This window comes from Mixta sp. BE291, assembly GCF_031457955.1.
Classification (GTDB): domain Bacteria; phylum Pseudomonadota; class Gammaproteobacteria; order Enterobacterales; family Enterobacteriaceae; genus Mixta.
In genome coordinates this window covers 287394-402736 of record NZ_JAVDXN010000004.1, presented here as the reverse complement: position 1 = coordinate 402736, position 115343 = coordinate 287394, and the positions used below count along the sequence as shown (strand labels likewise).

The window sequence follows — 115343 nt, the reverse complement described above, 5'->3', positions numbered from 1 at the left end:
CTGCTGGGCGACAAAGGCGTTAATGCGCTGGAGCGTTTGATGGGCCTGATTTTGATTATGCTGGCGACGCAGATGTTCCTGGATGGCGTGCGCGCCTACCTGAAGATTTAGCCGAACGGGGTAAGGGGTAAAGCGGGCGGACGACCAGCATCCGCCCGTACTATCAGGAGAGCAGCTCGAAGGCGATCATGCCGATAATTGCGCCGGTGGTGCCCAGAATGGTTTCCATCAGCGTCCAGGTTTTCAGCGTTTGCGCTTCGGTTGCGCCGGTAAAGCGGCCGAACAGCCAGAAACCGGCATCGTTCACATGACTGACCACAATCGATCCGCCTGCGATACACAGCGACAATGCCGCCATCTGCGCGCCGTTATAGTGCAGCGGCTCAATCACCGGCATCACCAGCCCGACCGCGGTCAAACAGGCCACCGTCGCCGATCCCTGAATGATGCGCACCGCCGCAGCGAGAATAAAGCAGGCCAGCGCAATCGGCAGCCCGGCGCTGGTTAACGCATTGCCTAAAGCCGGACCGACGCCGGAATCCACCAGCACCTGCTTAAACACGCCGCCCGCGCCGATCACCAGCAGAATAATGCCCGCCGGTTGCAGCGCGCTGCCGCATACCTGCATCACCTTCTCTTTATCCATGCCCTGACGCCAGGCCAGGCCATAAATCGCCAGCAGCAGCGCCAGCAGAATGGCGGTAAAGGGATGGCCGATAAACTCCAGCCACTCATACAGACGCGACCCTTCGGCGGTAAAGCGCGCGCCAATGGTTTTCAGCCCCACCAGCACCAGCGGGAACAGGATCAGCGACAGGCTGAAGCCAAAGGAGGGCAGCTTATGCGCTTCCACATCCGGCTGCGCCGTATCTTCCGGCACGTTAAAAGTGACATGACGGCTGATAAAATTGCCGAACAGCGGACCGGCGATCAGCATACCAGGCAGCGCCGCGCACAGCCCCAGCAAAATCATCCAGCCAAAATCGACATGCATCTGCGAAGCCAGCAGCATGGGCGCCGGGCCAGGCAGCAGAAACGCCGCCGCCGCCGCCACGCCTGCGAACAGCGGGATCACCAGTTTTACCAGGTTATCGCCGGTGCGTCGGGCGACGGCGAACGCAATGCTGATCAACAGCACCACCGCCACTTCAAAGAACAGCGGCAGCGCGCAGATTAATCCCGCGATGCCCATCGCATAGTGCGCCCGGCTTTCGCCGAACGATTTCAGCATACGAATGGCGATTTGATCGACCGCGCCGGTTTCATGCAGGATTTTGCCGAACATCGCGCCCAGCGCCACCACCACAGCAAGAAAGCCGAGCGTGCCGCCCATGCCTTTTTGCATGGTTTCAGCGATTTGATCCAGCGGCATCCCGGAAAACAGACCGGCACCAAAAGAGACTAATATCAGGGCGACAAAGGCGTGCATACGCGCCTTCATGACCAGAAACAGCAGCAGAACAACCGAACCTGCTGCGGTTAAAACCAGGGTTGCGGTACTCATCAGAAACAACTAGTCCTTTTTGATCGCACCCTGAATGGTAGCGATAGTAGCGGCAACGACATCCGGCAGGGTGTGATTAATATCCACCACCAGCACATCACTTTCATCGACGCCCGGCTCTTCCAGCGTATCGAACTGAGAGACCAGCATTTGCGGCTTAAAGAAATGGCCTTTGCGCGCCTTCAGGCGGCTTTCAATCGTTTCGAACTCGCCTTTCAGATAGATAAAGGAGAGGTTGCTGTTGCCCTGACGCAGAATGTCGCGATAGCTTTTTTTCAACGCGGAGCAGACGATAATCGAAACCGCCTGGGTACGCTGCATCGCGAAGGCCGCATCGTTAACCGACTGGAGCCAGGGACGGCGATCGTCATCGTTCAGCGGATGGCCTTCAGCCATTTTTTCGATGTTCCCGCGTGGATGCAGAAAATCGCCGTCGAGAAACGCGGTTTTCAGCTGGTGTGAGACTTCATAAGCGACGGCAGATTTGCCGCTGCCTGATACGCCCATCAAAATGAATACGTGATGTGACGGCGACTGATTTTGCATTGTAGTTAGCTCCGGCAGATGAAAAGGCGCATGTTACCGATAACATCGCCACATCCATTCTCAGTACGTGCGTTCATCAGCGCAACCTGTCTGACAGGAAAAGCCTGGAATTGTGAGCAGGTTCAAAAAAACGTCAGATTCAGATGCTCTCCCCTTCCTCAATCTCGAACCCCACATCCACCGGCTGATGCGTACGGCTTTCGCCACCGATGCGCGCCAGCAACAGCGCGGCGGCTTCGCGCCCCATCCGATCGCGCGGCGTCAGTACGGTAGCCAGGCGCGGCGTCACCACATGGGCAATATCGTGCCCGTGAAAGCCCGCAATCGCCATTTGCTGCGGCACGCGCAATCCCTGGCGCTGACATTCAAACATAGCACCGATCGCCAAATCATCATTGGTGCAGAACAGGCTGTCGGTTTGTGGATAGCGTCGCCGCGCTTCGCTCAGCAGCATCGCGCCTGCGCTAAACGAGGAGGCTTCTTCCATCATGACGCTGTGCGGCTCCAGCCCCGCTTCCCGCATCGCCAGCGCGTAGCCCTGCTGCTTTTGCAATGTGCGTTCATCCAGCCGCGCGCCCAGGTAGACCGTATGACGATGCCCTTTCGCCAGAATCGCCCGCGTCATCTGGCGCGCTGCCTCGACGTTATCAAAGCCCACCGCCATATCCAGACAGGGCGACACGCTATCCATCATTTCAATCACCGGAATGCCTGCGGTTTCAATCATGCGCAGGCTGGCAGGCGTGTGGGTACGCTCGGTAAGGATTAACCCGTCGATGTTCCAGCCCAGCAGCGAGCGCAGCTGCAATTCTTCTTTTTCAGGGTTGTAGCCGAAGTGGCCGACCAGCGTCTGATAGCCCGCCGCATCGGTAACGCTTTCAATGCCGCGCAACACGTCGGCGAAAACCTGGTTGGTAAATGAAGGCAGCAGCACGCCAATAGCGCGGCTGGTGGCGTTAGAGAGCATATCGGGCGCGCGGTTAGGGATGTAGCCCAGCTCATCCAGCACCACGGCGATTTGCGCGCCGAGCGCGGCAGAGACCTGCTGCGGATTACGGAGATAGCGGCTGACGGTCATTTTCGTCACGCCGACGCGATCGGCAACATCCTGAAGCACGGGTCTTTTTTTCTTCATTATCATTCGCAGGCCAGAGGGAGATGACAGTGAGTTTACAAAAAAACCGCAGCAGTAACGAGCGGGGAAAACGCGCCCTGGCGGGCAATTTCAGCGCATTGCTAAATCGCAGACAAAAAAAACCGCCGTCGGGTGAGGACGGCGGCCTGATGCACACTTACACCGGCGGCAGATCGAACAGCAGGATCTCGGCATCGCTGCTTGCCTGCAGCGTCAGCGCACGCTCTTCCCAGATGGCTAACGCATCGCTGGTGGCGATCGGCTGGTCATTAACCTGGACGTCGCCTTTTACCACCTGAATCCAGATGCGGCGTGCCGGATCCAGCGCAACGCTATCGCTCTCGCCCGCCTTCAGTACCCAGCGCGACAGCGTCATATCCTGATAAACCTTCAGCGAACCGTCACGGGCGTCCGGTGACAGAATCAGCTGGCGGCCCGTAACATCCGCAAAGCGGCGCTGGTCGTAGCGCGGCTCAATGCCGGTTTTTTCCGGGATGATCCAAATCTGATACAGATGCAGCGGCTCGCTGCTGCTGGCGTTGTATTCAGAATGACGCACGCCGGTGCCTGCGCTCATGATCTGGAACTCGCCTGCCGGGATCTGCTCTTTATTGCCCATGCTGTCCTGGTGCTCTACGGTGCCAGAAAGCACGTAAGTCAGGATTTCCATATCTTTATGAGGATGGGTGCCGAAACCCTGGCCGCCCGCGATAACGTCTTCGTTAATCACGCGCAGCGCCGAGAAGCCCATGAAGTTGGCGTCGTAATAGTTAGCGAATGAAAAAGTATGCCAGCTATCCAGCCAGCCGTGGTTCGCATGACCGCGTTCTTCAGCTTTGCGTAAGTAAATCATGTTCAATGCTCCTCAACGTTTTTTTCTAGTCTGCGGCCGGAGCGGATTGAATGATAGCTGAAAAACTTCACGCCTCTGTTCAAAAAAAATGAATGGGATCGAGTAGCAATATAACACGCTCTTCTGCGTTGCGTATGCGGCGATCGGCCTGGGGTTAAACTGTTTATTTGTTATCCAAAGAGTTGTCCTGAAAAGGTTGACCAACTCTAAGCGATAGCGCAAAATTTATACAGAAATCAACTCTCTCTAAAAGGATGATTCGTGGAAAAAGTTAACATTTATGATGCTAAAACGAACTTGTCTAAACTGGTACAGGAAGTTGCCAGAACGGGCGAGCCCTTTGTTATTGCTAAAAACGGTCAGGCGCTGGTTAAAGTGGTGGCATATCAGGAAGCACAGCCAAAGCGAAAAATGGGTTTTTTACAAGGGAAAGGTAGCGTGCCAAAGGATTTTGATGATTTAAATGCTGCTGAAATTGAAGAAATGTTTGCCGGGAAAGAAGCCTGATGCCCCTTTTACTGGATACTAATATTTTGTTATTTATGGCTTACGAGCCGGACAGATTAAAAGCCCAGGTTTTGGGATTGTTAGAAAATACTGAGAACAAGCTTTGCTTCAGCGCTGCCAGTATCTGGGAGGTGGTTATCAAAAGCAGTCTGAACAAGCCTGATTTTTCCATTAATCCTGTCGAATTCAGAGATGGCCTTGGCGACGCGGGTTTAATTGAGATTCCGGTGAAAAGCGAACATGCACTTCTGGTGGCGGGGCTACCCGACAAATTACATAAAGATCCCTTTGATCGTCTTATCGTGGCTCAGGCTAAGCATGAGCAAATGCCCTTAGTCACCAGCGATGGCAAATTAATCGAATCCGTTAATGATTACATTACTGTCATCGCTAACCGCTAGTTAAGTGTCGTCACATCGGATTGGACGCTCTGTTACGCCATTCTCGTTGATGTCTTTAACCGGTAAGCGGCTTTCGGGCTGCTAATAAGGGCGAAAAAAAAGCCAGCTCTTGGCTGGCTAAAAAAATACTGGAAGCAATGTGAGCAATGTCGTGCCTTCGCAGAGAGCCCGATGCCGGTCTCGCTGGAGTGCATGGCAATAATAATCATTATCATTCGTATCTGTAAAGCTTTTTATCATCTTCTGGCAACATACATTGCCTCTTTCTTCGCGCTGCCAGAGGTGCGGCTAAAGCATTAGCACAACACCTTTAACTACCTGCCAGCTCCAGCGCACGCAGAAAAACCTCATCTTCATAGGGCTGACAGCCATTCTCATGCCGTATAATGGCCTGCAATAACGCAATCATGAACTGATGGTCACGCGTATCTACCGGGCTATCAGGGCACACGCCAAGAGCATCGGCGACATGACAAACATAAGACCGGGTGTCATTCTCAACGGCAGGTGCCCAGCGCTCGATAAAATGGCGAAGGGTATGCAAACCGTAACGCTGTTGATAACCACGTAAAATAATGATCATGGCGCGAATGCCATATTCGGGGCTGATAAACTGACAGAATGCCTGATCGGTTTGCATCGGCCGCGCGATTAACCCCAACCATGGTTCTCCTTTACGTATATTGCCTGGATTATTATTACGTACCCCACGACTTACGCTGTTCATCGTTTATTTCCTTATATAGCGAACAATGATTTTACTGGCTAAGTAAAAGGCGATTATTTTAATTAATTCTCTTTGGTGGCTGCGTTAATTAATGGAAAAATAGCCAACAGCGCCTTTTTGTCGCTATTACATTTATCCAGCGTCAGGCTGAGCCTGGCAACATAATCGGGATAATCGCCCCAGCTATGCACATCGAAGACAGGTGCCTGACACGGCATCAGTAAATTTTCCGGCAGCGGAAAATCTGCTAACGACAAGGTGTTTGAGGGCGTCGCGTTGCAGCCTGATAACATCATCAGGCACAGACTTATCAGCGCAATCATTCTCTGCCAGCTTATTCTGCAGCGCTTTACGTACGGCATTATTTTTTTCCTCTAACTTTTTCTGCGTTATTTGCTGTTCAGCAACGGCGGCACTCAGCGTGGCGGCATGGTTTTTCAGGTGCCGCAGATGCGTATTAAGCTGTTCCAACTGCGATTTCAGGCTGGCATTCTGTTGCTTTAAACTATTTACCTGTTGATATTGCATGCGCAGCCAGAGCGTGCCGCCAAATAACCCAGCGATGCCAGCTATAAAAACAAATAAACGCAGGTTAAAAAGAACTTTCATCATAAGCGATTCCTTTACTGGCGCTTTGAATTATGGGAAATTCGCCACGCAGACTAAGATCGAAAGCCGCTCTGGTTCGGTAACATTGTCAGCGTGCTTTGAACAGGCTACAACCGAAGGTGCTACATACGCAGACGCATATCAGCGTCATCGCATTACTAAAATCTCGTTCATAGCCGTAAATGCCACCCAGCAGGCCGGTGAAACAGGAGATCGTCATTTGTGATAACAAGCCTGTCCAGGACCATTTTTCAATGGAGTTATCGGTCAAATACCGTACCACGCCGCCCCAGGCGGCGAAAAAAAACAATACGCCCCACATCATTAGGGAGTGATGCTGTAGTTTAAAAAGAAAAATACGCAGAAAAGATGTCATGATGTTCTTCCTTATAAGCAAACAGCTTTCACGCTGTCTATCATCATGTTGAGTTGATTCCGTTCCTTTTTCCGAACCAGTAATGCTTATTGACTCGTGCAATATAAGGATAACAAAACCGAGGGGGAATAAGCGAGCGGGAAGGAACTATAATTAATTAGCTATCAATTAAAAATCAAAAAAAACTTTAGTGGCAAAACACTGTTTCAGCTGATACCAATCTGTGCTTACTTTTGTTGCTATAGTGTAATTTTACATCTGATTTTTCCTGGCAGGTTATGAGAGGGTACTTTATTGAATAATCTATTATGAAATTATTTTTGAAAACGGCATTTTAACGTTAATAATAATTTTTTAATTAAAAGAAAACAGAAATTAAACCGCCATCCACTACACTTGTTAACGCTATAACAATACATCCGCTGATACAATGGTCTATTTCTCTTTAAGCGCTCCCGGAAATGCGCTGCCCTTTCCTGATTTACGCCGTGTCGGAATCACATTCCCGACACGGCGTACGGTTAATACCCTGCCGTTAAATCATCTACGGTGCGCGGATCGGATGCGCCATAACGCATGCCGTCAGGCCCGATCATAATGCTTTGCGTGCTGCCCATCGCAGGCAATACTTCCACGTTTTGTCCTTTCGCGCGCAGCAGCTTAAGCGTATCCGGGCTGAACCCCTTCTCAACGCGCAGCTGATCCGGCAGCCACTGATGGTGGAAACGCGGCGCGTTGGTCGCTTCCGCTACGTTCATACCGAAATCAATGCTGTTTACCACCATTTGCAGCACGGTGGTAATAATCCGGCTGCCGCCAGGGCTGCCGGTTACCAGCCAGGTTTTGCCCTCTTTTGCCACAATCGTCGGCGACATAGATGAGAGCGGACGTTTGCCCGGCTGAACGGCGTTGGCTTCCCCGCCAACCAGGCCATACACGTTAGGCGTACCAGGACGTGCGGAAAAATCATCCATCTCATTATTCAGCAAGATACCGCTGCTGCCCGCCACAATACCGCTACCGAAGTTGGTGTTCAGCGTATAGGTCACCGCAACCGCGTTGCCCTGTTTGTCCACCACCGAAAAGTGCGTGGTCTGGTTACTCTCATAGGGTGTGAGTTTACCCGGCTTGATCTCCGCCGAAGGACGCGCTTTGGCGAGATCGATCTGCTGCGCCAGCGATTTCGCATAAGCTTTGCTGGTTAACGCCTGCCACGGCACCTTTACAAAATCGGGATCGCCAAGATATTCCGAGCGGTCAGCGTAGGCATATTTCTCCGCTTCGGCGATGGTCTGCATCGCGTCAGCGCTGCCAAAGCCCATTTTCGCCAGATCGAAATTTTCCAGAATATTCAGGATCTGCACGATATGAATGCCGCCGGAAGAGGGCGGCGGCATGGAAAAGACCTGATAGCCACGGTAGCTGCCGCTAATCGGCTCGCGCTCTACGGCGCGATAACTCGCCAGATCCGCTTTGCTAATCAGGCCGCCATGCTGCGCCATCTCGGCCGTGATTTGATCGGCTATCTCGCCCTTATAAAAGGCGTCTGCGCCCTGTTTGGCAATCAGCGACAGGCTATGCGCCAGGTTCGCCTGCACCAAACGCTCGCCTTTTTGATAAGGCGTGCCGTCCGGCTTAAAGAAGATGGCTTTGCTGTTTTCATGAGAAAGCAGCACTTCTTTGCCGTAGTTATTCAGGTCATCCGCCAGCGCATCATTGACGATAATGCCTTTGCGCGCCAGTTCAACGGCAGGCTGCACCAGCTTGCTTAGCGGCAGCGTACCGTACTTTTGTACCGCCAGCGCAAAGCCCGCGACCGTACCGGGCGTCCCGGAGGCCAGCGGCGAGGTCAGAGAAAGTTTGCTGTCCGCATTGCCCTGCTTATCCAGAAACATATCGCGGCTGGCGCGCGCGGGTGCGACTTCACGAAAGTCGATAGCCGTCGCACGACCAGAAGCGGTACGCAGCAGCATAAAACCGCCACCGCCCAGATTACCCGCCTGCGGGTGGGTCACCGCCAGGGCGAATCCGACCGCTACGGCGGCATCCACCGCATTGCCGCCCTGACGCAAAATATCTACGCCGATCTGCGTGGCGGTGGCATCCACCGACGCCACCATGCCCTGCGTCGCCCGTACCGGATGGAAGGTGTCTGCCTCAATACCATATGAAACCGGCGGCGCGTTCTGTACCAGCGCCGCTGCCGATCCGCCCCACAGTAGCGTCAGCAACGCAGCGGTGAGCCGCCATCCCGTTATTTTTTTCTGCATATCATCACCCTTATTGTTATTTACATTGTGTTTACTTTTCTTAAACTTGCACAAAATAAAGACAAAAAGCGAGCCTTAACGCAAATTAGCTTCCCGCCACAGGCCGATCGCTGGAGGTGAGTTAAACTTAGAGCAGGCAACACACAGCGATGCCGCTCTGGCGTCGTTCCGTTACGCTGCCAATCAAGAGGAAGAGAAAGTGAAGAAACTACTGATGGTTTTTATCGCGCTGCTGCCGCTGAGCGGCATGGCGAATACGCTGAACAATAACAACAATAATCCTAATCAGCCGGGTTACAACCCGAGCCAGCAGCGCCTGGAAAACAATATGCAAACGCGTCAGATGCAGCAGCAGAATAAACTGCAACAGGATCGGCAGCAGCAAACGCAGCAAATGCAGCGCCACATGCAGGAACAACGTAACAATACGCAGCAGCGCGTTTTACAGTCGCAACCCGGCAGCAATACGCCGCCGCCGGTTTATCAAAACAATACCCGTTAATCCCTGAAATCGGGGCCGATAATATCGATGCGATCGGTGCAGATCGCATCCACGCCCCACTCCAGCAGCGTTCGCGCACGCTCAGGCTGGTTCACGGTATAAACCAGTATCCTTAGTCCGGCCTGTTTAATCGCCGCGGTTCGCTGCGCATCCAGCAGGTGGTGATTCAGATGAAGGGAGACGCAGTCCAGCGCGGCGGTCATTGCCTGCCAGTCTTCATGCCATTCATCCAGCAGCAGCCCACGCGGCAGCTCTGGTGCGGCCTGCATCGCCGCCTCCAGCGCCACCGTCGAAAACGACGAGAGCAGCGGCGCGGTTTCGCCCTGCCACAGTTCACGCGCCGCCAGCGCTATCGCCTTTCCGGTTTGTGCTTCATAGCCGGTAGTGGGCTTGATTTCGATATTCGCCATTAATTGATGCTGACGGCAGCGCGCCGCCACCGCCTCCAGCAGCGGCAGCCGCTCCTGGGAAAAGGCGGCATCAAACCAGCCGCCAGCATCCAGCTGCGCCAGCTGCGGCCACGGCAGATCGCCTGCAATGCCCTGTCCGTTGCTGGTGCGTTCGAGCGTGTCGTCATGCAGCAGAAAAATATGCGCATCGCGCGACAGCTTGGCATCGAACTCCACCATGGCGTGGCCGTAGCGCGCGCCGGTATCAATCGCCGCCAGGGTGTTTTCCGGTGCCAGTTTGCCGCCGCCGCGGTGGGCAACGATGGGGGGATAAGGCCATGCTTTATTCATTCCAGACGCACTCCGTGTTCAGCCGAGAAAAAGTGCAGCGCCTCAACGGGCAGATGCAGCCAGAGCATACTGCCCGGCTTCGGGCGCTCCTGATGCGGCAAGCGTACCACAAGGTGCTGATCGCCCCACCTGCCGTGCGCCAGATTATCTGCCCCCAGGATCTCCAGCGTATCAACCACCAGCGGAATACCGCCCTCTTCCCGACGGCTAAGGGTGATATGTTCCGGGCGGATGCCCAGCGTTGCCGCCTGATTCGCCCACTGCGTTTTCGCCACCGCCAGCGGCAAGGCCAGATTGTCGCTCAGTACAAAGGCGCTGCCGTCGTGGCTGAAGCGGCCTTCCAGCAGGTTCATCGCCGGTGAACCGATAAAGCTGGCGACAAAGCGCGTCGCCGGGCGTTCGTAAACCTCAACCGGCGTCCCGACCTGCTCGACCACGCCTTTATTCATCACCATCACCCGCTCCGCCAGCGTCATCGCTTCGACCTGATCGTGCGTGACATAGAGACTGGTGGTGCGCAGCCGTCGATGCAGCTGTTGCAGCTCCAGGCGCATCTGCACGCGCAGCCGCGCATCAAGGTTAGAGAGCGGCTCGTCAAACAGAAAGACCTCCGGCTCACGCACGATGGCGCGTCCCATCGCCACACGCTGGCGCTGACCGCCGGAGAGTTCACGCGGACGTCTTTTCAACAGCGCATCCAGCTCCAGGCTACGCGCCGCTTCCAGCACGCGCTGGCGGATCAGCTCACGCCCCATGCCGCGAATTTTCAGGCCGTACGCCATGTTCTCTTCCACGGTCATATGCGGATAGAGCGCATAGTTCTGGAACACCATCGCAATGCCGCGATCTTTCGGCTCCAGCTCGGTTACCCGCTGCCTGTTGATATAGATATCGCCGCTGGTGACGCGTTCCAGCCCGGCGACCATACGCAACAGCGTCGATTTGCCGCAGCCAGAAGGCCCGACCATTACCATAAATTCGCCGTCGCCAATCACCACATCCAGCGGCTGGATAATTTGCTGCTTGCCGTCATAAGATTTGGTGACGGCCTGAAGGGTTACTGCTGCCATAAATTATTTCTCACTCTCAACCAAACCACGGACAAACGCCCGCTGCATCACCATCACCACCACCACCGGCGGGATCAGCGTCAGCAGCATCGCTGCCATTACCAGATTCCATTGGGTGGTGCCTTCGCCGGAGGAGATCATGCTGCGAATGCCCGCCACCGCCGTGCCCATTTTTGTTTCGCTGGTGATCAGAATCGGCCAGAGATACTGGTTCCAGCCGTAGATAAAGGTGATCACAAAAAGTGCCGCCAGGTTAGTGCGTGACAGCGGCAGCACGATATCGCGGAAGAAGCGCATCGGGCCTGCGCCATCAATGCGCGCCGCCTCCATCAGCTCATCCGGCAGCGACATAAAGAACTGACGGAACAGAAACGTTGCGGTGGCGGACGCCATCAGCGGCAGCGTCAGGCCGCTGTAGCTGTCGAGCAGTTGCAGGTTAGCCACCACTTCCACCGTGGGGAAAATACGCACCTCAACCGGCAGCATCAGCGTGATAAAAATCATCCAGAACACCAGGTTGCGCAGCGGAAAGCGAAACCAGACCAGCGCAAAGGCAGAGAGCATCGAGACGGTGATTTTGCCGATGGTGATACCTAACGCCATCAGCGTGCTGTTTAACAGCAGCACGCTCATCGGCGCACTGTTGCTGCTGACGCCATGCAGCCAGATTTCACGCAGGTTGTGCCACAGCTGCGTGCCGGGTATCAGGGTCATCGGCACCTGAAAAATCTGCTGGTTATCCAGCGTAGCGGCCACAAAGGCCACCCAAAGCGGGAACAGAATGGTCAGAATGCCTAAAACCAGCATAACGTGGCTGAAAATATCCAGCCCGCGACGGTTTTCAATCATTGATAACGCACCTTACGTTCGACGTAGCGGAACTGAATAATGGTTAAGATAATCACCAAAAACATCAGCACGACCGACTGCGCCGCCGATGAAGAGAGATCGAGACCGGCAAAGCCTTCACGATAGATTTTATAAATCAGCGTGGTGGTCGCCTGCACCGGACCGCCCTGCGTGGCGGCGTCAATCACCGGGAAGGTGTCGAAAAAGGCGTAAACCAGGTTTACCACCAGCAGAAAGAAACTCACCGGCGCGATCAGCGGCAGGGAAAGATGAAAGAAACGACGCACCGGCCCGGCGCCGTCAATCGCGGCCGCTTCCACCAGCGAGCGCGGGATCGACTGCAGCGCAGCGAAGAAAAACAGAAAGTTATAGCTGATCTGCTGCCATACCGAGGCCAGCACCACCAGAAACATCGCCTGGCCGCTGTTCTGCGCATGGTTCCAGTTGTAGCCGATGCTTTGCAGGAAGTGGGTAATCAGCCCGATGCCGGGGTTAAATAAAAACATCCACAGCACGGCGGCGATGGCGGGCGCGACCGCATAAGGCAACAGCAACAGCGTCTGATAGAAGCGCTTCAGGCGCAGCACATAATCTGTCAGCGCGGCGAACAGCAGTGAAATCAGCAGTCCGAAGCCGGTGACCAGCGCGCTGAAGATCAGCGTAGTCCAGAACGATTCCAGATAATAAGCGTCATCCAGCAAACGGCTAAAGTTTTCCAGCCCGACAAAGGTGCTGGAAAAACCAAAGGGATCGACGCTTTGTACCGAGTACCAGAGCGCTTCACCGGCGGGCCAGATAAAGAAGATCAGGGTAATAAGCAACTGCGGAAAAACCAGCACCCAGGGGAGCCAGCGTGACTGGAAAACGGGACGAGAACTCGACATGCGGTGGTTCCATAACAGATCGGTACAGGCGGTGCGTGACAGGATGAAGGATAGCCGGGCCGCCAGCGGCCCGGCGTTGGCTTACTTCACCTGTTGTTCAAAGCGACGCAGCAGTTGGTTGCCACGCTGAACGGCGGAATCAAGCGCGGCCTGCGGCGTTTTGCTGCCGTTCCAGACGCCTTCCAGCTCTTCATCAACGATGGTGCGGATCTGCGGCATGTTGCCAAGGCGTAGGCCTTTGGTGAACGGCAACGGCGGCTTGTTCAGCATCTGGCGCGTGGCGATGTCTGCGCCCGGGTTTTGCTCATAATAGCCCTGCTGACGCGTCAGCTCGTAAGCGGCCTTGGTGATCGGCAGGTAGCCGGTTTTTTGATGCCATTCGGCCGCGTTTTCCGGCTGAGCGAGGAACTGTAAGAACTCCGCCACGCCTTTATAGGTGGGGTTGTCTTTGCCCTGCATGACCCACAGGCTCGCTCCGCCGATAATGGCGTTTTGCGGCGCGCTCGGGACGCTTTCGTCATATGGCATCATGCCGACGCCATAATTGAATTTGGCGTGCTGACGAATGTCCGCCAGCGAGCCGGATGAGGCGGTGGTGATCGCACAGTCGCCGTTATAGAACTTTTCGGTAGATTCATCCTTACGGCCAAAGTAGGTGAAGTCTCCTTTTTTGTTCATCTCTTCCAGCATGGCAATGTGGCGTACCTGCTCTGGCTTATTGAAAACCAGTTCGGCGTTGGTGCCGTCAAAGCCGTTGTTTTCGGTAGCTACCGGCAGACCGTGCCAGGCGCTGAAGTTTTCAATTTGGATCCAGCCCTGCCAGCCGCTGGCGTAGCCGCATTTCATGCCCGCTTTACGCAACGCCGCGGTATCTTTTGCCAGCTGTTGCCAGGTTTTGGGTGGTTGTTCTGGATCGAGGCCCGCTTTTTTGAAGGCGTCTTTGTTGTAGTAGAGCACTGGCGTGGAGCTGTTAAATGGCTGCGACAGCAGATGACCGCTTTTCGCATCGGTGTAGTAGCCAGAGACAGTCGGGACAAACTGCGATTCATCGAATTTGATGCCCGCATCGTTAAAGACCTGGTATACCGGTTTGATGGCTTTCGACGCCATCATGGTCGCGGTGCCGACTTCGTAAACCTGTAGGATGGCGGGCGCTTTGCCGGTGCGTACTGCTGCGATACCGGCTGCCAGGCTCTGTTCATAGTTGCCTTTGTAGACCGGTACGATTTTATAATCGGGGTTCGCCTGGTTAAAACGTTGTGCCAGAGAGTCGACTTGCTTGCCTAGTTCGCCTTCCATGGAGTGCCAGAACGGAATTTCCGTCGCGGCCAGGGCGTTGCCGCTCAGTGCCAGTCCCAGCACTATGCTGAGCGCGGTATGACGAAACGTAAAGGAGGACATAGCGTTTTCCTGTGACATTGTAGGTGTGCGTAATAACACGCTTTTTTTGTTCGCAACGTAACATGACACGGAAAAATGACGGTGAGATAACCGGCAGGTGACGGAAAGATGACAGTGAGGTTGCACTGAGCGGGCAGCGTTTGCTGGGCGGGCGAAGTTTGCTGAGCGTGCGGAGTTTGCTGAGCGTGCGGAGTTTGCTGGGCGTGCGGAGACGTAAACACGTTGGCTCGGCGTGCGGGAGACATAAACACGCTGGCTGGGCGTGCGAAGACGCAAGCGGGGTTCCGGCCTTCCGTAAAGACGCAACTGCCGTCATCCATGACCGGCTCGGCCCGCGCCTTCCATGGCGCGGGACGCTTTACTCCAGGCCGGAACCCCGCTTGCCCCAGGCTTTGGGCGTCGCCTGCTTAAGACAACTTCGGGCTTCAATGTCTCTTGTTTAAGACAACTTCGGGCTTCAGTGTCGTCTGTTAAAGACTTCCTCAGGCTTTGGGTGTCGTCTGCTTAAGACAACTTCGGGCTTCAGTGTCGTCTGTTAAAGACTTCCCCAGGCTTTGAGTGTCGTCTGTTAAAGACTTCCCCAGGCTTTGGGTGTCGCCTGCTTAAGACATCCCTTGGCGTTGGGTGTCGCCTGCGGTGCGCGATCAGGCGCCGAGATAGGCGCTGCGGACCGCCTCGTTAGCCAGTAGCGCATCGCCGCTGTCTTCCAGCACCACGTGGCCGTTTTCCAGTACGTAGCCGCGATCGGCCAGCTTCAATGCCTGATTGGCGTTTTGCTCCACCAGAAAGATGGTCATGCCCTCCTGACGCAGCTGCTCAATGGTATCGAAAATCTGCTGAATGATAATCGGCGCCAGTCCCAGCGAAGGTTCGTCCAGCAACAGCAATCGCGGCTGACTCATTAACGCGCGACCAATCGCCAGCATTTGCTGCTCACCGCCTGACATGGTGCCTGCTCGCTGGATGCGTCGCTCATGCAGGCGCGGAAACAACTCATAAACCTGCGCAATGCGCTGCTGATATTGCTGACGGCTGGCGAAGAAACCGCCCATCGCCAGGTTCTCTTCCACCGTCATGCGCGAAAAAACCCGCCGCCCTTCCGGCACAATAGCAATCGCCTCGCGCATAATGCGCGCCGTTTGCCAGTCGGTGATGTTGTTGCCATCGAATGAGATGGTGCCTTCGGAAGCGCGCGGCTCACCGCACAGCGTGCCCAGCAGCGTGGTCTTGCCCGCGCCGTTCGCGCCAATCAGCGTGACGATCTCGCCCTGATTGATCTCCAGACTCACCTGATGCAGCGCCTGAATTTTGCCGTAATGCGCGCTGACGTTGCTGAGCGTTAACATCGGATTCGCCATTTTATGCCTCACCTAAATATGCGCGGATCACGTCCGGGTTGTTACGTACTTCTTCCGGCGTGCCGTTTGCCAGCGGCGTCCCCTGATTAACCACGTAGATACGATCGGAAATCCCCATCACCAGTTTCATATCATGTTCGATAAGCAGCACCGTCACCTTATGTTCGCCGCGCAGCTCTGCAATCAGCGCATCCAGCTCATGCGTCTCTTTCGGGTTAAGCCCCGCCGCTGGTTCATCCAGCATCAGGATTTCCGGGCGCGTTACCATGCAGCGGGCGATTTCCAGCCGTCGCTGCTGGCCATAAGCCAAATTGCCCGCCTGCCGGTTAGCCATTTCCAACAGACCCACACGCCGCAACCAGCTGGCGGCCTGATCCAGCGCCTCGCTTTCACTTCGCCGGAAAGCCGGGGTTTTCAACAGGCCGGAAAACAGGCCGCTTTTCAAATGCTGATGCTGCGCCACCAGCAGATTTTCAATCACCGTCATTTCACGAAACAGACGCACGTGCTGAAAGGTGCGCACAATGCCCATACGCGCAATTTGCTGGCCCGGCAGCCCCGCCAGCTGGCGATCGCCTAAGCGAATCGATCCGCCGCTTGGCTTATAAAAGCCGGTCAGGCAGTTAAACACCGTGGTTTTGCCTGCGCCGTTCGGGCCGATTAATGACACGATCTCCTGCGGATGCAGCTCCAGCGCGACGTTATTGACCGCCAGCAGGCCGCCGAAACGCATCATCAGGCCTTCCACCGTTAATAAAGGCTGACTCATGCCTGCTCTCCCTGTTGCTTGTCCTTCAGCTTCAGATGCGGTCGCTGCATCGGCAATAATCCCTGCGGACGCCAAATCATCATCAGCACCATCAGCGCGCCCAGCACCAGCATGCTGTATTCATTCAAATCACGCATCAGCTCACGCGAAACCACCAGCAGAATCGCCGCCAGGATTACCGCAAACTGCGAGCCCATACCGCCCAGCACCACGATCGCCAGCACAAAGGCCGATTCGGCAAAGGTAAAAGATTCCGGGCTGATAAACCCCTGACGCGCGGCAAATAGGCTACCGGCGAAACCGGCAAACGCGGCGCTGATGGTAAAGGCGGTCAGCTTGATACGCGTTGGACTCAGGCCCAAAGAGCGGCAGGCGATCTCATCTTCACGCAGCGCTTCCCAGGCGCGGCCCAACGGCATACGCAGTAAACGGTTGATCACAAACAGCGTCAGCACCACCAGCAGCAGCGCCACCAGATAGAGAAAAATAATGCGATCGCTGGGATCGTATTTCAGGTTAAAGAAGTGATGAAAAGTATCCCAGCCGCCGTCGCGCGCGCTGCGGTTAAACTCCAGACCGAAAAAGGTCGGTTTCGGGATCTGGCTGATACCGTTCGGCCCGCCGGTAATGGCGGTGTTGTTCAGCAACAGGATACGGACGATTTCACCAAAGCCGAGGGTAACAATTGCCAGATAATCGCCGCGCAGACGCAGCACCGGAAAGCCCAGCAGCAGGCCAAACAAGGCAGAAACCAGCCCCGCCAGCGGCAGGCATTGCCAGAATCCCAGGCCGTAATAGTGATTAAGCAGCGCGAAGGTGTAGGCGCCGATGGCGTAAAAGCCGCCGTAGCCCAGCACCAGCAGGCCAGACAGCCCCACCACCACGTTCAGCCCCAGCCCAAGCATGACGTAAATCAGCGTGAGCGTAGCGATATCCACCGTGCCGCGCGAGACAATAAACGGCCAGATCACCGCCGCGACGATAAGCAACAGCGCCAGCAGCTTCTGCTTTGGCGTCGTGCCGTCAAAACTCGGCAGCACAAATCCGCTACCGCCGCTGCGCTTCAGGCTGCGTCCGATAAGCGGGCGTAAGAGCTGGAAAACAAACACCACGGCACAGCCGATGGCGATCCAGTTCCAGCGCACGCTGCCTGCGTTATTCACTACCAGCCGTGTGCCGTCGAGGTTAAGGCGCATTCCCATAAAGAAGGCGGCAAGAACTAACAGCATCAATGCCGACATAACGGCATTAAAAAAGTGAGCGGGCTTCATACTTTTTCTACCTCCGGACGACCGAGGATACCCGTCGGCATAACCAGCAGAACCACAATCAACAGCGCAAACGAGACCACATCTTTATATTCAGTGCTGAGATAAGCCGATGTCAGCGCTTCAGCGATACCTAACACCAGGCCGCCCAGCATCGCGCCGGGAATACTGCCGATGCCGCCCAGCACGGCGGCGGTAAAGGCCTTCATGCCCGCCATAAAGCCGATATAGGGGTTGATGACGCCATAAAACTGCCCCAGCAGCACGCCCGCCACCGCTGCCATCGCCGCACCGATGATAAAGGTCAGCGAGATCACCCGATCGGTATTGATGCCCAGCAGGCTGGCCATTTTGAGATCTTCGGCGCAGGCGCGGCAGGCGCGACCCATGCGTGAATAACGGATAAACAGCGTCAGCGCCAGCATGGCGAGGAATGTTACCAGCCAGATCACCACCTGCATGGTGCTAATGGTGGCGGCGAATCCGTTGCTTTCGCCCAGCGTCAGCTGACCACTGACCAGGCCCGGCAGCGCGAGATCGCGTGAGCCTTGCGTCAGGCTGACATAGTTCTGCAGGAAAATAGACATTCCGATGGCGGAGATCAGCGCAATCAGGCGCTTGGAAGAGCGCACTGGCTTATAAGCGACGCGCTCAATGCTCCAGCCGTAAGCGCTAGCGATAACAATCGCTGCGAGGAAACCCGCACCGATTAATACCCAACCCACATCAATGCCGACCATCATCAGGGCGGCGATAACGATAAAAGAGACATAGCTGCCGATCATATAGACTTCGCCGTGAGCGAAGTTGATCATGCCGATAATGCCATACACCATGGTGTAGCCGATGGCGATCAGCGCGTAGGTGCTGCCTAAGGTTACGCCGTTAAGCAACTGCTGAATAAAATAGAGAAACTGCTCGGACATAAGATAAACCCCAACAAAGCTGCGCAGGCATTGCCCGCAGCAAAAAAACGTCCGTCTTCACGAAATGCAGGATAGAACAGGGGCCAGGCGCAGCCTGACCCCGGACTGCCAGCCGTTAAAGCGGGTGCTTTATTTCACTGCGGTTGAGGTGCCGTCGGCGTGCCATTTGAAGACGCCAAATTCAAATCCTTTCAGGTCGCCTTTTTGATCCCAGCTCAGATCGCCCATCACGGTCGGCACCGGCTGGCCTTCTTTCAGGTTTTTGGCAATATCCGCCGGTTCTTCGCTTTTGCTGCGTTCAATACCGGCCACCAGCGACTGTAGCGCCGCATAGGTTGTCCAGACGAACGGGCCGGTTGCATCCAGCTTTTTCGCCTTAATCGCATTAACGATCGGCTGGTTCGCCTCAACCTGGTCATAGCGTTTCGGCAGGGTAACCAGCATGCCTTCGGACGCCGCGCCAGCAATGTTAGAAAGGGAAGCGTTACCCACCCCTTCCGGGCCCATAAACTGGGTTTTCATACCGGCAGCGCGTGCCTGGCGCACAATCTGGCCCATTTCCGGGTAGTAGCCACCGAAATAGACGAAATCGATATTCTCTTTTTTCAGACGCGCGATCAGCGTAGAGAAATCTTTATCGCCTGCGGTAATGCCTTCAAACAGCGCAACTGGCGCGTTGGCTTTTTTCAGGCTTTCCTGCACCGAGCGCGCCAGGCCTTCGCCGTATTGCTGCTTGTCATGCACGATGGCGATGCGCTGCGGTTTAATGGTGTCGAGGATATATTTGGCGGCGGTTGGGCCCTGATCGGAATCCAGGCCGGTGGTACGCATAATCAGCTGATAGCCGCGGGAAGTCAGATCGGCTGCGGTGGCGGCCGGTGTAATCATCAGCACGCCTTCGTCTTCATAAATATCGGAAGCGGGCTGCGTGGAGGAAGAACAGAGGTGGCCGATCACATAACGAATGCCTTCGTTAATCACTTTGTTAGCAACCGCTACCGCCTGTTTAGGGTCGCAGGCATCATCATATTTCACTGCGACCAGCTTATTGCCGTTCACGCCGCCTTTGGCGTTAATGTCGGCAATTGCCTGGGTAGCGCCGGTAAACTGCATATCGCCATACTGCGCGACCGGGCCTGACATCGCGCCAACAATAGCCACTTTGATATCTTCTGCCAGCGCGGCCTGGCTCATTGCCAGCGCCATACACCCTGCCAGCATTACGCGACCTTTATTTCTCTTCATCCTGACTTTCCCCATCTGTTGTGTCTGTTGTGATGTGTGTTTTGATTATTTTTAGCGGCTATAGAACAAAACTTGTTTAATGTTAACCAGTTAGAACTATACCCACGCATTATTTATAAATAACGCTTTATTTTCAGTTCATTAAACAGGAGTTTTATTCTGTAAATCAACTGAGATAATCAAAATCTGGCCGCTGTCACAGAGCAATCATCTGGCAGTTACGGTGGTGTTTTAGGCACTTTTCCAGCGCATTATGCTGGCGCTTTGGCATCTCTTAAGTGTTTACCGGGAATATCCGCGCGGCAAAAAACAGATTGCTTTGTTTTCGTACAGAAAAAGTTACACGTCATTTTTTGAACATTTTCGCTACAATATGCCTTTTACCCAGGGGCGGCTTATTACATGAAATTAACCATTATTCGACTGCAACAGCTGGGCGCGCAGGATCGGATCGATCTTGGCAAAATCTGGCCTGGCGTGGATTGTGACGCGCTGGAAAACACGCTTAATGAAAACCATCGGCTTTACGCCGCGCGTTTTAACGAACGTCTGCTGGCGGCGGTGGCGTTGGATATACGCGGTACGCAGGGCGAACTGGCAAAGCTGGAGGTCAGAGAGGTAACCCGGCGGCGCGGCGTCGGTCAATATCTGCTGGAAGAGGTGATGGCGCAAAACAGCTCGGTGACGCACTGGTGGATAGCTGATGACGGCACGGCCGATCAGCAGGCGATTGCGGCGTTTATGCAGGCTTGTGGCTTTCGTACGCAGGCTGACGGTTGGGTCTATACTGTCGAGTAAGCGGTTTTTAGCGGAAGACAGCGTAATATTGCCGGTAAATGACCATAAAAAAGGGCGGCCTGTTAAGCCGCCCCGATGGCAATCAAGCTTTAGGCTTCGATTGCTACCCGCAATTTTTTCATCGCGTTTTTCTCAAGCTGACGCACGCGCTCCGCTGAAACGCCGTATTTATCGGCCAGCTCCTGCAGCGTGGTTTTGTTGTCATCATCCAGCCAACGGGCGCGGATAATATGCTGGCTGCGTTCGTCCAGCCCCTGCAGCGCGTCGCTCAGTTTATCTGCCGCGTGCATTTCCCAGTTGTCTTCTTCAATGCCGTCGGCAAAGTCAGAGGTTTTATCCTGTAGATAAAGCACCGGCGCCATGCTTTTGCCTTCGCCTGATTCATCTTCTGACGTTAAATCGAACGTCATATCCTGAGCGGCCATGCGCGATTCCATTTCACGCACATCTTTGCTGCTCACGCCCAGCTCGCGCGCCACCATTTCAACTTCATCCTGATTAAACCAGCCCAGACGCTGCTTGGTTTTACGCAGGTTAAAGAATAGCTTGCGCTGTGCTTTGGTGGTCGCGACCTTCACGATACGCCAGTTACGCAGCACATATTCGTGAATTTCCGCTTTAATCCAGTGAACAGCAAAAGAAACCAGGCGAACCCCGACTTCAGGGTTAAAGCGGCGTACCGCTTTCATCAGGCCGATATTACCTTCCTGAATCAGATCCGCCTGCGGCAGGCCATAGCCCGCATAGTTACGAGCGATATGAACAACAAAGCGGAGGTGAGACAGGATCAGCGTTTTAGCCGCATCCAGATCGCCCTGGTAATGCAGCCGTTCAGCCAGCGCTTTTTCCTCTTCTGCCGTCAGCATCGGCCAGGTATTAGCAGCCCGAATATAGGATTCCAGGTTACCAAGAGGAGCAATAGCTAAAGTGTGCATTTCTTTGGTCATTCAAACCCTCACATAATTAATAATATTGCCGCACGATTTCCTTTTGCGCGATTCACCAGGGTACAGGAATCGGCAACGAAACCCCAAAGCAATCTGTGCTACTTCATTAGAGAGTGAAGTTATCCACAAGTTCACTTTACAACGTGAATATTTTATACACAAGATACGGATGATATGATTGTGACAGACAGGGAGAAATCCGAGCGGACTTCCTCTGCGGCACAAGCGTCATGCAGCAGAGGAAGATTATACCAAAAAATCGCTACTGTGGCGTAAAACGACGTAAATGTTGTACTGTCGCCAGCCACGCGGCGATCCAGCCAATCATGGCCGACAGCAGCAGCAGCAGCAGGCTTTCATCCCAGGAGAGCCCGGTCAGGCGGAAAGTGGTGCCGAACACCGCCGCCACCTGCGCCACTACCGATTCCAGCCGGAAAACCAGAATTTCAGATAACACCAGCGACAGTAATGCCCCGGCAAATCCCAGCAGCGCGCCACCATACAGGAAAGGACGCAGAATAAAGCCGTCGGTCGCGCCGATCAGTTTCTGCACGTTAATAGTATCGCGGCGGGCGAAGATGCTCAGGCGCACGCTGTTACCAATCACCAAAAACACCGCTACCAGCATCAGAATGCCGATCATGGTCGCGACCTGACCAACCAGGCCGGTCAGCGCCGCCAGACGGGCAAACCAGCTATCGTCCATGCGCACATCGTCAACGCCTTCCACGTGCTGCACGCGATCGCGCAGCGTTTGCAGTGTATTTTCGTTCTGGAAGTTCATTTCCGGCGTGATGATCACCACCGCTGGCAGCGGATTCTGCTCCAGCATATCCAGCGCGCCGCCAAAGCCTGACCAGTTACGAAACTCGCCTAACGCCTCTTCACGCGACAGATAGTTGACCTTTGCCACGCCCGGCTCTTTCTTCAGCGTGGCGACAACATTTTCTGCCGCGCTGTCATCCAGCGTTTTCGACAGATAAAGCGTCAGCTGTGGCGCGGGATACCACTGCTCCGCCGCCTGACTGACGTTTTTCCACACCATATAACAGACGCTGGGCAGCGTCAGCGAGATAGCGATGACCATCACCGTTAACAGCGTCGCCAGCGGCTGACGCCACATATCGGAGAGCGTGCCGCGCCAGGCGTAACGCCACTGTTCCTGCCAGCCGCCCTTCAGCGCTTTGCTTTTTGACGGCTGTTTGGTTTTCGGCGCCGGTACGCGCTTATTACGTTTATTCGCCACGATCGCCTCCGTGCAGTCTTCCCTTGCTGAGCGTCATCACCCGATAGTTGCGACGGCCAATCAGGCCCATATCGTGCGTCGCCATCAGCACCGTCACGCCAACGCGGTTGAACTCTTCAAACAGCCGCAAAATATCATTCGACAGCGCGTCATCCAGGTTACCGGTGGGTTCATCAGCCAGCAGCACCGCAGGCTTGTTGACCACCGCGCGCGCTATGCCCACACGCTGCTGCTCACCGCCTGAAAGCTGGATTGGAAAATTTTTCGCTTTGTCGAGAAGGCCTACCTTATCCAGCGCCGCCGACACGCGACGGCGGATATCTTCGCCGCTGGCACCGGCAATGATCAGCGGGATAGCCACATTGTCATAGACCGTACGATCCATCAGCAAATGGTGATCCTGAAAGATCATGCCGATCTGGCGGCGCAGAAAAGGCACCTCGCTATTTTTCAGGCGGCTAATATCGTGCCCGCTGAACCAGATATGGCCCGCGCTGGGACGTTCAATGCCACAAATCAGCTTCAACAGGGTGCTTTTCCCTGCGCCGGAATGACCGGTCAGAAACGCCATTTCGCCCGGATGCAGATGAAAATCTACCCCTTGCAGCGCTTGCCGACCGCCGAGATAAGCCTTACTGACCTCTTCAAAGCGAATCATCCTGGTTAATCCTCTCGGGCAAACAGTGCCTCAATAAAATCTTCGGCCTTAAACGGCCGCAAATCATCGATGCCTTCTCCGACACCGATAAAACGAATCGGGATACTAAACTGGTCCGCTACCGAGAAGATAACGCCACCTTTTGCCGTACCATCCAGTTTAGTCAGCGTTATCCCTGTCAGACCTACCGCCTCATGGAACAGCTTAGTCTGACTCACCGCGTTCTGGCCGGTGCTGGCGTCAATCGTCAGCATCACCTCGTGCGGGGCATTTTCATCGAGCTTTTTCATCACACGCGTGATTTTTTTCAGCTCTTCCATCAGGTGCGCTTTATTCTGCAAACGCCCGGCGGTATCCGCGATCAGCACATCGACATTGCGCGCTTTGGCGGCCTGAATCGCATCGAAAATCACCGAAGCGGAATCCGCGCCGGTATGCTGCGCCACCACCGGAATATGGTTGCGTTCGCCCCAGACCTGTAGCTGCTCCACCGCCGCCGCACGAAACGTATCGCCCGCCGCCAGCATCACTGATTTGCCTTCGGCCTGGTACTGACGCGCCAGCTTGCCGATGGTGGTGGTTTTACCCACGCCGTTAACGCCAACCATCAAAATCACAAACGGCGTTTTACCCGCCATATCCAGCGGCGCTTCGACCTTATGCAGAATCTCAGCCATTTCGGTTTTCAACAGACCGTAGAGCGCCTCAGCGTCACGCAGCTGTTTGCGATTCGCCTGTTGCGTCAGGCTACTGATAATACGCTGTGTAGTATCAACGCCAACGTCCGCAATCAGCAGCTGTTCTTCCAGTTCTTCAAACAGCTCGTCATCAATTTTTTTGCCACGGAACAGGCTGATAAAGCCAGAACCGAGATTTTGCCGGGTTTTTACCAGGCTGCGCTTCAGGCGCGCAAAGAAGCCCTCTTTGGTCGGACGCGCCTGTTCAACAGGCACGACAGGCGAGGCTTCCTCTTCCGGCTCAGCGTCGGCCAACGCCAGGGCGGCCAGCTCTTCGTCTGAAAGCGGTGCATCCTCTTCCAGCGCGGCGTCCTGATCCGGGGTATCGGAAAGCGCGACCGCAACCGCAACCTGGGTGGCGATAGCCGCATCTTTTTCTGGCGTGATGGCTGGCGTTTCGCCTGGCAGTTCCGCTTCTAACAGGGTAGCGGGCGCGTCGACCTCTTCCAGTTCAATAACATCGTCAATCGCCGCCGTAGAGGCGATCTCTTCTTCTGAGGTCGCAACGGCATCGGCCTCTTCCGGCAAGATTTTTTCCGCAACCGGCGCAACGGCGTCGGCAGGTTTGATCGCTTCCGGCAGGATTTCTTCCTCAACCGGCGCAACGGCGTCGACAGGCTTGATCTCTTCCGGCAGGATCTCTTCCGCAACCGGCGCATCGGCGTCGGCAGGCTTGATCTCTTCCGGCAGGATCTCTTCCGCAACCGGCGCAACGGCGTCGGCAGGTTTGATCGCTTCCGATGGCGTAACAGCAGCGGCGGTCTCGGCCGCTTCCGCCTGCTCCTGACGCGCGACTTCCTGCGTCGTAGCGACAATATCCTCGGCGATTTGCTCAGCGCTCGGTTGCTGCGCCGCAGACGCTTCGTTTTCAGCGGTGTTTTCCGGCTGTTCCGTTAACGCCTCTTTTTGTTCTTCTGGCTGCGCAGGCGTTTCTTCACGACCAAAACCCAGCCAGGAAAAAAAGCCACGCTTTTTCTCTTTTGCCATTGTGTGACTACACTCCTCGATGGCTTTCATCCGGTCGTTTGTTGTACCGGGCTGAAAAAATAACCTGATAAAGAATTCATTAGTCTAACACTTTCCAGCGAGCGCAACACCAGCACCCTTTTTAACGTTTCCTCAACCGCTTTCGCCCGTTAAACTACGCAACAAATTATGACGAGTTGTGAGCATCATGAATAAAAAACCCCGCGGCGGCGCAGGACAAATCCGCATTATTGGCGGTCAATGGCGTGGAAGAAAACTGCCGGTGCCGGACAGCGCCGGATTGCGCCCCACCACCGATCGGGTGCGTGAAACGCTGTTTAACTGGCTGGCACCTGATATCCAGCAGGCCCGCTGCCTGGACTGCTTTGCAGGCAGCGGCGCACTGGGGCTGGAAGCGCTGTCGCGCTACGCCGGTTCCGCTACGCTGCTGGAACTGGAAAAGCCGGTCGCTCAGCAATTAACACAGAATTTACAGACGCTGAAAGCCAGCAATGCGCAAGTGATCCAGACCAACACGCTTAGCTGGCTGGCGCAGCAGGGCGATCCCTACCACATCGTGTTTATCGATCCGCCTTTTCGCAAAGGGCTGTTAGAGCAGGCGCTACAGCTGCTGGAAAGCAACGGCTGGCTGGCTGATGAGGCGTTGATTTACGTTGAAAGCGAAGTGGAAAACGGTGCGCCGCCGGTGCCGGTTAACTGGCAGCTGCACAGAGAAAAAATTGCGGGACAGGTCGCCTACCGCTTATATCGCCGCGCAGGCATTTCACAGGAGCAAAACGATGTGGCTTAATCTGGGTCGCTTATTAATGGTTTTCGTTTGGGCCTTTTTGCTGCTGAATATCGTGCATCCCTTTCCTAAACCGCTGACATATTTTGTTAACGTTGCGCTGATTTTTATGGTGCTAATGCATGGCCTGCAGCTGATTTTACTGAAAGCCACACAGCCGAAAGATGGCATCAAGCTCAGCCGCCTAACGCAGGTTAAGATCTTCTTTTTCGGCGTATTCGAGCTGCTTGCCTGGCAGAAAAAGCACTACCCGAAGTCATAACGCTCAGGGCGCGTCAGGCGTAAACGCGATAAAGCGGGAACCCTGAACTTTAAGCTCGCCTTTTGCGCCTTTATCCAGCTGATGGTAATCGTTCGCCGTTACCGTCAGCTTGATATCGCTGCCGTCGTTTAACAGGTGAAACCAGGCCTCATAACGCATCTCTTCACCGGCAATCACCTCACGCTGGCGCGAACGTCGGTTTGGCGACGGAAACTCCCGCTTACTTTTCACCTCCGCCGATAACAGGCGCATCGGCGCAGCCTCGTTTGCCGCGTTCTCGCGTCGTTGTTTAATGAACTGACGCGAGGCCAGCACGGCAATAATCGCCAGCACGATGATAAAAATTAACGGCGGTTTGCTCATCTCTTTCGGCTTCCTTTAAGCGTTCTGTTACCCCGGAAGGATACAACCAGAATGCGCGCATTGTCACATTACGCGCCCCTAACCTAAACTCAGTGCAGGATATTGCACATAAAACGGTAGTCAGATTATCAGCGCTACACATTGACGGTTGATTTTGCTGTCACCCCTTTCAAAAAAGGACAACGTAATGATTTGGTCATTTCTTGCGGTACTTTTTTCCGGCTGGCTCTATGTTGATGCTTCCTATCGCGGGCCGCAGTGGCAACGCTGGCTGTTTAAACCTGTCACTCTGTTACTCCTGCTGGCCTGGGCCTGGCAGGCGCCAACGCGTAATCCCACCGATTATCTGATCCTACTCGGCCTGCTGGCGACCCTGGCGGGCGATGCGTTAATGCTGCTGCCGCGTCAGCGCATGATGTATGCACTGGGCGCGTTTTTCCTGGCGCATTTGCTCTATACCATCAATTTCGCCAGTCATATGACCATGAGCTTTTTCTGGCCGATTCCGCTAACGCTGCTGATTGTTGGTATTGTCTGGATCGCCATCATCTGGTCGCGGCTGGAGGAACTGCGCTGGCCGGTTTGTACGTTTATCGGCATGACGCTAGTAATGAACTGGCTGGCGGCAGAGCTTTATTACTTCCGTCCCACCGATTACAGCTTCTCGCTGATGGCGGGCGCAACGCTGCTGACGCTGGCTAATGTGGTCTGGTTTATCAGCCATTATCGCAAGCGCTTCACGGCAGATAATGCCATTGTCGCCGCCTGCTATTTTGCCGGTCACTTTATGGTGGCTCGCTCGCTTTGGCTTTACTGACCGGTTTTGCTGGATCATAAACGCAGCCGCTGCGGGCGGGCACAAAAAAAAGCGCCTGCTCGCTGAGCGAGCGGCTGTCAGCGCCAGACAGCCTGAAACGCTGAAGCTTGCGCCTGAGATGGGAAAACATTAAAACATCGTAGCGGCCCGCGTGGGAGGGCCATAACTTCAGTTAAGGAAGCGCCTCATGTCTGACATTTTAAATAAAATCCTGGCGGTGAAGCGTGAGGAAATCAGCGCGGCCAAACGCGCCTCTTCGCTTAACGCGCTGCGCGATCGTGCGCAGCAGCAAACCCGACGTGATTTTATCGCGGCGCTGCGCCAGCATAATCAGCAGGGCAAGCCGGGCATCATTGCCGAGGTAAAAAAAGCCAGCCCGTCGAAGGGGCTGATTCGCGCTGATTTTAACCCCGCGGCCATTGCTACAAGCTATCAACAAGGCGGCGCAGCCTGTCTTTCCGTGCTAACCGATACGCAGTTTTTTCAGGGCAACGAGCACTATTTGCAGCAGGCGCGCGCGGCTTGTTCGCTGCCGGTTCTGCGTAAAGATTTTATGATTGATAGCTGGCAGGTGGAGGAAGCGCGAGCGATGGGCGCCGACTGCATTCTGTTAATTGTCGCCGCGCTGGAAGATAGTCAAATGCAGGAGCTGGAAGCGGCTGCGCATCAGCTGGGGATGGCGGTGCTGGTAGAAGTGCATGACGGCAATGAGCTGGAGCGAGCGCTGAGCCTGACCACGCCCCTGATTGGCATTAACAACCGCAACCTGCGTAGCTTTGAGACGTCCATCGAGACGACGCTGCGTCTGCTGACACAGCTGCCGTCGGATCGTCTGGTCGTGACGGAATCAGGTATTGCCACGCGGCAGGACGTGCAGCGGCTACGTCAGGCAGGAGTTAACAATTTCCTGGTTGGCGAAGCCTTCATGCGTGCCGACGAGCCGGGCGCAGAGCTGACGAAGCTGTTCTTTTAATCCTCAGGAAAGGCCCTTACGCAGCAGATAGCGGTAGGGCTTTTCATCCGTATCCTGTGCCACCAGCGTATGTTCCATAAAGCGGCAAAAGCCGGGGATATCACGGGTGGTCGCCGGATCGTCAGCGATAATCAGTAGCGTTTCCCCATCCTGCATATGACGTACGGTTTTACGCACCATCATCACTGGTTCGGGACAGCGCAGCCCAAGCGCATCCAGGGTTTGATCGGGGTTATCGAAGTGATTACTCATTATTGTCTCATCGCGAAATTCTGTTGCGCTCTATTCTACCCCCGACGCTCTGTTGCGCAAGCGGTCAGGAAGGTGAACGTTTGCGTGAAAACTAACCATTGCAAACTGCAGGTAACGCGGTAAGATGCGCCCGCGCCAGGGTTTTTGAGCCGTTGAGCGCGCCATAAAGCTTTGCCATCCGTAACGGTACAAAACTTAATTAAGACTGGGTTCCCTCACCCCAACGTAAAAAGGTAAATTATGATCTCTTTAACACCGCGCCAGCGGAAGCATGCGCTTGTCTGGCTTTCTTTGTTTCACCTTCTGATAATCACCTCCAGTAACTATCTGGTACAGCTGCCTATTTCGATTTTTGGCTTCCATACCACCTGGGGGGCCTTTAGCTTTCCGTTTATCTTTCTGGCTACCGATCTGACCGTGCGCATTTTTGGCGCGCCGCTGGCTCGTCGCATTATTTTGTCGGTCATGATTCCGGCGCTGTTTATCTCCTACGGCGTCTCTTCGCTGTTTTACAACGGCAGCTGGCAAGGCCTGGGCGCGCTAAGCGAAGTAAACCTGTTTGTTGCCCGTATCGCCTGCGCCAGCTTTATGGCCTATGCGCTGGGACAGGTGCTGGACGTACACGTTTTTAATCGTCTGCGTCAGTTACCAAAGTGGTGGGTAGCACCCGCCTGCGCCATGTTTTTAGGCAATATTAGCGATACGCTCGCCTTTTTCTTTATCGCATTTTATAAAAGCACCGATGCTTTTATGGCTCAGCACTGGGTGGAAATCGCGCTGGTGGATTACAGCTTTAAAGTTTTGATCTGTATGGTTTTCTTTTTGCCCGCCTATGGCGTATTGCTTAACGCAGCGCTTAAGCGACTGGCAGAGCGCACACAGCGGACACAATACCATTTCGGCTAGCCGTATAGGCCATGGCAATTTTGACACTGGATGTTATGCAGCGTTGTCTTAGAAAACCTATGTACGGCAAGATTCTGTGACATACGTTTAGTTGCTTTTGAGCGCTGATTCAGCTTGTATTAAGCTTTGTATTGCCAGACAAATAAAGAAAGGGAACCTGATGCGTCAACTTACAAAATATCTTGGGATAGGTTTACTGGTCGTGGGTCTGGCCGCTTGCGATCAGCAGGATAAGGCCACCGCAGACGATAACGGCGCCAGCGCCAGCACTTCAGTGCAGACTGTATCATTAATGGATGGCAAGCTAAGCTTTAACCTGCCCGCAGGCATGTCGGATAAAAGCGGCAAGCTGGGCACCCAGGCCAATAACATGCACGTTTACGCCGATGAAAGCGGCCAGCGCGCCATTATCGTAATCGATGGCGATGCAACCAATGAAGGGCTGGACGTGCTGGCTAAGCGCCTGGAGCAGCAGCAGCGTAACCGCGATCCTCAGCTTCAGGTGGTCACTAACAAGGCGATCAGCCTGAAAGGCGAAGCGGCGCAGCAGCTGGATACGGTGGTTTCCGCTAATAACCAGACAGCATGGTCCTCCGTGGTATTAGCGAAAGCTGAAGGCAAGTTGCTGACGCTGCAAATTACCTTACCGGCTGATAATCAACAGCAGGCGCAGACGCAGGCTGAAAACATCATTAATACCATTACGCTGAAATAAGCCGCACACCGTTGCTATAAAAAACGCCGTCAGCTAATGACGGCGTTTTTATTCGTCCGTTTCAGGCAGGCCCACTCACAAATAGTTTATCTGACTGGCAATATAGCCGAGGTGGCGACGCTCTCTACACGCTGTGGCTGATCAAGGTTTCAATGGTGAATTTGTGCCAAATCGTCCTCGGTAAGACCGGTCATTTTCATGACGGTATGGCAATCAAGGCCATTCTGCAACATGGTGCGGGCAATTTTAAAGGTCGCTTCGCGCTCGCCTTTTTCAATCCCGCGTTGTTCACCGAGCTGGATACCCTTTTCGATGCCTTTTTCGATGCCCTTTTCGATGCCCTTCTGTTCAAGCTGTTGTGCGATGGTCATCAGTTCATCCTTATGCTGCGGCACCCGTTGTGCCAGTTTGCGTACAAAAGTCTCTGCGTCTGAAGTTTCGCCCACCTGTACAAGGTAGTTTATCAGCGAAACCAGCTGCTGTCCTGACATGTACTCTGTCGTTAATAGCATGGCCAGTTTGTCCAACAGGTCTGCCAGATCTCGTCGATAAATATGTTTTTGCAGTAGTGTGAGTGCCGCCATACTACGGTGGCCCATGATCTCATCATCAGATATGACGGTCACATCAACAAGCGGGAAACTTCCGCTGAAGAGCTTTTGTGCCAGCGTTGGGTTACTAAAGTCATCCAGCCAGCAATTTGACCAGGGATAAGGACTGCGCCTGCCCGTATAGAACAGTATCGGTATCACCAACGGCAAGTGATCATGCCCGGCTTCCAGATGACGTTGCATGGCGGCCACCGCGTAACGCAGAAGCCGGAATGCCATATGCCTGTCCGGTGTGGACTGGTGCTCAATGAGGACATGGATATAGCCGTTATCGCCGGTCGTGGTTTTCAGGCTATAGAGTACGTCGCTGAAGTAAGGTCGCAGGTTTTCTTCAATAAAGCTGCCTGATTCCAGTTTAAGGGTACTGAAGTCACAGGCAGCCTGAAGTTCTGCAGGCAGATGCAGTTGCATGAAATCCCGGGCGGTATCGGGATGGGTCAAAAATTGTTTAAACGTTAAATCGTGTGGGGTTGGGATCCGGTTCGCCTTCCTGTTAGCCATGCCCTTCCCCATTACCTTCGTTATATCGCTTTATTGCCCGAGTACTGCCTTACCGTGTCTTTTTTACGGCGTTAAATCCCGGCGGTCTCGCGAATATATCTACGTGCTTTTACCGCATATTCAAACGGATTTGCCAGTGCCGGATCCTGCTCCGCTTCTACTACCATCCAACCGCGGTAGCCTGCTTCGTCCAGCATCTTAAACACCGGTTTGAAGTCGATTACACCATCGCCGGGCACGGTAAAGGTGCCGCGCTTCACACCATCAAGGAAAGAAAGCCGTTGCTTGCGCACCTCCTCGACAACCTCATCACGTACGTCTTTCAGGTGAACATGATTAATGCGTGACAGATGTTTCTCCAGTACTGCCAGCATCGCCTGCTCACTGTTTTCTGAGTAGTAAAGATGGCCGGTATCGTACAACAACCAGACGTCATCGTTGGTTAATTCCAGGAAACGGTCAATTTCAGCTGGCGTCTGAATGCCGGTGCCCATATGATGATGCAGGCAAACCTGCATACCTTTTTCCGCCGCAATTTTCGCCAGTTCGTTATAACCTTCTGCGGTTAAGCGCCACTCTTCATCAGTAAATATCGGTTTCTGCTCGAATACCGCCAGTGAAGTGCCCTGAATACTTTTGCTCTGCTCAGAGCAGCCAATCACTTTCGCGCCCATCGCGTGCAGGAAGTTCATATGATTAATGAACTCATCAATGGTTTTCGCCTTTTCGCCGTTAGCGAAAAACGTGCTGAACCAGGCGTTACAGATCTGAATGCCGCGAATCTCCAGCATCGGCTTCAGCACCGCTGGATCGCGCGGATATTTGCTGCCGACCTCGCTACCGCTAAAACCAGCCAGTGCCATTTCACTTACGGTTTGCTGAAAAGTGTTCTCTTTCCCCAGCTCTGGCATATCGTCGTTGGTCCAGCCAATCGGCGCGATCGCCAGTTTTACGTGATCTTTATTCATGATGAATTCTCTGTTCGATACGACGGTCGTTGGCCGTCACGCGGTCAGGCTCCGGCAGAGCTAACCACCTTATTTGCCCAGCAGCTCACGCTCAATCAGTTCACGTGTCTCAACCGCCTGGTATTTCATCTTTTCCGGGTAGCCAAACAGCGCTGAGGTAATGATCGATTCGCCGCCGACTTGCCAACTGCGGCGGGCAAAATCCATTTCGCGCAGGGTCTTAAACAGCGTAGTGAAATCCACCTCGCCTTCGCCCACGCCGACATGCTGATGCACTGCGGCATCAACGCCTGGCGGGTTGACGATATAGCGGCAGTGCCTGGTGTGGTTCATGGTATCGGCAATCAGCACGTGCGAAAGGTCATCGCCAACGTACTCCAGCATGCTTTTCACATCGCCTTTGCCGTTGTCATAGAAAAAGGTGTGCGGCACGCTGTAAACATACTTCACGTTCTCGCTGCGGAACGATTTCACGATATCGGCGGTTTCATTGTTGCGCTCGCAGAAGTCCCAGGGATGGGACTGGATTTCAAGGCGGATGCCTTCGCGCTCTACGATCGGCAGCAGCTCTTCCATTGAGCGATAGAACATCTCTTCACAAATTTCCGGCTCGTTCGGGTTACCAGACAGCTCGGTATTGATCACCTGCACGCCCATCTCAACCGCAATCTCGATCATGCGTTTCCAGTTTTTGACCGCTGCCTGGCGACGCAGCTCATCCGGGCCAGACCAGCGATAAACCACAATAAATGAAGAGATCTCCACGCCGGTGGCTTTCAGCGCGTTTTTGTATTCCGTCATGATCTCCCGACTGGCCTTCGGGTGCTTATAAAAGGGATTAATCTGTGGATGCGGCGACTGCTCAATATATTTGTATCCCCAGTCCGCCACCTGATGAACCATCTTTGTGATGCCTAAATCTTTAATGACATCTACATCGAACGCGATCTTCATAACCTTCTCCCTGATTGCTCAGTGCATGATGCGCGCTCTTCCCGCCGGAGCGGGAAGAGACGGGGAATTAAACCTTGTCGTAAAAAGCCGGACGAGGCGGCAGCTCAACCGGCTCAATCGCGCCGCTTTCCTGCGCCTTAAGGCAGGCATCGGCAGCGACCGAAGCCGCATAGCCGTCCCACGCTGACGGGCCGGTCAGGGTGCCGTTGCTGACATCATTAATAAAGGCCTGCAGCTCGACGTCGTAGGCATCGATAAAGCGGTCTTTCCAGTCGGTAAGAATGGAAGTAGAAAGCTGGGCACTTTTACGCATCTGTACTGCTGAAGGTTCCGGCAGTTTAGCAACGCCCTCTTCGCCCACGACTTCGCACTGAATATCGTAGCCGTAGGCGCAGTTAACAAAGATCTCTACATCGATGCGGATACCCTTCTGGGTTTCAAACAGGACAATTTGCGGATCTTTCAGGCGAGCATGACTTTTTGAGGTTACACGCGGGAAAACTACCTGCACGGTTTTATAGTCATCGTTGGTCAGCCAGCGCAGCACATCCAGTTCATGGATTAGCGTGCTGGTAATCGCCATATCGGTGGTATAGCTCTCCGGCACCGCTGGGTTGCGGTGCGCGCAATGCAGCATTAGCGGCTCGCCGATCCCGCCGTCGGTAATCACTTTTTTCAGCGCGCGGTAGCCCACATCGTAAGGACGCATAAAACCCACCTGCACCAGGCGTTTGCCGAATTTGATTTCGGCATCGACAACGCGACGGCAGCCTTCAGCGGTCATCGCTAACGGTTTTTCACAGAAAACCGGCTTGCCCGCGGCAATAGCAGCCAGCGTGTATTCTTCATGGGTCGGATCCCATGAGGTTACCAGCACCGCGTCGACGTCTGACGCTTTCACCACGTCATGACCATTGGCATACACTTCCGCCTGCAGGCCAAGACGCGTCAGTGCCGCTTTTGCGCTTTCAAGGTTAATATCAGAGACGGCTACTACGGTAGCGCCCTGCAGCACTTTGCTGCAGCGACGAATATGTTCCTGGCCGATTGCGCCGGTGCCGATAACGCCAAGTTTCAGAGTCATGATGTCTCCAGAATTCAGGGTAAGCGCGAACCCGCCAGCCTGGCCGGCAGGATTCGCTGTCAGGGTAGATGTCAGATAATTAAGAATTATTAGTATTAATATTTACGCGCCTGCTCGACATGCTCGTTCAGCATCTTAGCCACGGCATCGATGCGCTCTGAGGTCGAAACCTGCGCGCCGCCGACATGCCACCAGCTGAAATACTTATGCACCATGGTTTTGGGCAAAACTTTCACGTCAATCAGGGTTGATACGGTTTCTTTACGCGCCGCTTCCAGCGCATGGCTTAATTCTTCCAGCGTGGTCACGCGCCAGGTTTTACAGCCGTAACCGGCGGCGATGGCGGCGAAATCAACCGGGATAAAGCCGCCATCCAGCTTGCCGCTCTCGCGATCGCGAAAACGAAACTCGGTGGTAAAACTGTCCATACCATGTTCCAGCTGAAGGTTGTTGATACAGCCGTTGGTCATATTGTCGAACAGCACCACGTTGATTTTGGCCTTCTCCTGAATGGAGGTCACCAGCTCGGAATGCAGCATCATAAAAGAGCCGTCACCGACCAGCGCGTAGACTTCGCGCTGCGGTTCAGCCAGCTTAACGCCGAGCGCAGCACTGATTTCATAGCCCATGCAGGAGTAGCCATATTCAACGTGATAGCCGTTCGCCGCTTTGGTGCGCCATACGCGTTGCAGATCGCCTGGCAGACTGCCCGCTGCCGCGACAATCACGGCATCTTCTGGCAATTGCTCATTCAACGTGCCCAACACGCTGCTCTGGGTCAGAAAGGAGCCGGTCAGGCGATTGAATTCGGCAAACAGCGCCTCGCGATCGATGCTGTCATCAATTTCCGGCACAAAGTTTTCTTCGCTGTATGCCACCTGATAAACGCGTTGCGTTTCCTTTAGCAGCTTGCTTTGCGCCTGCTCGATTTTCGCGCCCCACCCGCTGCTGAAACCTTGTGCAATCAGGCGTTCATTCAGCATGGTTAAGGCTTCGCGCGCATCAGCAACCACCTGAACGCCATCCAGTTTCCAGGCATCGAAATTGCTGACGTTAATATTAAGGAAGCTGACCTCAGGATGCTGGAATATCCATTTCGATGCGGTGGTGAAATCGGTATAGCGCGTGCCGACGCCAATCACCAGATCGGCCTCTTTCGCCAGCAGATTCGCTGCCAGACAACCCGTTTCGCCGACGCCGCCCACGTTCAACGGATGATCGGAAACCAGGGTGCCTTTGCCCGCCTGCGTTTCTGCAAAAGGAATCTGATGCTGTTCAGCAAACTGGCGCAGCGCTTCGCCCGCGCCGGAATATTTCACGCCGCCGCCACAGACGATCAACGGCTTACGCTTATGCGCCAGTAGCGCCAGCGCATCCTGTAGCTGCGCTTCAGTGGCGGGACGACGGTCTAAGCGATGCACACGTTTCTGGAAGAAATAGTCGGGATAATCCCAGGCTTCGCCCTGCACATCCTGCGGCAGCGACAGCGTTACCGCCCCCGTTTCCGCTGGATCGGTTAAGACGCGCATGGCATTAATACAGGCGGTCATCAGCTGCTCAGGGCGACTGACGCGATCCCAGTATTTACTGACGGCGCGGAAGGCATCATTGGTGCTCAGGCTTAGATCGTGGCTCTGCTCAATTTGCTGTAGCACCGGATCGGGCTGGCGCGTGGCGAATACATCGCCAGGCAGCAGCAGCAGCGGGATGCGGTTAGCCGTTGCCGTCGCTGCGGCAGTGATCATATTGGCTGCGCCGGGACCGACGGAAGAGGTACAGGCGATGATTTCCCGACGCAATTTTTGCTTGGCGTACCCGGTAGCGGCATGTGCCATACCTTGCTCGTTACGACCCTGATGCACCACCAGATCGCCATTGTCCTGCTCCAGCGCCTGGCCAAGACCCAGCACATTGCCATGGCCGAAAATAGCAAAGATACCTTTAACAAATTTGGTTTCCACGCCATCAACAGAGAGGTACTGATTATCAAGGAATTTCACCAGCGCCTGTGCCGTGGTTAATCTGATCTTGCCCATTTGCTTATCCTTTACCCGTGGCGGAACCGTTAACAGGGCGCGCCGTGATTCGCGTATGTCGACGGCCAAAACCACCGCCGCCTGACGGCTTATGAGTGAAACGTGAGGCGATTATAAACAAATATTTTTTTCATAAAATACGATTACAGAAGAAACATTTCATTTTGCGAGAGAGATCAAATAATGGGTTCAACCAGCCCGGCAGGCGACCTGCCAGCGGCAGCAGGTGAAACGAGAAATAGCGGGAGCGAAAAAAATAGTTATTCCGTTTCATTTATTCACAGGCGTAAATGATTCAATATTGGTGATAAAACGGTAGAAATTTCGCATTTACCCGCCAGTCGCCTCAGCTTTTGTTATGATGAGGAATCAGAAAGATTTTTACCCGCCTCACATTTTTGGGCCATTAATTTCATTTCATGTTGTTTTTGGAATATTCATTCCTCATACTGCCAGCACAGTTGATCCGGTGCGATCGGATTTTCGAGTTTTCCCGCAAAATTTCTGGAGATGCTCGACAGTGACGACTTATCACAGAAGGAAACAACAGGTATGAGTACACAACAGAAGCGGCTTGATGTGATTTGTATTGGCCGTATTGCCGTTGACCTTTATGGTCAGCAAATCGGTGCGCGCCTGGAAGATATCAGCACCTTTGCCAAATACCTTGGCGGCTCCTCCGGTAATGTCGCTTACGGCACCGCGATTCAGGGCCTGAAATCAGCGATGCTGGCGCGCGTTGGCGACGAACATAATGGCCGCTTCCTGCGTGAAACACTGCAGCGCGTAGGCGTCGATACCGAATTTTTAATTACCGATAAGCACCGTTTAACCGGGTTAGTGATATTGGGCATTAAAGATGAAGATACTTTTCCTCTGATTTTTTATCGCGATAACTGTGCGGATATGGGCCTGACGCCGCAGGATATCGATGAAAACTATATCGCTTCTGCCCGCGCGGTGGCGGTCACCGGTACACATCTTTCCCATCCCGACACGCGCGCAGCGGTATTAAAGGCGCTGGAGATTGCCCGGCGGCACGGGCTGCGTACCGCGCTGGATATCGATTATCGTCCGGTGCTGTGGGGATTGACCTCATTAGGCGATGGGGAAACCCGTTTTATTGAGTCAGGACACGTTACTCAACAGCTGCAGGAAGTGCTGCACTATTTTGATTTGATTGTGGGCACAGAAGAGGAATTCCATATCGCCGGTGGCAGCACCGATACGCTGACGGCCTTGAAAGCGGTACGTCAGGCCAGCAAAGCGACGCTGGTATGCAAACGTGGCCCATTAGGCTGCGTGGTTTTTGAAGGCGATATTCCTGATAGCTGGGAGCAAACCACGTTGCAAAGCGGCGTACGTGTGGAAGTATTAAACGTGCTGGGCGCGGGCGATGCCTTTATGTCCGGCCTGCTACGCGGCTGGCTGAATGATGAAGGCTGGCAGCAGGCGTGTCGCTATGCCAACGCCTGTGGCGCGCTGGTCGTGTCACGTCATGGTTGTGCGCCAGCGATGCCGACCAAAGCGGAGCTGGATGATTATCTCAGTCGGGATAACGACGTGAAGCGCCCCGACCGCGATGTACGCCTTAATCACTTGCATCGGGTCACCACCCGCAAACAGCAGTGGCAGGAGCTTTGCGTGTTTGCGTTTGACCATCGCAAACAGCTGTTTGATATGGCTCAGGATGCCGGTGCCGATCCGTCCCGTATTCCGCAGTTAAAAATGCTGTTGCTACAGGCGGCTGAAGCGGCAGCGAGCGAGGCTGGCTTAGAAAATCACAGCGGCATTTTGGCCGATACCACCTACGGGCAGCAGGCGCTCAACGCGATTACCGGTAAAGGCTGGTGGATCGGGCGACCAATTGAAATGCCTGGCTCGCGTCCGCTGCGCCTTGAACATGGCAATATTGGCTCGCAGCTTATCGATTGGCCACAGGAGCATGTGGTGAAATGTCTGGTCTTTTATCATCCGCACGATAAGACAGAACTGCGCGCGCAGCAGGATGCGCTGGTTCTTGATGTCTGGCGCGGCTGTAATAAATCGGGCCACGAACTGCTGCTGGAAGTGATCCTTCCGGAGGAGAATCCGGATCGTCAGGAAAGTTACTATCTTGATATTGTTGAGCATTTCTATCACCTTGGCGTACAGCCCGACTGGTGGAAACTGCCGCCGCTGTCGCTGAAAAGCTGGCAGGCGCTGGGTGCTATTATTGAGCAACACGATCCCTGGTGCCGGGGCATTTTATTGCTGGGGCTGGATGCGCCGGAAGATAAGCTGAAAGCGGGTTTCCGCGATGCCGCACAGGCTCCCTGGGTGAAAGGTTTCGCCGTGGGACGCACTATTTTCGGCCAGCCGTCACGTCAGTGGTTACAGGGTGAACTGAATGACAGCCAGCTGATCGAACAGGTAAAAAATAATTATCTGACGTTAATCGGCTACTGGCGCGAAGCCCGTCCGCTACGCCAGGTCAGCTAACATCAAGATGCCTGATGCCGCCGAAAGTAACCTCGGCGGCGTTATTTTTTAATGAATAATAGCGGTGAAATGGCAGCTTTTATGGGCTTTTATTCCCTAAAAACCGGGCATTTAGCACCACGTTTTGTGAAGCAATTCATGTTGCGATGAAATAAACCCTGCTAATCCGTCATTCAAATGAAATTTTCCGTTCGTCTGGTAGAATATTGCTCAGCAAGGTACCCATCATTTTTAGCAGGCCAAAATAATGACAACTAATCCTACTCAGCTTTCCCTGTTACAGGACGACATTCGTCGTCGTTACGATACGCTCAGTAAACGTCTGAAACAGGTTGCACGCTATATCCTTGATAACAGCAACAGCATTGCTTTCGATACCGTCGCGTCTATTGCTCAGCAGGCTGACGTCCCGCCCTCTACATTGATTCGCTTTTCCAACGCTTTTGGCTTCAGCGGCTTTAATGAAATGAAGCAGGTTTTCCGCCAGCATCTGATGGAAGAAACGGTTAACTATACCGAGCGGGCGCGGCTGTTCCGGCAAACGGCAACCGACGAAGCCGCGGCCTCCCCTGAAAATCCGGCGGAAATCCTTAATGTGTTCACCATGGTGAACTCACAGGCTCTGCAACAGCTGGCAATGCAGACCAATCCGGAGCAGCTGAATAAAGCGGTAGAGATGCTGAACAACGCTGAAAACATCTACGTTATTGGCCTGCGCCGCTCTTTTAGCGTGGCATCGTATCTGACTTACGCCCTGCGCCACCTGGAACGACGGGCTTTTCTGATCGATGGTCTGGGCGGCATGTTCACCGAACAGCTCAGCCTGGTGAATCCAAAAGATGTGGTGGTTGCCATCAGCTATTCGCCTTACGCACGTGAAGGGGTCGAGCTGGTAGAAATGGGGGCCCGGCGCGGCGCGCAGCAAATAGCGATTACCGATAGTCAAGTCAGCCCGCTGGCTGCCTTCAGTGATGTCTGCTTTGTGGTGCGCGAAGCGCAGGTAGATGGCTTCCGTTCCCAGGTGGCTTCTCTTTGTCTGGCCCAGACGCTGGCGGTATCGCTGGCGTTGAATAATGCCAAAGAGTAACTCTGTGGTTAATTTTTCCTGCTAATCAAAAGCAGCCGGTGTAAGGCTGCTTTTTTATAACGGGTAACCTTGTCGGCAGCCAGACAGGCAGGCAACCAGGCAACCAGGCAGCCAGTTCAGGTTTTATAACGGGTAACCTTACCGGGAGCCAGGCACCACTTAAGGCTGCCTGGCATCGCCTTTCCCAACGGCGTTTATTTCCCTTTAGACGGATAGCTTTCGCTGTTAACCCAGGCGTGATCCTTCTCCCAGGTAAATTTCCATTTGCGCACCGGTCCCGCCATTACATTCAGGTAATAGTTGTCGTATCCGGCAATCGTGGCGACCGGATGGTAGCCGCGTGGCACCTTAACAACGTCACGATTATAGGGAGCCATACATTCATCTAACGAGCGATCGTCGGTATAAACGCGTTGCATGGCAAATCCCTGCTCCGGCTGAAAACGATGATAGTAGGTTTCCTCCAGGTAGGTTTCATCGGGTGAATCCTCCTGGTCATGCTTGTGGCTGGGATAAGAGCTGGTATCGCCCTCGTCGGTATATACCTCTACCACCAGCAGGCTGTCGGCAGGCTTATCATCCGGCAGGATATTATGTACCAGCCGCTTGTTGCGTCCTTTGCCGCGATGCTCAACGCCCACATCCTCGGGTGCTATCAGCCGTGCCGGTAAATTGCCCCGCCCTGGCGCGCTGCATACCGCCAGCTCCAGATCGGAGTCAGCGATAACCTCAACACGATCCTGATGAGGTACATAGACCGAATAAGGCGGCGTGCGTTCAAAAGGTGACTGGCGTTTGCCGATATCAGGAAACTCCGCCCGTTGCGTTTTCACTGAAGCCAGCCCGGCCACCAACACCAGGCACAGCTCTTTATCTCCGCTTTCCAGCGTTAGCCTTTGCCCTTGTTTCAGCAGATAAACATCAAAGCCCACGAAGCGCCAGCCAGCGTTTTCCGGCGTAATGTGTTGGATACGCCCATTGGTATCAGGCTGCTGACGTTTAGCCAGTAACGACATACGTTTCTCCTTAATCAACCGGTTAGCTCAGCGTTGGCATACTGAATTCAGATACCGTTTGCTGGCCGCTCGGCCAACGCGCCGTGGTGGTTTTCATACGGGTATAAAAGCGCACCCCATCCGGGCCATGAACGTTCAGCGCCCCAAACACGGAGCGTTTCCAGCCGCCAAAGCTATGGAAAGCCATTGGAACAGGCACCGGCACGTTTACCCCCACCATGCCCGCCTCAACATTTTGCACAAAATCACGGGCGGTATGGCCATTGTTGGTAAAGATTGCGCTACCGTTGCCAAATTCATGGCTGTTGACCAGCTCCAGCGCGCTCTGATAATCGGTCGCGCGCATAATGCCCAATACCGGCCCAAAAATCTCTTCGCGCCAGATCACCATATCTCTGGTGACGTTATCAAACAGCGTACCGCCTACGTAGTAACCTTCTGCGTGACCCGGCACCTGAAAATTACGCCCGTCAACCACCAGCGATGCCCCTTCCGCTACGCCTTTATCGATATAGCCCAGCACTTTCTTCTGATGGACGGCAGAGACCACCGGCCCCATCTCATTTTCTTCATCGCCTTTTTGCATACCCGGCCCTACGCGTAGCGCTTTTACCAGCGGCGTAAGGCGAGCGATGAGCTTATCAGCGGTATCATCGCCAACCGCCACCACTACCGGCAGAGCCATGCAGCGTTCACCTGCAGATCCATAAGCGCCGCCCATAATCGCATTTACCGTGGCATCCAGATCGGCATCCGGCATGACGATGGCATGGTTTTTGGCCGCGCCGAACGCCTGGACACGCTTACCGTAAGCGCTGGCGGTTTTATAGATATGCTCCGCCACGCCCGATGAACCCACAAAACTCACCGCCTGAACCCGACTGTCGGTGTAGAGCTGTTCAGCGTTTTCATTAGAGCTGTGGATGACGTTAAACACGCCATCCGGCAGCCCGGCCTCGCTCAACAGCTCAGCCATGCGCACGGCTGCGGAGGGGTCAAGCGCCGGGGGCTTCAGAACAAAAGTATTGCCGCAGGCCAGCGCAATCGGGAACATCCACATCGGCACCATCGCCGGGAAGTTAAACGGCGTAATGCCGGCCACCACGCCCAGCGGTTGCATCAGCGAATAGCTATCGACGCCGGTGCCGACATTCGGCGAATATTCCCCTTTAAGCAGGTGCGGGATGCCGCAGGCAAACTCAACAACCTCCATGCCGCGCGTAAGTTCGCCCAGCGCATCCGACCAAACCTTACCGTGCTCGCTGACAATCAGCTCCGCCAGCTCCTCGCGATGCTTTTCCAGCAGCGTTTTAAAATTGAACATGACGCGCGCGCGACGTAGCGGAGAAGTTTTAGACCACGCCGGGAAGGCCTCATGCGCGACGGCTATCGCCTGAGCGACCTCATCTGCGGTGCTTTGGGTGAGTTCGCGCACCACTTTACCGGTAGCGGGATCGTAAACCGGAACAGTTTCATTGCTGGCGCTATGCGTGATTTTGCCGCCAATAAAGTTTCCAACGATATTCATGTTCATGCCTCATCAATGTGGTGGCCCCTGCCGATGGCTTGCTGCGCTATCGGCTAGCGAGATTTAACCCGTATCCGTGCATTGACCCTATTATACTGAAATAAATTTTTCAAATATTTCGGATTGGAAAAATCATTTTTAGCGGGATGGATCGCATTTTTCCCGTAACGTCACGCAGCCGTTTCAGCTTGCCAGGCCGTACGAGCGGCGGTTAGCGCCTTTCCGTTATCGCCTCCCTCTCTTTTCCCCGCGTACGCATAGCTGAAAAATGAAATTTTTTGCGAAGCAGATCTAAAAACCTAGGTTTCATTCTTCCTTAAGTTTGAAATAAATGTTCTCTTTAACTCAACCGCCCGCTATGTCACCGCGCTGGCTTTTACCTAACGTTTTGCAGGAGCACACCATGGCCATCGATCCCACTCGTTTCTGTATCAACCGCAAAATCGCGCCCAGTCTCAGCATTGAATCGTTTTTCAAACTGGTTCAGCGGCTTGGCCTGAATAAGGTGGAATTACGTAACGACATGCCCAGCGGCAAGGTGACCGATAATCTAAGTCACCAGCAGGTAAAGGCGCTGGCGCAGCAGTACGGCATGGAGATTGTGACGATCAACGCGCTCTATCCCTTTAACCGTATAGATGATGCATTGCTGACCCAGGCGGAAGCGCTGTTAAAAGAGGCGCAGGCGATTGGTGCTGGCGCGCTGGTGCTGTGTCCGTTAAACGATGGCCAGCCGATTGCTCCGGAGAAAACTATCGCCGCGCTGCAAAAGCTTGCGCCGCTGTTTGAGCGGTATGGCGTAAAAGCACTGGTAGAGCCGTTGGGGTTCCCGCAAAGCTCATTGCGTTCCGCCGTCCAGACGCAGGCGCTAATTCGTGATGCGCAGGTGCCTTTTAACGTGCTGATTGATACTTTCCATCACCATTTATATGAACAGGCTGAGCAGGAATTCGCCTCTGGCATTGATATCGATCGTATCGGACTGGTTCACCTCTCCGGCGTGGAAGACAGACGCCCAACCGCAGAACTGACCGATGAAGAACGTATTATGCTCAGCAGCAGCGATGTGCTGAACAGCGTAACGCAGGTGCAGCGTCTTGAGCAGATGGGTTATCGCGGCATTTACGCCTTTGAACCTTTCTCTTCAGATTTGGCGAACTGGAGCGAGGCGGATATCGAACGCGAGATCCGCCAAAGTATTGAACTGCTGCAGGCTTAATGCTGGCGCGGTTCTGCAGATGTTATCTGTTATTTGTGTCTTTGCTGTTTCTGGCCTCCACTGGAGGCCTTTTTTATGGCGTCGCCTCAGGCTGGTGGCGCATGCGCCACGTCAGCAATAAAGCCAGGCAGACCAGCAAAGCGCTTAGTAGATAGATAACCGGCACGCCTGCATAGCTCATAATAAAACCGGCGACCGGCCCGGTAATGCCCAGCGACAGATCCATAAACGCCGTGAAGGTCGCCAATGCGCTGCCCTGGTTCTGCTGCGGCACCGCTTTCACCGCCACCACACCAAGCGCCGGGAAAACCAGTGAAAAACCTGCTCCGGTCAGCAACGCGCCAAGGTTGGCAAGCCACGGGGAAAAAGAGAGCCAGACGATAAACAGGCCCAGCGCCTCCACAGCAAAGCAGGCCAGCGCGACCCGCAATCCGCCGTGCCGGTTGATGCTATTGGGAAACAGTAAACGAGTACCAACAAACGCCAGGCTGAACAACGTTAATGAGAAAGCCGCGCCCGGCCAGCCTTTCGCCTGATAAAACAGCGTAATAAAGGTGGCGATCACGCCAAATCCCGCTGAGGCCATTGCCAACAGCAGACCGAACGGCCAAATCTTCCCCAACACTGCGCGAAACGGCAGCGGCTTGCCTTTATTGCCTTTTACCGACGGACGCGGCAGCGCCAGCAAAATAGCGATAATCGCGATCGCCATGATAACCACCGCCAACAGCAAAATACCGCCGAAATGATAAATCAAGGCGCCAAGCGGCGCCCCCAGCGCCATCGCACCGTAGGTACAGATGCCGTTCCACGAGATAACCCGGCCAATATGCAGCGAACCCACGACGCCAACGCCCCAGAGCGTGGAGCCGGTACCGGCAAAGCTCTGTCCAATCCCCAGCGCCAGCCGCCCGATACAGAGCAAAGCCAGACTGATCAGCGGCCAGGCGGCGCTAAGCGCAGCCAGCGCATAACAGATCCCGCTAAGCAGGCAGCCGAACAGGCCAAAAATCACAACTTTTTTGGGCCCCCATAAATCAGCGTAACGACCGGCGTGCGGGCGGCTGAGTAGCGTAGAGAGATATTGCAGGCTGATGACTAATCCTGCCCAAAAGGCGCTGTATCCCATTACGTCATGAACGTAGCCGGGCAAGACCGCCAGCGGCAGCCCGATGGCAAGATAACTGGCAAAGTTAAAGATAACGATGGAAAGAATTCGCTGATTCAGGCGAAAAGCCCCTAAAGAAGCTTCCGTCTCGGGCTGTCCAGACATAATATTTGACTCGTTACGGGGGATAATTAACCGGCTAAGTTCTTACTATACGCAGATTAGTGGCAATGATCAGTTCGTTAGAAATTGTTAGCGGCTACACTTTCTGTGCTGAAATTATTTACAGGGAAAACTATGCTCACGCCTCAGCAGGAAAAGATGGGACAAAACATGTTGCTTAAAATGGCAACGCTGGTAGTTATTCTGGCAGGGATACGGGCGGCATCAGACATTATCGTTCCTTTTCTGTTGGCGATTTTTTTGGCGATTATCCTTAATCCGCTGGTCACCATGCTGATGCGTCGGGGCCTGCGCCGCAGCTGGGCGATTACGCTGGTGATGGTCGTAGTACTGATGATTATTTTGATGCTGGTCGCTATGCTGGCCAGTTCGGTCAACGAGTTTTCCCTGGTTTATCCGCAAATACGTACCATGCTTGAGCAAAAGCTGACAGTACTTCAGCACTACGCCGGGCGGCTGCATATTCCTGTCTCTTCCGAAGCGCTGGCGGAACAACTTGATCCCAATGCGATTATGAATGTCGCTACCACCGTGCTGCGGCAGTTTTCTGGAGCGATGAGCAACTTTGTTCTGCTGATCATGACCGTGATTTTTATGCTGTTTGAAGTGCGCCACTTGCCCTACAAACTGCGTAATGCGCTGGCTAATCCCCAAATCCGCATCGCTGGCCTGCATAAAGCGCTGAAAGGGGTGACCCATTATCTGGCGTTAAAAACGCTGATCAGCCTGATTACCGGCATTGCCGTCTGGCTAACGCTGCTGCTGCTGGACGTGAAGTTTGCGCTGTTCTGGGGCGTAGTCGCTTTTGTGCTGAACTTTATTCCCAATATCGGCCCGATTATCGCCGGGATCCCGCCGTTTATTCAGGCACTGGTGCTGAATGATTTTTATGATGCTCTGCTGGTCGCCGCACTGTTTAGCGCGATTCATATGGTGTTTGGCAACATGCTGGAACCGCGCGTGATGGGACGCGGCCTCGGCTTATCAACGCTGGTGGTGTTTTTGTCGTTGATTTTCTGGGGCTGGCTGCTCGGCCCGGTGGGGATGCTGCTGTCGGTGCCGCTGACCAGCGTCTGTAAAATCCTGATGGAAACCACGCCGGGCGGCAGCAAGCTGGCTATTCTGCTGGGCAATGGCCGCCCGCCGGTGAAGCGTTAATCGCGACTTATCAAGCGGATGTATCAAACAGATGATCGTAAACGCGCTGCAAATGCAGCGCCATGCTATCGCGGGCCAGCTGTGGGTTCTGCTGCACAATAGCGTTAGCGATCATCTGATGGTCGTGATTTAACGCCTGCGGAAAATCGCGATCGGCAAAATGGCTCTCCAGCCGGACAAAGCGCTGGCTTTTACGCATATTCCACAGCTGCTCCGTCATCTCGCGCAGAACTTCATTGCCGGTCATCTCGCCGATCAGCAGGTGAAAGCGTTTATCGTGATCTAAAAACGCGTCGTCATTCACCGTCTGCTGCGCCAGCTGATGCGCAATTGCCAACAGTTCCCGCCGCTGTTCGGCGCTACCGTAACGCGCCGCCAGTTCAGCGTTCATCGCCTCAAACGCCTGACGCGCTTTAATCAGATCGCGCAGGCTAAAGGTATCTGTGGGTTCTGCTGGCTGACCGGGTAACGGATCGACCACCAGCACACCATTACCGCTGCGGATCTCAACCCAGCCGGTCACCTCCAGCGCAATCAGCGCCTCACGCACCGAAGAACGGCTGACATTAAGCTGCCTGGCAAGCTCGCGCTCCGGCGGCAGCAAAGCGCCAGGCGCAAACTCGCCGCGCGTTATCGCTGCGCTGATCAGGCTGGAAATTTGTCGATAAAGCCGCTCGGTTTTGATGGCGGGTAAGGTCATAACATTCTCTCCAAGCGGTTAACGCTGCTTTATAAACAGCTTCATGCGGCGCGATGGTTGCAGCCCGTCTGGATTGCGCAACACGTCGACTATTTTAGCGGGCATAACGCCTGATAATGCGACAAGCTTCACTCTTTCGGTCAAAAAAGTGCCCTATTCTGGCCCAGCGGCCGGACCAATGGCCCCTTTTATTAACTGGCTGGCCGAAGGCTTCGGCCAGCCGTTCCACGATAAATGAATACAGGAGAGTTTATGGAACACACCTGGCGCTGGTATGGCCCGAACGACCCCGTGACGCTGGATGATGCCAGACAGGCAGGCGCGACCGGCATCGTTACCGCTCTGCATCATATTGCGAACGGTGATATCTGGACCATAGAGGAGATCAAAGCGCGACAGGCGCTGCTGGCGGAGAAAGGGCTTTACTGGTCGGTGGTAGAAAGCGTTCCGGTACATGAAGCGATTAAAACCCAACACGGCGACTGGCAGCGGTATATCGCTAACTATCAGCAGTCGCTGCGCAACCTGGCCGCCTGCGGCATCGATACCGTCTGTTATAACTTTATGCCGGTGCTTGACTGGACGCGCACCGATCTCGGCTGGCTGCTGCCTAACGGCGCGCGCGCGTTGCGCTTTGACGCCGTCGCTTTCGCCGCATTTGAATTGCATATTCTGCAACGTCCCGGCGCGGTGGAAACCTACAGCGAAGAGGAGCAGCGCCAGGCGGCGGATTACTACGCCGCCATGACGCCGGACGCGATCGCCACGCTGACGCGCAATATTATCGCCGGGCTGCCCGGCGCGGAAGAAGGCTATACGCTGGAGCAGTTTCAGGCGCAGCTGTCGCAGTATGACGGCATTGATAAGGCGCGTCTGCGTGAAAATATGGCGACGTTCCTGCGTGCTATCGTGCCGGTAGCGGAAGAGGCAGGGATCATGCTGGCGGTACACCCGGACGATCCGCCGCGCCCTATTCTTGGTCTGCCGCGTATTATCTCCACGCAAGAAGATATGCAGTGGTTAACCGAGACGGTCAGCAGCCTGCATAACGGTTTCACCTTTTGTACCGGCTCTTATGGCGTGCGCGCCGATAACGACTTGGTGCAGATGGCGCAGACCTATGCCGACCGCATCCATTTTATCCACCTGCGCGCCACGCAGCGCGAAGAGAACCTCAACAGTTTTCATGAGGCTGCGCACCTTACCGGCGATGTAAATATGGTTGAGGTGATCAAGGCAATCCTGGCAGAAGAGCAGCGCCGCCGCCGCGCGGGCAACCAACGCGCTATTCCCATGCGTCCCGATCATGGTCATCAGATGCTGGACGATTTGCATAAACAGACTAACCCTGGCTACTCCGCCATTGGTCGCCTGAAAGGGCTGGCTGAACTGCGCGGCGTTGAGCTGGCGCTGAAGCAGTGCTTTTTCGCTGATTAAACGTTCTCGCCTTTCCCTCTAAAAGATCCTTTTCCCAGAGCGCCACTTTCAGGCGCTTTGTCCTGCCTCTTCTTTTTTAATCTTTCTGACAGCGGAAAAAAACGGCCTTTCCTGCCAGGCTTTAGACAGGCTTATGTTATAGCAGAGTCTGCTGCCAGCTCGGTTAATGGTTACTTTTTATACGCCTTTAACCGTTACGTATGGTGCAGATGTAACATTTTCCGCGTTCTGACGATATACTGTGAAATCATTACGTAATCATTGCGTTAAGTAACTATTACTAATGATGGAAAAATGAGCTGGCACGATGCCAGTGAAAAAAATTTTCTCAACGTCGCGATCTGGGCCGGTTTTCGCTTCGGTTCGCGCCGTTGAGGAAATTAAATTAATCAGCAAACACAGGGCGAATGATATGAAGCTACGTAGGAAGCGTGTCAAACCTATTGCGCTTGGTGACGTTACCATCATCGATGACGCACGTTTACGCAAGGCCATTACCGCCGCATCGCTTGGCAATGCGATGGAGTGGTTCGATTTTGGGGTATACGGTTTTGTTGCCTATGCCTTAGGTAAAGTCTTTTTCCCTGGCGCCGATCCGGGCGTACAGATGATCGCCGCGCTGGCCACCTTTTCCGTTCCCTTTTTGATCCGTCCGTTAGGCGGGCTGTTTTTCGGCATGCTTGGCGACAAGTACGGACGCCAGAAAATCCTGTCGATCACCATTATTATCATGTCGCTCAGTACATTCTGTATCGGCCTGATCCCCTCTTACGAATCGATTGGCATTTGGGCACCAATATTGCTGCTGCTGGCGAAAATGGCGCAGGGCTTCTCGGTAGGCGGCGAATATACCGGCGCTTCTATCTTTGTGGCCGAATACTCGCCTGACCGCAAACGCGGCTTTATGGGCAGCTGGCTTGATTTCGGCTCTATCGCTGGCTTTGTGATGGGTGCAGGCCTGGTCGTGCTGATCTCAGCCATTATCGGCGAAGCCAACTTCCTCTCCTGGGGCTGGCGTCTGCCTTTCTTTGTGGCGCTGCCGCTGGGTATCATTGGGCTTTACCTGCGCCATGCGCTGGAAGAAACCCCTGCGTTTCAACAGCATGTGGAAAAACTGGAACAGGGCGATCGCGAAGGTTTGCGTGAAGGGCCGAAAGTCTCTTTCCGCGAAATCGCCACCAAACACTGGAAAAGCCTGCTGACCTGCGTTGGCTTGGTAATCTCTACCAACGTCACCTATTACATGCTGCTGACCTATATGCCGAGCTACCTCTCGCATAATCTGCACTACTCAGAAGATCACGGCGTATTGATTATCATCGCCATCATGATGGGTATGCTGTTTATTCAGCCGGTGATTGGTCTGCTGAGCGACCGCTTTGGTCGTCGCCCGTTTGTGATTATTGGCAGTATCGCCCTGCTGTTCTTGTCGATTCCCGCCTTTATGTTGATCAACAGTAACGTGTTGGGGCTGATTTTTGCCGGTCTGCTGATGCTGGCCATCATGTTGAACTGCTTTACCGGCGTCATGGCCTCAACGCTGCCAGCGATGTTCCCAACGCACATTCGCTACAGCGCGCTGGCAAGCGCCTTTAACATTTCAGTGCTGGTTGCCGGTTTGACGCCTACGCTGGCGGCCTGGCTGGTGGAAACGTCAAACGATCTTTACATGCCCGCTTACTACCTGATGGTGATCGCGGTGGTCGGTCTTATTACCGGTCTTACCATGAAAGAGACCGCCAACAAACCGCTGAAAGGCGCGACGCCAGCGGCTTCCGATCTTAACGAAGCACGTGAAATCCTGCAGGAGCATCACGATAATATCGAGCATAAAATCGAGGATATTACCGAAGAGATTGCGAGGCTGGAGGAGCGACGTAAAAATCTGATTGAGCAGCATCCACGTATTAACGAGTAATAATAAAGCCCCTCGCTGAGGGGCTTTTTTTTGGCGGCAACGCCGTCGCTTTGGCGTTTTTATCCAACCCGATCCCCGCCTTACCATGCTGCCGTTTGGCTTGCTGACCGATTAGCGCCCACACTTATACTTTACGTTTAAGGAGAAAGGCTATGCGGATACACCACCTGAGCTGTGGTTCGATGTGTCCTTTTGGCGGTGCGTTGTATGACGGTTTCAGCAAAGGGCTGCATGCACATCTGGTTTGTCACTGCTTATTAATTGAAACCGATCGCGACGGGCTGGTGCTGGTGGATACCGGCTTTGGCGAACAGGATCTCCGCCGCGATTCCCGTATCGCCCTCTTCTTTCGCCAGCTGAATAATATCCAGCGCAAACCGGAGCTTAGCGCATTGGCGCAGGTAAAACGGCTGGGTTTTCAGGCACAGGACGTGCGCCATATTGTGCTGACCCATCTCGATTTCGATCACGCCGGTGGGCTAACCGATTTTCCCAATGCGCGTGTTCATCTGTTGCAACAGGAGCTGGAAACCAGCCATCAGCGCGATAACTGGTTACAGCGCCGCCGCTATCGTCCGGCGCAGTGGCCTGCGGATATTCAATGGCAAACCTATCAGCCGCAGGGCGAAAGCTGGCAAGGATTTTCCGCCGTGAAAGCATTAAACGGGCTGCCGCCTGAAATCCTGTTGATTCCGCTGCCGGGGCATACGCCAGGCCATGCGGGGGTGGCTATCCAGCAACCGGACGGCTGGCTGCTGCACGGCGGGGATGCCTGGTTTTATCGCGGAGAGATGTATCAGCCGCAGCGTCACTGTACGCCAGGGCTGCGCTTTTATCAGTGGATGATGGCCACTGATAATGCGGCGCGGCGCGAGAACCAGCAGCGGCTGCGGCGGCTATCCCTGAGTCAGCAGGAAAATATCACGCTGTTTTGCAGCCACGATGCGCAAGAGCTGGCACGTATGCAGGCGCGTAGCCGATAAAAAAGCGGCGGTTGGGGTTAACCTTTGCTGGCAAGGCCGCACGGGAAGTTTCACTCGCTCTGCGAAAAGGGCGTAAACTACGATGACTTTTTCACCTGTATAGCAAAAAATTATGTCTGATTTTTCTCTGATTAATCGTCCCAGAAGATTACGCAAAAGCGCTGCGCTGCGTGATATGTTCCAGGAAACCACGCTAAGCCGCAACGATCTGGCGCTGCCGATTTTTGTTGAAGAAGGCGTGGATGATTACAAAGCGATTGAAGCGATGCCGGGCGTGATGCGTATCCCGGAAAAACGTCTGGCGTATGAGATCGAACGCATCGCAAAAGCGGGTATCCGCTCGGTGATGACCTTCGGTATCTCACATCACACCGACGCCACCGGCAGCGATGCCTGGCAGGAAAACGGCCTGGTGGCGCGTATGTCGCGCATTTGCAAAGATGCGGTGCCGGAAATGATCGTGATGTCCGATACCTGTTTTTGTGAATATACCTCGCACGGCCACTGCGGCGTGCTGTGCGATCACGGCGTGGATAATGACGCAACGCTGATTAACCTCGGCAGGCAGGCGGTGGTCGCCGCACAGGCGGGGGCTGACTTTATCGCCCCTTCTGCGGCGATGGATGGTCAGGTTGCGGCGATTCGTCGGGCGCTGGATGAAGCGGGCTTTACCGATACCGCGATTATGTCCTACTCCACTAAATTCGCCTCATCGTTCTACGGTCCGTTCCGCGAAGCGGCGGGCACTGCGCTGAAAGGCGATCGTAAAACCTATCAGATGAACCCAATGAACCGCCGTGAAGCGATCCGTGAATCGTTAATTGACGCGGCGGAAGGGGCGGATTCGCTGATGGTCAAACCGGCGGGCGCTTATCTGGATATTCTGCGCGACATCCGTGAACGTACCGAACTGCCGCTGGCGGCTTATCAGGTAAGCGGCGAATATGCGATGATCAAGTTTGCCGCGCAGGCTGGCGCGATCAATGAAGATGCAGTGATTCTGGAAAGCCTGGGCGCCATTAAACGCGCGGGTGCCGATGTCATCTTCAGCTATTTCGCGCTCGATCTGGCAGAGCGTAACCTGCTGTAATTCCTGACAGGCAGCCGCACGGCTGCCTGGATCCCTGATTATCCGCTTTTTTCCCCTTCAGGTTTTACCTCCTTTCACACAGTGACTAAGGTAACGGTTCCGCTGCGGCAGCTGCGGCAAGCGCAGCGGGACGTACGGATTTATTTACGGCGGTGTAAAGCTAGTATGGTTTTATTCTGAAGTTGTGCCTTTTCTAACCGATACTGTCACAGAGAGTACATAAATCAAAAACTATAAAGTTTGAAGGCTTTTATGAAAACACCAAAAATCCCTGCCAATGAGACTCAGCGCCTGAACGAGCTTCATGCGCTGAAAATATTAAACACGCCCGCTGAGGAGCGTTTTGATCGTCTGACGCGCCTGGCAAAACGGCTGTTCAACGTCTCAGTTTCGGTTGTCAGCCTGTTGGATGCAGAGCATCAGTGGTTTAAATCAGGAGACGGCATCAACGCCACCGAAACCACGCGCGATATCTCTTTTTGCGGTCATGCCATTCTGCAGGATGACGTCATGGTGGTAGAGAATGCGTGCGATGACCCACGTTTTTACGATAATCCGTTGGTAATCGACGAACCCCATATTCGCTTTTACGCAGGCTGCCCGCTACGCGCGCCTAACGGTGCCAAAGTGGGAACGCTGTGCATTCTGGACAGCCAACCGCGCACGTTTGATGCGGAAGACGCCATTGCCCTGCGCGATCTGGCTTCAATGGCGGAAGCAGAGCTGGTTAATTTCCAGGCGGCCACCTCCGATGAGCTAACGCAGATTTCTAACCGACGCGGCTTTATGACGCTGGGGCAGATGCTGCTGAAAGAGTGTGTGCTGCGCCACTGTTTCGCCTGTCTGGCATTTTTCGATCTCGATCAGTTCAAGCAGATCAACGATACATACGGACATCGGGAAGGCGATCGGGCACTAATGGATTTTGCCGACGCGCTGAAAACCGGCTTTCGCCAGTCGGCGCTATTTGCCCGCCTCGGCGGCGATGAGTTTGTCGTGCTGTTTATCGATATGAATCAGCAGCAGGCAAATGCGCGGCTGGACGCGTTTCGCGACGAGCTGGAAAATTATATGCAACCACTTGATCGTCGCTACCGCCTCAAATTTTCCGTGGGAATGGTGGAGTTCGATCCCACCCAGCCGCAGCCGCTGGCCTCGCTGCTGAATCACAGCGACGGCATTATGTATCAGCATAAAAAAGCGCGTCGCCTGCAATCTTAGGTCGGTTTATTCAGTCTCTGCAGCGCAGCGCCAGCCGTGGACGCTGCAAAGCATGCGATGCCATGCCACCAGCCGGGATGCATCCAGCTTGGCCAGCTGTTTACGCGCCGCTGGCGAAGTAAGTTCGGGAAACGCCAGCGTGTGCCGCGCCTGTTCCAGCGCGTCGCCGTCTGGCTGTAGCCCCTGCCATAATCGCTCACGCTTTTCTGCCAGCTCATCAGCGGAAATAATGGCAATATCTTGCTCGATTTGCTGCAAAAAGCGCTGAATATACGTGAATAGCGCCTCAGCCCTGATGCGCGGCGACTGCAGCGCAAACAGCACGCCGACGCGATCGGCAGCCCGATGAAAGCTACAGCTCACCACATAGCCAACCTGCTGCTCTACGCGCAAGCGCTGGAAAAAAGCGGGCTGATAAATCAACGCCAACATGCGCCACGCCAGCTGCGCCTCCAGATCGGGCTGCGGCAGCGGATAAAATAGCAGCAGCGCGCTATCGCCCTGCGTCAGGCGCAGCGTATGCTGTTGCTCTGGCAGCGAATCGTACTGTAGCCAATCGTTAGCTTCCTGCACGCGTCCCGGTAAGGGCGTTAGCAAGCGCGCCAGCGTCCGGGCCAGCGCCGGGCTACCGCCTACCAGCGCCGCCTGCCACGTCGTGTCGTTTAGCGTATCAGAGGCGGGCTGCCGCGCCAGCAGCCAGTGCGGTAGCTGGTTAAGCAGACGCCGCACCGCAATATCGCCCTGCTGTTTCTGCTGCTGCCGTTGCCAGGCACGTACGCCTGCGTCTGCTGACGTCAGCGCCTGCAAACGCGTCACCATAGCCGCCAGCGCTGCCGAGATTAAGTCCGGCTCGCCGCTTAGCTGCAGCTGCCAGATCCCTTGTTGCCGCTCCACGCTCAGCCTGCCGCCCTGATGCGCTAAACGAGCCGCCAGCGCGCACAGCGCCGCCTGCAAGGCATAGCCCAGAGCATCACTGACAGGCGCATTTAACGCCGGACGCAGGGTAAAAACCGCTGGCGCAGACGAGGGCAGATGGCGCAAAGGAACAGCCTCGTCAGGCAGGCGCTGTGGGATATCCAGCGGCGGAAAAGGCCAGAAGCGCAGCGGTAAAGCGGTCGCGGCGGGCACAGAGCGGAAAGGCGCGCTGATAAAGGTGAACCCTGCCGAGGCGCTGCTTTCGCCCTGCACGGCGTCATCCAGCCACAGGCGGCTAAGATCGGCCTGCTGTAACGGTTTTAACCAGCGCTGCCATGCCGCTGGCGTCACTGATGCAGGCGGCGCAAAGCCAAATGCCTCTTCACGTAAGCGATCAAGCGCGCTTTTAGCGGCAAACCGGCGTTGCGCCAGCTGCAAATAGTGATTTAACTGCGTGGCATTAAAGTCCGCCAGCGCCGCCAGCCATTGCCGCAGCGCTGCCTCCAGCAGCCCAGCCAGATCCGGCCGTGGGTGCGCCACCAGAAAACAGACGGCAATCAGCGCCGCGCCGCCGCCCTGCCAGACCCTCTGTAAGCTCACGCCATCGCAGGCGTCAGCGGCACGCAGCTGCGCCATCAGGCCGCCTTCCGCTTCATCCAGCAGCAGCGCTTCCAGTAGCGCGCATGCGCCCGCATCGCTTTCCTGCCAGTGGTTAAGGGCAAAGGTCAGCGTAAACTGTGTTGGCCCCGTGACGCGCACTGCCGCATCTGCCCGCGCCTGCAAGCAGGCCGAGGGCGACGCCGCAACGTCAGCAGCAACAGGCAGACTGGCTGCGCAGCGCCGGGCAATCGCTTCCAGCTCTGACAGCGGCTGCGGTCCGGAAAGCCACAGCGTCATCGCTCCGGCGTGATAGCGCTGCCGATGAAAATCTTGCAGAGCCTGCTGTAGCCGATCGATATCGTCGCCAAAGCTGGCGCGGTTGCCAACATGAAAGCGTTGCATTGCAGGCGGGCCGTGAAAAAAGTGCCGCTGCGCCACGCCGATCAACGTTTGGCTGTCCTGGCACAATAGTTGATATTCAGCGTCAATCACCGTGATTTCCTGCGCGATGGCGTCCGATGCCAGCAGCGGCTGCCCCAGCATATCCACCAGCCGCCTCAGCCCCGCTTCCAGCGCGCTGGCGGGCAGGCTGAAGAAATAGGCGGTGCGATCGGCGCGGGTGGTGGCATTCAACCGACCGCCCTGCGCAGGCACCCAGCTCATCAGCCGCTGCTGGTCGCGGTAGCGCGCGCTGCCGGTAAACAGCAGATGCTCCAGCAGATGTGCCAGACCAGGCCATTGTGCCGGTTCGCTGTCGCTGCCGCAGGCGACCTGCAACAGCGCGGCAGCCTCCATCGCCTGCGCATCGTGCCGCAGCCGCACCGTCAGGCCATTATCCAGCCGCAACGAAGCAGCCTGCGACATTACGCGTTCGCCTTAAAGATCAGCTGCGAATTGACCCGATTACGGAACTGCAACTGGCTGATTTGCATTTGGGTGCAGTTGGCTTCCTCGCGCGCCGCCAGGATTTTGCCGTGATGCGGCGATTTTGCGCAGACCGGATCGGCATTGTCAGCATTGCCGGTCAGCATAAAGGCCTGACAGCGACAGCCGCCGAAATCCTTCTCTTTTTCGTCGCAGGAGCGGCAAGGCTCCGGCATCCAGTCAAAGCCGCGATAACGGTTAAAACCAAAGGATTCATACCAGATATGCTGCAAATCATGCTCCAGCACCGACGGGAACTGCACCGGCAGCTGACGCGCGCTATGGCATGGCAAGGCGGTGCCTTCCGGCGTCACGCTCAGGAAAATCGCGCCCCAGCCGCCCATGCAGCCTTTTGGACGCTCTTCGTAATAATCGGGCGTGACAAACAGCAGGTTGGTCAGGCTACCGCTTTCCGCCATACGCTGACGATATTGCTTCACCACCGCTTCGGCCCGTTCAATCTGCTCGCGCGTCGGCAGCAGTCCTTCACGGTTCAGCTGCGCCCAGCCGTAAAACTGACAGGTCGCCAGCTCGACGTCATCCGCTTCCAGCTCGATACATAGCTCAATGATGCGATCGATCTGGTCGATATTGTGGCGATGCAGCACAAAGTTCAGCACCATCGGATAGCCGTGCGCTTTCACCGCCCGCGCCATCTCCAGCTTCTGCCGGAACGCTTTTTCCGATCCCGCCAGCGCGGCATTCAGCGTTTCATCGCTGGCCTGGAAGCTGATTTGAATATGATCCAGACCGGCTTCGGCAAAGCTATCCAGCTTTTTCTCGGTCAACCCGATCCCGGAGGTAATCAGGTTGGTATAAAACCCGAGATTGCGCGCCGCTGCGATCAGTTCCGGCAGATCTTTGCGCACCAGCGGCTCGCCGCCGGAGAAACCGATCTGCACGCTGCCCATCGCTCGCGCCTGACGAAATACCTCAATCCACTGCTCGGTGGTGAGCTCTTTTTCCTGCTGCGCAAAATCCAGCGGGTTAGAGCAGTAGGGGCATTGCAGCGGACAACGGTAGGTTAATTCCGCCAGCAGCCACAGCGGCGGATTAACCGCGGGTTTCCGTTCAGTCACGGAAGATGATCCACTTGTGTTCATAGGCCTGGCCAAAAAAATCAGTAACGTCATTGCCCAGATCGGGCACGCCGGGGAAGCGCGCATTTAGCTCAGCGACGATATCGCCCAGCGTGCGCTTGCCGTCCACCAGCAGTAAAATTTCCGCCGCGCTGGCGTTGAGGCGCGCCATGCCTTCGGGATAGAGAATGACATGACAGTTTTGCGCCTCTTCCCACTGCAGGCGAAAGCCACGGCGGAATTGCGGCGTCTGTGAAGCGTTAATTTCCATTACACCAGTCTCGTTTTATGCCAGGCGAGATCCGCCGTTACCGTATGGTAAGGCGGGCGTTTCATTTCGTAAGCCATGGTCATGGCATCCAGCATGCTCCACAGGATATCCAGTTTAAACTGCAGGATTTCCAGCATGCGCTGCTGTTTCTCTACCGTGTCGCAATATTCCAGCGCCAGCTGCAAACCATGTTCGACATCGCGGTTCGCCTGGCTCAAACGGCTGCGGAAATAGTCATAGCCTTCCGCTTCGATCCACGGATAGTGCTGCGGCCAGCTATCGAGCCGCGCCTGATGGATCTGCGGAGCAAACAGCTCGGTCAGCGAGCTACAGGCCGCTTCCTGCCAGTTGGCGCGGCGGGCGAAATTAACATAGGCATCCACCGCGAAGCGCACGCCTGGCAGCACCAGCGCTTCCGACTGCACCACTTCGCGATCCAGCCCTACCGCTTCGCCCAGCCGCAGCCAGGCCTCAATGCCGCCTTCGCTGTCACCGTAGCCGTCGTGATCGAGAATGCGCTGCACCCATTTACGGCGTACTTCCGGGTGCGGGCAGTTCGCCATAATGGCGGCATCTTTTAGCGGAATATTGGTCTGATAATAGTAGCGGTTCGCTACCCAGCCCTGAATCTGCTCACGCGTCGCTTTGCCGTTGTGCATCGCAATGTGATAGGGATGATGAATATGGTAGTAAGCGCCTTTGGCGCGCAGCGCCTGTTCAAAATCTTGCGCTGAAAGCGGCTGTGCCTGCGTCATGGTTATACCTCGATTAACATGCCATCCCAGCTTACTTCGATGCCCTTCTGCGTCAGGCTTTGGCGCTCGGCGGACTCTTCGTTCAGGATGGGGTTGGTGTTGTTAATATGAATCAGAATTTTGCGTTCCGCCGGGAGCGACGCCAGCAGTGCGGCCAGTCCCTGCTCTTCAGAGAGCGCCAGGTGGCCCATATCTTTACCGGTGTTTTTGCCGACGCCGGTTGCCGCCAGCTCATTATCGCGCCACAGCGTGCCGTCGATCAGCAGGCAATCCGCCTTGCGCAACCACGGCATCAGCGCGCTGTCCGGCTCGCCCAGTCCCGGCGCATAGAGCAGGCTTTTACCGCTGTTTTCATCTTCAATAAACAGCGCCACGTTGTGGCCCGGCAGCGGACGGTCGCGATAAGGCGAGTAAGGCGGCGCGTTGCTGAGCAGCGGTATGGCGGTAAAGCGCAGGCTTTGGCACACGCTGACGTTAAAGGTTTGCTCCGGCACGATGGCGTGATGAATCAGGCCGCCGTTCCAGTGGGAAAGCATGGTAAACACCGGAAAGCCGGTGGTGAGATCCTGATGGACCTCGTCCGTACACCAGACATGGTGCGGACAGCCTTCACGCAAATTGAGTAAGCCCGCGCTATGATCGATTTGGCTATCGGTAAGGATAATGGCACCAATACCGGTGCCGCGCAGCACGTCGGGATTATTCAATTCGGGCGAAGCCAGCAATTGATGACAAATATCGGGCGAAACGTTGCACAGTACCCAATCTTTGCCGTTGTCGCTGATGGCGATAGAGGATTGCGTACGCCGTGAGGTTTTCATCGTGCCGTTACGCACGCCCTGGCAGTTTTGACAGTTACAGTTCCATTGCGGGAACCCTCCGCCAGCTGCGGAGCCAAGAACTTTGATCTGCATGTGATAACCGGGAAAGGAAAGAAACAGGCCCGCGACGGGCGCGGGCGCAGGGATTAGCGGTTGGAAATGTACAGCGTAACTTCCAGACCCAGACGTAAATCTTCAAATGCAGGTTTGATCCATGCAGACATAGGGTATCTCCTCTTGGTGTTAAAACGACGGATTGTCACCGTTAATTGCGGCAGGCAATCCGTAACTTGTCAAATATGAAAATTTGGCAGCGCAGATGTTGCTCTAATGTGACTTGGATCGCAACTTTTCTATTGGCCCCACGTGCGCTTTAGTACCCGCAGCCAGTTGCGCCAGGCGAGTTTCGCCTGTAGATCCGCATCAATACCCGCGGCAGTTAAGGCGTTAAACAACGCAGGCATGCCGGTGACGTCGCCCAGGCTTTCCGGCACGCTGATGCCGTCAAAATCTGAGCCGAACCCCACGCGGTCTTCCCCTAATTTATCAAGCAGGAAACACAAATGTTTAACAATTTCGTTAAGAGAGGTGTCGGCGTTGCGCTGCCCGTCGGCGCGTAAAAAAGCGTTGCCGAAATTAACGCCGACAAAACCGTCGCTGGCGGCAATCGCTGCCAGCTGCGCGTTAGTCAGGTTGCGCGGCTGGGCGCAAAGCGCGTGTGCGTTGGAATGGGTGGCAACCAACGGCGCATCGCTCAACTCAGCGGTTTGCCAGAACGTTTTCTCATTCATATGCGACAGGTCAATCAACAGTCGTCGCTGATTACAGGCGCGGATCAGGCGCTTGCCCGCTGCCGTCATGCCTTCGCCGGTATCGGGCGAACCGGGAAAGCCGCCATTCACGCCTACGCCGAAGCGATTGGGCAGATTCCAGAACGGCCCAATGCTGCGCAGGCCAAGCTGGTAAAAGCGATCCAGCAGCGTCAGCTCCTCATCGAGCATCTCCGCGCCTTCGATATGCATCACCAGCGCCAGCACATCCTGTTGCAGGCACTGCTCAATATCGTTCGCCGTCAGGCAGAGGCGCGCCTGGCCTGCTGAGGCATCCGCCAGCTGGTGCAAGATGGCGATTTGCGCCTCGGCAATCGCCAGCGCGTCATGTTGCGCCTGTACAAGGCTCACCGCCTGGCCGCGCTCGCCAGCCAGCCAGGCCACCGGCGGCACAAAAACCGCAAACAGGCCGCCGACAAATCCGCCCTGACGCATACGGGGAAAATCGAGATGGCCCTGCTCCCGACCGTTAAAAAAAGCCTGCGCCGGATGATCGGCATGGTTTACCCACAGGCGCAGCAACAGATCGTTGTGGCCATCGAAAAATTTTCCCGCATTTATCATTTTAAGGTCGCTAAATCCTCGATCAGCGCCTGATGAAACTTATCCGGCGCTTCCATTTGTGGCGCGTGTCCCATGCCATCGAACTCCACCAGGCGAGCATCAGGAATACGTTTTGCCGTCTCCTTGCCCAGCACGCTGTAATGGCCCAGCTGCGCTTTAACCTCCGGCGAGGCAATATCGCTGCCAATGGCGGTGGTGTCATTAGTGCCGATAAACAGCGTGGTCGGGACGCGCAGATCCGGCAACTCATAGTAAACCGGCTGGGTATAGATCATGTCGTAGATCAGCGCAGAATTCCAGGCGACTTTTTTATGCCCCGGCCCGCTATTCAGTCCGGCCAGCATATCAACCCATTTGTCATACTCCGGCTTCCACTGGCCAGAATAGTAGGTTTGCTGCTCATACTTTTTGATGCCTTCCGCCGACAGTTTTAGCTCGCGTTGATACCACTCATCCACCGATCGCCACGGCGCGCCTTTCGCTTTCCAGTCTTCCAGACCGATGGGGTTCACCATCACCAGCTTTTCCGTTTGCTGCGGATACATCAGCGCGTAGCGCGCCGCCAGCATGCCGCCGGTGGAGTGACCGATAACGATTGCTTTCTTCACGCCGAGCTGCTGCAACAGTTGATGGGTATTGTCAGCCAACTGCTGGAAGCTGTACTGGTAGTTATTCGGTTTGGTTGAGGTACAGAAACCTATCTGGTCAGGGGCGATAACCCGATACCCCTGCTGGCTTAGCGCCCGTATCGTGCTTTCCCAGGTCGCGCCGCAGAAGTTTTTACCGTGCATCAGCACCACCACATGACCGTTGGCATTGCTGACCGGTTTAACGTCCATATAGCCCATGCTGAGCGACTGCTGCTGAGAAGAAAAGGTGAAATGCTGCAGCGGATAAGGCATCGGGAAGCCTTCCAGCTGCTCGCCGTAAGACGCGGCGGCGGCGTGACCCGCTGCCAGCATCAGCGTCAGGGCCGCAGCCGTAGACGTTAGCTTGTTCATTATTCTGCTCCTGTGAAATGTGGCCGCCTGAAGCGGTAAAAAACAACCCGTACGGCAAAAATATAAGCGCAATCAGGTCAGCCAGGCGCACTGCTTAGGTAAAAGCAGGTAAAGGTGCGCGCATTTCAGAAGCTAAGGCGATAGCCAGCATTGAATTGCCGCTGATTAAACTGGCTGCCGGTCGAGCTGTCGCCCTCGAGATAGACCACGTGCCCATCGGCAATCTGCGCGCTGACGCCAAGGCCATTATTCCACCAGTTGCCCTTAAAGCTGTGCTGCTCCGGCGAGCCGTTGAGGCGATAGCGGGTTTCGCCTTTAAATTCGCGGACGAGACCGCTTTTCAGATAGAGATTAAGCCGTAAGCCGTTTTGCTGCACACGATAGCCAAGCAGCGCGCTGGCGCGTCCCAGCAGAGAGTCATAGCCAGCCAGATCGATATGCAGCCCGTTAGACGCCACAAGCTGGTTTTGCTGCTGATGGCTCCAGCTTACCTGTAGCTGCGGTTCCAGGTAAAAGCCCTGCGACGCCGCTGTCAGGTTAATACGTTTTCCACTCTCCAGAGATACGCTGTAACTATCCGTTTTGCCATAGCCGGAAACCGTCGCCCCCTGAGAATCCCTGACGTTAAAGGTGTTTTTCATGCGCGCATATTTCACCAGGCCATCCAGCCACAGGCCGTTATTGGCCTGCGCGGTAAGATAGAGCCCGGCATGCTGCGAGGTTTGGTCGCCACGGCCTGAGGCATAATGCGCCTTGCCGTTGGTTACGCCCATAAACGCGCCCAGCGTAATGGGCATTTCAGGTGCAATCTGTTTATCCACGCCAAATTGCATCCCGGAATAGCTCAGGTGAAAACCGCTGAGTTTGCCGCTGCCGAAGTCGTCAAAGCGTCCGCCGATGCCGCGCATCCAGCCGTTGCCGCTATCCTGTTTTTGTCGCAGGTCGCCAAAGCGCTGCATAAGCGTCTGCGTCTCCGCATAGTTAATCAGATAGTTGATATTAAGGAAGTTCGCGCCCGCATCCGCCGTGCTGGTCAGCTCTGGCTCTTTAGGCCCTGGCGCTGGCGGCACGATCTCTGGCTTATCATCCGGCTGCGGGATGGGCTGCGGCGCAATTTCCGGCTCATCGTCTGGCGTGGGCTGCGGCACAACTTCCGGCTTATCGTCCGGCGTAGGCTGCGGAAGGTTGTCCTGTTCTTCTTCCCGCTCATTCTCCGGGCCAGGATCCGGCGCAGGTTCAGGATCTGGCGTAGGCTCAGGCGTTGGGGTGGGTTCTGGCTCTGGGGCAGGCTCAGGCGTCGGGGTGGGTTCAGGATCGGGACGATCCGCCGTACCGGTGGCTGCCAGCTGCCAGTTCGATCCCGCCCGTTGCAGGCCATAGAGATAGCCGCCCAGCTCCACTTTTTCCATTGAGGGCGCCAGCGTAAAGCTCGCCTGACCATCCTGCGTTTTGACGACTGTCAGCACTTCTTCACCGGTGGTATGCATATCGCCGCGATTGCGGATCTGCAAATAATGGCTGCCTGCGCTGCTGCCGGTCACGATTAACCGATCGCTGCGGCGCTCCACGATATCGGTCAGTAGCGCAAAGGTGCCGCTGCCCGCCAGATTACCTACCGTCAGGCGCGCGCCGGGCTCTGCCGCCGTAAAGTTAACCGCGCTGTCGTGCAGGGTTAAATTATCCACTTTTGCGTTGCCTGGCATATTCCACTGGCTTTGACGCATCGTGATAGTTAACGCGCCACCGTTAACCCCATCGCTGGCGGTCAGACCGGTTAGTTGCGATCCCGCAGCCATATCTATATCGATGTTACCGCCTACGGCATTCAGGCTGCCGACAATATCCACTAACCCGCGCAGGCTAATGCGGCTGGCGCGAAAGCCAATGTCATGCTGTGTTGCCAGCGCCACATGTAACGGCGAGGCCATACGCATAACGGTTTTTCCGGTTAGCGCAATATCACTGCCGCCCATGGCATATACGCCAATCGTCCCGCTGTCGCCGGTAATCGACAGGTTATTGCCCTGCACCTTGCCGCCGTCCATCGTCCATATGCCAACCGCCAGGCCGTTATCACTGCGAATATCGATATCGCTCCGCGAAAGGTTGACTTTTGCCCCGGCAGACTGCGCCGAGACAGCATAAGAGCCGCTGGAGAAAATGCGGTTACGCTGCGTTTCACTGCCGGTAAAATAAATGGTTGCCGCCTCGCCGCGGGCCATCAGCGTGCCGCTTTTCTCGCTGTAAAGCGAGCTGCCCGCGCCAATTGTCGCCACGCCCTGCTCCCTGACCTCCAGCGCATTGGCAAAGCCATCGCCTGTGGTTTTCACCTGCAGCTCATCCGCCGTCAGCCGCCCCTGGTTCGAAATCCCCATCGCGTTTTCGCCACGGGTTTCGATCCGGCTTCCACGCCCTAAATTTACCTCAGAGTCGGCCTGAATATTGATGCCGTAGGCCAGATCGCCTTCGGTGGTCACGGTCAGCTGGTTCGCCTTCAGGCTGGCTAACTCCCCATTATTGCGACCAAAAATATATATGCCGGAGGCCTGCTTGCCTTTTGTCTCAATAAGCGAATGGTTGCCCAGATCCATGCGGGTACCTGCATCAAAAATATATACGCCGTTGCCAGCACCGCGCGTGATAATCGTTAACGCATCCGCTGATAAAAAAGAGTGGTTCCCGAGATAGATACCATTCCCCATCAGGGTATTATTATTTACTTCAATGCGGCTGCCGCTGCCTAAATTGATCTGTGCGTCTTTTGCATTAACCTGAATACCATTTTGCCCGTTAACATTAACCTGTAGCTGATTCGCCTCCATGCTGGCACGATCGCCTTGCAACTTAATACCGGCAGACACCGGGCCATCAACATTAACGCTAACTTTATCGCCTAAATTAATTGCGCTATCTTTTGCGCCAACGCCGACACATATACCGCAAAGATTTTTTTTGCTGCCCGTTACCGTTATTTCGTCGCCGTCATTCAGCATCAGAAACCCATTCTTTTCAAGGGTTATTGCCGCATACGAGGCGGCATCAGCCTGGACGGGCAGAAAGCAGAGTAATGAGAGAGATAATGTCCCGCTGAAAGTCACGCCACGGCGAATTATCCTGGCTAACGGTTTTATTTTAAATAAAGGTGTAATCACTGCTTTGATCCTCTTAATCCTTGTTTATTTCTGCTCAAGAAAAGGCGATCGCGATCAAAAAGCAAAATCACTTTTGCGCATTGAGAAAGCAGAAGGGAAAAGTAAAAAGGCGCACGCAAAATATCACCATTATTAAAACCGTAGCATAAGGATGAGTTAATGATTTATTGAGAATAAAGAAATCACAATTATTGACTATTCATTTTCAGGCTGATTAAGAAAAACGAATAAAACAATAGTGTTAATTGATTGATTAAGCGTTATCTGGAATAAAAATCGCTGCGCGCAATGAATTTTCTTATTCATTTACTGAATTTATTCCTCCTAAAATAAAGCGCGTCTTCTACACTTAATTTATTTACCAGACAAGGAGAACGACGATGAATGAAAAATTGCGGCAGGCGGCTTCGGAACTGGGAGAAATACTGACGGCGGCCAGCGTTAAACTGGCAACGGCAGAGTCCTGTACCGGCGGACTGGTTAGCATGTCGATGTGTTCCGCCAGCAGCAGCGCAGACTATTTCAGCAGCGGCTTTGTGACCTATACCAACGACGCGAAAATGCGTCTGCTAAACGTTGATCAACGAACATTGGAGAAATTTACTGCCGTTAGTCAACCAACCGCCAGAGAGATGGCGGCGGGCGCAAAGGCGCAATCTGGTGAGGCGGTGAGTCTGTCGGTTACCGGCTATGCCGGCCCCGATGATGGCCCGGACGGTACGCCAGCCGGTACAATCTGGTTCGGCTGGGGATTACCTGACGGAACCATTAAAGCGGAAATAAAGCACTTCAGCGGCGACAGCGAATCCGTTATTAACCAGGCGGCACTCTTTGCTCTTACCCGCTTAACAACTCTGCTAAAAGCGGCAGGCAGCCAACAATAAAGCAACGGGTTTCAGCCTTGCGACTGAAACCCGTAGGTAAAGCAGGTAAAACGATTAAACGTGACGCAGCGTCTCGGTCAGGCCCGGCACCAGGATCACCTTACGGCACTCCTCTTCGCGTTTTTCGAAGATCTTATACGCTTCCTCCGCCCGCTCCAGCGGCATGTGGTGCGTAATAATCTCTTCCGGCTTAATAAAGCCCTGCTCGATTAAATTCAGCAGCTCTGGCAGGTAAGCCTGAACGTGGGTCTGGCCCATTCTGAACGTCAGCCCTTTATCAAACGCATCGCCAAACAGGAAGCCATGAATAAAGCCAGCATAAACACCCGGCACGCTAACGATTCCCCCACGTCTTACCGCGGCGATACATTGGCGTAACGCTTTGCCGCTACTGCCTTCAAGCTTCAGGTTGGTCATTACCGTTTCGGTCAGGCTGCCTTTCGCTTCAAAACCTACCGCATCGATCACCGCATCAACACCGCGATGGTTGGTGGTGTTTTCGATAATAAACGCGGCCGGATCGTCATTCTCATCAAAGTTGATGGGAATCACATCATAGCGATCCCGAGCAAATGCCAGCCGATAGGGATGATGATCCACCATAAAGATCTTTTCCGCACCCAGATAGCGCGCGCAAGCGGCGGTCAACAGGCCCACCGGGCCAGCACCGAAAATAGCCAGGCTGCTGCCTTTCGTTACCTGAGCATTTTTCGCTGCCTGCCAGGCGGTCGGCAGAATATCAGACAGAAACAGCACCTGATCGTCGGCCAGCACCTGCGGCACCTTAAAGGGGCCGGTATTCGCTTTCGGTACGCGCACATATTCCGCCTGGCCGCCCGGAACGCCGCCATAGAGTGCGCTGAAGCCAAACAGCGCAGCGGGCGAGGTGATCTGCTTTTTATTCAGGATAGCGCCACGGCCGGGATTAGTGGTTTCACAGGCGGCGAACTCCTGCAAACGACAGAAGAAGCAGTCGCCGCAGGCAATGACGAAAGGAATGACTACCCGGTCGCCCTTCTGTACTGCCGTAACGTCCGGACCAGCTTCAACCACTTCACCCATAAATTCATGACCAAAAATATCGCCATGGGAGGTGCCGGGGATCTTGCCGCGGTAGAGATGCAGGTCGGAGCCACAAATAGCCGTCGCGGTCACACGCAGAATAATATCATCCGCCGCTTCCAGGCCAGGGTCAGGAACGTTATCGACTTTGACACGATGCGGGCCATGATAAGTCAATGCTTTCATTGCCTTTCTCCATGTTAAGAAAAAAATGAGATGACCATCTCTTGTTGCAGGAAATATAAAAAAAACCCGCATCAAGCGGGGAGCGCATCTGCGCCAACACCAGGGAATCTATTAATTAAAATTTAGTATCTCGCCGGGATTCCGCAAGTCGCAGCAGACAAAAACGTAAGATTTTTGAGCATGAGCAATGTGATGGCGTTGGGTGAAACCTCTCACCGGCCGCGCTGAGGCTGGGGGCAAAAAAAAAAGCGATGCAAAAAAGAGGCGCAGCATCGCTTGGTTAGTAACATGCATGTTTTTTCAAACACGTTGCGTTACTCAAAAGCACTAAGGAAATTCAGTACCCCTACCTTTCTCAGCAGGCGGTAACAATATTAAGAAAACGTAACGGTTAATAAAGCGGTCGACGGCTAAACTGCGGCTGTTTTTGCCGATTAATCTGTTCCGACACTAACAGTGATTTATAGATAAAATCAGACATGCAGTTTAACGAGCGCGCATTCATTTTCTTCAGCCCAAAATTCATCATAACTTTACGTTTATGCGCCGATACGGTTTTAACGGAGATATTCATTACCCGGGCAATCATGCCAGGCGTTACGCCGCGTATCAGATACTGCAGAACTTTGCGCTGTTGAATAGTGAGTAAAAACTCCAGCGGCCTGACGCCGGTAGTGGTTTCAACCAGATGATTTAACAGCCCGGCCGCGCTGATTTTACGCGGTATAACGCCCTGAAAAGGATGGGAAATCCCCTGGTGCGCGGAAAGATCGTCCGTGATAAAAAATACTCTTAACGGTTTCTTATCCAAAGAGGCGAACAGATTACGCAGCGGCCTGCGCTCATTAGTATCAATGATAACAATCAGCTCTTCATCCTCTTGTTCAGAAAATACTTTTTCAGGATCATAAAAAAAATTCCAGGTTTCATGACCCGCATTATTCAGCAACGCGGTCATCCCTTTGGCAAAGAAAAAGCTATCAGAACAGACAATGACTTTCATAAAATTTCCACATCCCTTTTAGAATAATTACCTGATCGCGTACCCAGAACCCTCTTTATTTCCTGTAAAGCAGGCCATGGTTGATTCTCTGCAGATAATACCTTATGTCAAATCAATTTGGTGTATCAGAAAAACCGCCCTGCCGTGGCGTTAACGAAAACAATCTTACTGTTATCATTAATTCAGACAATATCAAACCCTTTAAATAAGCTTTTTTTATACTTAAGAAGTTAAGCGCAAGGCTTAAGAAAGGCACAACGTGATGATATTTATCGTTAAATATCCACAAAGCTTTACCAGACTGTTCTTTGTGATAATCCAGATGATATTAAAGGCCGCCGACCCACCTGAAAAGCCATCTACAAAATAACACGCTTTTCTCAGTGCTATTTGCAGAATAGCCTGCGGAGGGTTATCTTTTTGCTGCCACTTTCTTTGGCGCTAAAAAAAACGTTAGTTTATCACGTTACCGATATGAGACCGTTTCTGCTCTCTTTTCCCTGAATAAAGTCAGCTTTAATACCTTTACAGGAAATAGCGAAATTTCCGAAGCTTTATGAACGATTCAATTAGTTCATATATTGCATAAAAGCGTATGCACACGCTTATAAAAACATGGTAATGTTTTACTTTCAGGGGCATATAACATGACTTAGCAAACAGGATGTGGCTATGGGTCCAGTTTATCTTATTGACAAATCAATTTATTTTTATCCAAAGAGTCATCGACTTGTTTGTCTTGCTCAGGAAAAGGAAGATACGACATTAACCCAACCGGCAGCCAAATGCCTTGAATTATTAATTATAAGTGACGAACTAGTTTCGCAAAATAATCTTTATGATTATGCCTGGGGAGAAAACAGCCATAATGTTTCACCCAATACGCTTTATCAAAATATTTCGCTGATCCGCCGGGCGCTAAAGAATATCCAAACCGGCGCGGACAGATGGATCATTACCGTGCCCCGTAAAGGCTTTAGGTTCGATCACAGTATTTTCACCCGGCTGCTGAGCGCTGACGAGATTGTTCCTGGTTTTCCCCCTGTCCCCGGCGCCTTAGCGCCGCAAACCAAAGTTAAACTGCTAAGAACGTTGCTTCCACTTTCCTTTTTTGGGCTGTTTTTTAGCCTCGCTTTTATTTTTAATCCTGCAGATGACGAATTTAAAAAATTAATGCGAGGTTATGAGAAGTTCGCCGTAACCGATTCCTGCCAGTTCTATGTGAATCATAATAATGACCCTTTAAAAGAGCAGGTATACAGTCAGGTTAACCAATACATTGATTGTAATAGCTACCCCCATATTTATATCAGTTACGATAAAATCATTAAAAACATCTCACTCTTTTCGTGCCAGGTGCCGCTGATTGAAGGCAGCAAACATTGTGCTTCCTGGTCGTTGGGAGACACGCTATGAAAAATAAATTCAAATTCATTGCCGCGACCTTAACAGTGATTATCGCAGCAGCCATCTATTTCACTATTAACAATGCCCATCGCCGCTTTTCCTGTATGGCACAGTACCATGTACAAAATAATGGCATTCGCGCCAATATGTTTATGCATTTCTTTTTTGATGAGCCGTCGGGCTTCGTTACCATGAACGGCGAGTTTATTAATGCTTCAGGTCAGCACAAAATTTTGAGCAGGCGCGTTTTATTCGATTTCACCACAACAAAAAGTAACTATTTACTCACTTCCACCGCCATTATTCGCGCGGCATTTGATGAAGTTGGCAATGATTCTTTAGCCTGGCTGCTTGAAAGTTTTTACGTCAATAAGAATCAGCTGACGCAATATAATATCTATTACGATGGCAACGGCGGCTATATTTTTATGAATGGAAACATCCCCGTTCTGCTCTGTGCGGGCGCCTGAGGCAACAGCCGAAGCGATGCCGACGTAGGCATCCTTACCAGCAGAACAGGTCTGGTTATCATCTAAAGAAGTAGTTTAATTGGGTAGTTCATTTCAGGCCCCGCCAAAGCGCGCCATAACGGGGCCTGCTTTTTTTACAGCGCCTGCGCACACGCCCAGGCGGAACTCCACGCCCACTGGAAGTTATAACCACCCAGCCAGCCGGTAACATCCACCACTTCACCGATAAAATACAAACCGGGTACCTCACGCGCTTCCATGGTTTTTGAAGAGAGCTGCGTGGTATCGACGCCGCCCAGCGTCACTTCCGCCGTGCGATACCCTTCAGTGCCGTTGGGCTGAACGCGCCAGCAGTGTAGGGTTTCGGTGAGTTCGCGTTGCTGCTTCGCATTGAGCTGCTTTAAGGTCACTTCCGGTACCGTGCCCAGCGCCTGCAATACATCCACCAGCCGCTTCGGCAACGGCTTCGCCAGCGTATTTTTCAGGCTTTGATTCGGGTGCGCCTGGCGCTCTTCATTAATAAAGGCAGATAAATCGCGCTCCGGCGAGAGGTCGATCGTCACGAATTCGCCCGGCTGCCAGTAGCTGGATATTTGCAGCACCGACGGCCCGGAGAGGCCGCGGTGGGTAAACAGCATCGCTTCTTTAAAACGCTTGCCGTTCGCCGCCTCAATGGTGGTCGGCAGCGAAACGCCCGACAGCGTCTGCAGCTGCTCCAGCAGCGGTTTATGCAATGTAAAGGGCACCAGCGCGGCGCGCGTAGGGAAAACGCGCAGGCCAAACTGTTCCGCCAGCCGATAGCCGAAGGGTGAAGCGCCCAGCCCCGGCATCGACAGCCCGCCGCTGGCGATAACCAGTTTATCCGCCCGCGCTTCCGCGCCATTCAACTGCACAGCATAGCCCTGGTCGTCGCGATTTACCGACAGCACTTCGCTACGCAGTCGCAGCGTTACCTGCCCTTTCTCGCACTCCGCCACCAGCAAATCCACCATCTGCTGCGCCGACTCATCGCAGAAGAGCTGGCCCAGCGTTTTTTCGTGCCAGGCGATGCCGTACTGGTTTACCAACGCGATAAAGTCCCATTGCGTATAGCGCGCCAGCGCCGATTTACAAAAATGGGGGTTATGCGAAAGATAGGCTGCCGGTTCGGTATACAGGTTGGTGAAGTTGCAGCGGCCGCCGCCGGACATCAGTATTTTACGGCCCGGTTTTTTGCCGTTATCCAGCAGCAGCACGCGCAGGCCGCGCTGCCCTGCCTGCGCCGCGCAAAACAGCCCGGCCGCGCCTGCGCCAATAATGATAACGTCATACTTTTCCACTGCTCACTCCTGCCGACGGGGCAAAAACCGCGATTGTAATAGGTTGCACTTGCCCAGGCCAGCGTAACCAAACTGAACCGAAAGTAACATAATGTAACTAGCGGATTTGGTAGTAATTTTCGTACCAGATGACGCGCGTTTTACACTTTTATGGCAAAAAAAGTCTATATTTTTCTTTCCCCAGGCGCGGTTTGTCGCTGATAATGCGCCGCGTTCATGTCCCCGAAAATGGCGTAACGCTTATGCTACATCTGTTTGCTGGTCTCGATTTTAATACCGGCTTGTTATTAGTACTTGCTCTGCTGTTTGTCCTGTTCTACGAAGCCATCAACGGTTTCCATGATACGGCTAACGCAGTGGCAACGGTAATCTATACGCGTGCGATGCGTGCGCAACTGGCTGTAGTAATGGCTGGGGTGTTTAACTTTTTTGGTGTGCTGTTAGGTGGCTTGAGCGTCGCTTATGCCATTGTACATCTACTTCCTACCGATCTGTTGTTAAATGTCGGTTCGGCGCACGGGTTAGCTATGGTCTTCTCCATGCTGCTTGCCGCTATTATCTGGAACCTGGGAACCTGGTATTTTGGTTTACCTGCGTCCAGCTCTCATACGCTTATTGGCGCTATCATCGGTATCGGCCTGACCAATGCTTTGGTTACCGGCAGTTCCGTGGTAGATGCGCTCAATATCCCGAAAATGATCAATATCTTCGCTTCGCTGATCCTCTCGCCAATTATTGGCCTGGTGATCGCGGGTGGTTTGATCTTCCTGCTGCGTCGCTACTGGAGCAAAACCAAAAAGCGCCGTCGCATTCATATGACGCCTGCCGATCGTGAAAAGGAAGACGGTAAGAAAAAGCCGCCGTTCTGGACGCGTATCGCACTGATTATTTCCGCCATCGGCGTGAGCTATTCTCACGGCGCGAATGACGGTCAGAAAGGCATTGGCCTGATTATGCTGGTGCTGATTGGCGTAGCGCCCGCAGGTTTCGTGATTAACATGAATGCCTCCGGCTATGACATTACGCGCACCCGCGACGCGGTAAACCATCTGGAACAGTATTACAGCCAGCATGGTGAGACGCTGCAGCACGTTGTCGAATTGACGCCGCCTGCGCTGCCGACGCCGGAAGAAGTACCGAACGGGCCGAAGGAGTTTCACTGCGACAGTTCACGGGCGCTGATTGCGATTAATCGTGCTCAGCAGCTGTTGAATAACCTCTCCAGCTACGATGCGCTTAGCGTGGAACAGCGCGGCCATCTGCGCCGTCTGCTGCTCTGTATTTCCGATACCGCGGAAAAAGCGGCCAAGATGCCGGATGTTAAGGCAGAAGATCAACGCTTCCTCGGCAAGCTGAAAGGCGATTTGCTGAATACCGTAGAGTATGCGCCGATATGGATTATCGTTGCGGTAGCGCTGGCGTTGTCGCTGGGTACCATGGTTGGCTGGCGTCGCGTTGCCACTACTATCGGCGAGAAAATCGGTAAGAAAGGCATGACTTATGCGCAGGGTATGTCGGCGCAGGTCACGGCGGCCGTGTCGATTGGCGTCGCCAGCTATACCGGGATGCCGGTCTCTACCACGCATATTCTGTCGTCATCCGTGGCCGGCACCATGCTGGTGGATGGCGGCGGCGTTCAGAGCCGTACGATTAAAAGTATCGCGCTGGCGTGGGTATTTACGCTGCCCATTTCGATTCTGCTGTCGGGCAGTCTCTACTGGATTGCGTTAAAGCTTATCTGATGTCTCTGCGGGCCGGTTAATCCGGCCCGCTTCTTTTCTGGCGTTTAATGCCAAAGCGCTAATCCCACCAGGCTGATGACCACCAGCGCGCAGAGCGAACTGGTCAAGACAAATTGCCCACGTACCCGTTCACAGCGGCGAATGAACTCTTCGTCATGATGATCGAGGTAATACCGTTTCCAGATATAACGCACCAGCCTGACCTGCTTGCTCGGCTGTCCATGCGCGGTAAAGAAGCCTGCGCCGTCGACATATTGATACAGCAACGGATCGCACCCGCGCAGCACCACCAATAATGCGCGCAATGATGAAAAATAGCGTGCCATGTTGACCAAACAAACTACACATAAAGCCCAGAAAAGCGCGACGGTGCTAATCATGTTTCCCCTCCCGGCCTACAGCGGCCGAAGCGTATTCAGCGGGGATACGTAAAATACGCCCCACCCTGACTCGCTAACCTTATGGAACCGGTCTGTATTATGTCTGAACAGAAGAGTACGGCATTCTGTGGAAGCAGGACCGTTAAGATTTAGTGTAGGAGATGAGTTTAAAATTTTTCCAGCTCCGATTTTCATTACGGTGGAAAAGGGGGTAAAACACTCCTTGATCCGGCTCGCAAAGCGGGCGTACTGAAAGCACATTTGTTAACAACTGGCGCTATACTGACGCTATGTGACACATGGAAGGAGTTCCGTCATGGCTTATAAACATATTTTGATTGCCGTTGATCTTTCACCGGAAAGTAAGCTGCTGGTCGAGAAAGCGGTTTCGCTGGCCCGGCCTTACGATGCCAAAATTTCGCTGATTCATGTAGATGTGAATTATTCAGATCTTTATACCGGTTTGATTGATGTGAATCTCGGCGATATGCAGAAGCGTATTTCTGAGGAGACGCATCACGCGCTGACTGAGTTGTCGCAAGGGGCGGGTTATACGGTGAGCGAGACGCTGAGCGGCAGCGGCGATTTGGCGCAGGTGCTGGTTGAGGCGATTAAGAAGTATGATGTTGATTTGGTGGTCTGCGGGCATCATCAGGATTTCTGGAGTAAGTTGATGTCTTCTGCGCGTCAGCTGATTAATACGGTGCATATCGATATGTTGATTGTGCCGCTGCGTGATGAGGACGAGGAGTAAGTAAGCGCTTGTTAGCGATGCGCGGGCATCTGTGTTTGCTTAGGGTGCGTGGGCATCGGTGTTTGCTTAGAAAGGTGCGCGGGCATCGGTGTTTGCTTAGAAAGGTGCGCGGGCATCGGTGTTTGCCTAAAAGGTGCGCGGGCATCGGCGCCCGCTCAGGAAGTGCAGGCCGATCGTAAAGACGCAAAAAGCGTCATCCCTGACAGCTCGACCCGCGCCATCCATGGCGCGGGACGCTTTACTCTTCGGCCTGCACTCCCTGCGCCTTGTATCAGGTGTCTGCCTGTTAGATTAAAACGGCAATGACCTTTGTGTTAAGTGCCTGCCTGTTAGATTAAAACGGCAATGACCTTTGCGTTAAGTGGCTGCCTGTTAGATTAAAACGGTAATTCCCTTTGTGTTAAGTGCCTGCCTGTTAGATTAAAACGGCAATGCCCTTTCTTCATGCAGCAACACAAGCTTATCGTTTGTCTGCGTCATTAGCGTTTAACGGCGGATAGATATCAAAGCGATGGCTTTTGGTGGTAACGGCCGATTGGGTTGCCACGCCTGCCAGCGGCGGCGCGTAGTCCGGGCGTTTCACCACAATTCTTTTTTTCGCCAGCAGGCGCGCAGGCAGAAGCAGGCCGTCGGCGTCGTTATCCGCGCCAACCAGCGACTGGAATACGCGCATCTCTTTCTTCACCAGCGCGCTTTTTTGTCGATGGGGATACATGGGATCGAGATAAACCACATCCGGCGCAGGCGTGATCGCTTCCAGCGCCGTCAGGCTGGAGACGTGCAGTAACGTCAGGCGTTCCCGTAGCCAGCCGCCGATTTCCGCATCCTGATAACCCCGCTGCAATCCATCGTCCAGCAGCGCCGCGACCACCGGATGCCGCTCCAGCATGCGTACCCGACAGCCGATCGCCGCCAGCACAAAGGCATCACGTCCTAAACCGGCGGTGGCATCCACCACATCAGGCAGGTAATCCCCTTTGATGCCGACCGCTTTAGCGACCGCCTCGCCGCGTCCGCCGCCGAAGCGACGTCGATGCGCCATCGCGCCGCCGACAAAATCAACCCAGATGCCGCCCAGCTTTGGCTCATCGCGCTTGCGCAGCTCCAGATGCTCCGGCGTCATCACCAGCGCCATCGGCGACTGCTCATCCTGCTCCAGCCCCCAGCGGGCGGCTAAAACAGATAAGGCACCGTCTCCGGTGCCTGATTCATCAATTAAAGCAATTTTCACGCCTGAGGTTATCCCTGAATACCGTAATGTTCCAGCATCGCATCCAGCTGAGGCTCGCGACCACGGAAGCGTTTGAACAGCTCCATCGGCTCTTCGGAACCGCCACGCGTCAGGATGTTATCCAGGAACGACTGCCCGGTTTCGCGGTTAAAAATGCCTTCCTCTTCAAAGCGAGAATATGCATCCGCCGCCAGCACATCCGCCCACAGATAGCTGTAGTAGCCCGCAGCATAGCCGCCAGCGAAAATATGGCTGAAGGCGTGCGGGAAACGGCCCCAGGCCGGGCTTGGCACCACTGCTACGCGTTTTTTCACTTCGGCCAGCGTTTCCAGAATCTGCGCGCCCTTCGCCGGATCGAATTCAGTATGCAGACGGAAATCGAACAGGCCGAACTCCAGCTGACGCAGAATAAACAACGCCGCCTGGTAGTTTTTCGCCGCCAGCATTTTGTCTAACAGTTCCTGCGGCAGCGGCTCGCCGGTCTCGTAATGACCGGAAATAAACGCCAGCGCTTCCGGCTCCCAGCACCAGTTTTCCATAAACTGGCTCGGCAGCTCGACCGCATCCCACGGCACCCCGCTGATACCGGAAACGCCCGGGACATCCACACGCGTCAGCATATGATGCAGGCCGTGACCGAACTCATGGAACAGCGTGGTCACTTCATCATGGGTAAACAGCGCCGGTTTGCCGTTGACCGGACGGTTAAAGTTACAGGTCAGATAGGCAACCGGCTTTTGCAGGCTGCCGTCCGCTTTGCGCATCATGCCAACGCAGTCATCCATCCAGGCGCCGCCGCGTTTGTTTTCACGCGCATAGAGATCAAGATAGAAACTGCCGCGCAGCTCGCCGCTTTCATCAAACAGATCGAAGAAGCGCACGTCCTGATGCCAGACATCGACATCTTTACGCTCTTTGGCGCTGATGCCATAGATGCGTTTTACTACCTCAAACAGGCCGTTAACCGCGCGTTCTTCCGGGAAGTAAGGACGCAGCTGCTCATCGCTGATGGCGTACAGGTGCTGCTTCTGCTTCTCGCCGTAATAGGTGATATCCCACGGCTGCAGCTCATCAATACCGTGCTGCTGTTTGGCAAAGGCGCGCAGCTGCTCCAGCTCTTTCTGCGCCTGCGGCCGCGCGCGCTGCGCCAGATCGTTCAGGAAATCGATCACCTGCGCCGGGTTCTGCGCCATTTTGGTTGCCAGCGATTTATGTGCGTAAGAATCAAAGCCCAGCAGCTGCGCCAGCTCGTGACGCAACGCCAGCTCTTCCGCCATAATCGGGCCGTTGTCCCACTGTCCGGCGTGCGGCCCCTGATCGGAGGCGCGCGTCGCGTAAGCGCGATACATCTCTTCACGCAGCGCCTGATTGTCGCAGTAGGTCATCACCGGCAGATAGCTGGGAATATCCAGCGTCAGCAGCCAGCCTGACTGACCTTTGGCTTCCGCCTGCGCTTTAGCCGCCGCCAGCGCGCTTTCCGGCATACCGGCCAGCGCGCTTTCGTCGGTGATTAATTTGCTCCAGCCCATGGTCGCGTCCAGCACGTTGTTGCTGTAGGTCGAGCCCAGCTCTGACAGACGCGCGGCGATTTCACCGTAACGCTGCTGTTTCTCTTTCGGCAGGCCGATGCCCGACAGTTCAAAATCGCGCAGCGCATTATCCACCGCTTTTTTCCGCTCCAGGCTCAGCTGTGCGTAGTTATCGCCCTCTTTCAGGTTGCGATACGCCTGATACAGCCCTTCATGCTGCCCTACCCAGGTGCTGTATTCAGAAAGCAGCGGCAGCGTCTGTTCGTATGCCTGACGCAGCTCCGGGCTGTTTTTTACTGAGTTAAGATGGCTGACCGGCGAGAAAATACGGCCCAGACGATCGTCCACTTCTGCTAGCGGCTGGCACAGGTTTTCCCAGCTGTAGGGCGCTCCCTGAGCCACGACTTTTTCTACCGTTTCACGGCATGCCGCCAGCGCCTGCTCAACGGCGGGCACCACATGTTCCGGCTGAATGGCAGAGAAAGGCGGAAGAGAGAATGGCGTCAATAATGGATTGGTCATCGCGCAGTCCTTTAAGTTTGATGTGGGCGCGCACGGGCGCAATATGACTAACATGCGGTTAAGCCGTCGGAAAATCAATGGGGCGGCTGATGCTTTGGTGGTACAGATCTGACCCGATCGGTTTGTTATAGTCTCTGCCCTGTCGATTTCTGCTGCTTAAGGAAGAGAAAATCATGTGGTATTTACTGGCGGCGGCGCTGCTGGCGTTGCTGTTTTTTCGGCCCGCCGTCAAACCGCTGCTGCTGCTTACGCTGGCGCTGGCGCTCTGGCAACAGACGCTGCAATGGCCCGGCCTGCTGCTGCTGTTGGGCCTGGCGCTGACGGCGTGGCTCCGCAAAAACTATGCGTATCATCGGCGTCTGATGCCGGTGCTGGAGGCCGTGCTGGTTGCGGGCGCGGTGGCGTTGATGCTGCACCTTATTCCCGGCTTTCATAATACGCCCGTCGCGATAAAACAGCAGGCGGGCCCGCTTAGCGCGCCTTTTACATTTTACTACAACCTGGATAAAGCGCTGGTGCCCTTTGTTCTGCTGGCCTGTTTGCCGACGCTGGTGCAGGCGCCTGCCGCCGCGCCGCGCTGGCGTTTCGCCTGGCCTACGCTGATTGCCGCGATCCCGGCGTTGCTGCTGCTGGCGACGTTGGCGGGCGGGTTACGCATTGAGCCGCACGCGCCCGCATGGCTGGGCGAATTTATGCTGGCGAACCTGTTCTTTGTATCGCTGGCGGAAGAGGCGCTGTTCCGCGCCTGGCTGCAACAGCGCCTGAGCCAGTGGCTGGGGCGCTGGCCCGCTCTGCTGATTGCCGCGCTGGTTTTTGGCCTGGCGCACGCGGCTGGCGGGCCGCTGCTGATTTTCTTCGCGGCGCTGGCGGGCATGGTTTACGGCCTGGCCTGGCAATGGAGCGGCCGGCTGTGGGTCGCGACGCTGGTGCATTTCGCCTTTAACCTGACCCACCTGCTGTTGTTCACTTATCCCGTGCTGCAACGCTAACCGCACGGAGCCGAGTATTTTTAGCGGCGTCCAGCTATACTAGCCACAGTTTCCGCCGGAGCGTTCATGCTCCGGCCTCATTTCATCAGGCATCACCGGATACATTGTTTATATGCTTAGTTACCGTCACAGTTTTCACGCTGGCAACCATGCGGATGTGCTGAAGCACACCGTACAAAGCCTGATCATCTCCGCGCTTAAAGAAAAAGAAAAACCGTTTCTTTATCTTGATACGCACGCTGGCGCAGGCCGTTATTTACTGAGCGGCGAACATGCAGAGCGTACCGGTGAATATCTGGAAGGCATTGCCCGCATCTGGCAGCAGGACGATCTGCCGGAAGCGCTGGCGCCCTATATCAGCTGCGTAAAAGCGCTTAACCGCGGGCCGAACCTGCGCTATTACCCAGGCTCGCCGCTGATTGCCCGCCACCTGCTGCGTGAAGACGACAAGCTGGAGCTGACGGAGCTGCATTCCAGCGATTTCCCTTTGCTGCGCAGCGAGTTTCAAAAAGACAGCCGCGCCCGTCTGGCACGCGCCGATGGCTATCAGCAGCTTAAAGCGAAGCTGCCGCCGCCGTCGCGTCGCGGCTTGATTCTGATCGATCCGCCTTATGAAATGAAAAGTGACTATCAGGCGGTGGTAAAAGGGATTGAAGAAGGCTATCGCCGTTTCGGCACCGGCGTGTTCGCGCTCTGGTATCCGGTTGTGCTGCGTCAGCAGATCAAGCGCATGATCCACGATCTGGAAGCAACCGGCATCCGCCGCATTTTGCAGATTGAGCTGGCGGTACGCCCGGACAGCGATCGTTTCGGCATGACCGGATCCGGCATGATCGTGATCAACCCGCCGTGGAAGCTGGAACAGCAGATGCGTGACCTGCTGCCCTGGCTGCACCGCGTGCTGGTTCCGGCTGGCACCGGCCACACCAGCGTTAACTGGATCGTGCCGGAATAAGCCAGCCGCTGTTTTACTGGTTTACGCGCAATCGGGCATCGGGCTTACAGGCCGGATGCCCTGTGACTACAGCGTAAATACCGCGAAATCGCGCGCCATTTCGGTGGCGGGAAATATTGTCTGACACTCCGCCAGCAGCCGCGGCATATCCTCAAAGCGATAGCGTGAGCTAAAATGCGTGGCGATAAAACGCTTCGCGCGCGCGTCTCTGGCGACGGTGGCCGCCTGCACGGTGGTTGAGTGGCCGCGCCCGTTGGCTTTCTCCTCCATCGCCGCCTCCAGCGTCGCTTCATGCACCATGACATCCACATCTGCCGCCAGCGCCAGCGCAGTCGCCACCGGCGCGGTATCGCCAAAAATCGCCAGCTTTCTGCCCGGCGTCGCGGGGCCGAGGTAATCGCGTCCGTTAATCACGCGTCCATCTTCCAGCGTCACGCTTGCGCCCTGCTTGAGCTGCTGAAACCAGGGGCCGCGCGGTACGTTATCCGCCTTAAGCCGCTGCGCGTCGAGAAAGCCGGGTTTGTCATGCTCCTCAATACGATAGCCAAAACAGGGCAGAACATGATTCAGCGGATACGCAGTAACTTTGAATTTGCCATCATCAAACAGTTCGCCCGCTTCGATCTCAATCACCTCCAGCGGATAAGTGACAAAGGATCCGCTCAGGCTGAGGGTGGTCTCAATAAAGGTTTTCAGCCCTGTCGGCCCGTAGATCGTCAGTGGCTCGCTGATACCGCCCATGGAGCGGCTGGTCAGTAATCCGGGCAGGCCGAAAATATGGTCGCCGTGCAGATGCGTAATAAAAATTTTATCCAGCTTGCCGGGCTTGAGCGCGCTACGCATAAACTGATGCTGCGTCGCTTCGCCGCAGTCAAACAGCCAGTATTCGCCCCGACGCGATAGCGTCAGCGCAACAGCGCTAACGTTGCGGTGCAGGCTTGGCGTTCCGGCGCTGGTGCCAAGAAAAGTCAGTTGCATAGGATGAACCTTGTTGATGTTAAAGGGCTTCCCAGCACAGCCCGAAACGGGCACGGTGTTGACGCAGCCGATCGGCTGGCAACGATTCCTTGTCTGGCGTCGTCATCAAAGCGTACCTGCATTTGATCTTGCGGACAACGCACGGTCATTCATACTCCAGATTAAGCGCACGCGCTTCCCGCCGCCGTTGGCAGGCCCGGAAGCCCTCCCGGATCGCCGTCGCCAACGCCGCCCAGAAGGAAACCGATCATGAAATCGCAATACCAAACCTTATCTGCGCCCAACAGCGCGCCGGTGAAAATGTGGACCAATGGCGTCCCGGTTGAGCCGGAAGCGCGCGATCAATTACTCAATACGGCGAAAATGCCGTTTATTTTTAAACATCTGGCGGTGATGCCCGATGTTCATTTAGGTAAAGGATCGACTATCGGCAGCGTTATCCCCACGCGCGGCGCGATTATTCCGGCGGCGGTCGGCGTCGATATTGGCTGCGGCATGATTGCGGTACGCACCTCGCTAGCCGCAGGCGACCTGCCGGATAATCTGTACGGCATCCGCAACGCGATTGAACGTGCGGTGCCGCACGGGCGCACCAGCAACCGCTCCGGCAATGATAAAGGTGCGTGGCAGCGCGCCCCGGATATTGTGGATCAGCACTGGGCCAGCCTGCAGTCCGGTTTTAAACGTATTACCAATAAATATCCGTCCCTGCTGAAAACCAATAACTATGCCCATCTCGGCACGCTCGGCACCGGCAACCATTTCATTGAGCTGTGCCTGGACGAAGCGGATCGGGTCTGGGTGATGTTGCATAGCGGCTCACGCGGCGTAGGCAACGCGATCGGCACGCTGTTTATTCAACTGGCGCAGCAGGATATGCGCCGCCATATCGCCAACCTGCCGGATCGTGATTTAGCCTGGTTTGCCGAGGGCAGCCCGCATTTTAACGATTATATTGAGGCGGTCGGCTGGGCGCAGGATTATGCGCGTCATAACCGTGAAGTGATGATGCAGCAGGTGCTGGCGGCGCTCTCAAAAGAGATCGTTAAGCCGTTCAGCGCCACGGCCGAAGCCGTTAACTGCCACCATAACTATGTACAGCGCGAGAAACATTTTGGCGAACAGGTGTTGGTCACCCGTAAAGGCGCGGTATCGGCTCAGCGCGGCGAGATGGGGATCATTCCTGGCTCGATGGGTGCCAAAAGCTTTATCGTGCGCGGACTGGGCAACGAAGAAAGCTTCTGCTCATGCAGTCACGGCGCGGGACGCACCATGAGCCGCGCCGCCGCCAAAAAACGTTTTACCGTTGCCGACCAGCAGCGCGCCACCGCCCATGTCGAGTGCCGTAAAGATAGCGACGTGATTGATGAAATCCTCATGGCCTATAAAGATATCGATGCGGTGATGGCAGCGCAGTCTTCGCTGGTGGAAATCGTGCATACGCTGCGTCAGGTTGTTTGCGTAAAAGGTTAAAAAGACAGCTCCTGTTACAATCATAGGCGCAAACTTTGCGGGAAAACGCTGAGTAACGGTACACTTACGCCAGTTTTCTTTTCTTACTTTTGGAGTTCGCTCAATGACCCGACATTATGATTATCTCGCTATTGGCGGCGGTAGCGGCGGTATCGCATCCATTAACCGTGCGGCGATGTACGGGCAGAAGTGCGCCCTAATCGAAGCGAAAGAGCTGGGCGGCACGTGCGTGAACGTCGGCTGCGTGCCGAAAAAAGTGATGTGGCATGCGGCTCAAATTGCTGAAGCGATTCATAACTACGGCCCCGATTACGGTTTCGATACCACCGTAAATAACTTCAGCTGGCAGACGGTGGTAAAAAACCGCACGGCTTATATCGATCGTATCCATACCTCATACGAAACGGTGCTGGGCAAAAACAACGTTGATGTGATTAAAGGTTTCGCTCGTTTCGTCGACGCGCATACCGTTGAGGTTAACGGCGAGAAAATCACCGCCGATCATATTCTGATCGCTACCGGCGGACGTCCGGTACAGCCGACCATCCCAGGCGCGGAATATGGCATCAACTCCGACGGCTTCTTTGAGCTGGACGATATGCCGAAGCGCACCGCCGTGGTTGGCGCAGGTTATATTGCGGTTGAGATTGCGGGCGTGCTGAATGCGCTGGGTTCTGAAACCCACCTGTTTGTGCGTAAAGATGCGCCGCTGCGCCAGTTCGATCCGCTGCTGAGCGAAACGCTGGTCGAAGTGATGAACGCCGAAGGCCCGACGCTGCATACGCAGTCGGTGCCGAAAGCAGTGGTGAAAAACAGCGACGGCAGCCTGACGCTACAGCTGGAAAACGGCAAAGAGCAAACCGTTGATTGCCTGATCTGGGCCATCGGCCGCGAACCGGCGACCGATAACCTGAACCTGGCGGCAACCGGCGTGGCGCTGAATGAAAAAGGCTATATCACGGTTGATAAATTCCAGAACACCAGCGTTTCCGGCCTCTACGCCGTGGGCGATAACACTGGCGCGGTGGAGTTGACGCCGGTCGCGGTGGCGGCGGGTCGTCGTCTTTCCGAGCGCCTGTTTAACAACAAGCCCGACGAGCATCTGGATTACAGCAATATTCCGACCGTGGTATTCAGCCACCCGCCGATTGGCACCGTGGGCCTGAGCGAACCGCAGGCGCGCGAGCAGTATGGCGATGACGCGGTAAAAGTGTATAAATCCTCCTTTACCGCCATGTATACCGCTGTTACGCAGCATCGTCAGCCGTGCCGCATGAAGCTGGTTTGCGTCGGACCGGAAGAAAAAATCGTTGGCATTCACGGCATCGGCTTCGGCATGGATGAGATGTTACAGGGCTTCGCGGTAGCGCTGAAAATGGGCGCGACCAAAAAAGACTTCGATAACACCGTTGCGATTCACCCGACGGCATCGGAAGAGTTCGTCACCATGCGCTAAGCGCCATCAATAAATAACGCTGTAAAAACAGCGTATTAAAGGCCAGATACCTTAAGGTATTTGGCCTTTTTTGCTTTTAGCACCAATAATTATTGGAATATCCGACCGATCATCAACGGAAATATAAGTTTCACTGTTAATTATTTTGTTGCACATGTTAATATTAGGCAACTTAGTTATGTCTATATCTAGTTAATAAATAAACATAAACTAAACAAAGATAAAAAACAGAACCATTTTTTTAACTTTACGTGAGATATTCAGGGCTATGTTGTTCAATAAAGAAACATCCCGCCGTAAGTTTCTACTCGGCGCGCTCGTCGCTTTACCCTTAAGTGACATGATCTTCAAAGGACTTACCGCAGCACAGGCCGCTGAAATGGCCGCCCCCGAATTAGACGCCTACAAACCCATCTTTTTCAAGGCTGATGAGTGGCAGTTTATTTTGGCCGCCACCGACAGCCTGATTCCAGCTGGCGGCGAAGGCAAAGCCCCCGGCGCGTTAGAAACCAACGTTCCGGTGTTTATCGACCAGCAGCTTCATGGCGATATGGGCGAAGAAATCTATATGCAGGGGCCGTTTAACGCCCATGCGCCCGCCACCATGGGCTATCAAATTCCTTACCGTCCGCAGCAACTCTATAAGATTGCGATCCCCCTGATCGATAAATGGTGCAAAAACACTTATCAGAAGCCTTTCCATCAGCTAACACAGCAGCAAAAAGATGACGTGCTGACCCATCTGCAAAAAGATGGCATCGACTTCGCCAGCCTGGGCGAAGAGAACATGAAGCCTTCACACTTTTTCAGCCAGCTGATTTCCGATACCAAACATGGCTACCTTTCCGATCCGATGTATGGCGGCAACAAAGGCATGAAAGCCTGGATCGCCATCGGCTTTCCTGGCGCACGCGCCAGCTTCCTGGAATGGGTTAAGCAGCACAACGTGCCTTATCCGTTAGGGCCGGTGAGTATCAAAGGTGAACGCGCCTGATCGGCGTAACTGATTTGTTTTTGCATGATTTACAGGGTTAATAATGGCACAGCTAAATAAGAAAGAAGTCGACGTCGTTGTGGTCGGCCTGGGTTGGGCTGGCTCTTTAATGAGTATTGAGCTGGCAATGGCGGGATTAACGGTACGGGCGCTGGAAAAAGGGCCGGAACGTGATTACCCCGAGTTCGCCTATCCGAAACCGGCGGATGAATACGCTTACGCGGTACGTAACAAGGTGATGACCACGCCTGCGGAATCGGCGGTTACCGTACGCTACAACATGGATCAGACCGCGCTGCCCACCCGTAAATGGGGCGCTTTTGTTCCAGGCGGCGGCGTAGGTGGTTCAGGTCTGCACTGGACCGGCGTGCTGATTCGCCCGACGCCAACCGATTTAAAGCTCAAAACTTACGCTGACGAAGCGTATAAGCCAGGCATCTTGCAGGAAGAGATGCGCGTCATGGACTTCCCGTTCACCTGGGATGAAATTGAGCCTTATTACGACAAATTTGAGCGTATTTGCGGCCAGTCCGGCAACACCGGCAACCTGCGCGGCAAAATTCTTGAGGGCGGCGACCCGTTTGAAGGCCCGCGTTCTCAGCCTTATCCGCTGCCAGCCTTAGAAGATACGCTGAACAACGTGATGTTCGCTGAAGCGGCGAAAAAGCTGGGATATCATCCGTTCCCGAACCCGTCTGCGGCGGTTTCACGCGCCTGGACCAACCCGTACGGCAACCAGATCGCCCCTTGTAACTACTGCGGCTATTGCAGTAAATACCCTTGCCTGAACTACTCGAAAGCATCTCCGCAAACCGCGGTGATGGATGCGCTGAAGCGTATGGATAACTTCTCCTATGAAGTGAATGCCAACGTGTTAAAAGTGGTGCTGCACGACGATAAGAAAACGGCGAAAGGCGTTATCTACATTGATGAGCAGGGCAACGAATGCTTCCAGCCAGCGAAAATCGTGGTGTTAAGCAGCTTCCAGCTTTACAACGTGCATCTGATGCTGCTCTCCGGCATCGGCAAGCCGTATAACCCGATTACCGAAGAGGGCGTGGTTGGACGTAACTACGCGTTCCTGAGCAACGGCGGCGCCACGCTGTTCTTCAAAGATAAAAACTTCAATCCGTTTGCGACTTCCGGCCCTACCGGCCAGATGTTTAACGATATCTCACCGGGCAATTTCGATGGTCCAGGGCTGGGCTTTATCGGCGGCGCGAAGATCCACAGCTCACAGGCGACCGGAACGCCGATCGGCACCGCATTGCCAAAAGGCACGCCGTCGTGGGGCATGGGCTGGAAAGAGGGTCTGGAAGAGTGGTATGGCCACTCCATGAAGATCAGCATCACCACCACCTGCATGTCTTACCGTGACATCTATCTGGACCTCGATCCGAACTACACCAATGAGCATGGCCAGCCGCTGCTGCGCATGACGTTCAACTGGAAACAGAATGAGCTGAAATTGCAGCAATACCTGAAAGGCATCGTGGGCAATATTGCTAAAGAGCTTAATCCGGACAGCATGAGCATGAGCTTCCTGCCGATGGATGCGCAATTTGATCTGACCAAATATGTTTCTACCCACAACGTGGGCGGCGCGATAATGGGCGATAACCCGAAAACCTCGGCGCTTAACCGCTACCTGCAAAGTTGGGACGTGCATAACGTGTTCGTACCGGGCGGCAATGCCTTCCCGCAAAACTTCCAGGCGAACCCCACCGATACTATCGGCGCGATCACCCTGATGGCGGCACAGGCGATCAAAGAGCAGTATCTGAAAAACCCCGGCCCACTGGTACAGGTATAAACGCATGAAGCTGTTTACTCTGAAAAATTTCATTTTTGGCAACCTGCTGGCGCTGGCGGCGGGCTTTTCTGCGGGCGTGCAGGCTGACGATTCCGCCCAGCTGATTAAGCAGGGCGAATATCTTTCCCGCCTTGGTGACTGTATGGCCTGTCACTCGCTGCCGGGTAAACCGGCTTACGCCGGTGGCCTGGCGATTGAGTCGAATCTGGGTACTATCTATTCCACCAATATCACGCCGGATAAAAAGTACGGCATTGGCAACTACAGCGAACAGCAGTTTTCTGATGCGGTGCGCAAAGGGATTTTGCCGGATGGCTCACGCCTTTACCCGGCGATGCCTTATCCCGACTATGCCAAAATCAGCGATGATGATATGCATGCGCTTTACGTCTACTTTATGCAGGGCGTGAAGCCGGTTGCCGACGCTGCGCCGGAAACGAAACTGAGCTTTCCGTTTAACCAGCGTTGGGGCATGCGTTTCTGGAACTGGGCCTTTACCTCTGATAAGCCGTTCCAGCCGATCGGCGGCGCTTCCGCAGAGATCAACCGTGGCGCCTACATCGTCGAGAGTCTGGGCCACTGCGGCAGTTGCCATACGCCGCGTCGCATCACCATGAATGAAAAATCGCTCGACAGCAGCGAAGATGCCTTCCTGGCGGGCGGCGAGCTGAATGGCTGGTCGGTGCCTACGTTACGCGGCATGCCGCACTGGAGCGAGCAGGAGATCGTCGATTATCTGCAAACCGGGCGTAATGATAAAGCGGCAGTAGGCGGTGAGATGACCTCGGTGGTAGAGCACAGTTCTTCGCACATGAGCGATGCCGATCTGAAAGCGATTGCCGCTTATCTGAAGTTCCTTGGCGGCAACCCTGGCCTGCATGCCGCCGATCCGCAGGCGGTGGAAAAAACCGCGGCGAAGCTGACTGCGGCGAAGAATCTGACGGAAGGCGAGCGCCTCTATATCGATAACTGCAACGCCTGCCACTTCGTTAATGGCAAAGGCGCGCCGGGCGTCTTCCCGGAGCTGGATCAGGCCTCGATTGTTAACGCCGAAAGCCCGGTGGGATTAATTCACACCATTCTTGCCGGTGCGCAGCAGCCCTCCACGGCCAAAGCGCCCTCAACGCTGGCGATGCCGGGCTTTGCTGCCCGTCTGAGCGATGAGGAAGTGGCGAAGCTGGCAACCTTTATCCGTCAGGGCTGGAACAACCATGCCTCGGCGGTGACCAGCGATCAGGTTAAGGACGTACGCAAGAACCTGAAGCACGGCGAGTAACCGTTAAATCGCTTAAAGGCCGGGTATCCGGCCTTTTTTTTTGCAAAAAAAGCGGTGTGGTCAACGGGTTAACTTTAGTTTTTTTCCTTTCTGCCGATAAGTCGTTTACTCAGGCGCAACCTTCTCGCCTTAACGCCATATTGCACCCGGCAGCATGCAAGGGTCAGCGCTCATCGATTACGCAGCGCCAAACTTTCTGTTCAGAAAGGAAAAAAATGTCACATCACCAACTTATCCTTAAGCCCGTTAGTGAACTCCTCGGCGAAAAATTTTTTATCCCTTCTTACCAGCGCGGCTACCGCTGGACCGCACGCCAGGTCAGGGATCTGCTAGAAGATATCGCCGAATTCCAGCAAAGCGCGCAGAAAAACGATCGAACGTGTTTTTACTGTCTGCAACCGGTGGTGGTTAAACAAAAGCAAGATGAGTGGGAGCTGGTCGACGGCCAGCAAAGGCTGACCACCCTTTATATAATCCTGCGCTATTTAAAACAGCATCATGCGCCGCTGGCACAGTCGTGTTACCGCCTGCGCTTTGCCACCCGTCCCGACAGCGAAGCCTTTCTGCAGCATATCGACCCGGACAGAGCGCAAGAGAACATCGATTTTTTCCATATTTCACAGGCCTGGCAGACGGTAAAAACCTGGTTTGACGCCCGGCCAGAGATGGCATCCGCGATGCTGACCACGCTGCTTAACAGCGAGCAGGCGGGCAGAAACGTTAAAGTCATCTGGTATCAGCTGCATGAGGAAGCGGAAGCTACCACCGTATTCGCCCGCCTCAACCGCGGTAAAATCCCGTTAACCAGTGCCGAATTGGTTAAAGCGCTTTTTCTGCACGCCGGTAACTTCACCGCCGCTGGCGAAAATGCGCCCTTTCAGCAGCTGAGGCTGGCGCATGAGTGGGATGCTATCGAAAGACGTCTGCAACAGCCCGACTTTTGGTATTTCATCAGCAATGATGAGCGGCAGGACAACCGTATTGAACTGCTGCTGCGGGTTATCGCCGAGTCGCTGCCATCATCGGTTTCCGTACACGATCCCCACTATATTTTCCTGACGTTCTCGCACTATCTGGAAAATGCCGCGCAGCATGCGCAGGCGATAACCGCCCTGTGGCTGCGTATCAAACGCCTGTTTATGACGCTGGATGAGTGGTTTGAGGATCGCAAATATTATCATCTGGTCGGCTACCTGATTAGCCAGAAAGTCTCGCTGCCAACGCTGATTAATTTGCATAGCAGCAGCCGCAGCAAGCCGCGCTTTCTTGCCCAGCTGGGGGAGAAAATCCAGGCTATCGCGCTGCCCGATATCACGGCGCCGAATCATGAAAATATCGCTGCCGCCGTGAGGGGACGCAAATATGGCGATAAAAGCCTGCGCGCCCTGCTGCTGCTGTTTAATATCGCCACCATTGTGCTGAACCGTAACGCCAGCATACGTTTCCAGTTTATGCGCTATAAACAAGACGCCTGGGATATCGAGCATATCAGCGCCGTCAGTTCGCATATGCCGGAAAACGTGCCGGGGCAAAAGGCCTGGGCGAAAAACATCCGCGATCATTTTTCTCCCGCCAGCGGCAACAACGATGACAACGCGCCATATAGCGAGATGCAAAACAAATTTTATCAGCGCGCGCAAAAGCTGCTGGATAACGAGACGTTCGACAGCGACGCCTTTACCCGCCTGTTTAACGCTGTACAAAAAGTGTTTAACAAACACCGGCGCGACGACCTGGAAAACAGTATCGGCAATTTAACCCTGCTGGATTCCACCACTAACCGCAGCTATAAAAACGCTATTTTTCCCATCAAGCGTCAGCGCATTATCGCAGCGGATAAAGCCACTACCTTTGTGCCGATCGCCACCAGAAACGTGTTCCTCAAATATTACAGCCAGCGCGTTCATGACATGACCTTCTGGAATCGTGACGATCATGAAAATTATCAACAGGCGATTATCCAGACGATCGCTGACTTTTTTAGCGAGGTGCAGTCATGAGTCAGCAAGCGTTGATCACTTTTGCACAGATGTTTGACCGGGTCGATGTGATTACTATTCCGGTGATCCAGCGTGATTATGCCCAGGGACGAGACTCCGCGCAGGAGATCCGCCAGCAGTTTCTGCATACGCTGGCGCAAGCGCTGCGGCAGGAAAGCGACGCGCCGCCGCTGGATCTCGATTTTGTCTATGGCAGCCTGGAAAACGGCACCTTTTCCGTGCTTGACGGCCAGCAGCGCCTGACGACGCTTTTTCTTCTGCACTGGTTTTTGGCCGGTCAGGAAGGCGCCTGCGACGCCTTCCGCCAGCGCTTTACGCTGAACGGCAAATCACGCTTTACCTACCAAACACGCACCAGCGCCACCGAGTTCTTTGATGCGCTGGTCGCCGCCGACCCGGCGGATTACGCCTTTGCCCTCAACGCTGAAGCAGCAATCCCGCTCGCTCAACAGCTCATTGATAGCCACTGGTTCTATCTCTCATGGCAGCAGGATCCTACCGTGGCGTCCTGTTTAACCATGCTGAACGCCATCCAGCAGCACTTTTCAGCCAAAGAGGGCGAGCTGTTTGCGCGCCTGTGCAGCCATGAAAACAAACGCATCGTTTTTCACTATCTGAATCTGGACGCTTTTGGGCTTTCCGACGATCTCTATATAAAAATGAATGCGCGCGGCAAAGCGCTTACCGATTTTGAAAACTTCAAGGCCTGGCTCTCCGGCCGCATCAGCCAGTGGCCCGCCGCACAGACGTTTAGCCAGCGGCTCGATCAGCAGTGGACCGATCTTTTTTGGCATCTGGGCAATAAAGATTTCTCTTTTGATACGCTCTACCTGCGATTTTTTATGCGCATGGCTTTTCTGCTGGCTTGCGGTCGGGGCGATAAATCAGCCAATGCACTCACCGCCGATGACCAGGCGTGGTTTAGCCTGCTGCGTGATGCGCAAAGCACCTTTTCTCCGCTGGAATTTGCCCAGCACGACGCCTTTGCGCCGGATGATTTAGCCAAAATCGCAAAAGTGCTGGATTACTTCTGTTCCGATCACGCTACCCCGGCGACGCAGGCGCTGTTAAGCAAATTCCTGACGACCAGCGACTATCTGGTGCAGGCGCAATTTTATGCGCTGACGCTGTTTATTCTGACGCAGGAAAACAGTGCAGATGACGCACAGCGTCTGCAACGCTGGCAGCGCGTGACCAACAACCTGTTGCGCACCCTGCGCCTTGATTCTATTGAGATATTTCTCCGTATCGTCACCGGGCTGCATGCCATGGCACCGCACGCGCGCGATCTCTATCGTGAGCTGGCGCAGGCACAGCAGTGCTGGCAGGCAGCGTTAGGCAGACATGCGGAATCGAGCGATCAATGGACGGAAGAGGCGCTCAAAGTGGATTTGATTATGCAGGACGCGGCCTGGGAAGCCGCCATGATGCGGGCGGAAAGCCATCCTTATCTACAGGGGCGCATCCGAGGCCTGCTGTCGCTGGCGTACCGTGCGCAACAGGCCAGTCATCATCGCGCAACCTTCAACCTGCTGGTGGAAAAAACGTTTCGCGTTCTTGCTAAGCCTGTCGTTGAGCATCCGGAACACCTGCTGGAGCGAGCGCTGCTGACGCTGGATGATTATCTGGTGCAGATAAGCGGCGATCGTTACACCTTTTGCCATGCCGCCAACCACAGCTGGCGCGATCGCAGCAAAAGCTGGCTGGCGGTCGTGGAAAAACCGATTTTCGGGCAGCTGCTGGCGCATATTGATGAGAGCGACGTTGCCGAGACGCTGCGTCAGCTTATTGCGCGAGTTGACTGCGGCGGCTGGCGTGAGCTGATTGTTAACTATCCCGAGGTAATCGGCTATTGCGAAGAGCGGCTGCTGGATAAGGAAAAAGAGAATATCTACCTGCTGAGTAAATCGACGCGGCGCGGCTATTTCTTTGAACTGCACAGTTATGTGCTGGCGCAACGTCTCAATCAGCTGTTGGCGGAAAACGCCTTGCCTGGAGAGATAACGGCGGTGAAGTATTGTTGGACATACGGCGATGATCAGCCGTGGCTGGAAATCACGCTTAACGATGATCTCATTCGCTACGTCTGCTATCAGCGTGGGAAATTTGTGCCCTGGGAGGAGAGCGATGATGACAGCAGGATCAAGCCGTTGCCCGCAGCCGTTGTTCGGCTGGCGAAAGCACTGATGCCGGAAATTTACCCGGCAGAGTAACGATAAAGCAGGCTGAAGCGTCCTTTCAGCCTGCTTATTACGCGTTGCGGCGCGCTACACCCGATCGCCCGGATTATCCTCCGCCAGCGCTTTCGCGGCGCACACCAGCGAGAGGTGGCTCAGCCCCTGCGGCATATTGCCCAGCCAGCTTTTACTGTGGATGTCGAACATCTCATTGAAAATCTCGACGTTGCCGCGCTGGCACAGCTGCTCAAGGATCTCATCCATAATGCGCCCCGCCTCTTCCCGCTCGCCCAGCTCAGCCAGCGCCTCAACCAGCCAGAACGCGCAGGCGACAAAGGTGGCCTCTTCCTTTTCCGCTTCTGAATAGCGATACAGCATCACGCCGCCGTGGCCCAGCTCCTCACGTATCTGCGTCAGGGTCGATAACATGCGTTGCGGATTCACACAGCTGCCGTAGTAATGGGTCAGCGCCACCGCCGCATCCAGCCGATCGCTACCCGCATAGAAGGTATAGGCCTGACGCGTTTCCGACCAGCAGTGGGTTTCAATCCAGTCGCGGATGCGATCCCGCTCGCGCTCCCAGCGCTTTATCCAGGTGGTTTCGATATGGCTATCCTGCGCCAGCTGCACCGCCTGATCGAGCGCCAGCCAGCAGGCCATTTTGGAATGCGTATAGTGCTGCTCTTCCGGCAATTCCCAGATACCGGAATCCTTTTGCCGCCAGCTGTCGGCGCAGTGATTCGCCAGCTTGCCCAACAGGCGTGAGGTAGAGAGATCCAGCACGTGACCGGCCTGAATAAACAGCCGCGCCGTCGCCAACATATCGCCATACATACTCAGCTGAACCTGATCGCGGGCGTTATTGCCCACCCGCACCGGCTGCGTATTCTGATAGCCCGACAGCGGCGGAAAACGTTCTTCCGGCACCTGGCCGCCTTCCAGCGTATAGCAGGCGCGCAGGCCGTTGTCGTGCTCGCGGATGGTGCGCGACAGCCAGGAAAACGCCGCCTTACAATCTTCCATCGACCCCAGATAAACAAAGGCTTTGATAATCAGACAGGCATCGCGGATCCACGCGTAGCGATAGTCATAGTTTTTATCGTTACCCAGTTTTTCCGGCAGCGAGCTGGTGGCGGCAGCGGCCAGCGCGCCGGTTGGCGAATACCAGAGGAATTTCAGCGCCAGCGCCGAGCGCCGAACATGATTATCATAAGGGCCTTCCCAGCTCAGCCCGTCCGCCCAGTCGCGCCAGGCGGTGTGGCTGGTTTCAATGCGTTCGTCGATCTTTTCCGGCGCCGGAATCGCCAACGGCTCGCGTTCGGTCGTAACTAACGCCACCAGCGTGCGGGAATCCGGCGAGGTGGTAAAGGTGGCGGTAAAGCGTTCGTCGCCGCATTCGTGAATCTGCACATCATCCGTCAGCCGCAGCATCGCCATCAGTTCGCCAACGTGATAAACCGGATGACCATTGATGCGTTTTTGCCACGGCGAACAGGTTTCCGCGCGCGTGCCGGGCTGAAAGATCACCTGCATCTCGACCTCTCCGCTGATCCCTACCACGCGGCGCGCCAGCTCATTCCACGGCAGCCGCCCGGCCAGCGTACTGTTCAGCGATTCCGTAATCAGCACTTCGCCGGTGTCTGTTTGATAACGCGTCTCCAGCACATTGCTGTTTTCGCGATAGCTGCGCGCCATCTGCCATTCGCCCACCGGCGACACCTGAAAATAACCGCCGGTGCCGGCGTCGAGAATGCGATCGAACAGCGGCGGCGAATCCATATTCGGTGCGCACCACCAGTCAATCGCCCCGTCAGGCGCAATCAACGCCACAGAGCGTCCTTCGCCAATCGCGGCATAATCGCCCAGCCCGGCATAGCCTTCCTGCCTGGCGGGAGAATGGTAAATCATGTTTTTCACAGGCGATGTTTTCCTTTTCTGGTAGGCGGTGCAGGCATCTACAAGCAGGTTTTTGGACGCCCGCTGCCTTTCCCGCGCTGCGCTGGAAGGGTCTTTAAAGCGTAGTACACCAGTGATCGTTGTCACATTCCGTTCAAACGCTTTACGCTTGATACCTCTAAATGGGTAGCATAAGGCAGCAACAGGAGAGCGTTGCGCCCTGAATCGTTATCGCATCAATGGAGGAAGCCGTATGAAAGCAGCCGTTGTAACAGAAGACCATCGTGTGGCCGTGGTAGAGAAAACGCTACGGGCGCTGGAGCATGGCGAAGCGCGTTTGAAAATGGAGTGCTGTGGCGTGTGTCATACCGATCTGCACGTTAAGAATGGGGATTTCGGCGATACCACCGGCATCACCCTGGGGCATGAGGGGATCGGGATTGTGGCAGAGGTCGGGCCGGGCGTGACCTCGCTCAAGCCAGGCGATCGCGCCAGCGTTGCCTGGTTTTATCAGGGCTGCGGCCATTGCGAATATTGCAACGCCGGTAATGAAACCCTCTGTCGCGAGGCGAAAAATGCCGGTTATAGCGTGGACGGCGGCATGGCGGAAGAGTGCATCGTAGTCGCCGATTACGCGGTGAAAGTGCCGGAGGGCCTCGATCCCGCCGCCGCCAGCAGCGTGACCTGCGCGGGTGTCACCACCTATAAAGCGGTGAAGGTTTCCGGCATCCGTCCAGGCAAGTGGATTGCGATTTACGGCCTTGGCGGGCTGGGTAACCTGGCGCTGCAATACGCGAAAAATGTCTTTAACGCCAAAGTTATCGCCATAGATATTAATGACGATCAGCTCGCCTTCGCCAGCGAAATGGGCGCGGACATGGTGATCAACTCACGTAATGAAGATGCGGCGAAAGTTATTCAGGAACGCACAGGCGGCGCACATGCGGCCGTGGTCACCGCCGTGGCGAAATCCGCCTTTAACTCTGCCGTGGATGCGATGCGCGCCGGTGGCCGCATTGTGGCCGTTGGCCTGCCGCCGGAGTCGATGAGCCTGAATATTCCGCGCCTGGTGCTGGATGGCATTGAAGTGGTCGGCTCGCTGGTCGGCACGCGTGAGGATCTTAGCGAAGCCTTCCAGTTCGCCGCCGAAGGCAAAGTGGTGCCAAAAGTGCAGCGCCGCACCATTGAGGAGGTTAACGACATCCTGCAGGAGATGGAAGAAGGCAAGATCCGTGGTCGTATGGTAATTGATTTCACCCACTAGTAAGCGCCTGTCCCGGCGCGCCGCTGCGCCGGGACGCCGCCATCCTTAGCAAACAAAGCAGCCCGACTTCCGCTTATCAGGTGCCCGTATCAGGCAACGCGCCCCGCGGGTAATTTCATATCAGCCGGTAGCCTTACTCGCGCTGCGCCTGCTCCACTTGCTGTTTTTCTTGCTCCGCTTTGCGACGCTGCCAGGCCTGACGGCGATTCAGCAGCGGCGTCACCGTGATGCCATGAATCACCACGCTGGCAACCACCAGCGTCAGCGCCATATCCACCATCGCATTGGCCTGCGGGCCGGACATGCCATGAACCCAGGCGTAAGCGATATAGTTAATACTGCCGATGCCGCGAATCCCCAGCCAGCCAATCAGCAGGCGACGCGCTAACGGAATACCGGTGCCGATGGTGGCTATCCATACCGCCAGCGGACGAATCACCAGAAACAGAATAGCGGCCAACAGCAGGCCGGTACTGTCCCAGTGCAGCGCCAGCGTCACGCCCAGCACCACCACCATCATGGCCGCCAACAGACGTTCCACCGTATCGCCAAACGAGAGCGCATCGCCCACCACCAGGCCTACCGTATGCGCTGGCGTATAATTCTGCTGGAGCTTGTGCCGTTGATTAGGGTTCACCAGCACTTCCGCCGGTGGGATGCGCTCGTCTTCCGGCACCTGCTCCGGCGGGTAAGTACGTACCACATGAATTTCCGCCCGACGTAGCCCGACGCCCGCCGCAAAGGCCGCCAGAAAGCCGGAAGCCTCGACATACTGCGCCGAGGCATAGGTAATAGCAATCAGCGCCAGCGTCAGGAAATCGTTGGGAGCGGTATCGCTGTTCACGCTACGCAGGCGGGTAGTGATAATGCCCACCACGCGGCCAAAACTGTAACCAATCAGCGTACCCATGCCGATCGCCCACAGCACATCTTTTGCCAGCCAGTGACCAAACATATCGGCGGAAAGCGGCGTGGTGTTATCAAACAGCAGCAGCGCCAGCATCAACAGCGGCAGCGCCGAGCCGTCGTTCAATCCCGCCTCGCTGGAGAGCGCCACGCGTAGCGAATCTTCATCGCCCGCATGGTTTACGGAAATCAGGCTGGCCAGCACCGGATCGGTCGGCGCGACAATGGCGGCAAACGCCAGCGACAGCGGCCAGGAGAAGCCGGTCACCAGGTGAACCACCACCATCATCCCCAGCACGGTCAACAACATGGCGGGAAACGCCAGCAGCACGCCATCGCGCCAGTTGGCGAACCGTTGCGGCAGGCGCAGCTTCAGGCCGGTGATAAACAGCGAGGCGGCCATGGTGATTTCAGTGATATGGGCCGTCAGCTCGGGATGGCTTAACAGATCAAGCGAGACAAAATTCAGTACCCAGGGTCCAAACAACACGCCAATCAGCAAAAAAAGGCTGAAAGAAGTCACCGGGCCGCGATGGATCCAGCCCGATGCTAAAGACATGATTAATAGTAACCCGCCGCTGGTGGCGGTCCAGGCAAGGAAATCCATTATTACTCCCGTGATAGTGACGAAACGAATGGATTAAGCCTGGCATATAACAATGGCGGATGCGGGGAAATGCTTTCGGCGTGAAACAAAAAAGCCATGCCGGGCGGCATGGCTTCACAACGGCCTCAGCGCGAGTAGATCAGTGGTCTTTCTTATCCTGACGCGTGATGTAATCCAGCCAGCCCATCAGACAGGCGGAGAAAACGAAAGTCAGATGGATAATTACATACCACATCAGCTTATCATTTTCGACATGGCGCACCTCCATAAACACCCGCAGCAGATGAATCGAGGAGATCGCTACGATAGAGGCCGCGACTTTGTTTTTCAGCGAGCTTGAGTCCATTTTGCCCAGCCAGCTGAGTTTCTCTTTGTGCTCATCGATATCGAGCTTGGAAACAAAGTTCTCATAGCCGGAAAGCATCACCATCACCAGCAGGCCGCCAACCAGCGTCATATCCACCAGCGACAGCAGCAGCAGGATCAGATCGTTTTCTGCAATTTCCAGAATATTGGGCAGCAGATGGATGATTTCCTGGAAAAACTTAATCGTCAGCGCCAGCAGGCCCAGCGACAGCCCAATGTAAACCGGTGCCAGCAGCCAGCGCGATGAATACATCAGGTTTTCGGTGAAACGTTCCATACAGTCCAGTCAGTTGATTAACAAGGCGCATAGTATAACCGAAGCTTTGTGAAGTTATTTCAGTGCATCGCTTACGCTTTCCGGCAACGGCGGCGGCGCCATCTGCGGCAGGCTGATGAAAAAACTGACGCCGCCCTGCGATCGGGATTGGGCGCGAATATTTCCGTGGTGCATCTCAATAATCGCTTTACAGATCGCCAGCCCTAACCCGACGCCCGGCACGGCGGACTCCTTATTGCCACGCGAAAACTTATCGAAAATTTTCTCTTCCAGCCCGGCGGGAATGCCCGGCCCGCTATCCCATACCTCGATTTCCAGCCGCCCGCCCTGCTCTGCGGCGCGGATACCGCGCGGCGTTTGCGGCCCGGCATATTTCACGCTGTTTTCCAGCAGATTGATAAAGACCCGCTCCAGCAGCGTGCTGTCGCCGTGCAGCCATACCAGCCGCTCCGGCAGCGCCAGCTGCACATTATCGTGCGGCAACAGACTCGCCAGCTGGGTCAAGGCGCTGCCGATAATCTCTTCCAGCGACAGCCACTCCGGCTGCAAATTCAGGCCGCCCGACTGGATACGCGCCATATCCAGCATATTGCTGACCAGCCGAATAGTGCTGAGGGTTTGCTCGCGGATCTGGCTGGCCTGCGCCGCGAACACTGAATTTTCTCCCGCCAGATCGAGCATCAGCATCTCCGCCTGGCCGAACAGCACGGTAAGCGGGGTACGCAGATCGTGCGACAGCGCCGACAGCAGCGCGTTGCGTAGCTGTTCCCGCTCCGCCGCCAGCCGGGATGCCGCTTCGCTGCGCGCCAGCGCCACACGCTCCAGCGCGTTCGCCAGCAGCACGCAGTAGGTTTCCAGCAGCCGCTGCTGCTCCGGGATCATCAGCTGACGCAGGTTTTCCGGCTCAATCACCAGCAGTCCCCAGCTTTTTTCATGGGTTTTGAGCGCCAGCATCTGCCAGGGCATCGCGGGTAAGGTGTCGGTGCCTGCCCCGGCAGGCTGGCCTTTGCTGAAGCTCCAGCGGGCAATCGCCCCGTCGGGCGGCAGCGTCAGGCTGCTGTCGCCTACAACGATAAGATCGCCATGCTCATCCGGCAACAGCAGCGCGCTGCGCGCCTGTAGCGTCGCCTGCACGCTGCGCTGGCCCGCTGCGGCAATATCTTCATAGCGCAACGCGCTGCTTAGTGAACGGGCCATTTCATACAGATAGCGCGCCCGCTGTTCACGATAGCGCGCCACCCGCGCCTGATAGCGCACGCCTGCCGTCAGGTTGCCGACAATCACCCCAACCGCCAGCATCACCGCGAAGGTCACCAGATATTGCAAATCAGAGACCGCGACCGTGCCGGTGGGCGCCACAAAAAACAGATCGAAGGCGATAATATTCATTACCGTCGCCGCTACCGACGGCCAGCGCCCATAGCGCAGCGCAATAATCACCACGCCCAGCAGATAGATCATCACGCCGTTGGCGGTGTCAAAACCGGTGAGCCAGGCCTGTCCGATAAGGGTAATCAGCGCGCACAGCAGCAGCGCGGCGAACGTCCCGCGCAGCTGGGTCGCCCATTTTTCGCCAACGCTGCGGGCATCAAGCCGTTCGTCCGGTTCGTCACGCGTTCCCTCCTCGCGCGCCACCACCACCAGATCCAGCTCTGGCCCCAGCTGACCCAGGCGGTCGGCAAAACTGTCGCGCCGCCAGCGCCGCGTTGGACGACGGCCAATAACGATTTTGCCAAGGTTATGCGCGCGCGCGTAACGCAGCACCGCCTGCGCCTCGTCGCTTTCCGCCAGCGTCGCGGTTTCCGCGCCCAGCTCCTGCGCCAGCCGCAGCGTGCGCAGAATGGCGCGCCGCCGCGCCTCGGGAAGGCGATAGAGCCTGGGGGTTTCCACATATACCGCATGCCAGACGCTGCCCAGCCTGGAAGCCAGGCGGGCGGCGGTACGCACCAGCTTCTCGCTGCCGGTGCGATCGCCAATACAGAGCAGGATGGCGTCGCGGGTGTGCCACACCTTTTCCCGCCCCTGTACGTCACGCCAGGCGCGCATCTGATCGTCCACCCGATCGGCGGTGCGCCGCAGCGCCAGCTCGCGCAGGGCGAATAAATTCCCCTTGCGGAAGAAGTTCTCAATCGCCCGCTCCGCCCGATCGCCAACGTACACTTTGCCCTCTTTCAGGCGCTGACGCAGATCGTCCGGCGGCAGATCCACCAGCACCACTTCATCCGCCTTATCGAAAAAGGGATCGGGCACCGTCTCGCGTACCTGGATGCCGGTGATGCCGCCGACCACATCGTTCAGGCTTTCCAGATGCTGCACGTTTATCGTGGTCATGACATCAATGCCCGCCTCCAGCAGCTCATCAATATCCTGCCAGCGTTTCGGATGGCGCGAGCCTGGCACATTACTGTGCGCCAGCTCATCCATCAGAATCACCGCTGGCCGCCGCGCCAGCGCCGCATCCAGATCAAACTCTTCATAGCGCGCGTGTCCAGTGGCCCGCCGCGGCAGCAGCGCTAATCCCTCCAGCAGGCGCGCGGTCTCCTCGCGTCCGTGGGTTTCCACAATGCCGACCAGCACATCCAGCCCCTGAGCGCGCAGCCGTCGCGCCTCCTGGAGCATGGCAAAGGTTTTTCCGACGCCCGCGCAGGCGCCGAAGTAAATTTTTAACTTGCCGCGATGGCTGCCGTGCAACAGCAGCGCGTCGGGATCGGGACGGGCTAACTCGTCATTCATGGCTTTCCCGAAAAAGAGTGTGAGATCAAAAACCACCGGCCGGTGCCAGGCCGGTGGTAACGCCATCATCAGCTAGCGTGTGGAAGCGTACGCATCCAGCGCCATGTTTAGTTTCACCACATTCACCGCCGGTTCGCCAAGGAATTTCAGCAGCGGGCGCGTGGTATTGTCAGCGATCAGCTGTTGTACGGTACTAAGCGGCAGCTGACGCGCCGCCGCCACGCGCATCGCCTGCCATTCCGCCGCCGCCGGAGAAATGTGCGGATCCAGCCCGCTGGCGGAAGCGGTCACCAAATCCACCGGCACCGCCTGGCTGGCCTGCGGATTCGCGGCGCGCAGCATCGCCACACGCTCACGCACCGCCTGATCCAGCGTCGGGTTATTCGCCGCCAGATTACTGCCCGACGAGGCCGCGCTGTTATAAGGCGTTTCTGCGCTGGCGGATGGGCGTCCCCAGAAATAATCGGAGCGGGTAAACGCCTGACCAATCAGCGCCGAGCCATTGTTTTCCGGCAGCAGCGAACCGTTGGCCTGCGCGGGAAACAGCCACTGTGCCAGCTGCGTGGTCATCAGCGGATAGACGCCGCCGGTTAACAGCGCCAGCAGAATAAACAGCGTCAGCGCGGGACGTAAAACAGACATGTTTTTCTCCTTAGGCCCAGCCCAGCAGGGTGAGCATCATATCAATCAGCTTAATCGCGACAAAGGGCACCAGCAGGCCGCCGACGCCATACAGCCACAGGTTACGACGCAGCAACGCCGCCGCCGCAAGGGGACGATAGCTCACGCCTTTCAGCGCCAGCGGGATCAGAAATACAATGATCAGCGCGTTAAAAATCACCGCCGACAGGATGGCGGAATTGGGCGAATGCAGCTGCATCACGTTGAGCTGGTTAAGCTGCGGGTAAGTCGCGGCGAACGCGGCTGGAATGATGGCGAAATATTTCGCCACGTCGTTGGCGATGCTGAAGGTAGTCAGGGAACCACGCGTCATCAGCATCTGTTTGCCGATATGCACCACCTCCAGCAGTTTAGTGGGATTGGAGTCGAGATCGACCATATTGCCCGCCTCTTTCGCCGCCTGGGTGCCGGAGTTCATCGCTACCGCCACATCCGCCTGCGCCAGCGCGGGCGCATCATTGGTGCCGTCGCCGGTCATCGCCACTAATCGCCCTTCCGCCTGATACTGACGAATCAGCGCCAGTTTGGCTTCCGGCGTCGCCTCCGACAGAAAATCATCCACGCCCGCTTCTGCCGCTATCGCCGCCGCCGTCAGCGGGTTATCGCCGGTGATCATCACGGTTTTGATGCCCATTTTGCGCAGCTCAACAAAGCGCTCGCGAATCCCGCCTTTAACAATATCTTTTAGCGCCACCACGCCCATGACCTGCGCGTTTTCCGTTACCACCAGCGGCGTGCCGCCGCCGCGCGCCACCTCTTCCACCAGCGCCTCTACCTGCGGCGGAAAAACGCCGTGGTTAGCAATAATATGTTTACGCACCGCGTCTACCGCCCCTTTGCGGATACTGCGTCCCTGCACGTTAACGCCGCTCATGCGCGTTTGCGCCGAGAAGGGAATAAAGGTGGCATCCATGCTTTGCAGGTCGCGCTCGCGCAGATTGAATTTCTGCTTCGCCAGCACCACGATACTGCGTCCTTCCGGCGTTTCATCCGCCAGCGAAGCAAGCTGAGCCGCATCCGCCAGCTGCTGTTCGCTGACGCCGGGCGCTGGCATAAAATGCGTTGCCTGGCGATTGCCCAGGGTGATGGTGCCGGTTTTATCCAGCAGCAGCACATCCACATCGCCTGCCGCTTCGACCGCGCGCCCGCTGGTGGCGATCACATTAGCACCCAGCATGCGACTCATGCCCGCCACGCCGATCGCAGAGAGCAGCCCGCCGATAGTGGTGGGGATCAGGCAGACCAGCAGCGCCACCAGTACCGTGATGCTGACCGCCTGACCGCCCCACGCCGAGAATGGCCAGAGCGTCGCGGTCGCCAGCAGAAAGACGATGGTCAGCGAAATCAGCAAAATGCTTAAGGCGATTTCATTGGGCGTTTTGCGCCGCTTCGCCCCTTCCACCATCGCGATCATGCGGTCGAGGAAGGTTTCGCCTGGGTTAACGCTGCACTGGATCACCAGCCAGTCAGAAAGAATCCGCGTGCCGCCGGTAACCGATGCGAAATCACCACCCGACTCGCGGATCACCGGTGCCGATTCGCCGGTAATTGCGCTCTCATCCACCGACGCGCCGCCTTCCAGCACTTCGCCGTCGCACGGCAGGATATCGCCCGCCTCGACCAGTACCCAGTCGCCCTTGCGCAGGGTTTCCGCCGCCACCTGCTGCCAGGGTTGATCGTGACGCGGCGCGCTGAGTTTTTTCGCGAAGCTGGTTTTCTTCACCCCTTTGAGGCTGCTGGCCTGCGCCTTGCTGCGTCCTTCCGCCAGCGCTTCGGCAAAGTTAGCGAACAGCACGGTAAACCACAGCCACAGCGCGATAGCGCCGGTAAACCCCGCCTCACCGGCAAGCTGCCCGGTTGCCATTGCCACCGCCAGCAGCGTGGTCAGCAGGCTGCCGAGATAGACCAAAAACATCACCGGATTACGAAACTGCACGCGCGGATGCAGTTTTTTGCCCGCGTCGACGATCGCGACGCGCATCAGCGCTGCATCAAACAGCGCCTGTTGTTGACGACTCATCAGCTTCTCCGCCCGTTAACGCGAAATCAGTTGTAGATGTTCTGCCACCGGCCCTAACGCCAGCGCAGGAATAAAGGTCAGCGCGCCGACCAGCAGCACGGTGCCAATCAGCAAACAGACAAACAGCGGGCCGTGGGTGGGCAACGTGCCGCTGCTCACCGGCTGAATCTTCTTCGCCGCCAGCGAACCGGCAATCGCCATCACCGGAATGATGATGCCGAAGCGACCCGCCAGCATGCAGAACGCCAGCAGCAGGTTCCAGAACGGCGTATTGGCGCTGAGTCCGGCAAAGGCGCTGCCGTTGTTATTGGCGGCCGAAGAGACGGCGTACAGTACCTCGCTAAAGCCATGCGTGCCTGGGTTCGCCATGCCTGCGCGCCCTGCCTCGCTCATCATCGCCAGCGCAGTACCGAGCAGCACCAGCGTCGGCGTCACCAGAATCGCCAGCGCGGTGAGTTTCATTTCACGCACATCGATTTTTTTGCCGAGGTATTCCGGCGTGCGGCCAATCATCAGTCCGGCAATAAATACCGCCAGCACCACGAACAGCAGCATGCCGTACAGCCCGGCGCCGACGCCGCCAAACACCACTTCGCCCAGTTGCATCAGCCACATCGGGATCATGCCGCCCAGCGCGGTAAAGGAGTCATGCATGGCGTTCACCGCACCGCACGACGCGGCGGTGGTAACCACCGCAAACAGGCTGCTGTTTAGGATGCCGAAGCGCGTCTCTTTGCCTTCCATATTGATGGCGCTGTCTGCGCCCAACGTCAGGAAGTGCGGATTGCCGCGCAGTTCCGCCCACATCACCACCGTGACCGCAGCGATAAACATCAGGCTCATGCTCCACAGCAGCGCCTGACCCTGTCGCCGATCGCCGACCACTTCGCCAAAGGTGAAGCAGAGCGCCGCCGGGATCAGCAAGATCGCCAGCATTTCGACGAAATTGCTGATAGCGGTGGGGTTTTCAAACGGGTGCGCTGAGTTGACGTTAAAGAAGCCGCCGCCGTTGGTGCCGAGCATTTTAATCGCCTCCTGCGAGGCAACCGGCCCCAGCGTCAGCGTCTGCCTGGCGCCTTCCAGCGTAGACAGGTCCACGCTGGCGCTCCATGTCTGCACTACGCCCTGGCTTACCAGCAGCAGCGCAATAATCAGGCTGAGCGGCAGCAGGACAAACAGCGTAATGCGCGTCAGATCGCGCCAGGCATTGCCCAGCGTAGCGAGGGATTTGCTGGCGAAACCGCGTATCAGGGCAAACGCCACGGCAATGCCGGTAGCCGCCGACAGGAAGTTTTGCACCGTCAGCCCGGCCATCTGGCTGAAGTTGCTCATGGTGGTTTCACCGGCATAGGATTGCCAGTTGGTATTGGTGACAAAGCTGACGGCGGTGTTCAGCGCCAGGTGCCAGCTCAGGTTCGGCAGGTTGTGCGGATTCAGCGGCAACGCTTGCTGCGTCATTAAAATTGTCAGCAGCAGCATAAATCCCACGGCGTTAAACAATAAAATCGCCAGTAAATAGCGCTGCCAGCTCATGCTTTTCTTATCGACGCCGCTAAGCCGCCACAGGCTGTTTTCCAGCATCGGCAACAACGGCCTGTCGTGAACCATGCCCGCCATCGCGCGCCCCAGCGGATGCGCCAACAGCATCAATATCACCAGGAAGCTTGCTAGCAGTAAAAATGCGGTGGCAACCATCAGAACGCCTCCGCATTAATCAGGGCATAAATTAAATATCCCAGCAGTAAAAACAGCAGCACGATCCCGGCCACAATTCCCATACTCACAGCCACCTCCACGGCGCATTTTAGTTAGCCGCAAGGATAAAAAAGCACATATAAAATTGGCGTTAAATTACCGGGCCGGCGTGTAAAAAAAGTATAAAAATGGCGGAAAAATGGGCTGCTCCTGGCGGGTCGCTGTTTAACAAAAAGGTCATTGCCTGCATTTATATCGGGGCATGACTATTTCATATAACTTTTGACCATACTGTCTCCGGTTATATGTTCATAGCCCTTAGCTGGCTAATACGCGGGGGTTTGCCAGAAGCTGAATAGCGACGTATATTTGAGCGAAGAAGTACAGGCCACTAAGCAAACCGGTGATAAATTATGTCAGCTCAAGACGATAAAAAAAGACATCAGCGTGAGTATCAACAGCGCGTTGAAGCCGTCCGAAACGGCCTGGCTCCCGGGCGTAAACTGGACAAACGCCCTGATGGGATTGTGCCTGTTAGCGGAGGCCGCAGCCTTACCTTTTTCTGATAAAAATGGGATGTCTTTGCCCGCATTGGTTAAAGGCTAAATAAGCTCATCCGATTGATGGCCTTTTTTATGACGTTGCACTCTATCCCCCCTGAAGAACAAATTATCAAACTCAACCGTTATCTGATCGATAGCGCTCATTTACTTCCGTCTCCGGTTATAACGGTAGGAGGTCAGGCCGTTATGTATTGGTATCTGACAAACCTGCATCTTTATCCCCAACAGCCTGATCTAACAGCCATAACCTCATTCGACGTCGACTATGTAACCCGCAAGGAAGGGGTTGATGTAATTGCAAAGATATTCAATGTGGAAAGTAGAGTTCAGGAAATTTTTAATCCCCCGTCTATCGCGGTACTGAACCTGATCGATAAAAATACTGATTAGCTCTGTTTCACAGCGTAGCGGTAACGGTTGAGATGGTAAGTGATTTTAATTATCATTTACTTTTCCATTTACTTACATTCCCCCATGCGCAAACTCGTTTTTCTGCTGTTACTGCTCAGCCACTCTCTCTTTGCGCGACAAGTTGTTGATATCACTGGAACCAGCGTCACGGTACCCGATCGGCCGCAGCGCATTATTCTCGGCGAAAGCCGAATGCTCTATACGCTCGCGCTGCTGCAACCGGGCTATCCGGCGGCGCATATTGCAGGCTGGCCGGGCGATCTGGCCAGGTATGATGCGCAAAGCTGGCAGCAATATGTGCAACGCTTTCCGCAAATGGCGCAAATTCCTCTGCTGGGCAGCGGCAGCGTGCGCGAACTGAACCCCGAACGCGTTTTACAGCTACAACCTGACCTGGTGATCCTGCCGCGGCTGGCGAAAACCGGCGGCGAAGAGGCGCGTTTTCGTCAGGTAATGCAGCAGGCGGGCGTGCCGGTGATAACCGTCGATTTACGTGTCGATCTGCTGCACAACACCCTTCCCAGCATCAAAATTCTTGGCGAGGTGTTAAACCAGCCGCAGCGCGCGCAGGCATTTAGTGAATTTTATCAATCGCATATGCAGCGCATTCAGCAGCGCCTGGCCAATCGGCAAGGGCCGCGCACCACAGTGATGCTGCACCTGCATCTGGGACGGCGCGATACCTGCTGCACCACCGCGGTAAACGGCAATCTGGGCCAGCTGATCGCCTTTGCCGGTGGCGACAATATTGCCGCCGGGACGGTAAAAGGCGTTTTCGGCCAGCTTAACCCAGAGCAGGTGCTTGCCGCCCAGCCGCAGGTTTATATCGCCACCGGCATGGCCAGCGTCGGCAGCACCAGCAAAACCGTTGCGCTGGGGCCACAGGTTAGCGCGCAACAGGCCAGGCAACGTTTCCAGCAGGTGATGAATGCGCAGCCGCTGATCGGCCAGCTGACAGCGGTGCGCAACGGGCGTGCAGGCGCGCTTTGGCATAATTTTTATCTCAGCCCTTATCACGTCGTCGCCACCGAATGGATCGCCAAAATGCTCTATCCGCAGCTGTTCGCCGATGTCGATCCGCAGCAAACCATGCAGCAACTTTACCAGCAGTTTTTACCGCTGGATTTTTCAGGGACCTTCTGGAGTCAACAACCAAATGAATAAAATCGCCCCGTGCCTGCTGGCTAGCCTGCTGCTGTCGCCAGCGTTGCAGGCCGAGGAAAATACGCTGTTGGTTACGCAGGACAGCAACAACGACGCGGGCTATCAGCCGCACAGCAGCGTCACCGCCACCCGCTCGCCGATGAAAATTATCGATACGCCGCAAAACGTGACGGTGGTGCCGCATCAGTTTCTGGATGACCGTGCGGCGCAGGATGTGGATGAAGCGCTGGGTTACGTCAGCGGCATCACCCAGTCCAACACGCTGGGCGGCACGCAGGATGCGATTATCAAACGCGGCTTTGGCGATAACCGTGACGGCTCGATTCTGCGCGACGGCGTGCGCTCGGTTCAGGCGCGCAATTTCACGCCCACCAGCGAACGCGTAGAGGTGCTAAAAGGTCCCTCCTCCATGCTCTACGGCATGAATGAGCCAGGCGGCCTGATTAACGTTATCAGCAAGAAACCGCAGCTTATGCCACATGTGCATCTGGAAGGACGCAGCAGCAGCTTCGGCGGCGGCGGCGGTCAGCTCGATGTGACCGGCCCGCTGGGCGCCACCGGCTTTGCCGGTCGTCTGATTGTCGATCACGATGAAACCGATTACTGGCGCAACTTTGGCCGCAACCGCCAGACGGTGATCGCGCCTTCGCTGATGTGGTACGGCGAAAACACCACCGTGCGCGTCGCCTGGGAGCATATGGAATATCTGACGCCGTTCGATCGCGGCACGGTTATCGATCCCCGCAACGGTAAGCCGGTGGATACGCCGCGCGAGCGCCGCTTCGATGAAGGCTATAACGCTACGCGCGGCGATCAGGACACGCTCAGTTTCCAGCTCGACCAAACGCTGAACGATCGCTGGCGCTCGCAGTTAACCTATGCGTTTAGCCGTAACCGTTACAGCGATAATCAGGCGCGCGCCACCGCCTTCAACGCCGAAACCGGCGTTCTGACGCGCCAGGCGGATGCCACCGACGCCGCCGAAAGCCGCTCGCAGATGGTGCAATTGACCCTTAACGGCGACGTTGACTGGGGCCAGGTTAACCATCAATTGCTGCTCGGCTTCGATTATGAAGCGGACCGCACCTTCCGTGGCGATATGATTCGCGGCAAAAAAGATGCCTCTTTTAATATCTACCATCCGGTTTACGGCGTGATGCCCGCCTCCACCACGGTGAGCGCCAAAGACAGCGACCAGCGGGAAAACATCGACAGCCGTGGCTGGTTTATACAGGATGCGATGCGCCTGAACGATCGCTGGCTGCTGCTGGGCGGGCTGCGCTACGACAGCTTTGATGTGATGTCAGGCAAAGGCCGTCCGTTTAAAACCAACACCGACGCCTCCGATAGCCGCCTGGTGCCGCGCGCCGGTGTGGTTTACAACCTCAACAGCTGGTCGAGCCTTTACGCCAGCTATACCGAATCGTTTAAGCCGAATAGCTCTATCGCCACGCAAATCGGCGCGCTGCCGCCGGAACTGGGTAAAGCCTATGAGGTGGGCGCGAAGATCGATCTGCCGGGACGCGTAACCGGCACCCTGGCACTGTTCGATATTCACAAACGCAACGTGATGGTCAGCGAACTGGTTAATGGCGAAACCGTCACCCGTACGGCGGGCAAGGTGCGATCCCAGGGCGTAGAGCTGGATATCGCGGGCCAGCTAACCGATAGCCTGAGCCTGATCGGTAGCTACGCCTGGACCGACGCGCGCGTCACCTCTGACCCGGAAAATAATGGCAATGCGCTGACCAACGTCGCGCGCCATACCGCTGCGCTGTTTCTTACCAACGATTTCGGCCCAACCGGACTGCTCCCGGCGGACGATCTGCGGGCGGGCGTCGGCGCACGCTATGTCGGACGTCGTCCTGGCGATACCGCCAACCGATTTTATCTGGATGATTACACCGTCGCCGATGCCTTCGTCGCATGGAGTACGCCAATCGATAGCTATAAGGTGAAGTGGCAGGTCAACGTGAAGAACCTGTTCGACAACACCTGGTATCCTTCCAGCGGCAATAATTTGCGCGTAGCGGTGGGCGAGCCGCGTGAAATCCAGCTCAAGGCCAGCGTCGATTTCTGATAAAACGCTTGCGGGCGCCGGACGGCGCCCTTTTTTTGCCGTTTCGTTATCTGATTAGGAGAGATCCTCTGCCAAAGCCGCAATCCCTTCCTACACTTAGGGTCAACAGGAGGAAAGTGATGCTTAAGCTTATTCGTTCATTGTTTAACAGCCCGGAAAAACTACTGCAGGTGATGTCTCAGGACGATGTTCAGGATTCGATTGAGGATGGCGATCGTATCGTTATCGACGAAAATGGCAGCGCGATGGTTAATATTCACAGCAAGGAGGTGCAGAAAGATTTTGCCCGCCATGTCGCATCATTAAAGAGGGCATAAGATGGGAACGGCAATATTTATGGTGCTGATGGTGTGCGGCTACTGGTACAGCAGCCGCGATCTCTCTACGCGCTTCAAGTTTAAACGTACTTTTGGCTGGGACGTCTATTTCCTGGTCGCGCTTTATGGCTGTATTTTTGTTATCCAGGGCGTTATCGCCACCGCAATTATCTGGCTGCTGCTGCTGGCCGCCTCCGCAGTTATGAATGCGCTGCCGGAATATTTTGGCACCGGACACCACTACTATCACAGCGAGTTTATGAACTGGAGCTTTCTCGGCATCCAGGCGCCGGTGGTGATCATGCTCTCTTTTGCCGTGCTGTTTTGCCTTTATCGCTCTAACTGGGCGGGCAGCGCGCGGCTTGACGGACGTGGCCGCCGCGAACTCTATAATACGTTGACCCGTACCAACGGCGTGGAGCATCTGCTCTATCAGTGTATGGAAGGCGGCGAGCTGGCGTGGATTACTTTGACGTCTCATCGCATCTATATCGGCATGATTATGTCCTCATCCTTCGACAGCGTTGATGCCAATAACGTGGTGCTGATCCCCATGCTGAGCGGCTACCGCGACAGTAATACGCTCGACCTGGTGGTGGAACATAACTACAGCGCCTGGTATGCCAAACACGATATCGGCCTGACGACCGAGCCGCAGTCGGCGCTCGATTTTCGTAAGGTCATCTTGCTGGATCAAATTGAAAGCCTGTCGCTGTTCGATCCCTCCAGCGCGCTGGCGCTGAATATGCGTGAAGACAGCGACTAAGCCGAATATGCTAAGGTGAAGTCTCACTCTCGGGCGGCCGGTTTACGGTTCGCCCGCTCTCTGCCGGAGCCTGTTGATGTCGTTCTCTTTTCTCTCTTCGCTTGCTGCTGTTCCCGCCGCTGACTGGGATGCGCTACTGCCTGATAACAATCCGTTTTTACGTTACGCCTTCCTGCAAACGCTGGAAGAGAGCGGCAGCGTGGGCGCAGAGAGCGGCTGGCAACCGGCGCATCTGGTCGCCTTTGCGCAGGGAAAACTGTGTGCGGCATTGCCGGGCTATCAAAAAAGCCATTCATGGGGCGAATATGTGTTCGACCACAGTTGGGCGGACGCCTGTCATCGCGCCGGTATTGCCTATTATCCCAAATGGCTGAGCGCCATTCCGTTCAGTCCGGTCAGCGGGCCGCGTCTGCTGGGCGAAGCGTCGGCGCTGACAACGTTGCTGGAAGCGCTGCCTGAAACGCTGGCGCAACGCGGTTTTTCCGGTGCCCACATTAACTTTACCGATGCGCGCAGCGATGCGCTGCTAACGACGCAGCCCGGCTGGCTGGCACGCCTCGGCTGCCAATATCACTGGCACAATCCCGGCTACCGCGACTTTCAGGATTTCCTTGATACGCTGATGTCGCGCAAGCGTAAGCAGATTCGGAAAGAGCGCGAGCAGGTTGCCGCCAACGGTATCCACTTTCACTGGCTCGGCGGCGGCGAGCTGAGCGAAACCCAGTGGGATTTTGTCTATACCTGTTACGCCAATACCTACGCGGTGCGCGGACAGCTGCCCTATCTGACGCGCGACTTTTTCAGTCTGCTGGCGGAGCGGATGCCGCAGGCGATCCGCGTGGTGTTTGCCCAGCGCGAGTCGCAGCCGGTGGCGATGGCCTTCAGCCTGACGGGCGACGATACGCTCTATGGTCGCTATTGGGGCTGTCTGGCGGAATTTGACCGGCTACATTTTGAAACCTGTTTCTGGCAGGGAATGGATTACGCTATTGCGCACGGTCTGCGCCGTTTCGACGCGGGCGCGCAGGGCGAACACAAACTGGTGCGTGGTTTTGAGCCGACGCTGACCCGCTCGTGGCACTGGCTGCGCCATGAAGGGCTACGCGCCGCGGTAGGTGATTTTTTGCAGCAGGAGCAGGCGGGCGTACTGGCCTGGGCGGAGGAAGCGCGTGACGCACTGCCCTACCGCCGCGGCGAAGCTTAGTGATCGCCAACAAAGTTGCCGGTTTGATGACGCCACAAACGCGCATAAAGCCCGTTATGTGCCAGCAGCTGCTGATGATTACCCATCTCAATAATTTTGCCCTGCTGCAATACCACCAGCCGATCGAGTCGGGCAATGGTGGAAAGCCGGTGGGCGATGGCAATCACCGTTTTGCCTTCCATCAGCGTATCCAGGCTCTCCTGAATCGCCGCTTCGACTTCGGAATCCAGCGCCGAGGTGGCCTCATCCATAATCAAAATCGGCGCATCTTTTAACAGCACGCGGGCGATAGCAATACGCTGGCGTTGACCGCCGGAAAGCTTGACGCCGCGCTCGCCCAGGTGCGCATCCAGCCCGGTGCGGCCCAGGTTATCGGAAAGCTGCGGAATAAACTCATCGGCGCGCGCCCGACGAATCGCCATCCACAACTCTTCTTCGCTGGCATCCGGGCGGCCATACAGCAGGTTATCGCGGATCGAGCGGTGCAGCAGCGATGTGTCCTGGGTGATCATGCCAATCTGCGCACGCAGGCTGGTTTGCGTGACCTGGGTAATCGCCTGACCATCAATGCTGATGCTGCCGCCTTCCAGGTCATACAGCCGCAGCAGCAGGTTGACCAGCGTCGATTTTCCCGCGCCAGACGGCCCGATCAACCCAATTTTTTCACCCGGCTGAATCTCCAGGTTCAGGTTATTGATCACTCGCCGTCCGCCGCCATAGTCAAAATGAACGTTGTGAAAACGAATAGCACCCTGGGTCACGCGTAGCGGTTTGGCATTCGGTGCATCGGTGACGCTGAGCGGCTGCGCGATGGTACTCAGCCCATCCTGAACCGTCCCGATGTTATCGAAAATGCCGTTAACCACCCACATGATCCAGCCCGACATATTCACAATACGAATCACCAGCCCGGTAACCAGCGCAATCGCGCCGACGGTAATCAACGACTCGCTCCACAGCCACAGCGCCAGCCCGCAGGTGGTGCCAATCAGTAAGCCGTTCAGCGTAGAAAGGGTGATATCCATGCTGGTCAGCATCCGGCTGGCCTGCTGGGTTTTCTCCGTCTGCTCGCCAATCGCCTCCTGCGCATAGCGCTGTTCCAGATCGGTATGGGCAAACAGTTTTAACGTGGTGATGTTGGTATAGCCATCAACAATGCAGCCCATCAGTTTGGAACGCGCCTCGGATGAGATCACCGATCGCGCCTTGATGCGCGGCACAAAGTAGCGCAGCGTGCTGGCGTAAGCGAAAATCCAGGCGATCAGCGGCAGCATCAGCCGCCAGTCCGCTTCGGCAAACAGCACCAGCGACGTAATCGCGTAAATGGAGACGTGCCAGATAGCGTCAACGGTCTGCACCGCTGAATCGCGCAGCGCATTGCCGGTTTGCATAATGCGTTGAGCAATGCGCCCGGAGAAGTCGTTCTGGAAGAATTTCAGGCTCTGGCGCAGCACATAGCTGTGGTTTTGCCACAGGATCAGGCTGCCAAGGCTGGGACCAATACTTTGATGGATTAACAAATCATGCAGGCCGATAAACAGCGGACGCAGGATCATCGCCACCGCCGCCATCCACAGCAGCGTGCCCCAATGTTCCTGAAAAAAGCTGGCGGGCGTGGAGGTGTTAACCATATCGATCAGCTGGCTTAAATAGCGATAAAGCGCGACCTCAATCAGCGCAGCAATCAGGCCGACCGCCAGCAGGGCGGCAAAACTGCGCCATACCTGTCGAAGAAAATAATGGTAGAAAGCGCCTATGCGATTCGGTGGCGCGGTGCCGGGTGCATCCTGGAAGATATTGATATAACGTTCGAAACGGCGAAATAGCATAGATACGCTCATTTTTTGCCCTACGAACCACTGAGCTTAGTGCAAATTATCGCCAGGGTTTGACTATGTAATGTAAAGGCGCATGCTAAAACTTTGCGCGTGGAGGCGAAAATGACAAAAAAACTGGTGATTTTTCTGCACGGCGTCGGCAGCAACGGCGATGATCTAGCCGGGCTTGGGCCGCACTGGGCACCGCTGTTGCCCGCAACCGCTTTTGCCGCGCCCGATGCGCCCTTTCGCTTCGATCACGGCCCCGGTTTCCAATGGTTCAGTCTGGAGGGCGTCACCGCGCAAAATCGCGGCGGGCGAGTAAGGGAAGCGCGCGCCGCCTTCGATAAAACGCTGCACGGATTGCTGAACGCGCATCAGGTGACGCAGCCGGAAAAAGTGCTGCTGGTGGGCTTTTCCCAGGGTTCGATTATGGCGCTGGATGCGCTGGCGTCCGGTCGCTGGCCGCTGGCGGGCGTGGTGGCCTTTTCTGGTCGTCTGGCAACGCCCGATCCGCTGATGCCGACGCACAATGCGCCGGTGCTGCTGGTTCACGGCAGAGCCGATCCGGTGATTCCGTGGGAAGAGACGGAGTCCGCCGCGCTGCGATTGAAGGCGGCGGGCGCGCCGGTGGAAACACTGTTTGAAAGCGGCGTCGGCCATACGATTTCCGGCTCTGGCGCACAGCGGGCGGTGAGTTTTATTGCCCGCTGCTTTAACGAGAGCGATTAAGGCCAGTAGCGGTGCAGCGCGGCAAACGCCTGCGCGGCGGCAACCTGCGGCGGCTGCTGTTTCAGCGTATCGTTAAACACTTCGATGCCCACAGGGCCGCGATAGCCTTTACGCTGTAAGGCGGCGCTGAAATCCGCCACCGGCAGGATGCCGTCGCCAGGCAGCAGACGTCGGTGGCGAGCGGTATCCATCAGCTGCGCCATATTATCTGGCGTTACCGCCTCAGCCATATCGCACAGCTGTACTTCATAAATCCGCTCTGCGGGAATCGCATCCAGCACGCTGGCATCGTCCCCACGCGCCGCGATATGAAACAGATCCACCACCAGCCCGACATTCGGCAGATCGAGCCGTTTTAGCCGCTGCCAGGTGGGATACAGCCGGTTATCTACCGCGCTCCACGCCATGGGTTCATACATTATGCGTAAATCGTGATGCGCCGCCTCGGCGGAAAGCCAGCGTAAATCGTCATCAATCAAATCCGCCTGACAATCTTTCCGCGTGCAGGCGGGCGCCTGAACCGTGCGGCAACCTATCGCCTGCGCCAGCTGAAAAAACTGCTGCGCCTGCTGCCGCTTCTCCTCGCGCAAAGCCTGCGGCGCACCGGCGAAATCACGCAGCACCTGACAATTGGTAAATCCCAGATTAAGCCGCTGCGCCTGCGCCCGAATGGCCGCAGCACCGCCTTGCGCCGCCTGCACATTCTCCTGCCAGATCTCTACCTCATCGAAACCCGCCTGCTTTGCCGCGTGTAGCAACGTTAACGGATTGCCTTCCAGCAGCACCAGATTAAGAAATGTCGGGTTAGTCATTTGTCCTCCTTGTTAAGCGGGAAAACCAGCGCACCGCGTGCGCCGCCCGGTTTAACTGTAGAAGGTTATTTAGCCCAGCAGGTTAACCAGCGCAAAACCGGCAAACGTCATCAACAGCGAGCCGGTAACATGAACCAGTACATGACCCATGGCCCACAGGTATTTGCCGCTTTGCATCAGCAGCATGATCTCGGCCGAGAAGGTAGAAAAGGTGGTGAGACCGCCGCACAGTCCGGTAACGATCAGCAGTTTCCATTCCGGCGAAAGCTGCGGATTTTTCATAAACCAGGCGGTTGCCATGCCGATAATTAACCCGCCCAGCAAATTAACCAGCAACGTTCCCGGCGGCAGATTGGGAAATAGCGCATTAAAGCGCAACGAGATTAGCCAGCGCAGCGTACAGCCTGCGGCGCCCCCCAGCATCACTGCCAGCATAGATTTCAACATGGTGGTCAATACCTGATAAAGGTGTTAATTCAATAAGGTATAGCGCAATAAGGAGGCAGAGCGAGATCCTGACATGCGTTACACCTTCCCTCACAGAAAGTGTCGTGTCAGGCGTCATCAGCTCTCAGAAAAAAGCGGTTGGGTAAGGTGGAACGCCATCACCTCAGGGGGCTATTTTAGTCGCAGGCGTAGCGGACTGACAAGGCTATTACAGAATAGGGCCGCCAGAAAACTGACCCGCCGGGCCTTTTCAACCCGGCGGGTCAGGAAAGCCAGCGCTTGCGTTAGCGAGGCGCTGTCTCCTGCAATTTTAATTGCAGTTCCTGGAAAAGCATTTTACTCAGATCTGCATGGGCATAAGTCGTGGGATGCATAGTATCCCAGAAGAGATATCTACCACCGCTGCTTTTACAGTCCGGACGTGGATTATGATGATACATATAACTCAACGTATCATTTTTAATATCAAGGCAGGTATCTTTGGTATTAACGTAGCCTAAGGTATTAGCGTGTGTAATCAGATTATCATAGGCTTTATCAAGCGAAAGCACGATAAACCTGGTGCCAGGATAAGTTCTGTTTAACTCCTGGGCCAGCAGATCGACCTGCATGTTAAAGGTTACCGATTTTTCTTTTAACGCCTGCTTATCGGCCGCTTTCCAGTCACGTACCGCAGGCACGCCTGAAAAGTCGGGCAGCTTCATAATAATTACCTGTGCGGCGCCCAGATGCGCCAGCTGCGCAAGACCGCTGCGGTAATTAGTAATGATATCTTCAGGCGTTTTATTACCGGTAATAAAATCATTGCCGCCAAACAAAACGGTAAACAGGGTTTTCTTTATGTCATATCCCTGCGCATAGGCTATATATTCTTTAAAGCTATGTAGCTGTTCCATAAAGCTGGGGAAAAGGGGTTTTACACCGCTTTCCGCATTGGCGGTCGCCCAAACATAAGAAGGAATACTTAATTGATTCGTCCAATATTCATGCCATACCGGCCCATTAGAAAAACGGCCATAAAACCATGCGCTATTTTTCGGCACTGCGCCGTAGCTGGCGTTATACACATTAATGGTATCGGACAGGCTGTCGCCGAATACCACCAGCCGATCCAGGGCAACCCCTTCTACTCGCGCTTCTGGCTGGTCAAAGCCCTGGCTCCAGAAATTATAATAGTAGGAGAACACCGAATCCCCGGCATAAGGAATGGCAACTTCACCCTCAATGCCCGCATGTTTAAGGGTAAACTGGCAAACTTCTTTCAGTTCCAGCGCCGAGGCATTGGTATAAAACATATTCGTGGCGACCGAATTGTCGCGCCAGTATCCGTGCACCATAGCGTAACGATCGGGTTGCGGTGGATAGACAGCCCAAACCCATGAAGAAGCCGGATTAGTCGGGT

Annotated in this window: 105 protein-coding genes, 1 pseudogene and 1 riboswitch (2 of these 107 cut by a window edge); of the genes and pseudogenes, 44 read left to right on the top strand and 62 right to left on the bottom strand. The window is 55.3% G+C overall.

The genetic code is table 11. The annotated features are described in order from the left end of the window. Positions 1–111, top strand: the final stretch of a protein-coding gene (locus J2X14_RS11950) for a YhgN family NAAT transporter (protein WP_352411439.1). It extends 483 nt beyond the left edge of the window; 111 of the gene's 594 nt are visible here — the last part of the coding sequence; the start codon falls outside the window, past its left edge; the stop codon is at positions 109–111. Between the two features lie 52 nt (positions 112–163). On the opposite strand, the gene gntU is transcribed toward J2X14_RS11950, so the two are convergent. From gntU to J2X14_RS11930, 4 genes are all read right to left on the bottom strand, one after another. After that, positions 164–1504 (bottom strand): gluconate transporter, encoded by a 1341-nt coding sequence (gene gntU / locus J2X14_RS11945; protein WP_352411438.1) that lies wholly within the window; start codon positions 1502–1504, stop codon positions 164–166. 9 nt (positions 1505–1513) lie between these two features. Further along, the gene (gene gntK, locus J2X14_RS11940; RefSeq protein ID WP_352411437.1) at positions 1514–2050 is read right to left on the bottom strand and encodes a gluconokinase; all 537 of its coding nucleotides are present in this window, start codon (positions 2048–2050) and stop codon (positions 1514–1516) included. Positions 2051–2189: 139 nt separating this feature from the next. Continuing rightward, entirely contained in the window at positions 2190–3185 is a 996-nt protein-coding gene (gene gntR, locus J2X14_RS11935; RefSeq protein WP_352411436.1) for a gluconate operon transcriptional repressor GntR, read from the bottom strand. Between the two features lie 157 nt (positions 3186–3342). Then, positions 3343–4038: a pirin family protein gene (locus J2X14_RS11930; protein ID WP_352411435.1), complete on the bottom strand. Its 696-nt coding sequence runs from the start codon at positions 4036–4038 to the stop codon at positions 3343–3345. 261 nt (positions 4039–4299) lie between these two features. Here J2X14_RS11930 and J2X14_RS11925 point away from each other — a divergent pair, with 261 nt between their 5' ends. Continuing rightward, a complete protein-coding gene (locus J2X14_RS11925) occupies positions 4300–4545 on the top strand; it encodes a type II toxin-antitoxin system Phd/YefM family antitoxin (protein ID WP_352411434.1) in 246 nt (81 codons plus the stop codon). After that, entirely contained in the window at positions 4545–4946 is a 402-nt protein-coding gene (locus tag J2X14_RS11920) for a type II toxin-antitoxin system VapC family toxin (RefSeq protein WP_352411433.1), read from the top strand. The genes J2X14_RS11925 and J2X14_RS11920 overlap by 1 nt, the downstream gene beginning before the upstream one ends. Before the next feature lie 310 nt (positions 4947–5256). Here the strand turns inward: J2X14_RS11920 and J2X14_RS11915 are convergent, their stop codons facing one another. From J2X14_RS11915 to ggt, 5 genes are all read right to left on the bottom strand, one after another. Next, positions 5257–5673, bottom strand: a complete 417-nt coding sequence (locus tag J2X14_RS11915) for a structural protein (protein ID WP_352411432.1) — start codon at positions 5671–5673, stop codon at positions 5257–5259. Positions 5674–5735: 62 nt separating this feature from the next. Beyond that, positions 5736–5966: an Rz1-like lysis system protein LysC gene (lysC, locus tag J2X14_RS11910; protein WP_502890004.1), complete on the bottom strand. Its 231-nt coding sequence runs from the start codon at positions 5964–5966 to the stop codon at positions 5736–5738. Next, entirely contained in the window at positions 5857–6285 is a 429-nt protein-coding gene (locus J2X14_RS11905) for a DUF2570 family protein (protein WP_352411430.1), read from the bottom strand. Before J2X14_RS11905 ends, lysC begins: the two co-directional genes overlap by 110 nt. Before the next feature lie 85 nt (positions 6286–6370). Beyond that, a complete protein-coding gene (locus J2X14_RS11900; protein ID WP_352411429.1) occupies positions 6371–6658 on the bottom strand; it encodes a phage holin family protein in 288 nt (95 codons plus the stop codon). Positions 6659–7179: 521 nt separating this feature from the next. Further along, positions 7180–8928, bottom strand: a complete 1749-nt coding sequence (ggt, locus tag J2X14_RS11895) for a gamma-glutamyltransferase (protein WP_352411428.1) — start codon at positions 8926–8928, stop codon at positions 7180–7182. A gap of 199 nt (positions 8929–9127) precedes the next feature. On the opposite strand from ggt, the gene J2X14_RS11890 reads away from it, so the two are divergent. Further along, positions 9128–9430, top strand: coding sequence for a DUF2756 domain-containing protein (locus J2X14_RS11890; RefSeq protein WP_352411427.1), 303 nt, complete (start codon positions 9128–9130; stop codon positions 9428–9430). On the opposite strand, the gene ugpQ is transcribed toward J2X14_RS11890, so the two are convergent. The 10 genes from ugpQ to J2X14_RS11840 all read right to left on the bottom strand — a co-directional run bounded on the left by ugpQ (position 9427) and on the right by J2X14_RS11840 (position 19940). Then, positions 9427–10170, bottom strand: coding sequence for a glycerophosphodiester phosphodiesterase (gene ugpQ, locus J2X14_RS11885; protein WP_352411426.1), 744 nt, complete (start codon positions 10168–10170; stop codon positions 9427–9429). The genes J2X14_RS11890 and ugpQ overlap by 4 nt on opposite strands. Continuing rightward, positions 10167–11240, bottom strand: coding sequence for a sn-glycerol-3-phosphate import ATP-binding protein UgpC (locus J2X14_RS11880; protein WP_352411425.1), 1074 nt, complete (start codon positions 11238–11240; stop codon positions 10167–10169). The genes ugpQ and J2X14_RS11880 overlap by 4 nt, the downstream gene beginning before the upstream one ends. A gap of 3 nt (positions 11241–11243) precedes the next feature. Further along, a complete protein-coding gene (gene ugpE, locus J2X14_RS11875) occupies positions 11244–12089 on the bottom strand; it encodes a sn-glycerol-3-phosphate ABC transporter permease UgpE (RefSeq protein ID WP_352411424.1) in 846 nt (281 codons plus the stop codon). Beyond that, entirely contained in the window at positions 12086–12973 is an 888-nt protein-coding gene (gene ugpA, locus J2X14_RS11870) for a sn-glycerol-3-phosphate ABC transporter permease UgpA (RefSeq protein WP_352411423.1), read from the bottom strand. Before ugpA ends, ugpE begins: the two co-directional genes overlap by 4 nt. A gap of 81 nt (positions 12974–13054) precedes the next feature. After that, positions 13055–14374 (bottom strand): sn-glycerol-3-phosphate ABC transporter substrate-binding protein UgpB, encoded by a 1320-nt coding sequence (ugpB, locus tag J2X14_RS11865; protein ID WP_352411422.1) that lies wholly within the window; start codon positions 14372–14374, stop codon positions 13055–13057. Positions 14375–15018: 644 nt separating this feature from the next. Beyond that, positions 15019–15732, bottom strand: a complete 714-nt coding sequence (gene livF, locus J2X14_RS11860; RefSeq protein ID WP_352411421.1) for a high-affinity branched-chain amino acid ABC transporter ATP-binding protein LivF — start codon at positions 15730–15732, stop codon at positions 15019–15021. Between the two features lies 1 nt (position 15733). Then, positions 15734–16501 (bottom strand): high-affinity branched-chain amino acid ABC transporter ATP-binding protein LivG, encoded by a 768-nt coding sequence (gene livG, locus J2X14_RS11855; RefSeq protein ID WP_352411420.1) that lies wholly within the window; start codon positions 16499–16501, stop codon positions 15734–15736. Then, positions 16498–17772 carry a high-affinity branched-chain amino acid ABC transporter permease LivM gene (locus J2X14_RS11850; protein WP_352411419.1) on the bottom strand — a complete coding sequence of 425 codons (1275 nt, stop codon included), beginning with the start codon at positions 17770–17772 and terminating at the stop codon, positions 16498–16500. The genes livG and J2X14_RS11850 overlap by 4 nt, the downstream gene beginning before the upstream one ends. Next, on the bottom strand, positions 17769–18695 hold the full coding sequence (gene livH / locus J2X14_RS11845; RefSeq protein ID WP_352411418.1) for a high-affinity branched-chain amino acid ABC transporter permease LivH: 927 nt from the start codon (positions 18693–18695) through the stop codon (positions 17769–17771). The genes J2X14_RS11850 and livH overlap by 4 nt, the downstream gene beginning before the upstream one ends. A gap of 129 nt (positions 18696–18824) precedes the next feature. Continuing rightward, the gene (locus J2X14_RS11840; RefSeq protein ID WP_352411417.1) at positions 18825–19940 is read right to left on the bottom strand and encodes a branched-chain amino acid ABC transporter substrate-binding protein; all 1116 of its coding nucleotides are present in this window, start codon (positions 19938–19940) and stop codon (positions 18825–18827) included. Between the two features lie 402 nt (positions 19941–20342). Here J2X14_RS11840 and panM point away from each other — a divergent pair, with 402 nt between their 5' ends. Beyond that, a complete protein-coding gene (gene panM / locus J2X14_RS11835; protein WP_352411416.1) occupies positions 20343–20738 on the top strand; it encodes an aspartate 1-decarboxylase autocleavage activator PanM in 396 nt (131 codons plus the stop codon). Between the two features lie 89 nt (positions 20739–20827). Here panM and rpoH read toward each other — a convergent pair whose 3' ends face one another. From rpoH to ftsY, 4 genes are all read right to left on the bottom strand, one after another. Beyond that, complete coding sequence (gene rpoH, locus J2X14_RS11830) at positions 20828–21685, bottom strand: RNA polymerase sigma factor RpoH (protein WP_352411415.1); 858 nt, start codon at positions 21683–21685, stop codon at positions 20828–20830. A gap of 262 nt (positions 21686–21947) precedes the next feature. Continuing rightward, entirely contained in the window at positions 21948–22931 is a 984-nt protein-coding gene (gene ftsX, locus J2X14_RS11825; RefSeq protein WP_352411414.1) for a permease-like cell division protein FtsX, read from the bottom strand. Further along, complete coding sequence (gene ftsE / locus J2X14_RS11820) at positions 22921–23589, bottom strand: cell division ATP-binding protein FtsE (protein ID WP_352411413.1); 669 nt, start codon at positions 23587–23589, stop codon at positions 22921–22923. The genes ftsX and ftsE overlap by 11 nt, the downstream gene beginning before the upstream one ends. A 5-nt stretch (positions 23590–23594) precedes the next feature. After that, positions 23595–25313: a signal recognition particle-docking protein FtsY gene (ftsY, locus tag J2X14_RS11815; RefSeq protein ID WP_352411412.1), complete on the bottom strand. Its 1719-nt coding sequence runs from the start codon at positions 25311–25313 to the stop codon at positions 23595–23597. A 187-nt stretch (positions 25314–25500) separates the two neighbouring features. Between ftsY and rsmD the strand changes: the two genes are divergently transcribed. Next, positions 25501–26103 (top strand): 16S rRNA (guanine(966)-N(2))-methyltransferase, encoded by a 603-nt coding sequence (rsmD, locus tag J2X14_RS11810; RefSeq protein WP_352411411.1) that lies wholly within the window; start codon positions 25501–25503, stop codon positions 26101–26103. Beyond that, positions 26093–26362: a DUF1145 family protein gene (locus tag J2X14_RS11805; RefSeq protein ID WP_352411410.1), complete on the top strand. Its 270-nt coding sequence runs from the start codon at positions 26093–26095 to the stop codon at positions 26360–26362. The genes rsmD and J2X14_RS11805 overlap by 11 nt, the downstream gene beginning before the upstream one ends. Before the next feature lie 3 nt (positions 26363–26365). Here the strand turns inward: J2X14_RS11805 and J2X14_RS11800 are convergent, their stop codons facing one another. After that, positions 26366–26725, bottom strand: a complete 360-nt coding sequence (locus tag J2X14_RS11800) for a DUF2500 domain-containing protein (protein ID WP_352411409.1) — start codon at positions 26723–26725, stop codon at positions 26366–26368. Between the two features lie 187 nt (positions 26726–26912). Between J2X14_RS11800 and J2X14_RS11795 the strand changes: the two genes are divergently transcribed. Both J2X14_RS11795 and trpC read left to right on the top strand, forming a co-directional pair. Then, entirely contained in the window at positions 26913–27542 is a 630-nt protein-coding gene (locus J2X14_RS11795) for a lysoplasmalogenase (RefSeq protein ID WP_352411408.1), read from the top strand. A gap of 187 nt (positions 27543–27729) precedes the next feature. Beyond that, a complete protein-coding gene (gene trpC, locus J2X14_RS11790) occupies positions 27730–28515 on the top strand; it encodes an indole-3-glycerol phosphate synthase TrpC (protein ID WP_352411407.1) in 786 nt (261 codons plus the stop codon). A gap of 3 nt (positions 28516–28518) precedes the next feature. Here trpC and tusA read toward each other — a convergent pair whose 3' ends face one another. Beyond that, a complete protein-coding gene (gene tusA / locus J2X14_RS11785; RefSeq protein WP_352411406.1) occupies positions 28519–28767 on the bottom strand; it encodes a sulfurtransferase TusA in 249 nt (82 codons plus the stop codon). Positions 28768–29007: 240 nt separating this feature from the next. Here tusA and J2X14_RS11780 point away from each other — a divergent pair, with 240 nt between their 5' ends. Together J2X14_RS11780 and J2X14_RS11775 are read left to right on the top strand one after the other, a co-directional pair. Continuing rightward, complete coding sequence (locus J2X14_RS11780) at positions 29008–29673, top strand: 7-cyano-7-deazaguanine/7-aminomethyl-7-deazaguanine transporter (RefSeq protein ID WP_352411405.1); 666 nt, start codon at positions 29008–29010, stop codon at positions 29671–29673. A 160-nt stretch (positions 29674–29833) separates the two neighbouring features. Further along, positions 29834–30388 (top strand): DcrB family lipoprotein, encoded by a 555-nt coding sequence (locus J2X14_RS11775; RefSeq protein ID WP_352411404.1) that lies wholly within the window; start codon positions 29834–29836, stop codon positions 30386–30388. A gap of 149 nt (positions 30389–30537) precedes the next feature. Here J2X14_RS11775 and J2X14_RS11770 read toward each other — a convergent pair whose 3' ends face one another. The 5 genes from J2X14_RS11770 to iolD all read right to left on the bottom strand — a co-directional run bounded on the left by J2X14_RS11770 (position 30538) and on the right by iolD (position 36542). Beyond that, complete coding sequence (locus J2X14_RS11770) at positions 30538–31500, bottom strand: Rpn family recombination-promoting nuclease/putative transposase (RefSeq protein WP_352411403.1); 963 nt, start codon at positions 31498–31500, stop codon at positions 30538–30540. A gap of 71 nt (positions 31501–31571) precedes the next feature. Further along, positions 31572–32468 carry a myo-inosose-2 dehydratase gene (gene iolE, locus J2X14_RS11765; RefSeq protein ID WP_352411402.1) on the bottom strand — a complete coding sequence of 299 codons (897 nt, stop codon included), beginning with the start codon at positions 32466–32468 and terminating at the stop codon, positions 31572–31574. A 69-nt stretch (positions 32469–32537) separates the two neighbouring features. Continuing rightward, entirely contained in the window at positions 32538–33422 is an 885-nt protein-coding gene (locus J2X14_RS11760) for a sugar phosphate isomerase/epimerase family protein (protein WP_352411401.1), read from the bottom strand. 67 nt (positions 33423–33489) lie between these two features. After that, entirely contained in the window at positions 33490–34506 is a 1017-nt protein-coding gene (gene iolG / locus J2X14_RS11755) for a bifunctional inositol 2-dehydrogenase/D-chiro-inositol 1-dehydrogenase (RefSeq protein WP_352411400.1), read from the bottom strand. A 95-nt stretch (positions 34507–34601) separates the two neighbouring features. Next, on the bottom strand, positions 34602–36542 hold the full coding sequence (gene iolD / locus J2X14_RS11750) for a 3D-(3,5/4)-trihydroxycyclohexane-1,2-dione acylhydrolase (decyclizing) (protein ID WP_352411399.1): 1941 nt from the start codon (positions 36540–36542) through the stop codon (positions 34602–34604). 552 nt (positions 36543–37094) lie between these two features. On the opposite strand from iolD, the gene J2X14_RS11745 reads away from it, so the two are divergent. Continuing rightward, positions 37095–39023, top strand: coding sequence for a bifunctional 5-dehydro-2-deoxygluconokinase/5-dehydro-2-deoxyphosphogluconate aldolase (locus J2X14_RS11745; protein ID WP_352411398.1), 1929 nt, complete (start codon positions 37095–37097; stop codon positions 39021–39023). Positions 39024–39270: 247 nt separating this feature from the next. Next, on the top strand, positions 39271–40110 hold the full coding sequence (locus J2X14_RS11740) for a MurR/RpiR family transcriptional regulator (RefSeq protein ID WP_352411397.1): 840 nt from the start codon (positions 39271–39273) through the stop codon (positions 40108–40110). Between the two features lie 194 nt (positions 40111–40304). Here the strand turns inward: J2X14_RS11740 and iolB are convergent, their stop codons facing one another. Further along, complete coding sequence (gene iolB / locus J2X14_RS11735) at positions 40305–41126, bottom strand: 5-deoxy-glucuronate isomerase (protein ID WP_352411396.1); 822 nt, start codon at positions 41124–41126, stop codon at positions 40305–40307. 22 nt (positions 41127–41148) lie between these two features. Next, complete coding sequence (locus J2X14_RS11730) at positions 41149–42654, bottom strand: CoA-acylating methylmalonate-semialdehyde dehydrogenase (RefSeq protein WP_352411395.1); 1506 nt, start codon at positions 42652–42654, stop codon at positions 41149–41151. 403 nt (positions 42655–43057) lie between these two features. On the opposite strand from J2X14_RS11730, the gene J2X14_RS11725 reads away from it, so the two are divergent. Next, entirely contained in the window at positions 43058–43873 is an 816-nt protein-coding gene (locus J2X14_RS11725) for a TIM barrel protein (RefSeq protein ID WP_352411394.1), read from the top strand. Positions 43874–43946: 73 nt separating this feature from the next. Here the strand turns inward: J2X14_RS11725 and J2X14_RS11720 are convergent, their stop codons facing one another. Continuing rightward, positions 43947–45146 carry an MFS transporter gene (locus J2X14_RS11720; RefSeq protein ID WP_352411393.1) on the bottom strand — a complete coding sequence of 400 codons (1200 nt, stop codon included), beginning with the start codon at positions 45144–45146 and terminating at the stop codon, positions 43947–43949. Between the two features lie 132 nt (positions 45147–45278). Here J2X14_RS11720 and J2X14_RS11715 point away from each other — a divergent pair, with 132 nt between their 5' ends. Further along, entirely contained in the window at positions 45279–46322 is a 1044-nt protein-coding gene (locus J2X14_RS11715) for an AI-2E family transporter (RefSeq protein WP_352411392.1), read from the top strand. 10 nt (positions 46323–46332) lie between these two features. Here the strand turns inward: J2X14_RS11715 and J2X14_RS11710 are convergent, their stop codons facing one another. Further along, complete coding sequence (locus tag J2X14_RS11710; RefSeq protein ID WP_352411391.1) at positions 46333–47022, bottom strand: FadR/GntR family transcriptional regulator; 690 nt, start codon at positions 47020–47022, stop codon at positions 46333–46335. A 252-nt stretch (positions 47023–47274) separates the two neighbouring features. Between J2X14_RS11710 and uxuA the strand changes: the two genes are divergently transcribed. From uxuA to J2X14_RS11685, 5 genes are all read left to right on the top strand, one after another. Continuing rightward, the gene (gene uxuA, locus J2X14_RS11705; protein WP_352411390.1) at positions 47275–48459 is read left to right on the top strand and encodes a mannonate dehydratase; all 1185 of its coding nucleotides are present in this window, start codon (positions 47275–47277) and stop codon (positions 48457–48459) included. A gap of 412 nt (positions 48460–48871) precedes the next feature. Next, the gene (proP, locus tag J2X14_RS11700; RefSeq protein ID WP_352411389.1) at positions 48872–50377 is read left to right on the top strand and encodes a glycine betaine/L-proline transporter ProP; all 1506 of its coding nucleotides are present in this window, start codon (positions 48872–48874) and stop codon (positions 50375–50377) included. A gap of 152 nt (positions 50378–50529) precedes the next feature. Further along, positions 50530–51360 carry an MBL fold metallo-hydrolase gene (locus J2X14_RS11695; RefSeq protein WP_352411388.1) on the top strand — a complete coding sequence of 277 codons (831 nt, stop codon included), beginning with the start codon at positions 50530–50532 and terminating at the stop codon, positions 51358–51360. A 112-nt stretch (positions 51361–51472) separates the two neighbouring features. Next, positions 51473–52450, top strand: a complete 978-nt coding sequence (gene hemB, locus J2X14_RS11690) for a porphobilinogen synthase (protein ID WP_352411387.1) — start codon at positions 51473–51475, stop codon at positions 52448–52450. Positions 52451–52702: 252 nt separating this feature from the next. Then, a complete protein-coding gene (locus tag J2X14_RS11685) occupies positions 52703–53671 on the top strand; it encodes a sensor domain-containing diguanylate cyclase (protein WP_352411386.1) in 969 nt (322 codons plus the stop codon). A gap of 6 nt (positions 53672–53677) precedes the next feature. Here J2X14_RS11685 and pqqF read toward each other — a convergent pair whose 3' ends face one another. The 9 genes and pseudogenes from pqqF to J2X14_RS21020 form a co-directional block, all read right to left on the bottom strand. Then, positions 53678–56050 carry a pyrroloquinoline quinone biosynthesis protein PqqF gene (pqqF, locus tag J2X14_RS11680; RefSeq protein WP_352411385.1) on the bottom strand — a complete coding sequence of 791 codons (2373 nt, stop codon included), beginning with the start codon at positions 56048–56050 and terminating at the stop codon, positions 53678–53680. Continuing rightward, positions 56050–57213 carry a pyrroloquinoline quinone biosynthesis protein PqqE gene (pqqE, locus tag J2X14_RS11675; protein ID WP_352411384.1) on the bottom strand — a complete coding sequence of 388 codons (1164 nt, stop codon included), beginning with the start codon at positions 57211–57213 and terminating at the stop codon, positions 56050–56052. Before pqqE ends, pqqF begins: the two co-directional genes overlap by 1 nt. Continuing rightward, positions 57182–57460, bottom strand: a complete 279-nt coding sequence (gene pqqD, locus J2X14_RS11670) for a pyrroloquinoline quinone biosynthesis peptide chaperone PqqD (protein WP_352411383.1) — start codon at positions 57458–57460, stop codon at positions 57182–57184. Before pqqD ends, pqqE begins: the two co-directional genes overlap by 32 nt. Then, positions 57460–58215: a pyrroloquinoline-quinone synthase PqqC gene (gene pqqC / locus J2X14_RS11665; RefSeq protein ID WP_352411382.1), complete on the bottom strand. Its 756-nt coding sequence runs from the start codon at positions 58213–58215 to the stop codon at positions 57460–57462. The genes pqqD and pqqC overlap by 1 nt, the downstream gene beginning before the upstream one ends. Before the next feature lie 2 nt (positions 58216–58217). Continuing rightward, positions 58218–59129 (bottom strand): pyrroloquinoline quinone biosynthesis protein PqqB, encoded by a 912-nt coding sequence (gene pqqB / locus J2X14_RS11660; protein ID WP_352411381.1) that lies wholly within the window; start codon positions 59127–59129, stop codon positions 58218–58220. Between the two features lie 53 nt (positions 59130–59182). Continuing rightward, positions 59183–59260, bottom strand: a complete 78-nt coding sequence (gene pqqA, locus J2X14_RS11655) for a pyrroloquinoline quinone precursor peptide PqqA (RefSeq protein WP_071883753.1) — start codon at positions 59258–59260, stop codon at positions 59183–59185. Positions 59261–59389: 129 nt separating this feature from the next. After that, positions 59390–60430, bottom strand: a complete 1041-nt coding sequence (locus tag J2X14_RS11650) for a dipeptidase (RefSeq protein WP_352411380.1) — start codon at positions 60428–60430, stop codon at positions 59390–59392. Then, a complete protein-coding gene (locus J2X14_RS11645; RefSeq protein ID WP_352411379.1) occupies positions 60427–61431 on the bottom strand; it encodes an alpha/beta fold hydrolase in 1005 nt (334 codons plus the stop codon). The genes J2X14_RS11650 and J2X14_RS11645 overlap by 4 nt, the downstream gene beginning before the upstream one ends. A gap of 125 nt (positions 61432–61556) precedes the next feature. Then, positions 61557–63104, bottom strand: a pseudogene (locus J2X14_RS21020) (autotransporter outer membrane beta-barrel domain-containing protein); the annotation flags it as partial. A gap of 1147 nt (positions 63105–64251) precedes the next feature. On the opposite strand from J2X14_RS21020, the gene J2X14_RS11635 reads away from it, so the two are divergent. Together J2X14_RS11635 and J2X14_RS11630 are read left to right on the top strand one after the other, a co-directional pair. Then, entirely contained in the window at positions 64252–64719 is a 468-nt protein-coding gene (locus J2X14_RS11635) for a hypothetical protein (protein WP_352411377.1), read from the top strand. Between the two features lie 244 nt (positions 64720–64963). Further along, positions 64964–65467 (top strand): CinA family protein, encoded by a 504-nt coding sequence (locus J2X14_RS11630; protein ID WP_352411376.1) that lies wholly within the window; start codon positions 64964–64966, stop codon positions 65465–65467. Between the two features lie 54 nt (positions 65468–65521). Here J2X14_RS11630 and J2X14_RS11625 read toward each other — a convergent pair whose 3' ends face one another. Next, on the bottom strand, positions 65522–66715 hold the full coding sequence (locus tag J2X14_RS11625; protein WP_352411375.1) for a zinc-dependent alcohol dehydrogenase: 1194 nt from the start codon (positions 66713–66715) through the stop codon (positions 65522–65524). A gap of 391 nt (positions 66716–67106) precedes the next feature. Beyond that, positions 67107–67718, bottom strand: a complete 612-nt coding sequence (locus J2X14_RS11620) for a helix-turn-helix transcriptional regulator (RefSeq protein ID WP_352411374.1) — start codon at positions 67716–67718, stop codon at positions 67107–67109. Between the two features lie 672 nt (positions 67719–68390). On the opposite strand from J2X14_RS11620, the gene J2X14_RS11615 reads away from it, so the two are divergent. Further along, positions 68391–69134: a winged helix-turn-helix domain-containing protein gene (locus tag J2X14_RS11615; RefSeq protein WP_352411373.1), complete on the top strand. Its 744-nt coding sequence runs from the start codon at positions 68391–68393 to the stop codon at positions 69132–69134. Next, positions 69131–69595: a YqeJ family protein gene (locus J2X14_RS11610; RefSeq protein ID WP_352411372.1), complete on the top strand. Its 465-nt coding sequence runs from the start codon at positions 69131–69133 to the stop codon at positions 69593–69595. Before J2X14_RS11615 ends, J2X14_RS11610 begins: the two co-directional genes overlap by 4 nt. A 134-nt stretch (positions 69596–69729) precedes the next feature. On the opposite strand, the gene J2X14_RS11605 is transcribed toward J2X14_RS11610, so the two are convergent. Further along, a complete protein-coding gene (locus J2X14_RS11605) occupies positions 69730–70914 on the bottom strand; it encodes a BaiN/RdsA family NAD(P)/FAD-dependent oxidoreductase (protein WP_352411371.1) in 1185 nt (394 codons plus the stop codon). Positions 70915–71156: 242 nt separating this feature from the next. On the opposite strand from J2X14_RS11605, the gene pitA reads away from it, so the two are divergent. Further along, positions 71157–72656 (top strand): inorganic phosphate transporter PitA, encoded by a 1500-nt coding sequence (gene pitA, locus J2X14_RS11600; RefSeq protein WP_352411370.1) that lies wholly within the window; start codon positions 71157–71159, stop codon positions 72654–72656. Positions 72657–72700: 44 nt separating this feature from the next. Here the strand turns inward: pitA and uspB are convergent, their stop codons facing one another. Continuing rightward, on the bottom strand, positions 72701–73036 hold the full coding sequence (gene uspB, locus J2X14_RS11595; RefSeq protein WP_352411369.1) for a universal stress protein UspB: 336 nt from the start codon (positions 73034–73036) through the stop codon (positions 72701–72703). A gap of 316 nt (positions 73037–73352) precedes the next feature. On the opposite strand from uspB, the gene uspA reads away from it, so the two are divergent. Further along, positions 73353–73790, top strand: a complete 438-nt coding sequence (uspA, locus tag J2X14_RS11590; RefSeq protein WP_352411368.1) for a universal stress protein UspA — start codon at positions 73353–73355, stop codon at positions 73788–73790. A gap of 460 nt (positions 73791–74250) precedes the next feature. Here uspA and rsmJ read toward each other — a convergent pair whose 3' ends face one another. Next, positions 74251–75021, bottom strand: a complete 771-nt coding sequence (gene rsmJ, locus J2X14_RS11585; protein WP_352411367.1) for a 16S rRNA (guanine(1516)-N(2))-methyltransferase RsmJ — start codon at positions 75019–75021, stop codon at positions 74251–74253. An 8-nt stretch (positions 75022–75029) separates the two neighbouring features. After that, positions 75030–77072, bottom strand: coding sequence for an oligopeptidase A (gene prlC / locus J2X14_RS11580; RefSeq protein ID WP_352411366.1), 2043 nt, complete (start codon positions 77070–77072; stop codon positions 75030–75032). A 173-nt stretch (positions 77073–77245) separates the two neighbouring features. Here prlC and J2X14_RS11575 point away from each other — a divergent pair, with 173 nt between their 5' ends. Beyond that, positions 77246–78061 carry a CPBP family intramembrane glutamic endopeptidase gene (locus J2X14_RS11575; RefSeq protein ID WP_352411365.1) on the top strand — a complete coding sequence of 272 codons (816 nt, stop codon included), beginning with the start codon at positions 77246–77248 and terminating at the stop codon, positions 78059–78061. A gap of 112 nt (positions 78062–78173) precedes the next feature. Next, complete coding sequence (locus J2X14_RS11570) at positions 78174–79016, top strand: 23S rRNA (adenine(2030)-N(6))-methyltransferase RlmJ (protein ID WP_352411364.1); 843 nt, start codon at positions 78174–78176, stop codon at positions 79014–79016. Between the two features lie 66 nt (positions 79017–79082). On the opposite strand, the gene rnz is transcribed toward J2X14_RS11570, so the two are convergent. Beyond that, a complete protein-coding gene (gene rnz / locus J2X14_RS11565) occupies positions 79083–79994 on the bottom strand; it encodes a ribonuclease Z (protein ID WP_352411363.1) in 912 nt (303 codons plus the stop codon). A 249-nt stretch (positions 79995–80243) separates the two neighbouring features. Here rnz and J2X14_RS11560 point away from each other — a divergent pair, with 249 nt between their 5' ends. From J2X14_RS11560 to J2X14_RS11530, 7 genes are all read left to right on the top strand, one after another. Further along, positions 80244–81467 carry an RtcB family protein gene (locus J2X14_RS11560; protein WP_352411362.1) on the top strand — a complete coding sequence of 408 codons (1224 nt, stop codon included), beginning with the start codon at positions 80244–80246 and terminating at the stop codon, positions 81465–81467. Between the two features lie 103 nt (positions 81468–81570). After that, positions 81571–82923 carry a glutathione-disulfide reductase gene (gene gorA / locus J2X14_RS11555; RefSeq protein WP_352411361.1) on the top strand — a complete coding sequence of 451 codons (1353 nt, stop codon included), beginning with the start codon at positions 81571–81573 and terminating at the stop codon, positions 82921–82923. A 268-nt stretch (positions 82924–83191) separates the two neighbouring features. Further along, positions 83192–83917, top strand: a complete 726-nt coding sequence (locus tag J2X14_RS11550; protein ID WP_352411360.1) for a gluconate 2-dehydrogenase subunit 3 family protein — start codon at positions 83192–83194, stop codon at positions 83915–83917. A gap of 43 nt (positions 83918–83960) precedes the next feature. Next, positions 83961–85730, top strand: coding sequence for a GMC family oxidoreductase (locus J2X14_RS11545; RefSeq protein WP_352411359.1), 1770 nt, complete (start codon positions 83961–83963; stop codon positions 85728–85730). Positions 85731–85734: 4 nt separating this feature from the next. After that, the gene (locus J2X14_RS11540; RefSeq protein ID WP_352411358.1) at positions 85735–87006 is read left to right on the top strand and encodes a c-type cytochrome; all 1272 of its coding nucleotides are present in this window, start codon (positions 85735–85737) and stop codon (positions 87004–87006) included. 215 nt (positions 87007–87221) lie between these two features. Further along, positions 87222–89006, top strand: coding sequence for a DUF262 domain-containing protein (locus J2X14_RS11535; RefSeq protein WP_352411357.1), 1785 nt, complete (start codon positions 87222–87224; stop codon positions 89004–89006). Next, a complete protein-coding gene (locus J2X14_RS11530) occupies positions 89003–91219 on the top strand; it encodes a DUF262 domain-containing protein (protein ID WP_352411356.1) in 2217 nt (738 codons plus the stop codon). Before J2X14_RS11535 ends, J2X14_RS11530 begins: the two co-directional genes overlap by 4 nt. Before the next feature lie 54 nt (positions 91220–91273). Here the strand turns inward: J2X14_RS11530 and J2X14_RS11525 are convergent, their stop codons facing one another. After that, positions 91274–93100: a glycoside hydrolase family 15 protein gene (locus J2X14_RS11525; RefSeq protein ID WP_352411355.1), complete on the bottom strand. Its 1827-nt coding sequence runs from the start codon at positions 93098–93100 to the stop codon at positions 91274–91276. 232 nt (positions 93101–93332) lie between these two features. On the opposite strand from J2X14_RS11525, the gene adhP reads away from it, so the two are divergent. After that, on the top strand, positions 93333–94343 hold the full coding sequence (gene adhP, locus J2X14_RS11520) for an alcohol dehydrogenase AdhP (protein WP_352411354.1): 1011 nt from the start codon (positions 93333–93335) through the stop codon (positions 94341–94343). A 133-nt stretch (positions 94344–94476) separates the two neighbouring features. On the opposite strand, the gene J2X14_RS11515 is transcribed toward adhP, so the two are convergent. The 7 genes from J2X14_RS11515 to kdpF form a co-directional block, all read right to left on the bottom strand. Further along, a complete protein-coding gene (locus J2X14_RS11515) occupies positions 94477–95856 on the bottom strand; it encodes a cation:proton antiporter (RefSeq protein ID WP_352411353.1) in 1380 nt (459 codons plus the stop codon). Positions 95857–95995: 139 nt separating this feature from the next. Then, positions 95996–96499: a TIGR00645 family protein gene (locus J2X14_RS11510; RefSeq protein ID WP_352411352.1), complete on the bottom strand. Its 504-nt coding sequence runs from the start codon at positions 96497–96499 to the stop codon at positions 95996–95998. 54 nt (positions 96500–96553) lie between these two features. After that, complete coding sequence (kdpD, locus tag J2X14_RS11505; RefSeq protein ID WP_352411351.1) at positions 96554–99232, bottom strand: two-component system sensor histidine kinase KdpD; 2679 nt, start codon at positions 99230–99232, stop codon at positions 96554–96556. A gap of 72 nt (positions 99233–99304) precedes the next feature. Further along, positions 99305–99874 (bottom strand): potassium-transporting ATPase subunit KdpC, encoded by a 570-nt coding sequence (kdpC, locus tag J2X14_RS11500; protein WP_352411350.1) that lies wholly within the window; start codon positions 99872–99874, stop codon positions 99305–99307. A 10-nt stretch (positions 99875–99884) separates the two neighbouring features. After that, complete coding sequence (gene kdpB / locus J2X14_RS11495; protein ID WP_352411349.1) at positions 99885–101933, bottom strand: potassium-transporting ATPase subunit KdpB; 2049 nt, start codon at positions 101931–101933, stop codon at positions 99885–99887. A gap of 15 nt (positions 101934–101948) precedes the next feature. Next, entirely contained in the window at positions 101949–103628 is a 1680-nt protein-coding gene (kdpA, locus tag J2X14_RS11490; RefSeq protein ID WP_352411348.1) for a potassium-transporting ATPase subunit KdpA, read from the bottom strand. Further along, positions 103628–103711, bottom strand: a complete 84-nt coding sequence (gene kdpF, locus J2X14_RS11485; protein ID WP_502890003.1) for a K(+)-transporting ATPase subunit F — start codon at positions 103709–103711, stop codon at positions 103628–103630. Before kdpF ends, kdpA begins: the two co-directional genes overlap by 1 nt. A 286-nt stretch (positions 103712–103997) precedes the next feature. On the opposite strand from kdpF, the gene J2X14_RS11480 reads away from it, so the two are divergent. The 7 genes from J2X14_RS11480 (at position 103998) to J2X14_RS11450 (ending at position 110133) form a co-directional block, all read left to right on the top strand. After that, positions 103998–104234, top strand: coding sequence for a hypothetical protein (locus tag J2X14_RS11480; RefSeq protein WP_352411346.1), 237 nt, complete (start codon positions 103998–104000; stop codon positions 104232–104234). A 29-nt stretch (positions 104235–104263) separates the two neighbouring features. Beyond that, a complete protein-coding gene (locus J2X14_RS11475) occupies positions 104264–104581 on the top strand; it encodes a hypothetical protein (protein WP_352411345.1) in 318 nt (105 codons plus the stop codon). 84 nt (positions 104582–104665) lie between these two features. Continuing rightward, positions 104666–105766, top strand: a complete 1101-nt coding sequence (locus J2X14_RS11470; RefSeq protein ID WP_352411344.1) for an ABC transporter substrate-binding protein — start codon at positions 104666–104668, stop codon at positions 105764–105766. After that, entirely contained in the window at positions 105759–107846 is a 2088-nt protein-coding gene (locus tag J2X14_RS11465) for a TonB-dependent siderophore receptor (RefSeq protein ID WP_352411343.1), read from the top strand. Before J2X14_RS11470 ends, J2X14_RS11465 begins: the two co-directional genes overlap by 8 nt. A 119-nt stretch (positions 107847–107965) precedes the next feature. Further along, positions 107966–108163: a hypothetical protein gene (locus tag J2X14_RS11460; RefSeq protein WP_352411342.1), complete on the top strand. Its 198-nt coding sequence runs from the start codon at positions 107966–107968 to the stop codon at positions 108161–108163. A gap of 1 nt (position 108164) precedes the next feature. Then, positions 108165–108929, top strand: coding sequence for a hypothetical protein (locus J2X14_RS11455; protein ID WP_352411341.1), 765 nt, complete (start codon positions 108165–108167; stop codon positions 108927–108929). A 76-nt stretch (positions 108930–109005) separates the two neighbouring features. After that, positions 109006–110133: a GNAT family N-acetyltransferase gene (locus J2X14_RS11450; protein WP_352411340.1), complete on the top strand. Its 1128-nt coding sequence runs from the start codon at positions 109006–109008 to the stop codon at positions 110131–110133. Here J2X14_RS11450 and J2X14_RS11445 read toward each other — a convergent pair. After that, positions 110130–111962, bottom strand: a complete 1833-nt coding sequence (locus J2X14_RS11445; protein ID WP_352411339.1) for an ABC transporter ATP-binding protein — start codon at positions 111960–111962, stop codon at positions 110130–110132. The two genes, J2X14_RS11450 and J2X14_RS11445, sit on opposite strands and share 4 nt — an antisense overlap. Before the next feature lie 111 nt (positions 111963–112073). On the opposite strand from J2X14_RS11445, the gene J2X14_RS11440 reads away from it, so the two are divergent. Continuing rightward, a complete protein-coding gene (locus tag J2X14_RS11440) occupies positions 112074–112682 on the top strand; it encodes an alpha/beta hydrolase (protein WP_352411338.1) in 609 nt (202 codons plus the stop codon). Here the strand turns inward: J2X14_RS11440 and J2X14_RS11435 are convergent. The 3 genes from J2X14_RS11435 to J2X14_RS11425 all read right to left on the bottom strand — a co-directional run. Then, on the bottom strand, positions 112679–113494 hold the full coding sequence (locus J2X14_RS11435) for a sugar phosphate isomerase/epimerase family protein (protein WP_352411337.1): 816 nt from the start codon (positions 113492–113494) through the stop codon (positions 112679–112681). The two genes, J2X14_RS11440 and J2X14_RS11435, sit on opposite strands and share 4 nt — an antisense overlap. A gap of 69 nt (positions 113495–113563) precedes the next feature. After that, a complete protein-coding gene (crcB, locus tag J2X14_RS11430; RefSeq protein ID WP_352411336.1) occupies positions 113564–113941 on the bottom strand; it encodes a fluoride efflux transporter CrcB in 378 nt (125 codons plus the stop codon). Between the two features lie 101 nt (positions 113942–114042). Then, positions 114043–114113: riboswitch (Fluoride riboswitch) on the bottom strand. Between the two features lie 112 nt (positions 114114–114225). Next, positions 114226–115343, bottom strand: partial view of an SGNH/GDSL hydrolase family protein gene (locus J2X14_RS11425; protein WP_352411335.1) — the 3' portion only. The gene runs 229 nt beyond the window's last position; the window shows 1118 of its 1347 coding nt (coding positions 230–1347); its start codon lies beyond the right edge, outside the window; its stop codon occupies positions 114226–114228.

Coding starts and splice junctions, on each gene's coding strand:
- gntU (WP_352411438.1), bottom strand. CDS start 1,504: ATGAGTACCGCAACCCTGGTTTTAACCGCAGCAGGTTCGGTTGTTCTG.
- gntK (WP_352411437.1), bottom strand. CDS start 2,050: ATGCAAAATCAGTCGCCGTCACATCACGTATTCATTTTGATGGGCGTA.
- gntR (WP_352411436.1), bottom strand. CDS start 3,185: ATGAAGAAAAAAAGACCCGTGCTTCAGGATGTTGCCGATCGCGTCGGC.
- J2X14_RS11930 (WP_352411435.1), bottom strand. CDS start 4,038: ATGATTTACTTACGCAAAGCTGAAGAACGCGGTCATGCGAACCACGGC.
- J2X14_RS11920 (WP_352411433.1), top strand. CDS start 4,545: ATGCCCCTTTTACTGGATACTAATATTTTGTTATTTATGGCTTACGAG.
- J2X14_RS11915 (WP_352411432.1), bottom strand. CDS start 5,673: ATGAACAGCGTAAGTCGTGGGGTACGTAATAATAATCCAGGCAATATA.
- lysC (WP_502890004.1), bottom strand. CDS start 5,966: ATGTTATCAGGCTGCAACGCGACGCCCTCAAACACCTTGTCGTTAGCA.
- J2X14_RS11905 (WP_352411430.1), bottom strand. CDS start 6,285: ATGATGAAAGTTCTTTTTAACCTGCGTTTATTTGTTTTTATAGCTGGC.
- J2X14_RS11900 (WP_352411429.1), bottom strand. CDS start 6,658: ATGACATCTTTTCTGCGTATTTTTCTTTTTAAACTACAGCATCACTCC.
- ggt (WP_352411428.1), bottom strand. CDS start 8,928: ATGCAGAAAAAAATAACGGGATGGCGGCTCACCGCTGCGTTGCTGACG.
- ugpQ (WP_352411426.1), bottom strand. CDS start 10,170: ATGAATAAAGCATGGCCTTATCCCCCCATCGTTGCCCACCGCGGCGGC.
- J2X14_RS11880 (WP_352411425.1), bottom strand. CDS start 11,240: ATGGCAGCAGTAACCCTTCAGGCCGTCACCAAATCTTATGACGGCAAG.
- ugpE (WP_352411424.1), bottom strand. CDS start 12,089: ATGATTGAAAACCGTCGCGGGCTGGATATTTTCAGCCACGTTATGCTG.
- ugpA (WP_352411423.1), bottom strand. CDS start 12,973: ATGTCGAGTTCTCGTCCCGTTTTCCAGTCACGCTGGCTCCCCTGGGTG.
- ugpB (WP_352411422.1), bottom strand. CDS start 14,374: ATGTCCTCCTTTACGTTTCGTCATACCGCGCTCAGCATAGTGCTGGGA.
- livF (WP_352411421.1), bottom strand. CDS start 15,732: ATGGCGAATCCGATGTTAACGCTCAGCAACGTCAGCGCGCATTACGGC.
- livG (WP_352411420.1), bottom strand. CDS start 16,501: ATGAGTCAGCCTTTATTAACGGTGGAAGGCCTGATGATGCGTTTCGGC.
- J2X14_RS11850 (WP_352411419.1), bottom strand. CDS start 17,772: ATGAAGCCCGCTCACTTTTTTAATGCCGTTATGTCGGCATTGATGCTG.
- livH (WP_352411418.1), bottom strand. CDS start 18,695: ATGTCCGAGCAGTTTCTCTATTTTATTCAGCAGTTGCTTAACGGCGTA.
- J2X14_RS11840 (WP_352411417.1), bottom strand. CDS start 19,940: ATGAAGAGAAATAAAGGTCGCGTAATGCTGGCAGGGTGTATGGCGCTG.
- panM (WP_352411416.1), top strand. CDS start 20,343: ATGAAATTAACCATTATTCGACTGCAACAGCTGGGCGCGCAGGATCGG.
- rpoH (WP_352411415.1), bottom strand. CDS start 21,685: ATGACCAAAGAAATGCACACTTTAGCTATTGCTCCTCTTGGTAACCTG.
- ftsE (WP_352411413.1), bottom strand. CDS start 23,589: ATGATTCGCTTTGAAGAGGTCAGTAAGGCTTATCTCGGCGGTCGGCAA.
- ftsY (WP_352411412.1), bottom strand. CDS start 25,313: ATGGCAAAAGAGAAAAAGCGTGGCTTTTTTTCCTGGCTGGGTTTTGGT.
- rsmD (WP_352411411.1), top strand. CDS start 25,501: ATGAATAAAAAACCCCGCGGCGGCGCAGGACAAATCCGCATTATTGGC.
- J2X14_RS11805 (WP_352411410.1), top strand. CDS start 26,093: ATGTGGCTTAATCTGGGTCGCTTATTAATGGTTTTCGTTTGGGCCTTT.
- J2X14_RS11800 (WP_352411409.1), bottom strand. CDS start 26,725: ATGAGCAAACCGCCGTTAATTTTTATCATCGTGCTGGCGATTATTGCC.
- J2X14_RS11795 (WP_352411408.1), top strand. CDS start 26,913: ATGATTTGGTCATTTCTTGCGGTACTTTTTTCCGGCTGGCTCTATGTT.
- trpC (WP_352411407.1), top strand. CDS start 27,730: ATGTCTGACATTTTAAATAAAATCCTGGCGGTGAAGCGTGAGGAAATC.
- tusA (WP_352411406.1), bottom strand. CDS start 28,767: ATGAGTAATCACTTCGATAACCCCGATCAAACCCTGGATGCGCTTGGG.
- J2X14_RS11780 (WP_352411405.1), top strand. CDS start 29,008: ATGATCTCTTTAACACCGCGCCAGCGGAAGCATGCGCTTGTCTGGCTT.
- J2X14_RS11775 (WP_352411404.1), top strand. CDS start 29,834: ATGCGTCAACTTACAAAATATCTTGGGATAGGTTTACTGGTCGTGGGT.
- J2X14_RS11770 (WP_352411403.1), bottom strand. CDS start 31,500: ATGGCTAACAGGAAGGCGAACCGGATCCCAACCCCACACGATTTAACG.
- iolE (WP_352411402.1), bottom strand. CDS start 32,468: ATGAATAAAGATCACGTAAAACTGGCGATCGCGCCGATTGGCTGGACC.
- J2X14_RS11760 (WP_352411401.1), bottom strand. CDS start 33,422: ATGAAGATCGCGTTCGATGTAGATGTCATTAAAGATTTAGGCATCACA.
- iolG (WP_352411400.1), bottom strand. CDS start 34,506: ATGACTCTGAAACTTGGCGTTATCGGCACCGGCGCAATCGGCCAGGAA.
- iolD (WP_352411399.1), bottom strand. CDS start 36,542: ATGGGCAAGATCAGATTAACCACGGCACAGGCGCTGGTGAAATTCCTT.
- J2X14_RS11745 (WP_352411398.1), top strand. CDS start 37,095: ATGAGTACACAACAGAAGCGGCTTGATGTGATTTGTATTGGCCGTATT.
- J2X14_RS11740 (WP_352411397.1), top strand. CDS start 39,271: ATGACAACTAATCCTACTCAGCTTTCCCTGTTACAGGACGACATTCGT.
- iolB (WP_352411396.1), bottom strand. CDS start 41,126: ATGTCGTTACTGGCTAAACGTCAGCAGCCTGATACCAATGGGCGTATC.
- J2X14_RS11730 (WP_352411395.1), bottom strand. CDS start 42,654: ATGAATATCGTTGGAAACTTTATTGGCGGCAAAATCACGCATAGCGCC.
- J2X14_RS11725 (WP_352411394.1), top strand. CDS start 43,058: ATGGCCATCGATCCCACTCGTTTCTGTATCAACCGCAAAATCGCGCCC.
- J2X14_RS11720 (WP_352411393.1), bottom strand. CDS start 45,146: ATGTCTGGACAGCCCGAGACGGAAGCTTCTTTAGGGGCTTTTCGCCTG.
- J2X14_RS11715 (WP_352411392.1), top strand. CDS start 45,279: ATGCTCACGCCTCAGCAGGAAAAGATGGGACAAAACATGTTGCTTAAA.
- J2X14_RS11710 (WP_352411391.1), bottom strand. CDS start 47,022: ATGACCTTACCCGCCATCAAAACCGAGCGGCTTTATCGACAAATTTCC.
- uxuA (WP_352411390.1), top strand. CDS start 47,275: ATGGAACACACCTGGCGCTGGTATGGCCCGAACGACCCCGTGACGCTG.
- proP (WP_352411389.1), top strand. CDS start 48,872: ATGAAGCTACGTAGGAAGCGTGTCAAACCTATTGCGCTTGGTGACGTT.
- J2X14_RS11695 (WP_352411388.1), top strand. CDS start 50,530: ATGCGGATACACCACCTGAGCTGTGGTTCGATGTGTCCTTTTGGCGGT.
- hemB (WP_352411387.1), top strand. CDS start 51,473: ATGTCTGATTTTTCTCTGATTAATCGTCCCAGAAGATTACGCAAAAGC.
- J2X14_RS11685 (WP_352411386.1), top strand. CDS start 52,703: ATGAAAACACCAAAAATCCCTGCCAATGAGACTCAGCGCCTGAACGAG.
- pqqF (WP_352411385.1), bottom strand. CDS start 56,050: ATGTCGCAGGCTGCTTCGTTGCGGCTGGATAATGGCCTGACGGTGCGG.
- pqqE (WP_352411384.1), bottom strand. CDS start 57,213: ATGAACACAAGTGGATCATCTTCCGTGACTGAACGGAAACCCGCGGTT.
- pqqD (WP_352411383.1), bottom strand. CDS start 57,460: ATGGAAATTAACGCTTCACAGACGCCGCAATTCCGCCGTGGCTTTCGC.
- pqqC (WP_352411382.1), bottom strand. CDS start 58,215: ATGACGCAGGCACAGCCGCTTTCAGCGCAAGATTTTGAACAGGCGCTG.
- pqqB (WP_352411381.1), bottom strand. CDS start 59,129: ATGCAGATCAAAGTTCTTGGCTCCGCAGCTGGCGGAGGGTTCCCGCAA.
- pqqA (WP_071883753.1), bottom strand. CDS start 59,260: ATGTCTGCATGGATCAAACCTGCATTTGAAGATTTACGTCTGGGTCTG.
- J2X14_RS11650 (WP_352411380.1), bottom strand. CDS start 60,430: ATGATAAATGCGGGAAAATTTTTCGATGGCCACAACGATCTGTTGCTG.
- J2X14_RS11645 (WP_352411379.1), bottom strand. CDS start 61,431: ATGAACAAGCTAACGTCTACGGCTGCGGCCCTGACGCTGATGCTGGCA.
- J2X14_RS11635 (WP_352411377.1), top strand. CDS start 64,252: ATGCTGGCACGATCGCCTTGCAACTTAATACCGGCAGACACCGGGCCA.
- J2X14_RS11630 (WP_352411376.1), top strand. CDS start 64,964: ATGAATGAAAAATTGCGGCAGGCGGCTTCGGAACTGGGAGAAATACTG.
- J2X14_RS11625 (WP_352411375.1), bottom strand. CDS start 66,715: ATGAAAGCATTGACTTATCATGGCCCGCATCGTGTCAAAGTCGATAAC.
- J2X14_RS11620 (WP_352411374.1), bottom strand. CDS start 67,718: ATGAAAGTCATTGTCTGTTCTGATAGCTTTTTCTTTGCCAAAGGGATG.
- J2X14_RS11615 (WP_352411373.1), top strand. CDS start 68,391: ATGGGTCCAGTTTATCTTATTGACAAATCAATTTATTTTTATCCAAAG.
- J2X14_RS11610 (WP_352411372.1), top strand. CDS start 69,131: ATGAAAAATAAATTCAAATTCATTGCCGCGACCTTAACAGTGATTATC.
- pitA (WP_352411370.1), top strand. CDS start 71,157: ATGCTACATCTGTTTGCTGGTCTCGATTTTAATACCGGCTTGTTATTA.
- uspB (WP_352411369.1), bottom strand. CDS start 73,036: ATGATTAGCACCGTCGCGCTTTTCTGGGCTTTATGTGTAGTTTGTTTG.
- uspA (WP_352411368.1), top strand. CDS start 73,353: ATGGCTTATAAACATATTTTGATTGCCGTTGATCTTTCACCGGAAAGT.
- prlC (WP_352411366.1), bottom strand. CDS start 77,072: ATGACCAATCCATTATTGACGCCATTCTCTCTTCCGCCTTTCTCTGCC.
- J2X14_RS11575 (WP_352411365.1), top strand. CDS start 77,246: ATGTGGTATTTACTGGCGGCGGCGCTGCTGGCGTTGCTGTTTTTTCGG.
- J2X14_RS11570 (WP_352411364.1), top strand. CDS start 78,174: ATGCTTAGTTACCGTCACAGTTTTCACGCTGGCAACCATGCGGATGTG.
- rnz (WP_352411363.1), bottom strand. CDS start 79,994: ATGCAACTGACTTTTCTTGGCACCAGCGCCGGAACGCCAAGCCTGCAC.
- J2X14_RS11560 (WP_352411362.1), top strand. CDS start 80,244: ATGAAATCGCAATACCAAACCTTATCTGCGCCCAACAGCGCGCCGGTG.
- gorA (WP_352411361.1), top strand. CDS start 81,571: ATGACCCGACATTATGATTATCTCGCTATTGGCGGCGGTAGCGGCGGT.
- J2X14_RS11550 (WP_352411360.1), top strand. CDS start 83,192: ATGTTGTTCAATAAAGAAACATCCCGCCGTAAGTTTCTACTCGGCGCG.
- J2X14_RS11545 (WP_352411359.1), top strand. CDS start 83,961: ATGGCACAGCTAAATAAGAAAGAAGTCGACGTCGTTGTGGTCGGCCTG.
- J2X14_RS11540 (WP_352411358.1), top strand. CDS start 85,735: ATGAAGCTGTTTACTCTGAAAAATTTCATTTTTGGCAACCTGCTGGCG.
- J2X14_RS11535 (WP_352411357.1), top strand. CDS start 87,222: ATGTCACATCACCAACTTATCCTTAAGCCCGTTAGTGAACTCCTCGGC.
- J2X14_RS11530 (WP_352411356.1), top strand. CDS start 89,003: ATGAGTCAGCAAGCGTTGATCACTTTTGCACAGATGTTTGACCGGGTC.
- adhP (WP_352411354.1), top strand. CDS start 93,333: ATGAAAGCAGCCGTTGTAACAGAAGACCATCGTGTGGCCGTGGTAGAG.
- J2X14_RS11515 (WP_352411353.1), bottom strand. CDS start 95,856: ATGGATTTCCTTGCCTGGACCGCCACCAGCGGCGGGTTACTATTAATC.
- J2X14_RS11510 (WP_352411352.1), bottom strand. CDS start 96,499: ATGGAACGTTTCACCGAAAACCTGATGTATTCATCGCGCTGGCTGCTG.
- kdpD (WP_352411351.1), bottom strand. CDS start 99,232: ATGAATGACGAGTTAGCCCGTCCCGATCCCGACGCGCTGCTGTTGCAC.
- kdpC (WP_352411350.1), bottom strand. CDS start 99,874: ATGTCTGTTTTACGTCCCGCGCTGACGCTGTTTATTCTGCTGGCGCTG.
- kdpB (WP_352411349.1), bottom strand. CDS start 101,933: ATGAGTCGTCAACAACAGGCGCTGTTTGATGCAGCGCTGATGCGCGTC.
- kdpA (WP_352411348.1), bottom strand. CDS start 103,628: ATGGTTGCCACCGCATTTTTACTGCTAGCAAGCTTCCTGGTGATATTG.
- kdpF (WP_502890003.1), bottom strand. CDS start 103,711: ATGGGAATTGTGGCCGGGATCGTGCTGCTGTTTTTACTGCTGGGATAT.
- J2X14_RS11475 (WP_352411345.1), top strand. CDS start 104,264: ATGACGTTGCACTCTATCCCCCCTGAAGAACAAATTATCAAACTCAAC.
- J2X14_RS11470 (WP_352411344.1), top strand. CDS start 104,666: ATGCGCAAACTCGTTTTTCTGCTGTTACTGCTCAGCCACTCTCTCTTT.
- J2X14_RS11465 (WP_352411343.1), top strand. CDS start 105,759: ATGAATAAAATCGCCCCGTGCCTGCTGGCTAGCCTGCTGCTGTCGCCA.
- J2X14_RS11460 (WP_352411342.1), top strand. CDS start 107,966: ATGCTTAAGCTTATTCGTTCATTGTTTAACAGCCCGGAAAAACTACTG.
- J2X14_RS11455 (WP_352411341.1), top strand. CDS start 108,165: ATGGGAACGGCAATATTTATGGTGCTGATGGTGTGCGGCTACTGGTAC.
- J2X14_RS11450 (WP_352411340.1), top strand. CDS start 109,006: ATGTCGTTCTCTTTTCTCTCTTCGCTTGCTGCTGTTCCCGCCGCTGAC.
- J2X14_RS11445 (WP_352411339.1), bottom strand. CDS start 111,962: ATGCTATTTCGCCGTTTCGAACGTTATATCAATATCTTCCAGGATGCA.
- J2X14_RS11440 (WP_352411338.1), top strand. CDS start 112,074: ATGACAAAAAAACTGGTGATTTTTCTGCACGGCGTCGGCAGCAACGGC.
- J2X14_RS11435 (WP_352411337.1), bottom strand. CDS start 113,494: ATGACTAACCCGACATTTCTTAATCTGGTGCTGCTGGAAGGCAATCCG.
- crcB (WP_352411336.1), bottom strand. CDS start 113,941: ATGTTGAAATCTATGCTGGCAGTGATGCTGGGGGGCGCCGCAGGCTGT.